A 115,343-nucleotide genomic window follows, 5' to 3' on the forward strand; every position below is an offset into this window, starting at 1 on the left:
CTTGAAAAAAAGTGAGCCGCCGTCAGGGCGGAACCCTAAGCCGCCGTTACCGAAGAAACGGATCTACACCCCACCCAGAGAGCACCACCAACAGGGTCAAGCGCCTAAACCCTGAACCGCCCCACCAACGTCTGCAAATGCACCCCCAACCGCGCCAGTTCAGCACTCGAAGCCGCAGTTTCTTCACTGGCCGCAGAAGTCTGCTCCGACACATCGCGCACATTCAGCACGCTGCGGTTGATTTCTTCGGCCGTGGCGCTCTGCTGTTCGGCGGCCGCGGCGATCTGTTGGTTCATCGACTGGATCGCCGAGACGGTACGAGTGATGTTTTCCAAGGAGCCGCCAGCACGGCGCGTCAGTTCGACGCTGCTGTCGGTCAGGCCACGGCTGTTGTCCATGATGGTCGCGACCTGTTCGGTGCCGGTTTGGAGGCCGACGATCAGTTCTTCGATCTCTTCGGTGGATTTCTGGGTACGTTGGGCCAGGCTGCGGACCTCGTCGGCCACCACCGCGAAACCCCGACCGGCCTCACCGGCGCGGGCGGCTTCGATGGCGGCATTGAGAGCCAGCAGGTTGGTCTGTTGGGCGACGGACTTGATCACATCCAGTACGCTGCCGATCTTGTCGCTTTCACGTTTCAGGTCGCCCATGGCCTGGGTCGAGTTACCGACTTCAAGGGCCAGACGCTCGATCTGCGCAATGGCCTCGCCCACGACCTTGTCACCTTCGCGAGCCTGTTGATCAGCCGCCGCTGCCGCCTCTGAGGCCTCTTCGGCATTGCGCGCCACTTCCTGCACCGTGGCGGTCATTTCGTGCATCGCGGTGGCGACCTGGTCGGTCTCCACCTTCTGGTTGTTGACCCCGGCGCTGGTCTGCTCGGTGACAGCGGAGAGTTGTTCGGCGGCGCTGGCAATCTGTGTGACGCCTTCGCCGATGCCGCCGATCAATTGCCGCAGGCCCACTGTCATGCTTTGCATGGCGCGCTGCAATTGGCCCAGTTCGTCGCGACGCTCGGAGGTAAGGTTGTGGGTCAGGTCTCCAGCGGCCACGCGTTCGGCAACCTCCAAGGTCTGGCCGAGCGGGCCCACGATCTGTCGAGTGATGAACAGGGCGGCGATCACGCCGAACAGCAACGCCAGAACGGCGGCTGCGATCAGGACGGTCTTGGCCTGGGCGGCGTTTTGGTCACGCACTGCCGTCTGGGACACGGTCAGTTTCTGGCTGGCGTCGATCAGCACCTGGCCTTGTTCGGTCATGCGCTGGAGCGCGGCTGCGTTGTCGATCTGAGAGTCACGGAACTGAGCGACGGCGCTACGATAGAGGTTGAACGAGTCGTTGGCCTGCTGCAGGTTGGCTCGATGCTCTTCTGGCAATTGCTCTGGCAGGCGTGCGAGCAGCTTCAGGACGTTATCGATAGCATCGAGGGCCGGTTGCTGGGCATCGCTCTTGCCACTGTAGGTGTAGCCGCGAACCTGATAGCGCGCCTGCTGAACGGCTTTGCTCAGTGTGACTACATTGTTGAAGGGAGTGACATCGCCGCCTTGCAGCAGTGCCTTTTCCACTTCGGCGACGCGGGCCACGGCATTGTCAGCGTTGGCGCCCAGCTTGCTACGGGCATCCTCGCGGTTTACGGTCGCGCGGGTCATTTGGGCAAAGGCGCTCTTGTATTCAGCAACAGCGGCCAGTTGGCTGTCGATCAGCGCTACATCGGCGGGTTGTTCGATCAATTGGCGAGCGGTGCCGAGCCCGGCTTCCAGCTTGCCAAGCAGATCGTTGACCGTTTGCGGACCTTTCTCACCCCGTGTGGTGTAGTAGTCGATGCTCGCCAGGTTCAAGTCCTTGCTCAAGTCGTTGAGACTGGCAATGAACCCCAGCTTATCGCCACGACTGATGACATTGCTCAGGCCGCTCCAGCCGGTAAAGGCAATCATCAAGGTGAGAAACAGTACCAGGCCGAAGCCGAAGCCAAGCTTGCGATTGACACTTACGTTACCCAGCCATCGGAACATACTGATACTCCCTTGCAGCGCTGTGCGTGGTTTTATGGGAGCTGTATCGGCCGTTTGGAGGGAATCTGTAGAAAATAGCCGGTTTGCGCGACGGGTAGCGGATCAGAACAACCGCGCCATCAGCGCCGTCACGGCAGTCTCGACCCGCAGGATGCGTTCACCCAGTTGCACCGGCTGCAAGCCGGCCTTGGCCAACAGTTCGATTTCGTAGGGGATCCAGCCACCCTCCGGGCCTATCGCCAGGGTCACCGGCTGCGTCACGGCGCGGGGGCAGGGCGGGTAGTTGCCGGGATGACCGACCAGGGCCAGGGTGTCGTCTGCGATAGCCGGTAGTCGGTCTTCGACGAAGGGCTTGAAGCGCTTTTCGATGATGATTTGCGGCAGCACGCTGTCCCTGGCCTGTTCCAGGCCCAGGATCAGCTGCTCGCGAATCGCCTCGGGCTCCAGGAATGGGGTCTGCCAGAAGCTCTTCTCCACTCGATAGCTGTTGACCAGGATCACCCGCGGCACGCCCATGGTGGCGACGGTCTGGAACACCCGCCGCAGCATCTTTGGGCGCGGCAGGGCCAGCACAAGGGTCAGCGGCAGCTTGGCCGGCGGCGGTTGGTCCAGGGTGACTTGCAATTCGGCCTCTCGGGCTTCCAGGCGCAACACCTGGGCGCTGCCCATCAAGCCGTCGACGCGCCCGACCCGCAGGCTGTCGCCGACAGCGCTGCGGTGGACTTCCTGCATGTGCGTCAACCGGCGGTCACGCAGGACCACCCGGTCAGGCGCGATGAAATCGGCCTCTTCAAGCAGCAGCAGGTTCACGCTTGTTTCGCTGGCGGCTGGTCGTCGTGGTCGACCGGCTCGTCTTCCGGATGCTCACTGCGCTTGCGCACCAGGCCGCCGAACAGCACGCCGATCTCGAACAGCAGCCACATCGGCACGGCTAGCAGCGTCTGGGAGAAGATGTCTGGCGGGGTCAGGATCATGCCGACCACAAAGCAACCGATGATCACATACGGGCGGATTTTCTTCAGGTAGGCCACGTCGACTACGCCGATCCAGACCAGCAGCACCACCGCCACCGGGATCTCGAACGCCACGCCGAAGGCGAAGAACAGCGTCATGACGAAATCCAGGTAGCTGGTGATGTCGGTCATCATTTCCACGCCTGCCGGGGTGGCGGCGGCAAAGAACTTGAAGATCAGCGGGAACACCAGGAAATAGGCGAAGGCCATGCCGGTGTAGAACAACAGGATGCTCGACACCAGCAGCGGCACGGCAATGCGTTTTTCGTGCTTGTACAGGCCGGGTGCGATGAAGCCCCAGATCTGATGCAGGATCACCGGGATCGCCAGGAACAGCGAGACCATCATCGTCAGTTTCAGCGGCGTCAGGAACGGCGACGACACGTCGGTGGCAATCATCGTCGCCCCGGCCGGCAGGTACTGGCGCAGCGGCGTGGAGACGAAGGTGTAGATCTGCTGGGTGAAGGCAAATAGCCCGGCGAAGATGATGAACACTGCCGCGACGCAACGCAGCAGGCGGGTGCGCAACTCGGTGAGGTGCGATACCAGCGGCATGGGCTGGTCGTTTTCCGGTATATCGCTCATGGGGCTCGCGGCGGCAAAGTAGGGTCGTGGGGAACGGCAGGCGTCGCCGCCGGGGCCGGTTCCGGCGCATTGGCAGGCGTCGCCGCCAATGGCACCGTGTCAGCCACCGGCGCGTGAGGAGCAATCACCGGCTCGACCACAGGCTCGACCGGTGTCGGCTCCTGTTGGGTCGGTGCGAGGATTTTCCGTGCTTCCTGCTCCAGGGACAGAATGTGTTCGTTGTGAAGTTGCCGGCGGATATCGTCGGCACCGATTTCACGTTCAACTTCCTGTTTGATCGCGTTGAAGCTGCGCTTCAGGCGTCCGATCCACAGACCGGCCGTGCGCGCAGCACCCGGCAGGCGCTCGGGGCCCAGGACCAGCAGGGCGACGAGGCCGACGAGCAGCAGTTCAGTGAAGCTGATCCCAAACATTAGTCAGTGCTCACGAGTCTTTGCGGGCAGGCTCTTCGACTTTCTGTGCCTGCACATCGATGGTGTGCGGTGCGCTCACCGGCTGGGCCGCCTGAGGGTGTACCGGTTGAGCCGGCTGCACCGGTTGCGTCGGGGCCGCTGTCGGCTCGGCCGGTTTCTCGTCGTCGTTCATGGCCTTGCGAAAACCTTTGATCGACTCGCCGACATCGGTGCCAAGGTTTTTCAGTTTCTTGGTGCCAAACACCAGCACCACGACAACCAGAATGACGACCCAGTGTTTCCAGTCAAAGATACCCATGTGGCTATTCCTCTCAAGAGTTGATCAGGCGGACGGGCGCGAGGCTTTCTCGACATGCCCGGACAGACCGAAGCGCCGGTCCAGTTCATCCAGTACGGCCTGCGGATGCTGCCCCAGTTGGGCCAGCATGACCAGGCTGTGGAACCACAGGTCGGCGGTCTCGTAGATCACGTCGCTGCAATCGCCGCTGATGGCGGCGTCCTTGGCGGCGATGATGGTCTCCACGGACTCTTCGCCGACTTTTTCCAGAATCTTGTTCAAGCCCTTGTGGTACAGGCTGGCGACATAGGAACTGTCGGCCGCGGCGCCTTTGCGCTCTTCCAGCACCTGGGCCAGGCGGGTCAGGGTGTCACTCATGGGTATGTCCTGAATAGATGGCATGCGGGTCCTTGAGCACCGGATCGACGGTTTTCCAGTCGCCGTTCTCGAAGACGCGATAGAAGCAGCTTTGACGGCCGGTGTGGCAGGCAATCTCACCGACCTGCTCGACCATCAGGATGATGACGTCGCCGTCGCAGTCCAGGCGCATCTCATGCAGATGCTGCACATGCCCGGACTCTTCACCTTTGCGCCACAGCTTGTCACGGGAACGTGACCAATAGATGGCGCGGTTCTCGGCGGCGGTCAGGGCCAGCGCCTCGCGGTTCATCCAGGCCATCATCAATACGCGCCCGGTCTTGTGATCCTGAGCAATGGCCGGCACCAGGCCGTCAGCGTCCCATTTGATCTCGTCCTGCCAGTTTTTCATCTTGAGTCCTGACGGCAGCGGCAAGCGTTGAGCTTCAAGCTGCAAGTAAAAAGCGGATTCGTGTACCTATGAAACTTATGGCTTGCAGCTTAAAGCTTGCAACTGATTCCTGCTATCGACGAACGACCAGATACAAACCGACGGCCACCATGATAATCGCCGGCCAGTGCCCCAGTTCGTTCAATGGCCCGCCTGCCGCCACTGCCGCGCCGCCCCCCAGGTGGGCGGCACCCAGCAGGCGCAGGAACCAGTCGTCCTTGCGCCGCTTCCACGGTGGATCCGGGTCCTGGGCATGCGGTTGGGACATGCGTTCGAGCAGGTCGCGGGTCATGTTGGCCAGGTGCGGGATCTGCTCGAACTGGCTCTGCACGTTGCCGAGCAAGGTGCGTGGGCTGACGCGCTCGCGCATCCAGCGTTCGAGGAAAGGTTGGGCGGTGTTCCACAGGTCCAGGTCCGGGTACAGTTGGCGACCGAGTCCTTCGATGTTCAGCAGGGTTTTCTGCAACAGTACCAGTTGCGGCTGGACCTCCATGTTGAAGCGGCGCGCGGTCTGGAACAGGCGCATCAGCACCTGGCCGAAGGAAATATCCTTTAACGGTTTTTCGAAGATCGGCTCGCACACGGTGCGGATGGCCGCCTCGAATTCGTTGAGCTTGGTCTCGGCCGGCACCCAGCCGGAGTCGATGTGCAGTTGCGCGACCCGCCGGTAGTCGCGCTTGAAAAACGCGAACAGGTTGCGCGCCAGGTAGTCCTGGTCTTCGGGGGTGAGGCTGCCGACGATGCCGCAGTCGATCGCGATGTATTTCGGACTCCACGGCTCCACGGTGCTGACAAAGATGTTGCCCGGGTGCATGTCCGCGTGGAAGAAGCTGTCGCGGAACACCTGGGTGAAGAAGATTTCCACCCCGCGCTCGGCGAGCATCTTCATGTCGGTGCGCTGGTCGGCCAGGGTCGCCAGGTCGGTGACCTGGATACCGTAGATGCGCTCCATCACCAGCACTTTCGGCCGGCACCAGTCCCAGTAGACCTGCGGGACGTAGAGCAGCGGCGAGCCTTCGAAGTTGCGGCGCAGCTGACTGGCGTTGGCGGCTTCGCGCAAAAGGTCGAGTTCGTCGTAGATGGTTTTCTCGTAATCCAGGACCACGTCCACCGGATGCAGCAGGCGCGCATCGGCCGACAGCCGCTCGGCGGCGCGGGCGAGGATGAACAGCCACGCCAGGTCCTGGGCAATGACCGGCTTGAGACCGGGGCGGATGACCTTGACCACCACCTCTTCACCGCTCTTGAGCTGTGCGGCGTGGACCTGGGCCACGGAAGCCGAGGCCAGGGGCTCGACATCGAAACGGCGGAAGACTTCGCCGATGGTCTTGCCCAGTTGCTCCTCGATCAGTGCCACCGACAACTTGGAGTCGAACGGGGGCACGCGGTCCTGCAGCAGCATCAGTTCATCAGCGATGTCTTCGGGCAGCAGGTCGCGGCGGGTGGACAGGATCTGCCCGAACTTGATGAAGATCGGCCCCAGGTCTTGCAAGGCCAGGCGCAGGCGGGCGCCGCGGCTCAGGTCCAGTGCGCGCCGGGGAAACCAGCGCCACGGCAACACGAAGCGCAGTGCCAGCAGGAACCACGGCAACGGCAAGGCGAACAGCAGGTCATCGAGGCGGTAACGGATCACGACGCGCTGGATGCGCAACAGACGGCGGACGGCAAGCAGCTTCATGCGTTATCGCTTGGGTTCAAGGGATCGGGAAAGGCGCTCGAAACGCGCCTCGAGACGTTCCAGGTCGAGTTTGATCTGGTCCAGTTCATCGAAACGGGCCTGCGCCTCGCGTTGGCCTACCAGAGTACGCGATTCTTCGGCCAGGTATTCACTCAGATTCTGTCCCAGGCTGGCGAAGCCCTGGCGGTACCAGCGGCTGCGACTGCGCAGATGGCCGCTGAGCAATTGGGTCGCCACCGGGCCGATCCAGCGGGACACTTCATATTCCCAGTCCAGTTCCAGGTCCTGGAGGATCCCCGCCAGCTCCAACAGCACGCCGCTGTCACCCTCGAGCTCGACTTCGGGACTGTGCAGCACCGCCGTCTTGTCCTTGCTCAGGGCCAGGCTCAGCAGGCTCGAAGCTGGGGCGCGCAACGTGCAATCGGCTTCAGCCTCCCAATGCGCGGCAAGCATAAGGCCTTCGTCGCTGGGCAGGATAAACAGCTGCAACACCGGACTGCGACAGTCGACGGCAATCACCTTGCCGCTCAAGTGCGCCAGGCGCGCGAGCGCCGTGCTGTCCAGGCGCAGCACCCGGTTGATGCCGAGTTCGACGCTGGCGAGCAGTCCGGTCAGCAGCATCAGGGCTTGATACCGCGATGCAGGGCGACGATGCCCGAGGTCATGTTGTGATAGGTCACGCGGTCGAAACCGGCCTCGACCATCATCGACTTCAGGGTTTCCTGGTCCGGGTGCATGCGGATCGATTCGGCCAGGTAGCGATAGCTCTCGGCGTCGTTGGTGATCAGCTTGCCCATCAGTGGCATGAAGGCAAATGAATAGGCATCGTAGGCCTTGGACATCAGCGCGTTGGTCGGCTTGGAGAACTCCAACACCAGCAACCGGCCACCAGGCTTGAGCACCCGCAGCATCGAGCGCAGGGCGTCTTCCTTGTGGGTGACGTTGCGCAGGCCGAAGGCGATGGTCACGCAATCGAAATGGTTGTCGGGGAACGGCAGCTTCTCGGCGTCGGCCTGGACGAACTCGACGTTGCCGGCCACGCCCAGGTCCAGCAGGCGATCGCGGCCGACCTTGAGCATTGATTCGTTGATGTCGGCGAGCACCACCTGGCCGGTCGGGCCGACGATGTGGGAAAACTTTTTGGTCAGGTCTCCGGTGCCACCGGCGATGTCCAGCACGCGGTTACCGCTGCGCACGCCCGACAGTTCGATCGCGAAACGTTTCCACAGGCGATGCATGCCGCCGGAGAGCAGGTCGTTCATCAAGTCATACTTGGCGGCCACCGAGTGGAAAACCTCAGCGACTTTTTCCGCCTTCTGGCTTTCCGGCACGTTTTTGAAACCGAAGTGGGTGGTGGGTTCGGCATCGCTGCCTTTGCGCTGATCGGTCATATCGCTGTCACCAAAAAAGAATGCGGGACATTCTAATCCCGGTGGAGGGCTTTGTCTTGGCAAGGCTGAAGGTAAGATGAGCCACCGCCAGGACGTTTTGACGCAGCCAGCGTCCGAAACGTTCAGGCAAGTCCCGATAGAACAGGAGTCATCAAATGGCCCGTATTACCGTTGAACGTGCCCATGACCTGGGCAAGGAAGCAGCCCACGCCAAGGCCGACAAGTTGGCGCAGAAGTTGGCCGACAGCTACGGCCTGGAGCCGCAGTGGTCCGGCGACACCCTGAAACTCAAGCGGTCCGGGGTCAAGGGCGAAGTGCATGTGGGCGATGACTCGATCCGCGTTGATGTAGAACTGGGGATGTTGATGTCGGCCATGAGCGGCACGATCAAGGCGGAAATCGAAAAGGCGCTGGATAAGGCGTTGGCTTGATTTTGTAAGTATGTGGTGATGGATACCCAACTTGGGTTCATCACTAATCCCCTGTGGGAGCGAGCCTGCTCGCGATAGCGCCGAGTCATCCAATATCAATATTGCTGACCCACCGCGATCGCGAGCAGGCTCGCTCCCACAGGATGTCATTGCACTCGAAATCTGTGTCAGTTGTTAGGGTGCCCTTTCTAAATATTCTCACTACTTTGTGCCTGAGCCCGTCCGTGTGCGGGCAGTTCCTCCCACCCGTTTGAAGTGAGGTGCACCATGGCCAAAGTTATTTTGAAGAAAAAAACCGACGTTGAATCTTCCACGCTCAGCGACGTGAAAACGTACGCGCGCAAGATCTGGCTGGCGGGCCTGGGCGCCTACACCAAGGTCGGTCAGGAGGGCAGCGAGTACTTCCAGGAATTGATTAAGGCCGGCGAAGTAATTGAATCCAAAGGTAAAAAGAACGTTGCCGGAAAACTTGAAGCGGCCAATAGTGAGTTGATTGAAGCCAAGGCCGATGTCGCCACTTTCAAGGCTCGGGTTGAACTGCAACTCGATAAAGTCGAGAAGGTATTCGATGCGCGTGTTGCAAGTGCCTTGAATCGTATCGGCATTCCGTCTAAACATGACGTTGAGGCACTCTCGGCTAAGCTCGATGAGCTGACCGCATTGCTCGAACGTGTCGCGCGTAAACATTAAGGAGAACGGGATGGCTGGCAAAAAGATCACTGAAAAAGAAGGCAGCTCGTGGGCCGGGAAAATTGAAAAGTACTCCCGCAAAATCTGGCTGGCTGGTTTAGGCGTGTACTCGAAGATCGATACTGACGGCAGCAAACTCTTCGAGTCACTGGTCAAGGACGGCGAGAAGGCCGAAAAACTCACCAAGACAGCGGTCGGCAAGCAAGTCGATGCCGCCAAGGACTCTGCCGGGTCCGCCAAGTCGCGAATCGGTGGCGTGAAGGATCGGGCACTCGGTAAGTGGGATGAACTGGAAGGGGCTTTCGACAAGCGCCTGAACAGCGCGATCTCCCGCCTGGGCGTACCGAGCCGCAATGAAGTGAAGGCGCTGCATACCAAGGTCGATACCCTGACCAAGCAGATCGAGAAACTCACCGGGGCCAAGGTTACACCGGTGGCGACCAAGACCGCGGCGGCCAAACCGGCGACGAAGGCTGCGGCCAAGCCATTGGTCAAGGCAGCGGCGAAAGCGGTCGCCAAGCCTGCGGCAAAAGCAGCGGCCAAGCCTGCGGCTAAAACCGCTGCGGCCAAGCCTGCCGTGAAGGCAGCGGCCAAGCCGGTCGCGGCCAAGGCGGCAGCGAAGCCTGCGGCAAAACCTGCGACCAAGGTTGCGGCAGCCAAACCTGCTGCGGGCAAACCGGCAGCCAAGCCTGCGGCAAAAGCGGCAGCCAAACCCGCTACAGCGAAAAAGCCAGCCGTGAAAAAACCGGCCGCGCCGAAAACCGCTGCGCCCAAGGCACCGACGGCGGCCGCCAAGCCGGCAGCCACCACGAGCACGGCGAACTCCGCCTCGGCTCCGACCCCGGTTGCCAGCCCGACTCCAGCGCCGGCTCCATCGACGCCTACCAGTCAATCCTGAGTCCAGGACATGCAAAAACGCCCGGCCTGAGGAGGTCGGGCGTTTTTGTTTGCGTCGCGGATCCAGAACATGGGGGGGCCCTGTGGGAGCGAGCCCTGCTCGCGATAGCGGTGGGTCAGCTTGCATCGATGTCGGATGTGCCGCCGCCATCGCGAGCAGGGCTCGCTCCCACGGTGGGGTTTACTCGTGCTCTTGGAGGTACCGCAACGCCAGTTGCTCGGTCGCACCTTTGGCAGCAGCCGGCAGATGCGGCGCCACCAACATCATGATCTGGTAGACCACCAGCCGAACCTCGCCTTCGCGATCCAGGATCCGCTGGTAATCGAGCGAGAACAACAGGGTCATGGTGATCTGCTCCACCAGTTGCCCCAGGGCCTGGGTGTCGCTGACCAACAGTTCCCGAGCCTTGAGCTGCGCGAGCAATGAAGCCAGGGTACGTTTCAAGCCATTGAGCAATTGGCGGATGCCCTTGGCCAGCTTCGGCAGGCGTCCGGCCAGGTTCGACAGGTCCTGGAACAGAAACCGGTACTGGGCCAGGCGTTCGACGATCAGGTGCAGGAACAGCCAATAATCTTCCGGTGCCAGTTGCGCATCTGCGGGCGGGTCCAGCAGCGGGGCCAGTTCGGCCTGGAATCGCTCGAACAGCCCGAGGACCAGCGGCTCCTTACCGTGGAAGTGGTAATAGAGGTTGCCGGGGCTGATCCCCATTTCGTTGGCGATTTCCAGGGTGGAGACGTTCGGCTCGCCCTTTTCATTGAACAATTGCAGGGCACATTCGAGGATGCGATCGCGGGTTTTCATCCGGCCTTCTTCGTGATCAAGTCGCGCCACGGCCAACCGGCGGGGCGTGGCGTGAGGTCTTCAGCGTACGCGAACATAGTTGCCGGGGGCCGCTTCCATGGGGGGGTAATTGGCGTTGCCCAAGGTCATCCGGGTCTCGCGTTGGGCTCCGGAGCGCGCCTGCACCCAGTCCAGCCATTGCGTCCACCAGCTGCCCTCGACGTGCTTGGCGTCGTAGTACCAGGCTCGTGGATCGCTGCTCAGTTTCTGGCTTTCAAGGTAATTGGCCTTGGGGTTGCCCGGTGGGTTGAGGATGCTTTGCACATGGCCGCTGTTGGACAGTACGAAGCGTTTTTCACCACCCAGCAGCAGTGTCGAGCGATAGACCGCGTCCCACGGGGTGATGTGGTCGTTGATGCCCCCCACACTGAAACTGTCCACCGTGACTTTCTGCAGGTCGATGGGCGTGCCGCACACCTCCAGGCCGCCGGAATGCGTCAATGGGTTGTGCTTGAAGAAATCCAGCAGGTCGCCATGAAAGGCCGCCGGCAGGCGGGTGGTGTCGTTATTCCAGTACAGGATATCGAACGGCGGTGGTTCCTTGCCCAGCAGGTAGTTGTTGATGAAGTACGTCCAGACCAGGTCGTTGGGTCGCATCCAGGCGAACACCCTGGCCATGTCGCGGCCATCGAGGATGCCTTTCTGGTAAGAGCGGCGCTTGGCGGCTTCGAGGGTCTGTTCGTCGATGAACAGCGTCGCGGGACTTTCGATCTGGCTGTCCAGCAGGCTCACCAGGTAGGTGGCGCTGGCGACCCGGCGCTGCTGGCGCTTGGCTTGCAGATGCCCTTGCAGCGCGGCGATAGTCATGCCGCCGGCGCACGCGCCCACCAGGTTGACCTCGCGGGCACCGGTGATTGCCCGGCAGACGTTCATGGCTTCCTCCGCTGCTTCGACGTAGCTGGACAGGCCCCACTCGCGATGGCGCACGTCGGGATTGCGCCAGCTGATGATGAACACCTGCAAGCCGTTTTTCAGGGCGTACTGGACGAAGCTGTTGGAAGGGCTCAGGTCGAAGATATAGAACTTGTTGATTTGCGGCGGCACGATCAGCAATGGCCTGGCGTATTGTTTTTCGCTCATGGGCCGGTACTGGATCAGCTCCAGCATTTCGTTGCGAAACACCACGGCACCGGGCGTGGTGGCCAGTGTCTTGCCGACTTCGAAGGCGTCGGGAGTGGTTTGTCGCGGCAGTCCGTCATTGTGCAGCAGGTCATCCACCAGGTGGCTGATGCCCCGTACCAGGCTGGAGCCGCCGGAGTTGAACAGCTCCTTGATTGCCAGCGGGTTGAGCAGGGTGTTGGAAGGCGCCACCGCGTCGTTGAGCAGGGCGAAGGCGAAGTGGGCGCGGGCCTGGTCGTCGGGACTCATGCCGCAATCATCGATCCAGCTGCTGACCTGTTTCTGCCAGCTCAGGTACGCCTGCAAGCTGCGGCGGTAGAACGGGTTGAGCTCCCAGGTAGGATCGGCGAAGCGCTTGTCGTTGGGGTGCGTGGGGTGCAGGGTTTCCCCCAGCAGCACGCGACCCAACTGGCCGCCGAGCCGCAACGCATGCCGGGCACTGTGCACCGGGTTGCGCAAGCCGTGCAACGCGACACTGCGCAAGGTGGACAGCAGGTCCCTGCCGCGCAGGCCGGTGACCGCACTCTGTGCGTTGATGAAGCTGGCAGGGGCGGGCATGGAGCCCTTCGCCGGTTTGTCGCGCATGAGTCAACTCCTTTCATCAAGCTAAAAACCAACACACCGAGCCAGACAACATAGTCGCTGTTTCGGGTAGCTGCGCGATCCCGGCGTCCTGCCAGGCGCTAATGGGCGGTTTCAGCCGCCACTCAACGGCGAAGGATGCGGATGCATCACGGCGCGCTGACGTTCTTCCTCGAGAAATTTCATGATGATCGGCGCGACGGCTTCGGCCCGGGTGATCAGGAACAGGTGGCCGTCGTCGATGATGTGCAACTGGGCATTGGGGATGCGCCAGGCCAGCAGGCGCATGTTGACCAGCGGAATCAACGGGTCGTCGTCACCGGCCAGCACCAGGGTCGGCTGGTGGATCTTGTGCAGCCAGTGGATGCTGGTCCAGCCCAGGCCGGCGAACAACTGCCAGTAATAACCGAGCTTGCCCGCCGAACGCACCCTGGCCGCGTGACTGGCCGCAAGGCCCGGGTCGCGACGGAACGAGCCGCCGTAGATCAGCGGTGCGATGCGCAGCACGTGGGACGGCTGAACGTAGCGCCGGGGGCTGGCCATCATCCACAGCACTTTCGGTTTGCCCGGCACCATCACCGCTCCGGCAGCGGTGGCGGCCAGCACTAGTTTCTTGCAGCGCTCGGGGTAGTCATGGGCGAATTGCTGGGCCAGGGCTCCGCCCCAGGACACGCCAATCACGTTGACCTGTCCGTAGTCGAGGTAATCGAGCATCCGTGCAGCCAGTTTTGCCAGGCCCGGAAAGCGATACGGACGGCTGGGCGTCGATGAGCCGCCGACGCCGGGCACATCGAAGGCGATGACTTCCAGGTCTGGATCCAGCGCCTGGATAAACGGAAACACCAGCTCGAGGTTGGCGCCGATACCGTTGAAAATCAGCAGGGGCGTCAAGTGAGGCTTGCCGGGGCGTACCGCGGTGCGCAAGGTCTGGCCATCCAGATCGACGGTACGGAAGATGTACGGTTGCGGCATGCTTCAAGCCCTGTGGTTTTGATCGCTGTCTTTCATTTTCCCCAATCCCTTGTGGGAGCGAGCCTGCTCGCGATGAGGGCGCCACATTCAACATCAGCGCTGGCTGACACGCCGCCATCGCGAGCAGGCTCGCTCCCACAGGGGTTAACAGCGTGTCGGCTGCCTGAGTGCATTCGTGAGCAAGCCCACAGCCCGGCAGACGAGCTGTACTGCCTAGCGCTCATGCACATAAGTCCCCGGCGCCGCCTCGCCCGCCACATAGGTCTTGTTGCCCAGCACGGCCGGGGCTTTTTTCAGCTTGCCCGAGCGTTCGGCGAGCCAGGCCTGCCAGTGCAGCCACCAGGAGTCGGTGTGCTTGGTGGAGTTTTCCTGCCAGTCCTCGGGCTTGGCCGGCATGTCTTCGCCAGTCATGTAGCGTGACTTGGGGTTGCCCGGCGGGTTGAGGATGCTCTGGATATGCCCGCTGCTCGACAGCACGAAATCGACCTTGCCGCCGAACAATTGCGCCGACTTGTAGCAGGACTTCCACGGCGTGATGTGATCGTTGGTGCCGGCCAGGGCAAAGATGTCGGCGGTGACCTGCTTAAGGTCGATCGGCGTGCCGCACACTTCCAGGGCATTGGGCCGGGTCAACGGGTTGGTCTTGAACATTTCGATGAGATCGCCATGGAACGCCGCCGGCAGCCGGGTTGTATCGTTGTTCCAGAAAAGGATGTCGAACACCGGCGGTTCGTTGCCCAGCAGGTAATTGTTGACCCAATAATTCCAGATCAGGTCGTTGGGGCGCATCCAGGCGAAGACCTTGGCCATGTCGCGACCTTCGAGCACGCCGGCCTGGTAGGAATGGCGCTTGGCCGTTTCCAGGGTCTGCTCGTCGACGAACAAGGCAACGTCGGTGTCCAGGGTGGTGTCGAGCACGCTCACCAGCAGGGTCAGGGCGTTGACCTTTTTCTCGCCGAGGGCGGCGTAATGGCCGAGCAGCGCCGTGCAGGTAATGCCGCCGGAGCAGGCGCCCAGCATGTTCACATCTTTGCTGCCGGTAATGGCCGTGACCACGTCCACCGCTTCCTTGAGCGCCTCGATGTAGGTCGACAGTCCCCACTCGCGCTGTTCCTTGGTGGGGTTGCGCCAGGAGATGATGAAAGTCTGCACGTTGCTGCGCAGGCAGAAGCGCGCCAGGCTCTTGTCGGGGCTGAGGTCGAAAACATAGAACTTGTTGATCTGCGGCGGCACCACCAGCAATGGCCGCTCATGCACCTGCTCGGTGATCGGGCGGTACTGGATCAGCTCCAGCACGTCATTGCGGAACACCACCGCGCCTTCGGTCACGCCCAGGCTCTTGCCGACTTCGAATGCACCCATGTTCACCTGGCTCGGCATCCCGCCGTTGTGCACCAGGTCCTTGGCCAGGTGCGACAGGCCATCGAGCAGGCTCTTGCCACCGGTTTCGAAGAAACGCTTGACCGCCGCCGGGTTGGCCGCCGAGTTCGTCGGAGCCATGGCTTCGGTCATCAGGTTGATCACGAAATGCCCGCGGCTGATGTCCTGGGGCGACAGGCTGCTGTCATCGATCCAGTCGTGCAGCTCCTTGCGCCACGCCAGGTAGGTTTGCAGGTACCGTTTGTAGAGTGGGTTCTGGCTCCACGCCGGGTCGGTGAAGCGCCGATCATCGCTGGCAGGTTGCAGCTCGGATTTGCCGAACAGGACTTTCCTCAGCTCGGCGCCGAAATGGGTCACGTGCTTGACGCTGTGCAGCGGTTGCCTGATGGTCTGGGCCAGCACCATTCGGGCCGAGGCCAGCAGGTCTTTCCTGCGCAGGCCCACCACGGGATTGAGCCCCAGGGTATTTTCCGAGGCCTGGTACTTCAGGTCATCGTTGTTCTTGTTGCTCATCTACGACGCTCCATTGTCAGACGAGTACACGGACCATGCCGTCAAGCCACACAGCCGATACCGGGTACGCTGCTCGGGTGACCATTCATTCCGCATCGTGATCAATGAGGAAACCTTTGCAAGGAACTCCCCAATTCCTGTGCAGGGAACTTGCCAGCTCCATTGGTTACCCGAGTTTAATTTTTTTCGCAAGCAGGCCAGTCATTGACGCTGTCGCGCAGGCATTCAAGCAGATGAGTCTAGAAAATTCGCCCTAAAGCGCCAGCCCTTGGGCTAGAGCATCAGCTTGACCACGGACTGATCCGGGTCGCGGGTTTTACCGGCGGTCTTGAGCTCGCCAAGATAATCGTTCCACAGGTCTTGCTGACGCACCGCCAGCTGATAGAGATAGTCCCAGGTGAACAGTCCGCTGTCATGGCCGTCGTCGAAGGTCAGTTTCAGTGCGTACTGGCCGGCCGGTTCGATTTTCGTCAGGCCGACATTCAGCTTGCCGTATTGCAGGATGGGCTTGCCGTGCCCCTGGACCTCGGCGGAAGGCGAATGCACCCGCAGGAATTCGGCGCTCAGGTGGTACTCCTCATCCGGCGCGTATTTGAGCGTCAGGGTCTTGGAGGCTTTGTGCAGGTTGATGGCGGTGGGGAGTTTGGTCATGGCAGAGTGTCCGTCTCGTGGAACCTGATATTTGCCCACAATACCCTGTGGCGAGGGAGCTTGCTCCCGCTGGGTGGCGCAGCCACCCCAATAAGACTTGAGACTTGCGCGGTCCCGTCATTTTCTGGGGCCGCTTCGCGCCCCAGCGGGAGCAAGCTCCCTCGCCACAGGAGCTCGCTCACACAGCGTGCGGGTCAGAGGATATACCGCGACAGATCTTCGTTCTGCGCCAATTCACCCAAGTGACTGTTGACGTACTCGGCATCGATGAGGATTGGCGCTTCGTCGTGCTTGCTCGCCAGGTCGCCGGCGCTGAACGAGACTTCCTCCAGCAGGCGTTCGAGCAGTGTGTGCAGGCGCCGGGCACCGATGTTTTCGGTCTTTTCGTTGACCTGCCAGGCGATCTGCGCCAAGCGCTGGATGCCTTCTGGCGTGAACTCGATGTTCAGGCCTTCGGTCTTGAGCAGTGCGCAATACTGTTCGGTCAGGGACGCATGGGGCTCGCTGAGGATGCGTTCGAAGTCTTCCGGCGACAGCGCCTTGAGTTCGACACGGATCGGCAGGCGGCCTTGCAGCTCTGGCACCAGGTCGCTCGGCTTGCTCAGGTGGAACGCGCCGGACGCGATGAACAGGATGTGGTCGGTCTTGACCATGCCCAGCTTGGTGTTGACCGTGCAACCTTCGATCAACGGCAACAGGTCGCGTTGCACGCCTTCGCGGGACACATCGGCGCCGCCGACGTTGCCGCGCTTGGCAACCTTGTCGATTTCGTCAATGAACACGATGCCGTGCTGCTCGACCGCTTCGAGGGCCTTGGCCTTCAGTTCTTCCTCGTTGACCAGGCGACTGGCTTCTTCATCGCGCACCAGTTTCAGCGCTTCCTTGACCTTGAGCTTGCGGCTTTTCTTCTTGCCCTTGCCCATGTTGGCGAACAGGTTCTGCAACTGGTTGGTCATCTCTTCCATGCCCGGCGGCGCGGAAATGTCGACACCGGCCATCTCGGCCACTTCGATCTCGATTTCCTTGTCGTCCAGCTGGCCTTCACGCAGGCGCTTGCGGAACAGCTGACGGGTATTGGAATCCTGGGTTGCGGCGGAGTCAGCGTTGAAGCCCATGCGCGCCGGTGGCAGCAAGGCATCGAGGATGCGCTCTTCGGCGGCGTCTTCGGCGCGATGGCGGACCTTGGTGATCTCCTGCTCGCGCAACAGCTTGATGGCGGCATCGGCCAGGTCACGGATGATCGACTCGACGTCGCGGCCGACATAGCCGACTTCGGTGAACTTGGTGGCTTCGACCTTGATGAACGGTGCATTGGCGAGCTTGGCCAGGCGCCGGGCAATTTCGGTTTTACCGACACCGGTCGGGCCGATCATCAGGATGTTCTTGGGGGTCACTTCGACGCGCAGCTCTTCAGGCAGCTGCATCCGACGCCAGCGGTTACGCAGGGCGATGGCGACGGCGCGCTTGGCATCGTCCTGGCCGATGATATGGCGATTGAGTTCGTGGACGATTTCGCGGGGAGTCATGGACATAATAATTGGCGGTCCTCAAGCAGCGATGAGCCGTGGCGCTGAGCCTGGGCTTATTGCGCGAGGTCCTGCTCCTCAATGGTCTGGGTGTGGTTGGTGAAGACGCAGATGTCGCCGGCAATGCCCAGGGCAGTCTCGACAATCTCCCGGGCCGACAGGTCAGTCTTTTTCAGCAGGGCGCTGGCCGCAGCCTGGGCGTAGGCACCGCCGGAACCCATGGCGATCAGGCCGTCCTCGGGTTCGACCACGTCACCGTTGCCGGTGATGATCAGCGACGCATCCTTGTTAGCGACCGCGAGCATGGCTTCGAGGCGGCTCAGGGAGCGGTCGGTGCGCCATTCCTTGGCCAGTTCCACGGCGGCACGGATCAGGTGGCCCTGGTGCTTTTCAAGCTGGCCTTCGAAACGTTCGAACAGGGTGAAGGCATCGGCGGTGGCCCCGGCGAAGCCGGCGATGACCTGGCCGTGATAGAGGCGGCGGACTTTCTTCGCGTTGCCTTTCATCACGGTGTTGCCCAGTGAAACCTGGCCGTCGCCGCCCATGACGACTTTGCCATGACGGCGGACTGAAACGATGGTGGTCAAGGGGAGAGTCTCCACGCAGCGGGGCGAAAATGCCCGGATGGAACTCATATGGGGGTGACGTGGTTTTTTTCAACTGCGGGGTGGAGGAGGGGACGGGCGGTGTATGTGGCTGTTCCGCGAACCTGTGGCGAGGGAGCTTGCTCCCGCTGGGCTGCGAAGCAGCCCCAAAGCTTGGGAGTGCTGCGCACTCCAGCGGGAGCAAGCTCCCTCGCCACAAAAGCGTCCGCCACGAAACCGGGTGAGTATCAGCGGCTCTGGCGTTGTTGTAACAACAGGTTGCTGAACCCGCTGCCAGCCAGTTGTTTCTGGGCCTTGGTCAGTTCTTCGCGATTGCTGAACGGGCCGACCAGCACGCGGTACCAGGTTTCGTCTTTCACGGTCCCGGACTCCACCGACACCGACTGGCCCAGCAGGATGATCTGCGCCCGGACCTTGTCCGCGTCGGCTTCCTTGCGGAACGAGCCGGCTTGCAGGAAGAACTTGGTCACCGGCGCGGCCTTTTGCACGGGCGGGGCCGGCGGTGGCGTGATGCCGGCCAGCGCCGCCTGGGCGCGGGCAGTGTCGATCTTCGCGGCTTCGGCCGGGGTCACCGGGGTGGTTGGCACCTGTGGTGTCGGCAGGGTTTTCTCCGGCACGGCGTCAGGTGGCACGATGACCTCCGACTCCGGCAGCAAGGTGTAGAAGTCATACTTCGGCTTCACCGGTTGCGTCGGGCTCGGCGGGGTTTTGTTGGCCTCGGCGATGCGCGTCGCTTTCTGCTGCTCTTGCTTGACGCGCTTGACGTCATCGCCCTGGCCCGGCTCCAGCTTCATCAGGAACACAATGAACGCGCCGACGCTCAGGCCGATGGCCATCCACAACCAACCCGGGATCGGCTTCTTGGCTGGAGGCTGGTAACGACTGGCGCCGCGTTTGGGTGCAGGTTTTTTCTTGGCGGCCAACTTACATGCGCTCCAGGGTTTCCAGGCCCAGCAATTCCAGGCCTTGCTTGAGCGTACGCCCGGTCAGCGCGGCGAGGCGCAGGCGGCTCTGCATTTGCTCGGGGGTATCGGCGTTGAGGATCGGGCAGTTCTCGTAGAAGCTGGAGAACAGGCCGGCCACATCGTACAGGTAGGCGCACAGGGTGTGCGGCGTGCCCTTGTCGGCCACGTTGTTCAGCACCTCGCCGAACTGCGCCAGTCTGGCCGCCAGTTCCTGCTCATGGGCGGCTTCAAGCACGATCCGGCCGTCCACTTCGCTGAAGCTTTTGCCCAGCTTGCGGAACACTCCCGCGACACGGGTGTAGGCGTACAACAGGTACGGCGCGGTATTGCCTTCGAAATTGAGCATCAGGTCGAAGTTGAAGCTGTAGTCGCTGGTGCGGTGCTTGGACAGGTCGGCGTATTTCACCGCGTCGATCCCCACCACCTTGGCGATCTGGCGCAGTTCGTCTTCGGCCAGGTCCGGGTTCTTGCCCTTGACCAGGGTGTAGGCGCGGTCCTGGGCTTCGGTCAGCAGGTCGATCAGCTTCACCGTGCCGCCATCGCGGGTCTTGAAGGGCCGACCGTCGGCGCCGTTCATGGTGCCGAAGCCCATGTGTTCCATCTCCATCGGATGGGTAACGAAACCGGCCTGACGCGCCACTTCGAATACCTGCTGGAAGTGCAGGGCCTGGCGCTGGTCGACGAAATACAGCACGCGATCGGCCTTGAGCACGCCATTGCGGTAGCGCACGGCTGCCAGGTCGGTGGTGGCATACAGGTAGCCGCCGTCGGCCTTGACGATGATCACCGGCAGCGGCTCGCCTTCGGCGGTCTTGAACTGCTCAAGGAACACGCATTGGGCGCCGTTGCTCTCCACCAGCATGCCCTTGGCCTTGAGGTCGTTGACCACGTTGATCAGATCGTCGTTATAGGCGCTTTCGCCCATCACGTCGGCCATGGTCAGCTTGACGTTCAGCAACTCGTAGATTTTCTGACAATGGGACAGCGAGATGTCCTTGAACTTGGTCCACAGCGCCAGGCAATCGGCATCACCGGCCTGGAGCTTGACCACCAGGCCACGGGCGCGGTCGGCGAACTCGGGGGACTCGTCGAAGCGTTGCTTGGCGGCGCGGTAGAAGTTCTCCAGGTCCGATAGCTCGTCGCTGGTGATCGGGTTTTCCTGCAAGTACGCCATCAGCATGCCGAACTGGGTGCCCCAGTCACCGACGTGGTTCTGGCGGATAACCGTGTCGCCGAGGAACTCCAGGACCCGCGCCACGCCGTCGCCGATGATGGTCGAACGCAAGTGGCCGACGTGCATTTCCTTGGCGAGGTTGGGTGCCGAGAGGTCGACCACGGTGCGTTGCAGCGGGCCGGCCTTGCGCACGCCAAGGCGCGCGTCGGCCAGGGCCGCGTCCAGGCGCGAGGCCAGGGCCTGGGTGTTCTGGAAAAAATTGATGAAGCCGGGGCCGGCAATATCAGCCTTGCTGACGTTCTCATCGGCCGGCAATGCGGCAATGATTTTCTCGGCCAAGTCGCGCGGTTTCATGCCGGCCGGCTTGGCCAGCATCATGGCGATGTTGCTGGCGAAATCGCCGTGGGTCTTGTCGCGGGTGTTTTCGACCTGAATCGCCGGCGACAGGCCTTCTGGCAACACACCTTCAGCGACGAGTTGGGTGATGGCTTGCTGGATGAGCTGGCGAATGGTGTCTTTCATGGTCTTCTCGTTCAACCGCAGGCGCGGCGGCGCTTCGAGGCGCTGGTGGAAAAACTGGGCATTATCCGTGGCGAAGGCGGGCTTGCCAACTGTAGCGGGTCGGTTGGAACTGTGTGGTGACTATTCGAGCCCTATCGCGAGCAGGCTCGCTCCCACATGGGAACGCGATCCCCTGTGGGAGCGAGCCTGCTCGCGAAGCAATCTTGCGATCAATACAAATCCACTGGATCCACATCCAGCGACCAGCGCACCGCCCGCCCGCTGGGCATTTGCTCCAGCACCAGCAGCCAGGCACTCAACAGTCTATGCAAGGGCGCCCGGGCATTGGCCTGTAATAACAGCTGTGCCCGATAGCGCCCCGCCCTCCGTTCCATCGGAGCCGGCACCGGGCCCAAGAGTTCGATCCCGCTCAGGTTCTGCTCTGCCAGCAGGCGCTCGGCCTCACTGCAGGCCTCATCGAGGAACCCTTCGGCCTGTCCTGGCTTGTGGGCTTCGGCTCGTAGCAGCGCCAGGTGGGCAAAGGGCGGCAGCCCGGCGCTGCGCCGTTCGCTCAAGGCCTGTTCGGCGAAGGCGAAGTAGCCTTGTTCGGTCAGTTGGACCAGCAACGGATGGTCCGCCAGGTGGGTCTGGATAATCACTTTGCCCGGCTCTTCGGCGCGTCCGGCCCGACCGGCCACCTGGACGATCAACTGCGCCATGCGCTCGCTGGCGCGGAAGTCGCCGGAGAACAGCCCTCCGTCGGCGTCGAGGATCGCCACCAGCGTCACACGCGGGAAATGGTGCCCCTTGGCGAGCATCTGCGTGCCCACCAGGATGCACGGCTGGCCTTTCTGGATCGTCGCAAACAGTTGACTCATCGCGTCCTTGCGCGAAGTGCTGTCGCGATCCACCCGCAGCACCGGGTAATCAGGAAACAGAATGCCCAGCCGTTCTTCGGCGCGCTCGGTGCCGGCTCCGACCGGGCGCAGGTCGACTCTGCCGCACTGCGGACAGTGCCTCGGCACCCGCTCGCAGTGTCCGCAATGGTGGCAGCGCAGTTCGCCATGGCGCTGGTGTACGGTCATTCGTGCATCGCAGCGCTCGCAGCCGGACATCCAGCCGCAGTCATGACACAGCAGTGTCGGCGCGAAGCCCCGGCGATTGAGAAACACCAATACCTGTTGCCCGGCGGCAAGGGTCTGGCCGATGGCTTGCTGCATGGGCCCGGAAATGCCGCTGTCCAGCGGACGACTTTTTACATCCAGGCGCAGGAAGCGCGGTTGCTGGGCGCCACCGGCCCGCTCGTTCAGGCGCAGCAACCCGTAGCGCCCGGTGTAGGCGTTGTGCAGGCTTTCCAGGGACGGGGTCGCCGAGCCGAGCACGATGGGAATGTTTTCCTGACGGGCGCGGACCAGGGCCAGGTCGCGGGCGTGGTAGCGCAGGCCCTCCTGCTGTTTATAGGAGCCGTCATGTTCCTCATCGATGATGATCAGGCCTGGATGCTTCATCGGTGTGAACAGGGCTGAACGGGTGCCGATGATGATGTCGGCCTCACCGTCCCGGGCCGCGAGCCAGGCTTCCAGGCGTTCGCGGTCGTTGACCGCCGAGTGGATAAGGGCGATCCGCGCATTGAAGCGCTGTTCGAAACGCGCCAGGGTCTGTGGCCCGAGGTTGATTTCCGGAATCAGCACCAGCGCCTGTTTGCCGGCTTCCAGGGTCTGGCGGATCAGTTGCAGATAGACTTCGGTCTTGCCACTGCCGGTGACGCCGGCCAGCAGGAACGCATGGTAGCTGTCGAAGCCGGCGCGAATCGCTTCGCAGGCCGCTCGCTGTTCGGCATTGAGCGGCAGTTCCGGTTGGGCCAGCCAATGTTCATGGCGGGCATCGGGGGCATGCCGGCGAACCTCCACCTGGACCAGGTCCTTGGCCAACAGCAGGTCGAGGCTGTCTTTGCTGAGCATCAGTTTGCTCAGCAGTTGATGCGCCACGCCGTGGGGATGCTGCGCCAGGGTCGCCAGGGCCTCGCGCTGGCGGGGCGCGCGGGCGATGCGCGGGTCGTCCAGCGAAGCGCCCGGTGCCACGGACCAGAAGCGCTCCTGTCGTGCTTCGGCCGGTTCGCCCTGGCGCAACAGCACCGGCAATGCCCAGCTCAGGGTGTCACCGAGGCTGTGCTGGTAGTACTGGGCGGTCCACAGGCACAGCTTGAACAGCGAGGCAGGCAACGGCGGCGCGTCGTCGAGCAGGGCCAGGGCCGGTTTGAGTTTGTCGGCCGGCACTTCGCTGTGGTCGGTGACTTCCACCAGGATCCCGATCATCTCCCGCCGGCCGAACGGCACCCGCAGGCGCATGCCCGGCTGTAATCGCGCACGCGGGATCCCGGCCGGGGCGCGGTAGTCGAACAGACGGCGCAGGGGCGAAGGCAAGGCGAGGCGCAGGATGGCGTCGGGCACGCGGGGGGATCTCGATACGTCAACAGTTAGAGGGTCGTGCACATGTGGGAGCGAGCTTGCTCGCGATGGCAGCGTGTCAGTCAACATTCATGCTGCTGATCCACCGCGATCGCGAGCAAGCTCGCTCCCACAGGGATGTGTGTTCGCCGGGGAGCCTAGCAGACGGTTGGTACAAGGCATAGCTTGCGTGATCGGCGATGTCTGGTAGAATCCGCGGCCTAATTACGTGCGGTATTCAACAATCGTGTTGGGTGGCGGCACGCTAGCCTGAGGAAACACCATGAAAACCGATATCCATCCGGAATACCCAGTAGTTGCCGTAACCTGCAGCTGCGGCAACAAGTTCGAAACCCGTTCGACCTACGGCAAGGCCCTGGCGATCGACGTTTGCAACGAATGCCACCCGTTCTACACCGGTAAGCAAAAGACTCTGGATACCGGCGGTCGCGTTCAGAAGTTCGCCGATCGTTTCGGTGCTTTCGGCGCTGCCAAGAAAGCCTGAGGCTGATCATTTTGGATGCTGCTTTGCACGGCTCCAGACTGATGAAAAAGGCGTCCCTTGCGGGCGCCTTTTTTGTGTCCGCGATTTGGCTGTCTCAGGTCCAGGCGCAGGCCTTTTGCCCGGCGCCCGCTGGCCTGACCCCGGTCGCCGTGCAGCGGGTGGTCGATGGCGATACCCTGCGCCTGGCTGATGGGCGCAACGTGCGTCTTATTGGCTTGAACACGCCCGAACTGGGCAAGCGGGGACGTTCCGACGAGCCGTTCGCCGTGGCTGCGCGCGAGCGTCTGCAGGCGCTGGTGGACGCCAGCAACGGGCGCGTGACGCTGTTGCCGGGCAAGGAAAGCAAGGACCGCTACGGTCGCATCCTGGCCCACGTCTACGGCGCCGACGGCGCTAATCTCGAAGCGCAGATGCTTGCCGATGGGCTGGGTTTCCTGGTGGCGGTCGCGCCGAATGTCGACCTGGTGGATTGCCAGCGCGCCGCCGAGCGTACTGCTCGTCAGGCCGGTCTGGGGCTGTGGCGACGTTCCCCGGTGCTGAAGGCGGAGCAGATCGGTGCTTCCGGGTTCGCCGTGCTTACCGGTCGGGTGAGCAAGGTCCAGCGCAATCGGGGTGGCGTTTGGATCGAGCTGCAGGGCTCGGTTGTATTGCGCGTTGCACCCAATCTGCTGGAGCGCTTCGACGCGCGTGCGCTTGAGGCACTCGAAGGCCGGCAAGTCGAGGCTCGCGGCTGGGTGCAGGATCGTTCCCGACGAGGCGGGCTGGAATCCGGGCAGGCCCGCTGGTTGCTGCCGCTGACCGATCCGGCCATGTTGAACATGGCATCAGCTGAAAAATTGTAGACATTTTTTTATTCGATTGTATGCATCAAGCCCTTATATTCCGTGGCTCTTGGCCCAAAGTCGTAGGGCAGGGCGCTTGACAGGGGTGACTGGTCAGTCTTGTAGGGACTTTACGAGGCGCGTATCCTCGGCGGTCCGTCTGTCCAACACAGTAAAAAGCGGAATGCCCACATGTCTGATCTGAAAACTGCCGCTCTCGAATATCACGCTAATCCTCGTCCAGGAAAGCTGAGTGTCGAGCTCACCAAGGCCACCGCTACTGCCCGCGACCTGTCGCTGGCCTACAGCCCCGGCGTAGCCGAACCAGTACGCGAAATCGCTCGCGACCCTGAATTGGCTTACAAATACACCGGCAAGGGCAACCTGGTTGCAGTCATTTCCGATGGCACCGCGATTCTCGGCCTGGGTGATCTCGGCCCACTGGCGTCCAAGCCGGTCATGGAAGGCAAGGGCGTGCTGTTCAAGCGCTTCGCCGGTATCGACGTGTTCGACATCGAGGTCGACTCCGAAAGCCCGCAAGCCTTCATCGACACCGTCAAGCGCATCTCCATCACCTTCGGCGGCATCAACCTGGAAGACATCAAGGCGCCCGAGTGCTTCGAGATCGAGCGCGCACTGATCGAGCAGTGCGACATTCCAGTGTTCCACGATGACCAGCACGGCACCGCGATCGTCACCGCGGCCGGCATGATCAACGCCCTGGAAATCGCTGGCAAAACCCTGCCGGAGGCCAAGATCGTCTGCCTGGGCGCCGGCGCTGCGGCCATCTCCTGCATGAAGTTGCTGGTGAGCATGGGCGCCAAGATCGAAAACATCTTCATGATCGACCGTACCGGCGTGATCCACTCCGGCCGTAGCGACCTGAACCAGTACAAGGCGGTCTTCGCCCACGCGACTGAAAAGCGCACCCTGGCCGACGCACTGGACGGTGCCGACGTATTCGTCGGCCTGTCGGGCCCGAACCTGCTGAGCCCGGAAAACCTGCTGCGCATGGCGCCGAACCCGATCGTGTTCGCCTGCTCGAACCCGGATCCGGAAATTTCCCCGGAACTGGCTCACGCCACCCGCAGCGACGTGATCATGGCCACCGGCCGTTCGGACTACCCGAACCAGGTCAACAACGTACTGGGCTTCCCGTTCATCTTCCGCGGTGCCCTGGACGTTCGCGCCAAGCGCATCAACGAAGAAATGAAAGTCGCGGCCGCCAATGCCCTGCGCGAACTGGCCAAGCTGCCGGTGCCTCAGGAAGTTTGCGATGCCTACGGCGGCATCAAGCTGGAATTCGGTCGTGAGTACATCATTCCGAAGCCAATGGACGCCCGCCTGATCACCCTGATCTCCGACGCCGTGGCCAAGGCTGCGATCGAGACCGGCGTGGCGACCCTGCCCTATCCGAAGAACTACCCGCTCAAGAGCGTGGATGACGTGTTCAACGGTTAACAGCAGTCGCCCATAAAAAAACCTGGCCGAGGCCAGGTTTTTTTTTGGGCTTCGAGCGGCAAGCTTCAAGCTGCAAGTTAGAAGCGGTGCGTACTGCTCTGGCTCTTCACTTGAAGCTTGTCGCTTGAAGCTCGTCGCTGCTCCCCTAGAACAAATCAATCGGCGCCGCTTCATCCGCCGGCAGCGGGCTGCCTGGGGCGACGCCGTTACCCAGTTCGTTGACCGACGGTGGTGTGTCTTCGCTCTTGAACAGTTCGAAGTACGCGCCAGGGGTACCTGGGGCGGCGGCGCGGCCGCTGACCGGGTCGACACGCAGGCTGAGGATGCCTTCCGGCTCCGGCTGGGTGTGCGGCGGCTTGTCCTTGAGGGCGGCGCCCATGTAGCTCATCCAGATCGGCAGCGCGACGGTGCCGCCGAACTCACGACGACCCAGGCTCTCGGGCTGGTCGAAGCCGGTCCAGACGGTGGTCACGTAGTCGGCATTGTAGCCGGAGAACCAGGCGTCCTTGGATTCGTTGGTGGTGCCTGTCTTGCCCGCCAGGTCGGTACGGCCCAGGGCCAGGGCGCGGCGACCGGTGCCGAGCTTGATCACGTCCTGCAACATGCTGTTGAGAATGTAGGTGGTGCGACCGTCGACGATACGCTCGGCAATTGCCGGTGCTTGCGGCACTGCCGGCGCCGTCGTGGCTTCGCCTGGCGTGGCATTGACCGTGAACGTCTCGGTGGCCGGTGCAGCGACGCCGTCGCTGGCCTGCTCGCCGGTCGGTACTCGCGGTGGGTTGGCGACGAACAGAGTGTCGCCGTTGCGGCTTTCGATCTTGTCGATGATGTATGGGGTGATCTTGTACCCACCGTTGGCGAAGGTGCTCCAGCCCGTGGCGATTTCCATCGGGGTCAGGGTCGCGGTGCCCAGGGCCAGGGACAGGTTGCGCGGCAGGTCCTGCTTGTTGAAGCCGAACTTGCTGATGTAATCGATGGTGCGGTCCACGCCCAGCGCTTGCAGCAGACGGATCGATACCAGGTTGCGCGACTTGTACAGCGCTTCGCGCAGGCGGATCGGGCCGAGGAATGTGTTGGTGTCGTTCTTCGGCCGCCAGACCTTGTCCAGGTATTCATCGACAAACACGATCGGCGCATCGTTCACCAGGCTGGCAGCGGTATAGCCGTTATCCAGGGCCGCGCTGTAGACGAACGGCTTGAAGCTCGAACCCGGCTGGCGCTTGGCCTGCAGCGCTCGGTTGTAGTTGCTCTGCTCGAAGGCGAAACCGCCCACCAGCGAGCGGATCGCACCGTCCTGCGGATCGAGGGACACCAGCGCACCCTGGGCGGCCGGGATCTGGCTGAATTTGAGAGTGTTATCGGTCTGGCGTTGGATACGGACCAGATCGCCGACCTGGGCGACATCCGATGGCTGCCGGGGAACGGCGCCCATGCTGTTGGTATTGAGGAACGGACGGGCCCACTTCATGGTTTCCCAACCCACATGCTCTTCCTGTTCGCCATTGCGGGTCAGCACCTTGATGCCGTCCTTGTCCACCGACGTGACGATCGCCGGCTCCAGGCCGCTGATAGCGCGTTGTTTGGTCAGCTCCAGGGCCCAGGCTTCTTTGGTCTTGCCTGGCAAGCGTGATTCAGGTCCGCGGTAGCCGTGGCGCTGGTCGTAGGTCATCAAGCCCTCATGCAGGGCGGTGTTGGCCATTTCCTGCAGGTTGCTCGGTACCGTGGTGGTCACGCGGAAACCTTCGGTGTAGGCGTCGCTGCCGTAGCGGCCGACCATCTCGGCGCGGGCCATCTCGGCGATGTACGGCGCGTTCACTTCCGGGGTCGGCACGTGATAGCTGGCGTTCAACGGCTCATTGATCGCGGCGGTGTAGTCGGCCTCGCTGATTTTGCCGAGCTTGTACATGCGCCCCAGGATCCAGTCGCGACGCTCCTTGCTGCGGGCCGGGTTGGCCAGCGGGTTGAAACGCGACGGTGCCTTGGGCAGGCCGGCGATCATCGCCATCTGGGCCAGGCTCACCTCGCGGATCGACTTACCGTAATACACCTGCGCCGCCGCCTCGATGCCATAGGCGCGGTTGCCCAGATAAATCTTGTTCACGTACAGCTCGAGGATTTCATCCTTGGTCAGCTGCCGTTCGATTTGCAGGGCCAGCAGGATCTCGGTGGTCTTGCGCGAGAAGCTGCGCTCACTGGTCAGGAAGAAGTTCTTGGCGACCTGCATGGTAATGGTGCTGCCGCCGGACTGGATGTGCCCGCTCTTGACCAATTGACTGGCGGCGCGCATCAGGCTGCCGGGGTCGACGCCATAGTGGTTGGCGAAGTTGTCGTCTTCAGCACTTAGTAACGCATTGATGAAATTGGGTGGAATGTCGGCGAAACGGATCGGCGTGCGGCGCATTTCGCCAAATTCGGCGATCAATTTGTCATCGCTGCTGTAGACCCGCAGAGGAATCTGCAACTGAATACTTCTCAGCGCCTCCACGGATGGCAATCCCGGACTAAGGTAAAGGAACGCACCGCTCAGACCCAGGAGCAGTCCGCAGAAAACGGCGATGATGGACCATCCGAAAAATTTCAGCAGACGAATCAAGGCTTTTGGATATCCAGGCAAGAATGAAAAAGGCGCCAGGTGCAGGGAAGGACCCGAGCTTGCAACAAAGCGAAAAAAAACGCTGGGCATTATAAGCATTTTTTTTCGATGCAAACGCCACCCGGACGTCCGTCGGGCCGGCGTGATTGAACGCAACGCATATTAGAGAGTCCGTAACTCACGGATAGTCATAGGGAATTGGTAGTGCTACGACTCTTCAATAAAAAGACACATGCGCTTCTGGGGATCGACATCAGTTCAACCTCGGTGAAGCTGCTCGAGTTGAGCCGCCAGGGTGACCGCTATCGTGTCGAGTCCTACGCGGTGGAGCCGTTGCCGGCCAATGCCGTGGTCGAGAAGAACATCGCCGAGCTCGAAGGCGTGGGCCAGGCCCTGTCGCGCGTGCTGGTCAAGGCCCGGACGCCCGTACGCAGTGTGGCGGTGGCCGTGGCAGGCTCGGCGGTGATCACCAAGACCATCGAGATGGATGCCGGGCTGTCCGATGATGAAATGGAAAACCAGCTCAAGATCGAGGCGGACCAATACATTCCCTATCCGCTGGATGAAGTGGCCATAGATTTCGAAGTGCAGGGTGTTTCGCCACGCAGCGCCGAGCGGGTCGAAGTGCTGCTGGCCGCCTGCCGCAAGGAAAACGTCGAGGTTCGCGAGGCTGCCCTTGCCCTGGCGGGGCTGACGGCCCGGGTGGTCGATGTGGAGGCCTATGCGCTGGAGCGTGCCTTCGGCCTGCTCGCCACGCAGTTGGCGGCGTCCCAGGAGCGGCTGACCGTTGCGGTCGTCGACGTGGGAGCCACCATGACGACCCTCAGTGTCCTGCACAACGGGCGCATCATCTACACCCGCGAGCAGTTGTTCGGCGGTCGCCAGCTTACCGAGGAAATCCAGCGCCGTTATGGCCTGACGCCCGAGCAGGCCGGGCTGGCAAAGAAACAGGGCGGCTTGCCGGACGATTACCTCGCCGAGGTCCTGCAACCGTTTCGCGAGGCGCTGGTACAGCAGGTCTCGCGATCCCTGCAATTTTTCTTCGCCTCGGGCCAGTACAGTTCGGTCGATCACATTCTGTTGGCCGGCGGCACGGCCTCGGTGGCCGGCCTGGACCGGTTGATCGAGCAGCGCCTGGGCACGCCGACCCAGGTCGCCAATCCGTTTACCAACATGGCCCTGAGCAGCAAGGTCAACGCCGGTGCCCTGGCCAGTGACGCGCCGGCGCTGATGATTGCCTGTGGTCTGGCCCTCAGGAGTTTCGACTGATGGCACGGATCAACCTGCTTCCATGGCGCGAGGAGCTGCGTGAAGAGCGTCGTAAACGTTTCCTGCTGGCGTTGGCGGGGGCGCTGGTCGGCGCGGTGGGCGTGACGCTGATTGCGCTCCAGTACATCAACAGCGCGATCGACCATCAACTGGCGCGCAACGGCCACATATCAGAACAGATCGCGGTGCTGGATGAGCGCATCAAGCAGATCAGCGAGTTGAAAGCCCGCCGTCAGCAACTGCTGGAACGCATGCGCATCATCCAGGACCTGCAAGGCAACCGGCCGGTCAGCGGGCGTATTTTCGACCAGTTGGTAAGGACCCTGCCGGACGGGGTGTATTTCACCGAAGTGAAAATGGAAGACCACACGCTCTCTATCAAGGGCGTCGCAGAGTCGAACAATCGGGTTTCGGACCTGATGCGCAACCTCGATGCCTCGGACCTGTTCGACGCCCCCAGCCTGACGGAGGTCAAGGCCACCACCGCTGGCCAGCTGGACCAGGCCAACGTTTTCCAGTTGACGGTCCGCCAGACCCGTCCGGCCGAAATGGAGGACGAGCAATGAAGCCTGGGGAGTGGCTGGACGCGCTGCGCAAGGTCGATTTCAGTGACCTGGACACCAATAACATTGGCTCATGGCCCGCACCGGTCAAGTGGCTGGCCGGACTGCTGCTGGTGATCCTGGTATTGGGGCTGGGCTACAACTTTGCCTTGAGTGAGCGAGAAGATCATTTGCAGCAGGTGCGTGAGGAAGAAAACACCCTCAAGGCACAGTTTGCGGGCAAGGCCCATATGGCGGCCAACCTGGAGCGCTACACCGAGCAGATGAAACAGATGGAAGCCTCTTTCGGCGTGTTGCTGCGGCAGTTGCCCAGCGATACCGAAGTGCCAGGCCTGCTGGAGGACATCACCCGCACCGGCCTGGGCAGTGGCCTGGAGTTCGAGGAGATCAAACTGCTGCCGGAGGAGACCCAGCCGTTCTACATCGAATTGCCGATCCAGATCACCGTGACCGGCGACTATCACGACCTGGCGACCTTTGTCAGCGGGGTGGCCGGGTTGCCCCGGATCGTCACCCTGCACGATTTCGAGATCGCGCCCATGGAGCCCGAGGCCGGCACCAAGCTACGCATGAGCATCCAGGCCAAGACCTATCGGTACAACGAGCAGGAGGCGCAGCCATGAAGCCGGTGTGCCGCAGCTGCCTGCTGGTGGGCCTGCTCGCGTTGGCGGGTTGCAACAACGATAACGGCTTCAGCGACCTCGACGCCTACATGAACGAAATGCGCCTGCGCCCGCCGGGCAAGATCGAGCCGACGCCGACCTTCAAGCCTGCCGAAACCTTTACCTACAGCGCCGCCAACCTGCGCAGCCCGTTTTCCCGGCAGGTCCGGGTGGACCTGGCCGGCCGGCAGAAGGGCTCGCACAACGTCCGGCCCGATCCCAATCGGATCAAGCAGTATCTGGAAGGCTTCAACATCGAGCAGTTTGAAATGGTCGGTACGCTCTCCAACGCCAGCGGTTCCTTCGCGCTGCTGCGCGGAGCGGGCGGGGTGCATCGACTCAAGGTCGGTGACTATCTGGGGCGTAACGACGGGCGGATCGTCTCGATCAGCGCGACCCAGGTCGATGTGGTGGAGATCGTTCCCGATGGCGATGGTGCCTGGCTCGAGCGACCACGGACCATACCTTTGAAAGAGCACTCAATAGTGGAACCCCAACAATGAACAGGATTTTCTCTGCCTTCGGTATTTCGCTATGGATAGCGCTGTTATCGCCGATGGCTGATGCTGCCAGCCTGAAAACGCTGGATGTCGCGGCGCTTCCGGGGGACCGTGTCGAGCTGAAGCTGGCTTTCGACGGGCCGCCCCCGACACCCCGGGGCTACACCACCGAGCAACCGGCGCGAATTGCCTTGGATCTGCCGGGAGTGACCAATCAGCTGGCCAGCAGGAGCCATGACCTGGGCGGTGGCAATGCCCGTAGCGCTACCGTGGTCGAGGCGGGGGATCGCACCCGGCTGATCATCGGCCTGACCCAGCTGGCGCCGTACAACACGCGGGTCGAAGGCAACAACCTGTTCGTCGTGGTCGGCAAGGGTGCCGCACCCAAGGCCGCCGCCCAGGCGCCACGCCCTGCGGTAGCCAGCGCTGCGCCGGCAAGGGCCGGCGCGCCGGTGGGCAAAGCGATCCGGGGCGTGGATTTCCAGCGTGGGACCCAGGGTGAAGGCAACGTGGTGATCGATCTGTCGGATCCATCCATTGCCCCGGATATCCAGGAGCATGATGGCAAGATCATTCTCACCTTCGCCCGGACTCAACTGCCCGAACCGTTGCGGGTGCGCCTGGACGTCAAGGACTTCGCCACACCGGTGCAGTTCGTCAATGCCAGCGCCGGCACTGATCGGGCGACCATCAGCATCGAACCCAGTGGCACCTTCGATTACTCGACCTACCAGACCGACAACAAGCTTACGGTCAGCGTGCGGCCCATGAGTGTCGAAGACCTGCAGAAGCGCAATTCCGACCGTGCGGCCTATAGTGGCGAGAAACTCTCCCTCAATTTCCAGGACATCGAGGTGCGTTCGGTCCTGCAGCTGATTGCCGACTTCACCAATCTCAACCTGGTGGCCAGCGACACGGTGCAGGGCGGCATCACCCTGCGCTTGCAGAACGTGCCCTGGGACCAGGCGCTGGACCTGGTGCTCAAGACCAAGGGGCTGGACAAGCGCAAGGTCGGCAACGTTCTGCTGGTGGCGCCGGCCGACGAAATCGCTGCGCGTGAGCGCCAGGAGCTGGAATCGCAGAAGCAGATCGCCGACCTGGCGCCGCTGCGCCGTGAGCTGTTGCAGGTCAACTACGCGAAGGCAGCGGACATCGCAAAACTGTTCCAGTCGGTGACCAGTGCCGAGGCGAAAGCCGACGAGCGTGGCACGATCACGGTGGACGAAAGAACCAACAACATCATTGCCTACCAGACCCAGGACCGGCTCGATGAGTTGCGCCGGATCGTGGCCCAGTTGGATATCCCGGTGCGCCAGGTCATGATCGAAGCACGGATCGTCGAGGCCAACGTCGATTACGACAAGAGCCTGGGGGTCCGCTGGGGTGGCTCGATACAGAACCAGGGCAACTGGAATTCTTCCGGGGTCACCAACGGCAGTTCCACCACCATCGGCACGCCGGGTAGCACCAGCACCAACCAGCCGTTCGTCGATATGGGCGCGTCGGGCAATACCTCAGGGATCGGTATCGCGTTCATTACCGACAATGTGTTGCTGGACCTGGAGCTGACGGCCATGGAAAAAACCGGCAACGGTGAAATTGTCTCCCAGCCCAAGGTAGTGACCTCCGACAAGGAGACTGCAAAAATCCTCAAGGGCACGGAGATTCCCTACCAGGAAGCCAGTTCCAGCGGCGCGACATCCGTGTCATTCAAGGAGGCCTCGCTGTCGCTGGAGGTCACCCCGCAGATCACCCCGGACAATCGCATCATCATGGAAGTCAAGGTCACCAAGGACGAGCCGGACTACCTGAACAAAGTGCAGGATGTACCGCCGATCAAGAAAAACGAGGTCAACGCCAAGGTACTGGTCAATGATGGCGAAACCATTGTGATTGGCGGGGTTTTCTCCAATACTCAGAGCAAGGTTGTAGATAAGGTGCCATTTCTTGGCGATGTGCCGTATCTTGGCCGCCTTTTCCGGCGTGATGTGGTTTCGGAGAAAAAATCCGAGCTGCTCGTGTTTCTCACTCCGCGTATCATGAATAACCAGGCGATTGCTGTGAGTCGTTGATTCTGTGCGAAATTTGATTCTTGTAGGGCCGATGGGCGCTGGAAAAAGCACCATCGGCCGTTTGCTGGCCAAAGAGCTGCGCCTGCCATTCAAAGATTCCGACAAGGAAATTGAGTTGCGCACGGGCGCCAACATCCCATGGATCTTCGATAAAGAAGGCGAGCCCGGCTTTCGCGACCGCGAGCAGGCGATGATCGCCGAGCTGTGTGCGTTCGAAGGCGTGGTGCTGGCCACCGGTGGCGGCGCGGTGATGCGCGAAGCCAATCGTCAGGCGCTGCACGCCGGCGGGCGAGTGGTTTATCTGCACGCCTCTGTCGAGCAGCAGGTGGGGCGCACCGCCCGGGATCGCAACCGGCCGCTGTTGCGTACGGCCGACCCGGCCAAGACCTTGCGGGACCTGCTGGAGCTGCGTGATCCGCTGTACCGGGAAATCGCCGACCTGGTGGTCGAAACCGATGAGCGGCCGCCGCGCATGGTGGTCCTGGATATCCTCGAGCGCCTGCAACAATTGCCTCCCCGTTAATGCGCCTGGCGAAATGCGCTATCCTCGACGTCCCGCTGCGGCCCCGTTGGGGCGTGGCGGATTGCCATTGGATGGCGTCAAAGCAGGCACCGTGGATTTTCGTTAATTGCAGGCAGGACGCCTGATTCCATCTTCACTGTGGGGACACATGCAGACACTTAAGGTCGACCTGGGCGAGCGCAGCTACCCGATTCACATTGGCGAAGGCTTGCTGGACCAGCCCGAGCTGCTGGTGCCGCACATCGCCGGACGGCAAGTGGCGATCATCTCCAACGAAACCGTTGCCCCGCTGTATCTGGAGCGCCTGACGCGCAGCCTGTCGGGCTTTTCGGTCATTTCGGTGGTGCTCCCCGACGGTGAAGCGTTCAAGAACTGGGAAACCCTGCAACTGATTTTCGACGGCCTGCTGACTGCCCGGCATGACCGCCGCACTACGGTAGTCGCCCTGGGCGGTGGGGTGATCGGCGACATGGCCGGTTTTGCTGCCGCCTGCTACCAGCGTGGCGTCGATTTCATCCAGATCCCGACCACATTACTGTCCCAGGTCGACTCGTCGGTGGGCGGCAAGACCGGCATCAACCATCCGCTGGGCAAGAACATGGTTGGCGCTTTCTACCAGCCCAACGTTGTGCTGATCGATACCGCGACTCTCAATACCCTACCGGCCCGCGAGCTGTCCGCAGGACTGGCGGAAGTCATCAAGTACGGGCTGATCTGTGACGAGCCGTTCCTCGGTTGGCTGGAAGACAATGTCGACCGCCTGCGTGCGTTGGACCAGGAGGCGCTGACCTATGCCATCGAGCGCTCCTGTGCCGCCAAGGCTGCCGTGGTCGGTGCCGATGAACGCGAATCAGGGGTGCGCGCCACGCTCAACCTGGGTCATACCTTCGGCCATGCCATCGAAACCCATATGGGCTATGGTGTCTGGCTGCACGGCGAAGCGGTTGCCGCCGGCACGGTCATGGCGCTGGACATGTCGGCACGCCTTGGCTGGATCAGCGAACAGGAGCGCGATCGTGGTATCCGCCTGTTCCAGCGCGCCGGGCTGCCGGTGGTTCCGCCCGAGGAAATGAGCGCGGCGGATTTCCTCGAGCACATGGCAATCGACAAAAAAGTGATCGACGGTCGTCTGCGTCTGGTGCTGCTGCGCCGCATGGGCGAAGCGGTGGTGACCGACGATTATCCGAAAGAGGTTCTACAGGCCACGCTGGGAGCGGACTACCGCGCCCTGGCTCAGCTTAAAGGTTAAGAAGATTTCGATGACTAGTTTGCATGCCGACGAGGCTTTCCTCGGCCATTTCCAGTTGAGCCATGACCCTTTCGCGCCACGGGTCCCGGGCTTCAAATTCTTCCCCGCCCAGCGCAAGCCGGTGCTGGGGCAGTTGCATCACCTGGCGCGCTACAGCCAGTTGCTGTTGGTGGTCACCGGTCCCCAGGGCAGCGGCAAGACCTTGCTGCGCCAGGCGCTGGTGGCCAGCACCAACAAACAATCGGTGCAGAGCGTGGTGGTATCGGCCCGCGGTGCCGGCGATGCGGCCGGTGTGTTGCGTCAAGTGGCCCAGGCGCTGAATGTCGCCCAGGCCGAAGTCGGTGCAATTCTCGATCAGATCGTTCAACTGGCCTTGACCGGGCAGGAGGTCTATCTGCTGGTGGATGACGCCGAGCAACTTGACGAGTCGGCCCTCGAAGCCTTGCTGGGGCTGGCGGCCGGTGCGCCGGAAGGTCGTCCCCACGTATTCCTGTTCGGCGAGTCCTCGCTGATCGCCGGGCTGGAGCAGTTGAATCTTGAGGAAGAGCGGTTCCACGTCATCGAGTTGGCGCCCTACACCGAAGAAGAAACCCGTGAGTATCTGGCCCAGCGTCTTGAAGGCGCTGGCCGGGGTATCGAACTTTTTACCGCCGATCAGATCTCTGAGATTCACGAAAGCGCCGAAGGCTGGCCTGGCAATATCAACCAGGTCGCCCGCGATGCTCTGATCGAAGTCATGATTGCCAGCCGCTCAGCGGTGAAGCGTCCAAGTATGGGGTTCAACATGCCGAAGAAACACGTATTGGCGATTTCCGCGGTGGTTGTGGTTGCGGTCGCCGCCGCCTGGCTGATGCCGGGTCGCAACAAGGCACCCACCACGGGCGCCCCCGCCAACGAACAGGCGCAACTGCCTCTTGGCCAGGACGCACCAAAGCCTGGCGGCGCGCCGGCGGTTGAGTTTGCCGGTAACACCCAGCCGATGCCGCTGCCATTGGTCGGCCAATCGCAGCCGGTCATGCGTGGTCCCCTGGCCGAAGCGGCCGGCGGCATTACCGAAGGCGACGATGGCGCTGCGCCGCCGATCGACGACAGCAGCGATACTCCGCCGACCGTGACCACCACGGCGCCGCCTGTGGGTGTGCCGGCGGGTCCGGCTCCGACGCCTACGCCAGCTCCTGCACCGGCAGCCAAGCCGACCCCTGCGCCTACCCAGGTAGCGACCGCCAAGCCAGCCCCGGCACCCGCCGCCAAGCCCGCGCCGACACCTGCTCCGACAACGGCGGCCAAGCCTGCCGCCCCAGCCAAGGCAGCGGGTGGCAACTGGTACGCCGGCCAGGCCCCGGGCAACTACGTGGTGCAGATTCTCGGCACGAGCTCTGAAGCCACGGCCCAGAACTTCGTCAAGGAGCAGGGCGGCGAGTACCGTTATTTCAAGAAAGTCCTTAACGGCAAGCCGCTGTACGTCATCACTTACGGCAGCTTTGCCAACCGTGATGCAGCTGTTTCCGCCATCAAGGCCTTGCCAGCGAAGGTCCAGGCTGGTAAACCTTGGCCTCGCACTGTTGCCAGTGTCCAACAGGAACTGGCTGCAACTCGCTGAAGATTCGGCGGCCTTACCCAGGCCGCCTCTCCCGGCACCTCAACATTTCCACAAGGGCGAGCGACCTTTCGGGCCGCGCGCCTTGTGGTGTCTGCGTCACAGTAGCGTTTGAGTCGTAGCGGTCGAACCCAAAAAAGTTTTGACTAGCACAGCATATAGCTTTAAACCTTTCACAAATGCGACATGAATTTGCGACAGTTCGTCGTCAAATTTGTGGGGCTCTGTGTCGGTGTGTACAATGACCTCCCTTTTGCCCCCGCAAAGCTGGCGTACGTTCGGCGCGGAATGCAACTGGTTGAATTGAAAAGAAATTTGCCTCGAAAGAGGCAGCCTGGTGAGAAAGTGTCTATGAAAGCAGGTCTGTACCAACCAGATGAATTCAAGGATAACTGCGGTTTCGGCCTGATAGCCCACATGCAGGGCGAGCCCAGCCATACCCTTTTGCAAACGGCCATTGAGGCCCTGACCTGCATGACCCACCGCGGTGGGATCAACGCCGACGGCAAGACCGGTGACGGTTGTGGCTTGCTGATTCAAAAGCCAGACGAGTTCCTGCGAGCCATTGCCCAGGAAACGTTCGGCGTGACCCTGCCCAAGCAATACGCCGTGGGCATGGTGTTCTTCAACCAGGATCCGGTGAAGGCCCAAGCGGCTCGCGAGAACATGAACCGCGAGATCCTGGCCGCCGGCCTGCAACTGGTGGGTTGGCGTAAAGTGCCGATCGACACCAGCGTCCTCGGCCGCCTGGCCCTTGAGCGCCTGCCGCAGATCGAACAGGTGTTCATCGCCGGCGAAGGCCTGAGCGACCAGGAAATGTCGATCAAGCTGTTCAGCTCCCGTCGTCGCTCGTCCGTGGCCAACGCCGCCGACACCGATCACTACATCTGCAGCTTTTCCCACAAGACCATCATCTATAAAGGCCTGATGATGCCGGCGGACCTTACCGCCTTTTATCCGGACCTGAGCGACGAGCGCCTGAAAACCGCGATCTGCGTGTTCCACCAGCGCTTCTCCACCAACACCCTGCCGAAATGGCCGCTGGCCCAGCCATTCCGCTTCCTCGCCCACAACGGCGAGATCAACACCATTACCGGCAACCGTAACTGGGCGCTGGCCCGTCGTACCAAGTTCGCCAACGACCTGATGCCGGACCTTGAAGAGCTCGGTCCGCTGGTCAACCGCGTGGGTTCGGACTCCTCGAGCATGGACAACATGCTCGAATTGATGGTGACCGGCGGTATCGACCTGTTCCGCGGCGTGCGCATGCTGGTGCCGCCGGCATGGCAGAACGTCGAGACCATGGACCCGGACCTGCGGGCGTTCTACGAATACAACTCCATGCACATGGAGCCGTGGGACGGCCCGGCCGGTATCGTGATGACCGACGGTCGCTATGCCGTTTGCCTGCTCGACCGCAACGGCCTGCGCCCGGCGCGCTGGGTCACCACCACCAACGGTTTCATCACCCTGGCGTCGGAAATCGGCGTCTGGAACTACCAGCCCGAAGACGTCATTGCCAAGGGCCGCGTAGGCCCTGGCCAGATCTTCGCCGTGGACACCGAAACCGGCCAGATCCTCGACACCGATGCCATCGACAACCGACTCAAGTCCCGTCATCCGTACAAGCAATGGTTGCGCAAGAACGCCCTGCGCATCCAGGCGACCATGGAAGACAACGACCACGGCTCGGCTTTCTACGACGTCGACCAGCTCAAGCAGTACATGAAGATGTACCAGGTGACGTTCGAAGAGCGTGACCAGGTGCTGCGTCCGCTGGGTGAGCAAGGCTATGAAGCCGTCGGTTCCATGGGCGACGACACGCCAATGGCCGTGCTGTCGCAGCGTGTACGCACGCCATACGACTATTTCCGCCAGCAGTTCGCCCAGGTGACCAACCCACCGATCGACCCGCTGCGCGAAGCCATCGTGATGTCCCTGGAAATCTGCCTGGGCGCCGAGCGCAACATCTTCCAGGAATCGCCGGAGCACGCCTCGCGGGTGATCCTCAGCTCGCCGGTGATCTCCCCGGCCAAGTGGCGTTCGCTGACCAACCTCGACCGTCCGGGCTTCGCGCGCCAGGTCATCGACCTGAACTACGACGAAAGCGTCGGCCTGGAAGCGGCCATCCGCAACGTCGCCGATCAGGCTGAAGAAGCGGCGCGTGCAGGTCGCACCCAGATCGTGCTGACCGACCGCCATATCGCCCCGGGCAAGCTGCCGATCCACGCGTCCCTGGCCACCGGCGCGGTGCACCATCGCCTGACCGAAAAAGGCCTGCGCTGCGATTCCAACATCCTGGTGGAAACCGCCACCGCCCGCGACCCGCATCACTTTGCGGTGCTGATCGGTTTCGGTGCCTCGGCGGTCTATCCGTTCCTGGCCTACGAAGTGCTGGGCGACCTGATCCGTACCGGTGAAGTGCTGGGCGACCTCTATGAGGTGTTCAAGAACTACCGCAAGGGCATCACCAAGGGCCTGCTCAAGATCCTGTCGAAGATGGGTATCTCGACCATCGCCTCGTATCGCGGTGCGCAACTGTTCGAGGCCATCGGTCTGTCCGAAGAAGTCTGCGAGCTGAGTTTCCGTGGCGTGCCGAGCCGCATCAAGGGGGCGCGTTTCGTTGACATCGAAGCCGAACAGAAAGCCCTGGCGGCCGAAGCCTGGAGCCCGCGCAAGCCGATCCAGCAGGGCGGCCTGCTGAAGTTCGTCCACGGTGGCGAGTACCATGCCTACAACCCCGACGTGGTCAACACCCTGCAGGCCGCCGTGCAGCAGGGCGACTACGCCAAGTTCAAGGAATACACCGCGCTGGTGGACAACCGTCCGGTGTCGATGATTCGCGACCTGCTCAAGGTCAAGACCTTGGATACGCCGCTGGCTATCAGCGAAGTGGAACCGCTGGAATCGGTGCTCAAGCGTTTCGACTCGGCCGGTATTTCCCTGGGCGCTCTGTCTCCGGAAGCCCACGAAGCCCTGGCCGAAGCCATGAACCGCCTCGGTGCGCGTTCCAACTCTGGCGAAGGTGGTGAGGATCCGGCGCGCTACGGCACCCTCAAGAGCTCGAAAATCAAGCAGGTCGCGACCGGCCGTTTCGGTGTGACGCCGGAGTATCTGGTCAACGCTGAAGTGCTGCAGATCAAGGTGGCACAGGGTGCCAAGCCCGGCGAGGGTGGCCAGTTGCCGGGTGGCAAGGTCAACGGCCTGATCGCCAAGCTGCGTTATGCGGTGCCTGGTGTGACGCTGATCTCGCCGCCGCCGCACCATGACATCTATTCGATCGAAGACTTGTCGCAACTGATATTCGACCTCAAGCAGGTTAACCCCAAGGCGCTGGTCTCGGTGAAACTGGTCGCGGAAGCCGGTGTGGGCACCATCGCCGCTGGCGTGGCGAAGGCTTATGCCGACCTGATCACCATCTCCGGCTACGACGGCGGCACCGGCGCATCGCCGCTGACGTCCATCAAGTACGCCGGTGCACCGTGGGAACTGGGCCTGGCGGAAACCCACCAGACCCTGCGCGGCAACGACCTGCGTGGCAAGGTCCGGGTGCAGACCGACGGCGGCCTGAAAACCGGCCTTGACGTGATCAAGGCCGCGATCCTTGGCGCCGAGAGCTTCGGCTTCGGCACCGCGCCGATGATCGCGCTGGGCTGCAAATACCTGCGCATCTGTCACCTGAACAACTGCGCCACCGGCGTGGCGACCCAGAACGACAAGCTGCGCAAGGACCACTACATCGGTACCGTGGACATGGTGGTGAATTTCTTCACCTACGTGGCCGAGGAAACCCGTGAGTGGCTGGCGAAGCTGGGCGTGCGCTCGCTCGAAGAGCTGATCGGCCGTACCGATCTTCTGGAAGTGATCGAAGGCCAGACCGCCAAGCAACATCACCTGGACCTGACCCCATTGCTGGGCAGTGACCTGATCCCGGCGGACAAGCCGCAATTCTGTGAGGTTGATCGCAACCCGCCCTTCGACAAGGGTGAGCTGGCCGAGAAAATGGTCGACATGGCCGCTGCGGCGATCAACGATCTCAGCGGTGCCGAGTTCGAGCTGGATATCTGCAACTGCGACCGCTCCATCGGCGCACGGATCTCCGGTGAAATCGCGCGTAAGCATGGCAACCAGGGCATGGCCAAGGCGCCGATCACGTTCCGCTTCAAGGGCACCGCAGGCCAGAGTTTCGGCGTGTGGAACGCCGGCGGCCTGAACCTGTACCTGGAAGGCGATGCCAACGACTACGTGGGCAAAGGCATGACCTGCGGCAAGCTGGTCATCGTTCCGCCCAAGGGCAGCGTCTACAAGACCCAGGACAGTGCCATCATCGGCAACACCTGCCTGTACGGCGCGACTGGCGGCAAACTGTTTGCCGCCGGCACCGCGGGCGAGCGTTTCGCCGTGCGCAACTCCGGCGCCCACACCGTGGTGGAAGGCACCGGTGATCACTGCTGCGAGTACATGACCGGTGGCTTCGTCTGCGTGTTGGGCAAGACCGGTTACAACTTCGGCTCAGGCATGACCGGTGGTTTCGCCTATGTGCTCGACCAGGACAACACCTTCGTTGACCGGGTCAACCACGAACTGGTGGAAATCCAGCGGATCAGCGGCGAGGCGATGGAAGCCTATCGCAGCCACCTGCAAAACGTGCTGAACGAGTACGTCACCGAAACCGACAGCGAGTGGGGTCGTGAACTCGCCGAAAACCTCGATGACTACTTGCGCCGTTTCTGGCTGGTCAAGCCTAAGGCGGCGAGCTTGAAAACTTTGCTCTCCTCTACTCGTGCGAGTCCGCAATAAACCACGCAGCTGCAAGCGGCAAGCTACAAGCCGCAAGCTAACAGCAGTGCGCGGTGTGCCTGCACAGTGATTTTCTTGCAGCTTGAAGCTCGTAGCTTGAAGCTGCTGTTATGAGGTTTTGAAGATGGCTGAACGTCTAAGCAACGACTTCCAATTCATCGATGTCGGGCGCAAGGATCCGAAGAAGAAACTGTTGCGTCAACGCAAGAAAGAATTCGTGGAGATCTACGAGCCTTTCAAACCCCAGCAGTCGGCCGACCAGGCCCACCGCTGCCTGGGTTGTGGCAACCCGTATTGCGAATGGAAGTGCCCGGTGCACAACTTCATTCCCAACTGGCTGAAGCTGGTGGCCGAGGGCAACATTCTCCAGGCCGCCGAATTGTCGCACCAGACCAACACCTTGCCGGAAGTCTGCGGCCGGGTTTGCCCGCAGGACCGCCTGTGCGAAGGTGCCTGCACTTTGAACGACGGTTTTGGCGCGGTGACCATCGGTTCGGTGGAGAAGTACATCACCGATACCGCGTTCGCCATGGGCTGGCGCCCCGACATGTCCAAGGTCAAGCCGACTGGCAAGCGCGTGGCGATCATCGGTGCCGGCCCGGCGGGCCTGGGGTGTGCCGACGTACTGGTGCGCGGTGGCGTGACGCCGGTGGTGTTCGACAAGAACCCGGAAATCGGTGGCCTGCTGACCTTTGGCATCCCGGAGTTCAAGCTGGAAAAGACTGTGCTGAGCAATCGTCGCGAAGTCTTCACCGGCATGGGCATCGAGTTCCGTCTGAACACCGAAGTGGGCAAGGACGTGACCATGGAGCAACTGCTCGAAGAATACGATGCAGTGTTCATGGGCATGGGCACCTACACCTACATGAAGGGCGGTTTTGCCGGCGAGGACCTGCCGGGCGTGTATGACGCACTCGACTTCCTGATCGCCAACGTCAACCGCAACCTGGGCTTTGAAAAGTCGCCGGAAGATTTCGTCGACATGAAGGGCAAGAAGGTCGTGGTCCTGGGCGGCGGCGACACGGCGATGGACTGCAACCGCACCTCGATTCGCCAGGGCGCCAAGTCGGTGACCTGCGCCTACCGTCGTGACGAGGCCAACATGCCCGGCTCGCGCAAAGAGGTGAAGAACGCCAAGGAAGAGGGCGTGAAATTCCTCTACAACCGCCAGCCGATCGCCATCGTCGGTGAAGACAAGGTCGAAGGCGTGAAGGTGGTCGAGACCCGTCTCGGCGAACCGGACGCCCGTGGCCGTCGCAGTCCCGAGCCGATCCCGGGCTCCGAAGAAATCATCCCGGCCGACGCCGTGGTGATCGCCTTCGGTTTCCGCCCGAGCCCGGCGCCCTGGTTCGAACAGTTCAGCATCCAGACCGACAGCCAGGGTCGCGTCGTGGCCCCGGAACAGGGCCAGTACAAGCATCAGACCAGCAACCCGAAGATCTTCGCCGGCGGCGACATGGTCCGCGGTTCCGACCTGGTGGTGACAGCGATCTTCGAAGGCCGCAATGCGGCTGAGGGGATTCTGGATTACCTGGGGGTCTAAAGACCCCAGCTGCAAGCTTCAAGCTACAAGCTTCAAGTTGAAGCAGGCGCACTTGTGGCTTGCCGCTCATAGCTTGCAACTGCTTTTATGCGACAAATTGCCCCGATAGATAAAAGGCACGGCTCTCGCCGTGCCTTTTGCGTCGCGCTCTGAGAAAATGCCCGCACTTTTTTTCCGGATGCCGACATGACTGCCCTGAAGAACGACCGTTTCCTTCGCGCCCTGCTCAAGCAACCCGTAGACGTCACCCCGGTGTGGATGATGCGCCAGGCGGGTCGCTACCTGCCGGAATACCGCGCCAGTCGCGCCAAGGCCGGCGACTTCATGAGCCTGTGCATGAACCCGCAGTTCGCCTGTGAGGTCACGTTGCAGCCGCTGGACCGTTACCCGCAGCTGGATGCGGCGATTCTGTTCTCCGACATCCTCACCATTCCCGATGCCATGGGCCAGGGCCTGTACTTCGAGACAGGCGAAGGTCCGCGCTTCAAGAAGGTCGTCAGCACCCTGGCCGATATCGAAGCGCTGCCGATTCCCGATCCACAGAAGGACCTGGGCTACGTCATGGACGCGGTCAGCACCATCCGCCGTGAACTCAACGGCCGTGTGCCGCTGATCGGTTTCTCCGGCAGCCCCTGGACCCTCGCCACCTACATGGTCGAGGGCGGTTCATCCAAGGACTTCCGCAAGACCAAGGCCATGCTCTACGACAACCCGCAAGCCATGCATCTGCTGCTGGACAAGCTGGCGCAGTCGGTCACGTCCTACCTCAATGGCCAGATCCGGGCCGGTGCACAAGCGGTGCAGATCTTCGATACCTGGGGCGGTAACCTGTCGGCAGCGGCGTACCAGGAGTTCTCCCTGGCCTACATGCGCAAGATCGTCAGCGGCCTGATCCGCGAGCACGAAGGCCGTAAGGTGCCGGTGATCCTGTTCACCAAGAACGGCGGCCTATGGCTGGAAAGCATCGCTGATGCCGGCGCCGACGCCCTGGGCCTGGACTGGACCTGCGACATCGGCAACGCTCGCCAACGTGTCGGCCATCGAGTCGCCTTGCAAGGCAACATGGACCCGACCGTGCTCTACGCCAAGCCTGAAGCGATCCGCGCTGAGGTCGGGCGCATCCTCGCCAGCTACGGCAGTGGCAGCGGCCATGTGTTCAACCTGGGCCATGGCATCACTCCGGAAGTCGATCCGGAACATGCCGGTGCGTTCCTGCGTGCGGTGCACGAGTTGTCGGCGCAATACCACGCCTGAATCGCAGCCCGAATCACCGAGCCTGTCCGAACTCGTGTCGGACAGGCTTTTTAATGTCTTGTTGTTTTATCTATTCAATTTTCACTCAGGCAGAGGTTTTGTCTGACGTATCTGTTTGGTTTTTGTTTGATAGTTATTTACCGCCCGTAAGAAGTTTCTCTAGTTATGTAAGGGAAATGGAATCAGAGATCATTCCTTCTGTTTTGAGAGAATTTTCCTACATAGGGAACGTGCGAGTTTCTATAAGGTTCGGCGCTTGTAAGGTCTGGCGCTGACGATCCGGCGCGCCTTGCAAGGGGCGGTAATACATCTTTTTAAAACTCGATGGATAGTCTGGAACTTATATGAAAAACAATTTCAACAAGCGCAATCTATTAATGGGGTGCACGTCCTCCTTAGTTCTGTTGTCGTCTCTGGCCGTGTCCCAGGGTGCGCTGGCCCACGGTTATCTCGAAGTGCCACCGTCGCGCGCATTGTTGTGCCGACAAGGTGAAAACAAAAACTGCGGTGGCGCCCAATACGAACCTCATAGTACCGGCGAGACATTCAAGGGCTTCCCGAACGGAGCAGGCGGCGCCCCGCTGCAAGGCCCGTTCGACGGCAAAATCGCCAGCGGTGGCAACTCGCTGTTTTCCGCCCTGGATGCGCAGTCCTCCACTCGCTGGCAGCTGACCGAAATCCGTGATCGCAACATCGCCTTTCAATGGCGATATATCGCCCCGCATCCGGCGACCAAGCACGAATATTTCATTACCCGTGACGGTTGGAACCCGAACAAGCCACTCAAGCGTGCATCATTCGACAGCGCACCGTTCTGTACGATCGATGGCGGTAATCAGATTCCGGTAAGCGGGACCGAGCACAATTGTGTGATTCCCGACAGCAAGTCGGGCCATCACGTCATCCTGGCGGTCTGGACGGTCGGCGATACCGATAACGCATTCTACAACCCGACGGATGTGAACATTCTCGCCGAAGCCGCATTGCCGGGCGGCTGGTCCCCGGTGGGCAGCATTGCGCCGTCGGCGCCACTGCTGGCCGGAGACAAGGTCAAGGCCCGGGCATTCTCCGCAACCGGTGAAAATGCCGAGTACAGCATCGAGATCAGCATCGACAACGCCGAGGAAGGCCGGCCTGAGAACTGGTCGTTCAAACTGGCCGACGCCCTCAACAAGGCCTATCCCCTGATTCGTGCCGGTATCCGCGATGACGAGGGCAATATCACGCCGATCAAGGGCACCAACAAGCTGTACGCCCAGAAAGAAAGCGGCGTGACCCGCTATGAAGTGCAGTTGGACATGAAGGAAGACCCTGGCGCCAGCATGGAGGTCGCTTCCCTGCAGCCGGAATATGTACTGGATAAAGGCCGGGTCAGCATGGCATTCGCAGCGCAGACCAATCGCAGGATGGACCTGCAGGCCACGCTGTTCGATGAAAACAACAAGCAGGTGGGTGCGGTGAGCCAGACCGTGGCTGAAGGCAACACCGGGCTGAGCATTGATGTACGCAGTGCGCCGGGCGCCCACACGCTGACGCTGGTGGGGACCACCGAAGACGGACGCAGCACTCGCCAGGATACCCAGAGCGTCACCCTGATCGGTGAAGGCGCGGGCATCGAGTACGACTTCGTATTCCCTGAAGGGCTCAGCGACTACACCGCCGGTACCAAAGTGCTGCAACCCAAGACCGACGAAGTCTTCGAATGCAAGCCATTCCCTGCGTCCGGCTACTGCAAGCAATACACCCCGAACGCCAACGGCTTCGAGCCGGGCGTCGGTGCCTCCTGGCAGAGCGCCTGGGACAAGCTGTAAGTCCTGACAGGCACGGCTCCAGGCGACCCGCGTGGTTGCCTGGAGCCTTAAAGGAGGACGCAGACATGCATTCCAATTATTCCGGGCGACGGGTGCTGCTGCACTGGCTGTCGGCGGTGATTATCTTATGGGCGCTGGTGTCCGGTTTTTATGTGGCATACATGCCCGTTTCAGCTTCGGTGGAACATTGGGTCGGGTCGCTCAATGTGTCGCTGACCACGTTGCTCATTCCGCTGTTCGCGTGGCGAGCCTGGCTGTTCGTTCGCGAGCTTGAGCCTCATGGGCAGGTGCTTTCGCTGAACAAGCGATTGGCATTGGCGGTTCACACGCTGATCTACCTGACCGTCGGTGTGGTGCTGGTGACGGGCGTGCTGATGATGAAAAGCGCCATCAGCGTCTTCGGACTCGTGCGCATTCCCCATCCACTGGACGACCCGGCGCTGATCGAGCTGGCCAACGTAATCCATACCGGATCTTGCATGGTGCTTTCCGGGCTCGTCGCCCTGCATTTGTGTGCGGTGCTCTGGCATGAGTGTTCCGGGCGTCGGGTCGTGCGGCGGATGTCATTCGCCAAGGCACCGGGCGCGGTGATCGAGCGAGGGCAGCGATGAGTCTTCTGCGCGGGGGCGGTAGCTGGTTGCCGACGATTCTGCTGGCGCTCGTTCCGCTGCTGTACGGGGTATTCCTGGCGGTGCAGGAGTGGCGATATCGCCAGGCGTTGCACCGTGATGTGCCAGTACCGGTCGTTGCGCCAGCCGTCCCGGTCCCCGAGCGACCCAATGTACAAGCCGTGGCAAGCGTGCTCGGTCTGATGCCTGAAGGAGCCCAAGCGCAGAGCGCCGAGCCGATCACCTTGCAGGCCATCTTTGTCGCGGACCAGGGTTTGTCGAAGGCATTGCTGGCGGACGCCGCCGGCGCGCGCATGTACCAGGTGGGTGAACGCCTGCCGGGCGGCAGCGTACTGCGCCGGGTCGAGGCCGGCCACGTGGCCTTGTGGCGCAACGGTCGGGAGGAGCGGGTCGTCCTGCAACAGACCGCTCAGCCGCTGTTGCGCCGGTTGGGACCCGACGACAGGCCCCCTGCGACGCTTATTTCCTCGCAATACCTACGCCCGGTGGTCGGGCAATCAGAGTGATCGAATCATGAACAGCTTTATCCGGGGTCGTGTTTCGCGCGTCCTGTTCTGTCTTGTCGTGTGCTGTCCTTTGGCGTTTGCCGGTTCGCTACGAGCCGAAGAGGGCCGTTGGCAACTGGCGATGAACAATGCGGAACTGCGCGATGTGGTCGATGAGATTTCCGGGATCCTCGGCAAGACCGTAGTGCTCGACCCCCGCGTGTCGGGACGGATCAGCGTCACGTCTCGTCAGGCGCTGGATCGTGAAGGCGTGCGTCGGCTGTTTTACTCGGTGCTCGATGCACACAATTTCACGGTGATCGACGAAGGCGAGCGGATCCTGATCACTCCGGTCAGCGATGCCAAGACGCGCGCCGGTACCAGCGATACCGAAAGCGCCACGCCGTCGCAATTCGTCACCCGGGTCGTCGAGCTGCAATCGAGCATCGCCGCCGATATCGCCGGACTGGTCCGGCCGCTCGTGTCGGGTAACGGTTATGTGGGGCCTTCGGTGTCGTCCAATGCATTGGTGGTCACTGACACGGTCGCCAATGTCCAGCGCATCACCACGGTGGTGCAACAGCTGGATTCAGGGCGCAATCGCAATCATGTGGTACTGCCGTTGCGGCATGCCCAGGCCGCGGACATCGCGCCACTGGTGGAAGCTTCTGCCGGCAAGCGCGAGGGGGACATGGCTGGCCTGGTGATCGGCGACCCGCGCAGCAATCGCCTGGTGATCGTCGGCGCGCCGGCGGTACGCCAGCGCCTGGTCGATCTGGCCCGCACTCTGGATGTGCCGCCAGCCGCCTCCCAAGGCAATGCACGGGTGATCCGCCTGCGCCACAGCGATGCCAGGCAGTTGGCCGAAGTGCTGGAAGGCGTCGGTCAGGAGAAGAAAACCACGTCGACGCTGGCTGGCCAGCGGGAGACCGGCGCTGCCAGCCCGTTCGTGATCAAAGCCGACGAGAGCCAGAATGCCTTGGTGCTGATCGCCGAACCGGCCCAGGTGCGCACCATCGAAAACATCGTCCGCGAGTTGGACCAGCCTCGGGCTCAGGTGCTTATCCACGCAGCCATCGTCGAGATCACCGGGGACATCTCTGAAGCCCTTGGCGTGCAGTGGAGCCTCAACAGTGGCAGCGCCAACGGCTTCGTCAATTTCCCGGGAACCAATATCCCGATCCTGGGTGGCCTGAATTTCGATGACCTTGAAAAAGCCCCGGAAGGCGCGGTCCTGCGCCTGGGCGGGGATCGTTTCAGCGCGCTGGTCTCGGCGCTGGCGGGTAACAGCCACAGCAATCTGCTTTCCACGCCCAGCCTGCTGACCCTGGACAACCAGGAAGCGGAGATCATCGTCGGCCAGAACGTCCCATTCAAGACCGGCTCCTACGCCACCAACAGCAGCGGGGCGGACAATCCGTTCACAACCGTGGAGCGCAAGGACGTCGGCATCAGCCTCAAGGTCAAGCCCTATATCAATGAAGGTTCGACCTTGCGCCTGGAGGTCCAGCAGGAAGTCTCGGACATCGCGCCGGCGGTCTCCGGTGTGGACTCATCGGACCTGATCACCAACAAGCGCGCCCTGAAGAGCACGATCCTGGCAGACGATGGGCAGATCATCGTGATCGGCGGGCTGATCCGCGACAGTGTCCGGACCCAGGAAAGCGGCGTGCCTTTGCTGCGCAGTATTCCCTACCTGGGCGCGCTGTTTCGCTGGAACCGCGACACCCAGACCAAGAGCAACCTGATGGTGTTCCTGCGGCCCACCATCGTGCGCAGCAGCGAAGACCTGGCCGATGTGAGTCGCCAGCGCTACGACGCGTTGCGGGAATTGAGCAAACCGGGTTCGCGCAAGAACAACTCGCTGCTGTTGCCTCGGGACGCCCGCCAGTTGTTCGAGCCATCCAGCGAGGCGCCGGTGAGCGACCTGCGTCAACCGCGCTCGGAGGAACCGTGAGCGAGCAGCTGCCCTTTGGTTTCGCCCGGCGTTTCGGCGTGCTGCTGCAAGGCGAGGGGCCGGACCTGAGCCTGGTCCTGCGCCGGGATGCGCCGTTGAGCGCCGTGGCGGAAGTGCGGCGCCTGTGCGGTCGGGATCTGCCTGTCGAGCTCCTGGACCCCGCGCCGTTCGCGATGCGCCTGGCCAGTGTCTATCGCCAGGGCCAGAGCGCGGCCGAGCAGGTTGCCCAAGGCCTGGACGAGGAATTGGACCTGCTCAGCCTGGCCGATCAGGTGCCGCAGACCACCGACCTGTTGGAGGAGCAGGGCGATGCGCCGATCATCCGGCTGATCAACGCCTTGCTCAGCGAAGCGGTGCGGGAACACGCCTCCGACGTGCACCTGGAAACCTTCGAGCAGTACCTCTCGGTGCGCATGCGCATCGACGGACAGTTGCAGGAAATGCTCCGTCCGCGCCGGGAGCTGGCGAGTCTGCTGGTGTCGCGGATCAAGGTCATGGCGCGCCTGGACATTGCCGAGAAACGCGTGCCCCAGGACGGGCGCATGGCCTTGCGCCTGGCCGGGCATGAAGTCGACGTGCGGGTCTCGACCCTGCCGTCGGCCCATGGCGAGCGGGTGGTGTTGCGCCTGCTCGACAAGCAGGCCGGGCGCCTGGAGCTGGAGCGCCTGGGGCTGCCCGACGATACCCTGGCGGGCCTGCGCCAACTGCTGGGCAAACCCCACGGCATCGTGCTGGTCACCGGCCCCACGGGTTCGGGCAAGACCACCAGCCTGTATGCGGCGCTGAGCAGCATCAACGACCAGAGCCGCAATATCCTCACCGTCGAAGACCCGATCGAATACCACCTGCCGGGCATCGGCCAGATGCCGGTCAACCCGAAAGTCGACATGACCTTCGCCCGTGGCTTGCGGGCCATCCTGCGCCAGGACCCGGACGTGGTGATGGTCGGTGAGATACGTGACCGCGAGACCGCCGAGATTGCGGTCCAGGCCTCCCTGACCGGACACCTGGTGCTGTCGACCCTGCACACCAATACCGCCGTCGGCGCGGTCACGCGGCTGGTGGACATGGGCGTGGATGCGTATCTGCTGGCTTCGTCCCTGGCGGGCATCGTCGCCCAGCGTTTGTTACGCGCGTTGTGCCCGGCCTGCAAGACGCCCTATGTGGCCGACGCCGCGACCTGCCGCCGCCTCGGTCTGGAAGCCGACCGCGCCCCACGGCTGTTCCGCGCCCAGGGCTGCGATCTGTGCCAGAAGGGCTATCGCGGGCGCTTCGGCATTTATGAACTGGTGGCTGTCAGCCCCGCCTTCTCGCAACTGATTCACCAGGGTGCCAGCGAGCAGGCGCTGGCCTGCGAGGCGCGCAAGAATTCTCGCAGCCTGTTCCAGGACGGACGTCAGCGGGTGTTGGAAGGCCTGACCAGTGTCGATGAGCTGCTGCGCATCACCCAGGAGGAGTAGCGCCATGCCGACCTTCGACTATCGCGCCGAGAACACCCGAGGCCGTCGCTGCAAGGGCCGCATCGAGGCCGACAGCCCGCGTCATGCCCGCCAGTTATTGCGCGAGCGTGGCCTGCTGCCCAGCGCGGTGCACGATGCCGGCGAGCCACGAGCGATTGGCCCTCGACAGACCGGGAGGCGCTTGAGCGCGGCAGACCTGGCGTTGCTGACCTTGCAGCTTTCCACCTTGGTCCAGGCCGGCCTGCCCCTTGAGGAATCCCTGGGCGCCGTGGCGCAGCAGAGTCAGAAGCGCCGCGTCAGCCATCTGTTGTCGGCGGTACGCAGTCGCGTCATGGAGGGCCATTCGCTGGCGACTGCTTTGCGGGCATTCCCCCAGGCATTTCCCGAACTGTTCTGCGCCACGGTGGCGGCGGGCGAGCAATCCGGTCACCTGGGCCAGGTGCTGGAACAACTGGCGAGCTACACCCAGGCGCGCCAGGCATCGCGCCAGCGCATCCAGCTGGCGTTGGTCTATCCGTTGATCCTGATGCTGGCCTGCGTGGCGATTGTTGCGTTCCTGTTGGGCTACGTGGTGCCGGATGTGGTGAAGATTTTCGTCGACAGCGGCCAGCCGTTGCCTTGGCTGACCCGAGCCATGATCGTCGTCAGTGATGGGTTACGCGCCTACGGCCTGCTGTTGCTCGGCGCACTGGCCGGGCTGCTCGGGTTGTGGCGCTGGAGCCTGCGCCAGGCGACGTGGCGTCTGCGCTGGCATCGTCTGGTGCTCCGGCTGCCGGTGCTGGGCGAAGTGCTGCGGGCGATGGAAGCGGCCCGGTTCGCCAGCACCCTGGCCATCCTCAGTAAAAGCGCGGTGCCGCTGGTGGAGGCGCTGCACATCGCCGCCCAAGTGATCGGCAACCTGACGATTCGCGGGCGCATGGCCGATGTCGCCCGTTCGGTCCGCGAGGGCGGGACCCTGACCCGTGGGTTGGAGCTCGGCGGGGACATTCCGCCGCTGATGCTGCACATGATCGCCAGCGGCGAGCGGGTCGGCGAACTCGACAGCATGCTAGCCCGGGCCGCCGAACAACAGGAGGCCAGCCTCGCGGCGCGCATCGCCCTGGTGGTGAGCCTTTTCGAACCGGCCATGTTGGTGCTGATGGGCGGCGTCGTGCTGCTGATCGTCCTGGCCATTCTCCTTCCTATCCTGAGCCTCAACCAATTGGTGAACTGACCCATGAAACCTGTAAACAACCCAGCGGCCCGCCATCAGCGCGGCTTTACCCTGATCGAAATCATGGTGGTGGTGGTCATCATCGGTGTGCTCGGCGCCATTGTCGTGCCGCAGTTCATGAGCCGGCCCGACCAGGCCAAGATCACGGCCGCCCGCACCGATATCCAGGCGATCTCCACAGCGCTGGAAATGTACCGTCTCGATAACTTCCACTACCCCTCGACCCAGCAAGGCCTGGAGGCGCTGAACAAACGCCCGTCCGGCACGCCCGCGCCCAGGAACTGGAACCCCCAGGGTTATCTGAAAAGCCTGCCGATCGATCCCTGGGGCACGCCCTACCAATATCTGAACCCGGGCTACAAATCCGCCGATGGCAGCTACGACCTGTTCTCGCTGGGCGCCGATGGCGTGCCGGGGGGCGATGGGGTTGCCGCCGACATCGGCAACTGGGTCCAATGAACATGGGCAGGTGTTGCCGGGGTTTCACGTTGCTGGAGCTGATGGTTGTCATTGTCCTGATGGGTGTATTGGCGGGCATGGTCAGCCTCGCCATGGGTCCGAGTCCGGGACGTGAGGCCCGGCAGCAGGCCCGGGACTTTATCCAGGTGGTGCAAGCGCTGCGCGAACGGGCGGTGCTCGATGCCCAGGAATACGGTGTGCGCTTGCAGCCTCGCGGCTATCAGGCGTTGCGCTTCGAGGCCGAGGGCTGGACAGCGGTGGCGAACCTGCAGCGCCTGCCCGGTGACCTGACGCTGGGGCTGGAACTGGACGGCCATGGGGTGGCCCTTGATGACGGGCAAGGCGCACCGCAATTGCTGATGCTCAGCAGTGACGAGATCAGCCCGTTCCGGTTGTCGATCAAGGTCGCTGGCCAGGCGTTCGTCCGGGTGTCGAGTGATGGTCTGGCGGAGCCGTCGATCGATGAATGACGCACGCAGGCTGGCCGCAGGTAGCCGAGGCTTCACCCTGCTGGAGGTCATGATTGCCCTGGCGATTTTCGCCACGCTGGCGGCGGCGGTGCTCTCGGCTGGCCAATTCGTGCTCAAGCAAAGCGTGAGCCTCGAGGATCGCCTGTTCGGTGCCTGGCTGGCCGATAACCAATTGAGCGAACTGCGCCTGCAAGCTGCGACGCCTCCAGGGCAACAGCAACTGACCCGGCGCCTGGATCGCCGGGACTGGACCGTGCAACAGCGTATCGCCCCGTCCCGCGACCCGCACCTGCTCCAGGTCGAGATCCGGGTCAGCCGTGCCGGCAGCCCGACAGTCGTACACCGCACCACAGGATGGATCGGTCATCGACATGAATAGACAATCGGGTTTCACCTTGTTGGAGCTGGTCATCGCGATCAGCATTTTTGCCCTGCTTGGCCTGGCCAGTTGGCGCCTGTTCGATGGCGTCGTGCGGACCCAGCAGGGCAGTGCTCAGCACGAACGGGACATCCGAGCCTTGCAGCGTGCCGTCGGGGTGATCGAGCGGGATGCGTGGCAGGCGGTTGCCGGCTCCATCAAATTGGCGTCCGGCCACCTGCAATTGCAGCGTAGCCACTGGCGCAACCCGCTGGACCAGCCGCGCAGCGAGCGGCAGACGGTCAGCTATCGGCTCGAAGGCGGCGCGTTGTGGCGTGACAGTCAGGGGGAAGGCAGCGTCGTCGTGCAGCAGCAGAAGTTGCTCGACGAGGTGCGTGATCTGAGCTGGCGCTTGTACGATTCGCAACGCGGCTGGCAGAGCGTGAACGCCCGGGATACTTCGCCGCTGGCGCTGGAGTTGACCGTGTCGGCGGGGCGCTTCGAACAGGTCCGCCGGGTGCTGCTGTTGCCAGGGGCGTCGCCATGAATCGGCAACGCGGCGTGGCGCTGATCAGCGTGCTGCTGGTGCTGAGCCTGGCGTTACTGCTGGTGGGCGGCATGTTGCGCAGTCATCGGTTGTTGCTGCACAGCAGCGCCCGGCAGTTGCAACAGATCGAGTCGCGGCAATTGGGGCTGGCCGGCGAGGCCTGGGCGCTGGCGGTGTTGCAAGGCAGTGCGCTGACCCCGACCGGTCCGGTTGACCTGAGCCAGGACTGGGCACTCCTCAAGCCCGCACTCGACCTGGCAGACGCTGAGCTGCATATCGACATCGAGGATCTGTCGGGACGCCTGAACCTCAACGCGTTGCTGACCCAAGGACAAATCGACCGAGTCACGCTGGGTCGCTGGGCACGGTTGCTGGAGCTGCTGGAACTGCCCGCGTTGTCCTTGCCCCAAGTCGGGGTGGTGCATGAGTTGAGTCAACTGCGCCTGTTGCCGGGTGTCGATGCGCAGGCGTTGCGCCGCCTGGAGCCATGGGTGGCGCTGCTGCCCAAAGATGCACGGCTGAATATCAACACCGCACCGCAGCTGATGCTGATGACCCTGGAGGGCATGGAGGCCGAGCAGGCCCAGGCGCTGGTCAGGCAGCGTCGCCACAGCCCGTACGCCAGCGTGCAGGCGTTCACCAACGACCCGTTGCTGTCTGGCCTGGGGCTGGCGAGCCATGGCCTTGGCGTGAGCAGCCGGTGGTTTCGCATCACGGTGAGTGTGACCCACGCCGACAGCCGCGTGCACCTGGCCTCCGACATCGAGCGCGACTCCGTCAGCGGACGCTGGACCGTTCGCCAGCGGCGTTTTCTACCTTCCCGTTCCAGTGAGCTTCCCTGATGAAAACCTGGCTTTACCTCACAGCCGAAGGCCTGGCTGCGCCCTCTGCCAACTGGCTCTGCTGTGTCTGGTCGCCCACCGGCGAACGCCGCTGCCTGCCCCTGCACGAAGCGGCGCACGAATTGAGCGGGCGGGCCGTCGATGTGCTGTTGCCGATGGAAATGTGCAGCGGCCTGCGCAGCGATCCCTGGCCTTCGCGGCGCAAGCCTCGGGCCCAGGCGCTGGCATTCGCTATCGAAGAGCAACTGAGTGAAAACCTGGAGGCTCTGCACATCAGTGTCGGCCCCCGGGACCGTCAGCAATGCTATCCGGTGCGGGTGATTCAGCGAGCCCGGTTCCAGGCGCTGCTGACACTGCTCGCCGAGCAGGGCATCGATGTGCGGGCGGTGCATGTCGATGCCGACCTGCTGCCCGAGGACAAGGCGTTCGGTGTGCGCTGGTTCGGCCGTTGGCTGTTGGGGGGCGCGTTGCCGGCCCCGGTGGCGCTGTCGGTCCGGACCCTGGCCGCGCTCAAATCCGGCCTGCCAGAGGATATTCACTGGCTGGACGAGGAGCGGGATCGCCAGGGTATCGATGAGTGGTTATTGAGCGCGCGCGGGCACCCCATCGACCTGTTGCAGGGGGAATTTCAGCGTCGGCGCCGACGCCTGCCGTGGCGGACCATGGCAGGCGTGGCACTGGGACTGGTGTTGCTGACCTGGGTGGCTGGCGAGGTCCGGGTACGGTTCATGGAAGGCGAAACCCGGCGCCTGTACGCGCAAAGCGAACAGCGATTCCGGACGCTGTATCCCGCACAGGAACGCATCGTCGACCTGGCAGCGCAGTTCCAGGCCTTGCAGAACCCGCGACGGCCACGCCAGCAAACCCAGGTCGCACGGTTGGTCCGATTGACGGAGCAAGTGATTGGCGCCAGCGATGTCGAGGTGCAGCGTATTGATTTTCGCGAAGGTGAGGGCTGGAAAATCCAGCTGACCGCCAGCAGCTTCATCGAGCTCGAACAGCTACGTGAGCGCGGGCTGCAACACGGTTTGCCCGTGACGTTAGGCAGCGCCAGCAAACAGGACAACCGGGTGCAGGCGACCCTGACGCTGGAGAACAGTTGATGGATTTCAAACAGTGGAAACAGGCCTGGGAGAAGGTTTCACCCCGTGAGCAACGACTGTTGCTGGGCCTTGCTGTGTCGTTGTTGATCATGGTGGGTTACACCTCGATCTGGCAGCCGATTCGACAGCGGCTGGAGGTTGCCGAGCGACATTATCGTCAACAGGCTGAACTGAGCGCCAGGATCCAGCGCGCCGAACCGGCCCGGGACACCCGTGTTGTCGCACGCTCGTTGTCGGTACGGGTCAACGACAGTGCGGCAGCGGCGGGGTTGGAAATAGCCGAGATGGAGCGTGACGGCGATTCGTTGCGACTGGCGGTGAGTGGTGATGCCGCCAGGTTGCTCGACTGGTTGGATCAGCATGAGCGGGAAGGGGCGGTATTGCAGTCCCTGACCTTGCAGGCGCGAGAGGGCGTGCTGGATGCGCGGGTGGAGTGGCGACAGGTCAATTGACGCCTTTCCATCTGCGCGTGCTAAACGGACAACCCGTGGCGAGGGAGCTTGCTCCCGCTGGGACGCGAAGCGGCCCTCGTTGAAGGGGCTACTGCGTAGCCCAGCGGGAGCAAGCTCCCTCGCCACGGGATCGCATGTTGACTCCGGATGGAGGTGCTTGTCGCGGCGCCTCTGTGATTCAAACCGGAGCATTACCTGGCAACAACGGCAACTTCGCCAGTTTCACCGCCACCCACAACGCCACCACCAGCAAACCACCGATGAACAGTCCGACGCCGTTCCAGCCTCCCAGGTGCCAGGCCACGCCGCCTGCCGTACCGGCGATGCTCGATCCGGCGTAGTAGCTGAACAGATAAAGCGATGAAGCCTGGCCCTTGGCCTTGAGGGCGCGACGGCCGATCCAGCTACTGGCGACCGAGTGGGCGCCGAAGAAGCCGAAGGTGAAGACCAGCATGCCGAGGATCACCATCACCAGCGGCGTGGCCATGGTCAACGCGAGGCCGGCCAGCATCAACGCGATGGTTGCCCAGAGCATTTTGCGCCGGCCCAGTTTGTCCGCCAGGGCGCCGACTTTCGCTGAGCTGTAGATGCCCGACAGGTACACCACCGAGAGCAATCCGACGTAGGCCTGATCCAAGTGATAAGGCTCGGCCAGCAACCGGTAGCCGATGTAGTTGAACAGCGTCACGAACGCGCCCATCAACACGAACGCCTCGAGAAACAGCAGCGGCAGCCCGGCGTCGCGAAAGTGCATGATGAAACCGTCAAGCAAGTTGCGCGGGTGCAGCGAGCGAGGCCGGAAGTTGCGCGACTCCGGCAGAACTCTCCAGAACACCGCCGCCGCGATCAGCGCGAGGCCGCCAATGACCAGCATCGCCGTGTGCCAGCTGACGAAATCGATCAAGACCCCTGCAATCAAGCGCCCACACATGCCGCCGATGGCGTTCCCGGCGATATACAGCCCCATCGCCAGGCCAATGTGCCGCGGGTGGATCTCTTCGCTCAGGTAGGTCATCGCCACCGCTGCCAGCCCGCTCAATGACAACCCCACCAGCGCCCGTAGCAGCAGTACCCCGTGCCAGGTCGGCATCATCGCACTGGCCAGTGTGCACAGCGCGGCGGCGAACAGCGCCGCGACCATTACCGGCTTGCGACCGATGCGGTCGGAAACCGGCCCGGTGACCAGCAGGCCGACCGCAAGCAGGCCGGTTGCCACCGACAGGATCAGGCTGCTCTGCGCGGCGTTGATCGAGAACTCCCGGGATAGCAATGGCATCATCGGCTGTACGCAATAGAGCAGGGCGAAGGTCGCGAAGCCACCGCAGAACAGCGCCAGCACCGTGCGCATGAACATCGGCGTACCTTTCTCGATGTAGATATCCTGCAGTTCGGCGCCAACTTCATCCTGCACTCGAGACGGGATTTCATGAGCCAGTGGAGCGACAGCAGTTTTCACGGTGGACCTCGCAAGAGCACGATCAGCAGGCAGTGAAAAAAGCATATAGCCGGCTAATATTTCTATCCAATATATTGTTCGACCTATTTAAGACGTTAGACGACCTATTGGATTGCCTCATGGAATTGCGTCACCTGCGTTACTTCATTGCCGTCGCCGAGGAACTGCACTTCGGCCGCGCCGCCTTGGCGCTGGGCATCTCTCAGCCGCCTTTGAGCCAGCAGATCCAGGCGCTGGAGCAGGAAATCGGCGCGCGGTTATTCGAGCGCACCAATCGTCGGGTCGAACTGAGCGAGGCTGGACGACTGTTCCTGGACGAGGCGCGACGGGTCCTGGCCCAGGTCGACAAGGCCGCCGATGTGGCCCGGCGTGCCCAACTGGGTGAACTGGGTGAGCTGAAAATCGGCTTCACCTCTTCGGCGCCTTTCAACTCCACCATCCCCCAGGCGATCTTTGCCTTTCGCCAGCGCTTCCCGGCGGTGCACTTGAACTTGCGGGAGATGAGCAGCACTCAAGTGGCCGACGCGTTGATGGACGACACGATCGAGGTGGGCATCATGCGCCCGTTGCCACTGCCCGACTCGTTGCAGGAAATCGAACTGAGCCGCGAACCCCTGGTGGCCGTGCTCAGCGCCAAACATCCCCTGGCCCAGGGCAACGACGCGGGCCTGTTCCTCTCGGCCCTGGCCGAAGAACCGTTCGTATTTTTCCCCCGCAGCTACGGCAGCGGCCTCTACGCCCAACTCTTGAGCCTGGCCCGCGACGCCGGCTTCAGCCCGCACTTCGCCCAAGAGGCCGGCGAGGCGATGACCATCATCGGCCTGGTCGCGGCAGGGTTGGGCGTCTCGGTGCTGCCGGCGTCCTACCAGCGCATGCGCATCGACGGCGTGGTCTACCGCCCCCTGCTCGACCCGGCGGCGGTGTCGGCGGTGTGGCTGGTGTTGCGCAAGGACCAGCGTTCGCCGATGGCGAAGGCGTTTGTGGAATTGCTGACCACAAACCCCTGAATGCTAGGACATCGTGTCGGATGAATGCGCAGGGCGCCAGAAGGCGCCCTTCGTAGTTTTCGTGTGTCTAACCCTCCCAGACAGTCGCCGATCGGTTGACGTGGTAATCATAGAACCCCTGCAGTATCCAGGTATCACCCTTGCGTTCGAACGCGGCGCGCCATGCGCTTCGGCCACTGCCAGCGGCCAGTTGGGCCATGTCGTACCAGTAATAGCGATTGATTCGTTTGGTGGTGGCCCTGCCGGCGCGGATGTCTTCCATGATTTCCCGTACTTTCGTTTTGGCTGCCTCAGGGAAGTTTGCATAGGACATCTGCGCTTCAGCCAGTGGGCTGGTGTCGACGGTGAACTTGTCCGGTGTCGCTACGGCGGGCGGTAGAACCGGCAAGGCGGTCTGTGGCTGGGCCCCTGTTACTTTATGGGTTTGGGCCTGCGTAACGATGTCGATATCGAACGGTTCGTAATTGGCAAGGGTGCTGCTGAACCGAGTAATCTCTTCTCCGGTCAGCAACATCACGTTGCGCTGTCTGATCCCTCTATTGGCAATGATATAAGGCACTCGATTATTCCTGATCTCCGTCAGTAATCCGGGTTTGTGCCTGCGCTGTTTCTCCTGCCTGAGCTCGGCAATCAGCTCATTGTAGTAGCCCTCCGAGTCGATGTATTTCTGTCGAGCGGCCAGGTCGTCCGGCCCGTCTCCGGGATAAAGCTCCTGGGCTCTGGCGGTCATTCTGGCTTCTACGACGTCCAGCATTGACCGGGTGTCATTGGCAATCTTGTCGATGGCGGCCTTTTTTCGGCTGCCTTTCGAAGTGAACGCCATGAATACCGCGCCGGTAATGTTATCGGTGATGACCGTAGTGTTTACCTTGATCCTGTCTTCGGTGAAGAACATGTTCTGATGGGAGAGTATCGTGTCGTATATCTTTATTTTCTGAGTGTCGCTCAGGGCTATGTTGGCTACGTTTGCTTCGATGTCTTTACTGCTGATCACGACAATGCTCCAGGTATTCATCTTGTCCAGCAGTTTTACGTGGAAGACTTTATGCCCGGACAGATTGCCTTGCCCCTGATTCAGGGCCCTTATCTTGGCGCGATAGGCATTGATGTCGACTGCACCGATATCGCTCATGCTTTCGCGAAGTATGCGTTCGGCAAGCGCTTCAGGCATGGAGTAAAAAATGTCCCTGGCGGTGTTCAACGCTTCGGGAGATGGGCTGCGATTCAGGACCAGCACCCCTTCCAGCAAGGCATTGCAGGTTTGTTGTCGTGGGGTTTCTGGAGCCCCACCGAGCAGGCTCTGGAACGCGCCGCCCCCGCGCAGCCGATGGCGCTCTTCGACTCGCCAGCCATCATTTTCCCAGACGACCGTTCGCTGGTTCGAGCGATTATCCGGTGCATAAATGATTTGTTCACCGGCCTGGACAGCCGTCTTGTAGTAGTCCTTGCCCAGGGTCAGATAGCCCTGGCCACTTGCGTCCCTGTACCGATGGCGGCCCTCGGGTATCAAGCCATGACCATCGAACCCCCGGAGCACGAAGGGCGCCAGATCCGGGTCCGGGATGCGCGGCAATGACGAAAGTGCCGGGCGAGCCTGGTTTCGGCGGCGTCCGGCGCGAGCCATGATCAAGTCCTGCCCGGCCTCGGCGATGACCTCTGCCAACCCGCCGATAAAGTCAGCAGCCCACTGGCGCAAGTTGCCGCCCTCATCCTCTATCGCCGAGACTGCCGCACCGCCCGCCATGGTGGGCAGGATCGCACGTCCCAATATGCCGCCCAGCCGGCCTGCCGGGAACATCGACATGGCCCCGGTCAACAGCATGACACCGTTGCGACGCCCTTCCCGGGCGGTTGCGCTGTCGCGCTCGGCATTGCTCACCGTCAACATTTGCGCTGTCTTGACCGCGTGGGAAACCTGGGTTTCATACAGCGCGTTGAACAGGTTCGTTTCCACGATGGGCGAAGCGATGTTCCTGGCGAAATCCTCCTGCGCCCGGTCTTTTGTCCAGGTGAAGACCGACTGCGTGACTTGCTTGAGTTTCTGCTCCAGCGTCAGGTTTTGTGCACCCGGCACCAGGCTGGCAAGCTGCCTCGCCTGCTCGAGCAGCGGTAGCTGCGAAATCAGCCATCGAGTCATTGGCGTCGTCGCAGTCAACGCTTGTGCCAGGGTGTTTTCCAACGTTCGAGCACTGCTCGCGTCGACATCCCGGAATACCTTGCCGTCCGGCGCCCCAGGCGTGTATAGCGTCAGCGAGGGACGGCTCGCCACCGACCTGACCCCGAACGCCAGTATTTCTTTCAACACGCTATCGCCCCAGCGCAACTGGCGGACCACCACCTCGTGGCCGCCAACCTTGGCGCGACCTGCCGCCGCAGGGCTGTCCAGCGCCGCCAGCACCAATTTCAACCCGGTGTTATCGCGGTCGTGCCGCAAGTCGCCGCCGATGTGAGCCGCCCACACCTGGGCTTGCATCTGCCGGGCTTTCACGGCCATCCATTGCGCCTGTGCCGGCCGGGTGGCCTCTTGCAGCTCGGTCGGCAGCCGGGTGCCGATATCAGCTCTTTCGATGACCTCGATAATCTGCGCAAAGCTCAGCGGTCCTTCGACGATGGGCTGTTCGACATTGCGCTCTTGCTGCGTGAGGTTGGACATCGCCCAGTCTGTCAGGGAGCGACGATCGTCGGTGATGCCTATGACGCTGCCTTGGGAAATGCCCGAGCCAAACGGCGAGCCACCGGTAGGCGAGTGCGGATCAATCAACTGTCTCCTGATATTCAGGGACACGTCTTCGGGGTCGACTGGCGCATAGCGCTCACGGATGAACCCGGCCAACAGCGTACGGGTCCGGGCCCGGAGGGCATCGGGGGTCGCCAGCTCCACCGGGTCGGGTATCGGAGGCGTATCGATGGCGATTTGCTGGAATGCCTGGGTCGCCCGCCACCACGCCACGCGGTCGGGTCCAACCACGTCCGGGTTTTGATGCAGCCAGGTGTCGAGCTGTTTCAGGTTCAGTCGCAACTCGCGTTCATCCATGACGCCCGCCAGGTCCAGTTGATCTCTCAGGTTCGCCGCCGCATCCAGCCGGCTCAACCAGGCGGTGATGTCCTCCGTTTCCGCTGGTCCGTCGAGCAAGACTCGGCTCACGGCGTTTTTCTGAAGGGTCCGTAAGTCCGTGACCAGACGGATGAGGAAACTTTCGGTGATCGGTGCGGCTTCGACTTCATCCTCGGGACTGGCGTCGCCTTTCAGGCTGGCCTTGAGTTCGCTGAGGCTTTCATACACCTGCAACGGCTCGCCCGGTCGGTACAACAGTGCGCCGCCCGGATCGGCGGCATTGTCATGCTGGGTCAGCGCCACGACGCCCGGTAACGGCACCTCGAAAGCCCATCGTTGCGGGGCCAGGCTCAGGCCGTAGACCCCCGGTCGCCGGTGCTCTTCCAGCCGAGCGCGAGCGTTCGCGTCCGGCGCCCGTAGCAGGCCCTCCGTCAGCGCCTTGTACATCGTCTGGGTCAGCCTGCCGTCGAGCCTGTGGAGGTCCGCCTGGGCCTTGAGTTGCGAGCCGAATTCCTCGGCCAGCCAATGGCTGATGCTGCTGCCCTGACGGGCTTCGATCGGTTCGTCCCAGAAGGTGTCCAGCGCCTGCGCCAGCCACTGGTCGACCTCTGTCGGTGTGATGCTGACCAGCCGTTCGATGGCTTCCTTCACCTTGCGCTGGTTCAGGATCGGAGACGTCGACGCGGCATTGCTCTGGTCGAGGACGACGTCGATGTTGTCCAGCTCGCTGAAGTACTCCCGGGCTTTCAACCTGCCGGCGATGACCTGCCAGAACAGGCTGTCGAGCGACAGGGTTTGCATCGCGGCGTGCTCGGGTGCGTCCTCGTCGGTTGATTGCAACCTGCACACCCATACTTGCCGGGCGGTGACGCTGGCGGGCAGGCTGGGGAATGCTTTGCCGAGTTCATCACGCAGGTGTTGCGCCACCACGTCCGAGAAGCCTGGCGTGGCCTCGGTCAGGCGAATCATCTGGTGCTGTGAAGTCTTCAACTGGTCGATCAGCGAGGCGCTTGGGTCGGTAGTGCTATCGGCTGGCTGTGAGTGGGGTGCTGACATGGGCTCTTCCTGAGAAATCCTTGGGAAGAGACAAGTTATGGAAACGGGTCGGCGGCAGGGCGGTACATAGATACCGCATGTAGCGGTGGGAGGGTGATCGGGGAGGACTTGCTTGCTGTGGTGCCGCTATCGTCGGATCGCCGCCCGGAGCAGGCTCGCTCCCACAGGGGAGGTGGTGTATGTGGATCCTGAGGACACCTCGAAACCAATGTGGGAGCGGGCTTGCTCGCGAATGGGGCGGGTCAGCTTGAATCATTGTCGGGTGTGGCGGCCCTTTCGCGAGCAAGCCCGCTCCCACATTTGGATCTTCAGCAGACAGGAAAGGGTTTTACTGCACCTTCGCCAGATCCCCTTTCAACGCAACCCCGGCCATGATCGCCCCGGCGTGGCATTCGTAGGTGGTGGGGTCCTTGCGCTCATTGCTCTTGTAGAAGCTGACGATGTTGGTGACGGCATTGGCGCCGGCATTCTTGGCGGCCTGGTGCAGGCTGATCAGGGCCGATTGCAGGACCCATTCACAGGCCACTTCGTCTGACTTGTTGAAGGCGTTGGTCTTCTTGTTGGTCACCGCGCCGGAGCTGATCACGGTGACGTTGCCGGCCGGTTTGTTGCCGGCCAGGTAGAACTTCACGCTGCCGTCGATCTTGCCGGTGCGGATGGCTTCGGCGACCACTTTGTCGAAAGGCAGGAACAGCGCGGTATCACGGGCCTGGCTGAGGCTCGGCAGGGCGCCGAGCAACAGGGCGGCGGTCACGGCGATTTTCTTTAACGACATTTGGGTCTCCTTGACGGGGTAGCGGGGTTGGATTGGCTTCAGCGCCAGCGACGGAAGATCAACGAAGTGTTGACCCCACCGAAGGCGAAGTTGTTGTTCATCACGTATTCGTTACTCATCGAGCGGAACTCGTGGCGCAGGTAGTCGAGCTTGCCGCACTCGGGATCGACTTCATCGAGATTGAAAGTGTGCACGTAGCGGTCACGGTTCATCATTTCGATGCTGAACCAGGATTCCAGCGCCCCGCAAGCCCCCAGGGTGTGACCGAGGAAGCTCTTCTGCGAACTGATGGGCATGTGCTCGCCAAACAGGCTGCTGGTGGCGAGGGTTTCGGCAATGTCGCCCTGTTCGGTGGCGGTGCCGTGGCCGTTGACGTAGCCGATGGCGGAAGGCGCCAGGCCCGCGTCTTCCAGGGCCAGTTCCATGGCCCGGCGCATGGTGGTCAGCTCCGGACGGGTGGCGTGCTGGCCGTCGGCGTTGCTGCCGAAGCCGACGATCTCGGCATGAATCCGTGCGCCGCGGGCCAGGGCGTGCTCCAGCTCTTCAAGGACCAGCATGCCGGCGCCTTCGCCGATCACCAGGCCATCGCGGTTTTTGTCATAGGGACGCGGACTGGTTTGCGGCGCATCGTTTTTCAGGCTGGTGGCGTAGAGCGCGTCGAAGACCATCGCTTCGGTCGGGCACAGTTCCTCCGCGCCACCGGCGAGCATCAGTGGCAGGCGGCCAAACTTGATCGCCTCGTAGGCATAGCCGATGCCGTGGCTGCCGCTGGTGCAGGCGCTGGACGTAGGAATCATCCGCCCGGTGAGGCCGAAGAAAATACTGATATTGGCCGCCGTGGTGTGAGGCATCATCCGCACGTAGGAGTTGGCGTTGAGCCCCTCGGCCACGCTGTTGAGCAGCATGTTGCCAAAGGCCTTGATCTCGTCGGTGCTGCCGGTGGATGAGCCGCAGGACACACCCATGCGCCCGTCCTTGATCGACTCGTCGCCCAGCAGGCCGGCATCGGCCAGGGCCTGTTCCGCCGCGGCCACCGCCATCCGCGAAACCCGGCCCATGCTGCGCAGTTGCTTGCGTGTCCAGTGGGCCGGGACCTGGAAATCATCCACAGGCCCGGCCAGGCGGGTGTTCAGCTCAGAGAAGCGATCCCACTCATCCATGCGCCGGATACCGCTGCAGTTGGCGGCGAAGTTGCCAGCGATGGTGTCCCACTCGCTGCCGATGGAAGTGATGCCGGCCATGCCGGTGACGACGACGCGCTTCATCAGCACAGGCCTCCGTTGACGGCCAGTACCTGCCGGGTGATGTAGCCGGCTTCGGCGGACATCAGGAAGTTCACCGCGCCGGCCACTTCTTCCGGGGTGCCCATGCGCTGGGCGGGGATCATCTTCATCAGTTCTTCCACAGGTACATTTTCATCGAGCATGGCGGTGTCGATCAGCCCTGGCGCGACGCAGTTGACGGTGATCTTGCGCTTGCCCAGCTCGATTGCCAACGCCTTGGCCGCGCCGATCAGGCCGGCCTTCGAAGCACTGTAGTTGACCTGGCCGCGATTGCCGATCAGCCCCGAGACCGAGGTGATGCAGACGATCCGTCCGGCGGCGCGGCGACGGATCATCGGCATCATCACCGGGTGCAGCACGTTGTAGAAACCGTCGAGGTTGGTGCGCATCACCGTGTCCCAGTCATCTTCGCTCAAGGCAGGGAAGGCGCCGTCGCGGGTCAGGCCGGCGTTGAGCACGACGCCGTAATAGGCGCCGTAGGTCTCGACATCCGCCTCAAGGATCGCCTTGCAGGCCGCGCGGTCGGAAACGTCGAATTGCAGCACCCGTGCATTGCGCCCCAGGGCCTGGATCTCGGCCTGGACGGTTTCGGCCTCGGCACGGCCACTGCGACAGTGCAGCACGATGTCATGCCCGGCCTGGGCCAGTCGCAGGGCGATGGCGCGGCCGATGCCACGGCTGGAGCCGGTGACCAGGATGGATTCAGTCATGGCGTGTTTCCTGTTGCGGACGGTTCAGAAAGATAATGGGCGGCCTGGGGCGGACGGAACACGTTCAGCCGCGCCGTGGCGTGGATGCCGGGGGCCTGGATATGGCATTCGAACACACCCATGCCGTTGTCGTCTTCCAGTGAGCGCACGCCGTGGATGGTCAGCTCGGTGCCGACTGGAAAACATTCGACATTGCATTCGAACTTACGGGTGCCGAGCAGGAAGCCCAGCTCCACGGCGTCGCCGCGCCGGCGTGCATGGCAACCGGCGAATGCCGCGACACTCTGGGCCATCAGCTCGATGCCGACCCAGGCCGGCAGGGCGCCGTCGTCGCGGTTGAACAGGCCACCGGGCCGGACGGTGGCGTGGGTATGGATCTGTTCGTCATCGAACGACAGGATCCGGTCGATCAGGATCATGTCGCCTGCGTGGGGCAGCAACTCGGCGAGCGGCCAGTCAATCATGGGGCGTCTCCGATAATCAGGCTGACGTTATTGCCGCCGAAGGCGAAGGAGTTGCTCATCAGGCGACGTGGCAGGGTCGGTTTCAGGCGGGTCGCGGCGCTGGTCCAATCCAACGCTGGCAGCGTTGGATCGGCCTGGCCGTCCCAGATGTGCGGCGGCAACGCCTGGGCGGCGTTCTCGGTGCTCAGGGCCAGCCAGCAGAACGCCGCTTCCAGCGCTCCGGCGGCGCCGAGGGTGTGGCCGGTCAAGGGTTTGGTCGAGGAGCAGGGCACGCCGGCCGGGAATAACTCGGCCACCGCCAGGCTTTCCATGGCGTCGTTGTGTTGCGTGGCGGTGCCGTGCAGGTTCAGGTAGTCGATCTGGCCCGGCTCGAGGCCGGCGCAACGCAAGGCCTTTTCCATCGCCTGGCGGGCGCCGCGTCCAGTGGGCTCGGGGGCGGAAATATGATGCGCATCGGAGCTGGCGCCGTCCCCCAGCAAGGCAATCGGGGCGCCAGCGCCGGGGGTCTTGCTCATCAGGAACAGCACCGCTGCCTCGCCGATGTTGATGCCGCTGCGGTTCACCGAAAACGGGTTGCACCGTTCATTCGACACCGCTTCCAGTGCGCAGAAGCCGTTGAGGGTCAGTTTGCACAGGCTGTCCACTCCACCGCACAGCACGGCATCGCACAGGCCCAGGTCCAGCAGGCGGCGGGCGCTCATCAGGGCGCGGGCGCTGGAGGTGCAGGCGGTCGAGATCACATAGGACGGCCCGCTCAAGCCGAGCCAGTCGGACAGAAAATTGGCCGGCGCGCTGAGCTCCTGTTGCTGGTAGTCGTAGCCCTCGGGAAAGTGCTGTTCACGCAGGTAATGGGCGATGCCATGGCTGGCTTCGTCGATACCCGACGTGCTGGTGCCCAGCACGATGCCGATGCGGGTGCGACCGTAGGCCTGGATGGCCTGGTCGATTTCGGCGCGGATTTGCAAGCCGGCTTCCAGCAGCAGCTGGTTATTGCGGCTGCGCTGCATCGCCAGGGCCTGGGGGATGGGCGCCAGTTCACCGCTCACCGAGGCCACCGGCAAGGCCCGGTCGGCCACCCAACCTTCTTCGAGGCGCAGGCCCGAGCCATCGCCGGCAAACAGGTTGCGCGCCACGCTGCGTTTGTCGCGGCCCAGGGCGCAGATCAATCCAAGGGCGTTCAGGTAGGCGGTCATGGGGCGCTCTCGGTCAACGGCGTGATGCGGTAGTGCGGGCCTTGGGGCAGGCTCAGTTGGAAGACCAGCGGTCGCTGGTAGGTCACCTGCCAACGGGCATCGAGGCTCCGTTGCGACGCCCGCTGGCGCGCGGTGGGGTAGTTGCCCGCCAGTTCGGCTTCGGGCGTGAGGGCGAACAACAGCGCGGCGAACAACTCCCGCGCCTCGGCATTCGGCGGCAGCAACCCGTCGGCCTGCCATTGGCCCTCGACCAGGCGCTGGCGGGCCACGGGAATGCCCAGCGGGTCCATCATCGACCAGCGGATCCCGGCGTCTTCGCATTGGATTACCAGTAACCAGTCCTGACGCTGGCCGGCCAACTGCCGTTCGATGTGCAGTTGCAGGGGCAAGGCAAGCGTTGGCGTGCGCTCAGGCAACGGTGCGTGGCTGGCGCAGGCGCTGAGCAGCAACAGGCCGACAATAAGCAGGGCGCGCATCATCCGGCGGCCCCTTCCATGGGTTTGCGGGCCACCACGTTGACCAGGGTTTCCTCGCGCTCGCCGAACGGCTTGGGCCGACGCAGGCCAAAACGCTCCAACAGACCGAAATCCCTGGCACGGCTCCACCACAGGTATGGGTAGGACACGTTGCCGGCCTCGAACTGGAAGCCTTGTTCGCGAATCATCGCCAGGTACTGCGCGGCGCTTTTCTGCACGTGCATCGGGTGGCGGAACAACCAGCGGATCACCCAGGTATCGATGTAGGCCTCGGTGGATTCGGCGAACATCAGGTAGCCGCCGGGCTTGAGCACGCGATAGAACTCGGCGAGGGCCTTTTCCTGCTCCACCAGGTGATGGAACGTCTGGTGGCAGAACACCAGGTCGACGCTGGCATCGGGCACCGGCAATTGCGCGCAGTCGCTGCCGATCAGTTCCACGGCCATGCCCTGGCGCGCCGCTTCCTCGGCGCTCAAGTCCAGGCTATGGGGATCGGCATCGACGCCAATCAAATGCTGTGGTGCGAACACCTGGCGCAGGTACTGGAACGATTTGCCCTGGCCGCAACCGGCATCCAGCAACACTGGATTGGCCGGCAGCGGTTGGCTGAACAACCCGCGCAGGTCGTTGATCGCGACCCGCAACACATGATGCTGCCAGGTGTGGCTACGCAGGAACCAGAAGCCGAAGCGCGTCTCTTCGACGTAGTTGTCGCTCAGATAGCTCATGAAGCGTCACTCGCGCAGATTTCCGAAAGCATGCGCAGGCGGCGCTTGGGTTCGCTGACGAACGGATTGCGCTCATCCCAGGCATAGCCGGCCAGGATCGAGCTGATCATGCGGCGGATGTCGGCGGAGCCTTCGGTGTAGAAAATTACGTCCTGGAAGGTGCCGGCGTACCAGCCTTCGACGTAGCAGCGGAAGGTATCGACGCCGCGCTTGAGTGGCTCGGCGAATTCGCTCTGCCAATCCACGGCTTCACCTTGCAACTGACGATGCAGCACACCGGCGGCCATGCTCGCCGAGCGCATGGCGATGGTCACGCCGGACGAGAACACCGGGTCGAGAAATTCCGCGGCGTTGCCCAGCAGGGCGAAGCCCGGGCCGTGCAGGGTTTTGACATTGGCCGAGTAACCGCCGATGGTCCGCGCCGGGGTGTCCCACACGGCGTTCTGCAACACGCCGGCCAGGCTCGGGGTCTCGTCGATGAAGCCGCGCAGGCAGGCATCGAGGTCGTCGGTGCGACCGGCGAAATGTTCCGCTGCCGCGACCACGCCCACCGAGCAGCGCCCGCCGCTGAACGGGATGGTCCAGAACCAGACGTCGCGCTTGCTCGGATGGGTGGTGATGAGGATTTTTTCGCGATCGAAGGTCGGGGCGTCGATGCGATCTTCAATATGGGTGAACACCGCCTGGCGCACCGGGAAGTTCGACGGCGCCTCCAGGTCCAGCAGGCGCGGCAGGACCCGGCCATAGCCGCTCGCGTCGAGCACGAAGTCGGCTTCGACCCGGTACTGGCTGCCGTCTTCACGTTGCACGCCCAGTTGCGGCCGGGCGAGGCTGAAGTCGGCGCTGGCAATGGCCTGGCCGTAACGGATTTCCACGCCTTGCAGCGCCGCCTGGTCGGCCAGCAGCTTGTCGAAATCGGCGCGTTGCACCTGGAAGGTGGTCGGTTTGCCATGGCTGAAAGTGTCGCCGAAATTGAAGGCGCTATAGCGCTCGCCCCAGGCGAAGGCCGCGCCGTTCTTGCGCTGGAACCCGGCGGCATTCACCGCGTCGAGCATCCCGGCTTCTTCGACGAAATCCAGGCAATGGGACAGCAGGCTCTCGCCGATGGAGAACCGTGGGAAATGCTGGCGCTCGATGACCAGCACATCGTGGCCCTTGCGCTTGAGCAGCGCGGCTGCGATGGCGCCGGAAGGGCCCGCGCCGATCACGACGACCTGGCGACTTTCCATTTCAACTTCTGGCATTGGAGCTCCTGGCCGGGACGGCAATCGAGGTCATACGGTGAAAACCGGCCAGGGCCGGCAGCAATGTAGCGATCAGCCCCATCAGCATCAGCGTGAAGTACAGCGCCGGGCTGATGAGCTGTTGTTGCAAGAGCAAATTGAGGAACACGATTTCACTCAAGCCACGGATGTTCAGCAAGACACTTTCACGCCAGCGGCTGGCACCGGCGAACGACGCCCCGGCCCAACCCAGCCCCAGCCAGTTGCCCAGCAGTTTGCTGGCAATCGGCAAGCCCAGCAACGCCAGCCATTGCACCCAGCCGAGGCTGCTCATGGCGCAGTGGACGTTGATCTGGACGATGCCGAACGTGAGGATCAGCGGGATCGCCAGGTACGTCTGTAGCCCCTGCATCCAGGCCGTGTTGACGGGCAAGACCAGCGGCACCTTGAGCGCGGCCATGCACAGCAGGTAGCCGATGCCGACGATCAGTGCATTGAGCCGGTAGTGTTCGGCCACCACCAGCAAGGCAAAGAAGATCCCGCTGTGCAACAACGGCTGACGCAGGCCGAGCAACCGCAACAGCAGCGGCACGCAGGCGCCGGCCAACGGCAGCAACAGGCTGCTCAGGTGCAGGCTGCCCTGGGCCAGGCCGAACAGGCTCCAGCAGGCCAGGTCGATCAGGATCGCCGTCTGCACCAGGCGCCGGGTGGCGGCGGGCGGGTAGTCGATATGGCGCAGATACAGGTACAGCACCGGGATCGCGGTGATTGCGAACAGCAGGCCCACCGCCAGGGAGCTGATCCACGGTTGCGGCGGCAACAGCCAGAAGGCTGTTCCCAAGCCGCAGGCGAACGGAACGACGAAGCTGGGCAGCGCGATCTTTACGCTCTGGCGGTCCAGGCGCAGGTCGATCACGTCGCTGAGGATGTGCCCCAGCAACAACGCGAACGCCAGGCTGTAGAGGTTCTTCAGCCATACCGGCGATACCAGCTGCGCGCCGCTGAGCTGCCAGCCCGGCTCGATCCAGAAATACATTAGCAGCGGCAGGCCGAAGGTCGCCAGCAGCAACTGGCTGACAATCGGGATCAGTCCGAAGCGTCGGCCCACTAACGTCGCGACAGCGAACAAGACCAGGGCCATCAGCCAGAAAACCGGGATCAGCATGGCCTGGGCTCCGGCGCGGTGGCCTCGTGGGCGTGACGCCCGGCCCACGGCGCCAGCATGAAGCTGAAGGCCAGTCCCAGGCTCACCGACAGGCCGAAGTTACTCACCGCCGGCGTGCTGGAAAGGGCCAGTAGACCGAACGACAGCCAGGTGGTGACCGCCGCCAGGAAGGTCCCCAGCAAGCTCACCGCGGCGCCGCCGATCTGTTCGCGCATGAGGATCGCATAGTCGACGCCGATGGCGGTCACCAGCAGCAGGCCGAACAGGCTGAACAGGGTCAGCGGCTGCCCCAGCCAGCCGAGGCTCGCCAGGCTGCACAGCGCCGCGAGCAGCGGTAGGGCGACGATGCGCAAGGCTGCGCCGACCCCGAATGGCCAGATCAGCACCAGTACGATCAGCACGCAAGAGGCCAGTTTCAGCTCGGCGGCGCTGACCTGCGTGGCGGCGAACACCTGGTTCAGGTCTCCCAGGCGATCCACCAGTTGCACGCCTGGCAGATCCACCGCCTGCACCCGCAGCAGCGCCGCGTCATTCAGGCCTTGCAGACTGACGGTGGCGGCCACGCCTTGTCCGGTCGGGCCGAGCCAGAGCGTGCGATACGGTTCGGCCAGGGGGCCGCTCAGTGCCGCGTCGATGTCTTCGATCGGCAGGGCTTGCAGTTGCGCCAACTCCGCTTGCAGCGCGGCGACCGGCACGCCCAGGTCCAGCAGCGGTTGCCAGAACGCCGGCAACCGGGCCAGGGCTTCCCGGACTTTCTGCTGCTCGGCCGGCGGGCTGACCAGTTGGTTCAGCGACAGGTAACCCTGGAGTTTGTCCAGGCCGACTAACTGATCCAGGCGCTCGTTGAGCGCGGTCTGGCGCTCCAGCAGTTGGGCCTGGTCGTCGGCGCGGATCAGGAAGAACTGACTGGTGGGCTGGAAACCGGTGATGCGCGCAATGTCGCGGGCTTCGTCGGTCAGGTGTTGGGGCGTACCGATCCACTGGCGGATGTCGTTCTTGGTGGTCAGATGCCACAGACCGCCCGCGCAGAAGGCTAGCAACAGCCCCAGCAGGACGGGCGTGCGCACCCGCGCCAACAAGGTTTCGCGCAGCTTGAGCAGGCCCTCGCACAAGCGCAGCGGCCATTGGGCCGGGCGCAGGTCCGCGCCCTTGAGCAGCGCCGGCAGCAGGCAGACAGCCGTCAGATAGGCGCCGATGAGTCCGGCGGCGGAAAATATCGCGATCTGGGTCAGCGCCGGGAAGGGCGTCCAGGCCAGGGCGAGGTAGCCGATGCAGGTGGTCACCAGGCTCAGGCTCAGGCCCGGCAGGGTCAGGCGCAGGGCCGGCCAGCTGCGCCAGGGCTTCAGGCTCCAGCTCTTGGACAGATAGTGGAGCGGGTAATCCACCGCCACGCCGATCAGGCTGGAACCCAGCACCAGGGTCATGACGTGCATGCGACCGAACAGCGCCACGCACGCCACCGCACCGAACAGCATGCCCACCAGCACCGGGACGAAGGCCAGCCACACCCGCAGGCGCCGGAACGCCAGGAGCAACAGCAGCAGGATGCCGACCGTCGCGCCGCCGCCGACCCAGGTGATTTCCCGCGAGGCCTGTTGTTGGCCGCTGGCGGCGTACAGCAGGCCGCTGGCGGCCAGCAGTTGCCCTTGGGCCTGGCTAGCCTGCTCGCGACTGCGCTGCAGCAACGCGGCCACTTGCAGCGGCAGATTCATGTCAAACGCGTTGCCCTGGGTGCGGGCCCGCAGCATCACCCAATGCTTGCCGTCGGCCTCGGCGACCAGCGCCCCGCTGCCCACGTCGAGCTGTATCGCGCCGCGTTGTGGCTGGCTGTTCTGGATGCGTCCGGTCAGGCCCAGCCAATCGTCCTGGCTGGGCACCAGGCTGAAGCCGCTGAACGGATCGAACAGCGCCTGGACCCGTTGCTGGATGAACGCCTGGGGTTGTTCGATCAGCTGTTGACGGTCCGCCGCCGAGAGCATCGCCAGCCGTCCGTTGAGCAGTTGCGTGCGCAGCGCCGGCAAATCGGCCTGCAAGGTCCACTGGACCTTGTCGAACAGTCCGCTGGCCTGCCATTGCCCGGCGAGGTTTTGCGCCAGGGCGAGGGCCTGTTGTCGGTCGACGTGCCCGACCAGCACAAGTACCTCGCGATTGAGCGGTTCTTGCATGCGTTGTTCGGCGACGAGCTCCAAGGCGTCCGGGGAGGTGCCCGGCACCAGTTCCATGAGATTGGCCGACAGCGGCGCGCCCTGACGCCATTGCCAGCCGGCGAGCGCCAGTACTGCCAGCAGCAGGATCAGGAACAGCCGTGGCAAGCTGCGTTCACTCGGTAAAGTCATGTTGCTCCGCTTCACTCAAGGGCTGCGCGCTGGTGGCGTCCTGCATGCGCAGCACGGTGCTGTCGCCCTGGGTTTCCAGCAGCTCGATGCGTTGCACCAGTTCGCCGCCGTCGATGTTGATCTGGTTGAAGACCTGCTTGAGCAGCACCGACCGCGGAGTCAGGGTGAGTTTCCATTGCTGTGGCTCGCCTGAAAGGCTCAGCTCGAAATCCCGTTGCAGGCCGCTGCTGTCGCCCTGCAATACCGCCAGGAACAGACGGTTCTGTTCGGCGCCGGCGCTTTTGTTCGGCAGCATCTGCCAGGTGTCGCCGTCCCGCCGGGCAATGCCCTGGGCGCTGATGCGGTAATCCTGTTGCAACGGGGTTTGCAGCAGCCAGAGCAGGCCGTGTTGCTTGGCCAGCACGAAGCGACCCTTGCTGATCAGCGGCTGGGGCAGGGCGCGCAAGTGTTTCTCCTGGATGAACTGGCCGTGGATCACCTCCGGACGCGCCAGTTGATCGCTCAACTGCTGCAAATCGAAGGCCTGGGCCAAGGGCGCCAGGCAGCACAGCAAGAGCCAGACCGACAAGCGCTTCATGGCAGTTTCCTTTCAACGGCTTCGACAAAGACCCGAGGCGAGGCCAGCAGCATTTCGCGGCTGGCGATGTCCACCGCCACCTGCACCGAACTGGCGCGGGTCAGGCGTTCGCCGGTGGCTGCATCGCTGATCAGGTAATTGATCTTCAATCGGTTTTCCCACTCCACCAGGCTGGCGCGCACGGTCAGCGTCTGGCCGAACACCGCGCTGCGTACGTAGCGCAATTGCAGGTCGATCACCGGCCACGCATGGCCGGATTCGAGCATGTCGTTGTAGTTGTGGCCGATCAGGTCGAGCAGCGCGCAGCGGGCCACTTCCAGGTATTTGACGTAGTGGCCGTGCCAGACCACGTTCATCGAATCCACATCGAAGAATGGCACCACCACCTGCGTGTCGACGTGCAGCACGCCCTGGCTACGCATGCAGCCTCCAGTGTTGCTCGGCGATGCGTTGCAGGCACAGGCGCAATTCGCCTTCCAGGGCGCGGTCCTCGATGACCGGGGCGAAATCCTCGGCCAGTTGCGTGTGCATGACAGCCAGGGCCGGTGGCAGCGCTCGTGCATCTTCGGCGCGGCTGCGCAGCCACACGCCCTGGTTGGCCGCCAGCAGCGTCGCGGCGGCGACCTGTTCGGTCAATTCCAATACGCGAATCGCATCCCGGGCGGCGATGGTGCCCATGCTCACCTTGTCTTGGTTGTGGCACTCGGTGGAGCGCGAGAACACGCTGGCCGGCATCGTGTTTTTCAAGGCTTCGGCGGTCCAGGCGCTGGCGCCGATCTGCACGGCCTTGAAGCCATGGTTGAGCATCGCCCGCTCGGCGCTGGCGCCGGACAGGTTGCTCGGCAGGCCGTGGTTGTAGCGTTCGTCCACCAGCAGCGCGAGTTGTCGGTCCAGCAGGTCGGCGACGTTAGCCACCAGGTTTTTCAGGCTGTCCATGGCGAAGGCGATGTGCCCGCCGTAGAAGTGCCCGCCATGCAGGACCCGCTCGGCCTCGGCGTCGATGATCGGGTTGTCGTTGGCGCTGTTGAGTTCGGTTTCGATGAACGAACGCAGCCAGGCCAGGCTGTCCGCCAGCACGCCGAGCACATGGGGAGCGCAGCGCAAGGAATAGCGGTCTTGCAGGCGATGCAGCGGCGCGGTCGGTGCATCGATCGCCAGGTCCTCGCGCAGCCACGCGGCGACTTGCATCTGCCCCGGGTGTGGCTTGGCGGCGAACAGGCGTTCGTCGAAATGCTCCGGGTTGCCTTGCAGGGCGACCACGTTCAGCGCAGTGATGCGGGTCGCCAGGTGCAGCAGGTAATCGGCCCGGGCGTAGGCCAGGCAGGCCAGGCCGGTCATCACCGCGGTGCCGTTCATCAGCGCCAGGGCTTCCTTGGGCCGTAGCACCAAGGGCGTCCAGCCCAGTTCGCGGTGCACGTCGGCGGCTGCGCGGCGTTCGCCACGGAACATGACTTCACGCTCGCCGGACAAGGTCGCGGCAACGTAGGACAGCGGCGTCAGGTCACCGCTGGCGCCCACCGAGCCTTCTTCGGGAATCAGCGGCAGGATGTCGTGTTCGAGGAAGGCTTGCAGGCGTTCCAGCAGTTCCACGCGCACCCCTGAAACGCCGTGACACAGCGACTGCAAGCGCGCCGCCAGCACCGCACGGGTGGCCTGGGCGTCCAGCAGCTTGCCCAGGCCGCAGCCGTGGAAGGTGTACAGGTGACGCGGCAAGGCCTCGACGTGGTGCAGCGGCACCGCCACCACGCAGGAGTCACCGTAGCCGGTGGTCACGCCGTAGATCACGCCTTCCTTGTCCAGCAAAGAATCGAGGAACTGCGCGCCCTTGGCGATGCGCTGGCGGAACGCCGGGTCATCCTGCAAGCGGGTCGGCGCCTGGCGGTTCGCCAGGGCCAGCACATCTTCGATGCGCAGAGGGCATTCGCCGAAGGTTACCGGCTCAAGAGTGGGCATCGTCATCGGTCTTCCAGAAAGGGTAAAAGTTGAACCACTGTTGCGGGCCCTGGAGGCAGAACTGCGCCAGGCGTTCGGCGTAGCGGCCGGCCCAGTGGGCGATGGTTTGCTCGCGGTCGTTGCGCTTCCACACCACGGCCTCGGCGAAGGGTTCGAGGGTGACGCGATAGCGCCCCTCATGCTTGAGACACATCAACAGGTTGACCGGGCATTTCAGCAGGCCGGCCAGCAGCCAGGGGCCTTGGGGGAACGCGGCCGGATGGCCCAAGAAGTCTACGGTCACGCTGCGCCCCCCATGCAGCGGCACGCGGTCGCCGGCAATCGCCAGCCACTCGCCGCGCTCCAGGCGCTCGCTCAGTTGCAGCATGACCGCCGGGTCCAGTTCGCTGACCTGTATCAGCCGCAAGTGCGTGGCTCCGGCTTCGCCCAACAGGCGATTGAACTGCTCGGCGTGCTTGGTATGCACCAGCACGTTCATGGTGACTTTTTCACCCAGCTCGGCCAAGGCCCGGCACATCTCCAGGTTACCCAGGTGGGCGCCCACCAGCATCTGCCCGCGGGCGTCACGCAAGTGATTGCGCAGCAAGGCAGTGTCGACGATTTCGATCTGCTCGATGCTCAGCTTGCCGTTCCACACGTCGAGCTTGTCGAGCAGCGAATCGGCAAAGGCCATGAACTGCCCGAACACCCGCCAGCGGGTCGGGCGCAGCTCGGGACGGGCGCTCCAGTCGGCCAGGCGCTGCTGGTATTGCCAGGCGGCCTGGCGTGCGCTGCGCCCGAAAATGAAAAAGTACAGGACGATGCCGTACAGCACCGGTGTCAGCAGGCGACGGCCCAGCACCCTGGCGGCGAACGCGGTGAGTTTCATCAGCCAGAAGCTGCCGCGCTCCTGGCGGTCGGCCCAGTGTTGCTTGTCGACGTTCATGTTCGCCACCGTCGCCAGAGAATCAGCGGCAAGCGCACCAGCATGCCGAAGAACAGCCGGGTGTGCATGCTGGAAATCAGCACATTGTCGTGGAACAGCCGGAAGTGCGAGACCCCGTCGGCAGGGTAGTGAACCTGGGTGTGCAGCCAGCGCATCGGCTGGTTGCGCCAGGCCAGGCGCACCAAGATGTCGGAGTCAAAATCCATGCGCTTGCCGATATTGGCCGAGTCGATCAGCGCCAGGGTCGGTGGCAGCGGGTAGACCCGGAAGCCGCACATGGAGTCGCGGATTTGCAGGGACAGGCTGTTGATCCAGACCATGACGTGGGTCAGGTAGCGTGCGTACAGACGGCCTTTCGGCACGCTGGCGTCGTACCGTGGATAGCCGCAGATCAGCGCGTCGGGATGGGCACGGGACTGCTCAATGAACGTGCTCACGTCACCCAGGTCGTGCTGGCCGTCGGCATCCACCTGCAAGGCGTGGCTGAAACCCAGGCGCGCCGCTTCGCGCAGACCGGTCATCACTGCACCGCCCTTGCCTTGGTTGACCGCCAGCCGGACCAGATGCACCCGCTCGCCTTCGGCCAGTCGCTCCAGCACTGCTGCGCAGGCCGGGCTGCTGGCATCGTCCACCAGCACACAAGGCAGGTCGCGGGCGAGCAATGCCTGGACCACCGCCGAGATGGCGGTTTCGTGGTTGTAGACCGGGATCACGGCGCAGGGGTTATGCATGCTGTTTGCCTTGCGCCGATCCATTGTGGCGAGGGAGCTTGCTGTGGCGAGGGAGCTTGCTCCCGCTGGGCTGCGAAGCAGCCCCCCGCTTTCCAAGGGCGAGCGCTGCGCACTCGAGCGGGAGCAAGCTCCCTCGCCACAGGGAGGCTGGGTGAACCTTTGGATTACTCATCACCCACCCCCAACACAATCCGCCCGCTGGAACAGGCCGCCGTGTCGTTGCGGTAGGCGAAGTACAACTTGCCGCGTTCGCGGTCGAAACGCAGGCTCAGCTGGATTTCATCGCCGGGGCGTACCAGTTGCTGGAATTTCAGCACCTCCATGCCGATGAACCGGGGCGGCACGTCCAGCAATTGTCGGCCCAGGCTCATAGCCCAATCGACCTGGACCACCCCAGGCAGTACCGGCGCGGTGGGAAAATGGCCGCTGAAGTACGCAAGATCCGGTGGCACGACCAGTTGCAGGTTCCATTCACCGGCGGTTTCGACTTGTTCCAGGATTTCGGGCGCCTTGGGACGCGACGCCATCAGCAGCGCTTCGACTTCGGCCTGGGGCAACTTACCCTGGGCATTGAGCGGCAGCTGCCGCAACCAACGCCAGCGTCGTGGCAGGGCCAGGGTTTCGCAGTGCCCGCTCAGGTGGCGGCGCAGACCCTCGGTCACGGCGCGTCGGCCCTGGTTGCGCAGGGTTCGCAGGCCGGCTTCGCTGAGTACCAGCAGTGCGCCGAGGGAGGCGCGATTCTCCTGCACGACCCCGAGCCGCGCTTCACTGACCCATTCGTGGGCGGTCAGCGCCTGTTCGAGCATCGGCAGGGAAATACGTTTTTCTTCGAGCTTGACGATACGGTCCAGCCGCCCGAGCAGTTCGAAGCGCCCGTCTTTGGCGATCCGCGCTGCGTCGGCCGTGTGTTCCACATGTCCGGCCGGCAGATAGGGCGAGGCGATCAGCAGGGCGCCGTCGCTGTCCTGGCTCAGCTCGACATCGGCAAACGGTTGCCACAAGCCGCCGCCCTGGCGCCAGGCGATGCCGCCGGTTTCCGAGCTACCGAAGATTTCCGTCGGCCACTGCCCGAGGCGCTGCTGCAGGCTCTCGGCGGCCTCGGTCGGCAAGGCGCCGCCGGAGGAGAACACCCGGCGCACTCGGCTCAAGGCCGGCCAGTCGAGGTTGTCGCCCATGCGCTTGAGCAGCGCCGGGCTGGCGACCCAGGCAAACGCCGGGTGTTCGCGGCTGGCGCGTTGCAGATCTTCCGGGAATGCCAGTTGCCGACGCACGAACGGCCGCCCGGCGCACAGCGGCCACAGCACCCGGAACAGCAAGCCATAGATGTGCTGGGCAGCGACGCTGCCGATCATGCAGGCCGGACCCAGCTCGGCGCCCCACAATTGCTCCAGAGCCTGGACTTCGTTGCTCAACTGTCGCAGGTTTTTTTCGATGCGCTTGGGTTCGCCACTGGAGCCGGAGGTGCACAGGTTCAGCCAGCAGTCATCGACGTCCAGTTCAGCGGGGGGCAGCGGGGCTTCTTGCAATTGGCCGGGATGAGTGTCGCCGGGCTGATCGGTCAGCCACAGGTCCACCTCGGCGGTCCAGCGTTGGCGGGTCTGGGCTTGCAGGTCGGCCGGCAGCAGGACTCGCACCCCGGCACGCCAGGCACCGAGCAGGGCTACCGCCAAGTCGGCGGCATCTTCCAGATGCACGGCCACATACCGCACGCCCCGGGTTTGCAGGCCGGCGGCCAGGCGCAACGCCGCGTCCCGCAACTGCGCGTGATTGAGCGCCGGATCGGCAGTGACAGCACGTTCCGGCAAAGCCTCGAGCAACATCTGCTCAAGTGTTATCCAATTCATGGACGGCCTCTTACCCGTTGTCGTATGAGCCATTCAATGGCAAACAGCAGCCCCATCAATCCGTAGGAAATCAGGCCGGTGTACAACATCCACCAGCTCAGCGGCGCCCATAGGGTCAGGGCGGCCGCGAGCAAACCGTTACACAGGAAAAACACACTCCAGGCCACTGTGACCTGACGCGTATAGACCACCGCCTTCTGCGGCAGCTGCGGTTCGCGCAGGCGAGCCAGGCGCTCGATCATGGGCGGCCCGTATCTCAGGCTCAGCACGAACAGCCCGAGCATGAAGGCGCTGATCAGCACCGGGTACCAGCGCAGCAGGAGCGGGCTGTCGAACAGCGCGAGCAACGCACAGAACACGATCGCCGATGTTGCCATCCAGCGACTGCCGGGACCGCCATTGCCCAGCAAGGCCCGGGCCAGCCACAGGCTGCCCAGCAGCAGCCCGAACTGCCACGGAGCGAAGTGCTCCATGCCGAAATACACCGCAAAGGGGTACAACAGGCCCGCCAGCAGCAGGCCAAGGCCAATCAGCCGGGTCATGCGGCCGGTTGGACCAGTCGATAAACCGCCTCGACCACGTCATTGACGGTGCGCACGGACTTGAACTCTTCGGCGGCAATTTTCTTGCCGGTCTGGCGCTTGATGTGGTCGATCAGGTCGACTGCGTCGATGCTGTCGATCTCCAGATCCTGGTACAGGTTCGATTCCAGCGTCACGCGTTCGGGGTCCAGCTCGAAGAGCTCGACCAGAGCATCGCGCAGGGTGTTGAAAATGTCGTCACGAGTTTGCATGGTCCGGTCTCAGGGGCGTTTTGCAGTGACGAAGGCCGCAAGGCTTGCCACATTGCTGAAATGGTTACGGGTGTCCTTTGCGTCGGCGTCGATCTTGATGCCGTACTGTTTCTGGATCGCCAGGCCAAGCTCCAGGGCATCGACCGAGTCCAGGCCCAGGCCTTCGCCGAACAGGGTCTGGTGGTCGCCGATGTCGTCGATGCCGATGTCTTCCAGACCGAGGGCGTCGATGATCAGCTGTTTGATGTCACGGTGCAGATCGCTCATCTTCGGCGAGCTCCTTGATGAAATGGTGATGCAGAAAATCGTTGAGCCTGCGCGAAGCCTGGGGCGGCGGGCCGAGCGCGGCGAACGCCTGCGGGTCTATATCGGCCCCGACGCGAAAACTGAAGTGCACGCGGCGTGCTGGGATGCGGTACCAGGGCTCGGCCTTGGTCAGGGTGGTCGGGCAGACCTCGATGGTGACCGGCGTGAGGATCTTCGCACCGCGCAGGGCAATGGCCGCGGCGCCCCGATGAAAGGCCGGCGCCTGGCCCGGCTGGGTGCGGGTGCCTTCGGGAAAGACGATCAGGGTCTGGCCGTCCTGCAGGGCATCGCTGGCGGCGTCGAGCATGTCCATGCTGCCGTCATTGCTGATGTATTGCGTTGCGCGCAACGGGCCGCGGGTGAACGGGTTGTCCCACAGGCTCTGCTTGACCACGCAATTGGCGTTGGGCACCAGGCCGATCAGGAACACCACGTCTATCAGTGACGGGTGATTGGCGATGATCATCTGTCCAGGGCGACCGAGCCGTTCGGCGCCGTCGATCTGATAGGTGAGCACTCCGGTCCGGGCCATGAAACGGATAAAGCACCAGAACAACCGGCCGACCGTGCGCCGGGCTCGTTGCCGGTGGGCCTGGGCATCACCGGGCAGCCAGGCCAGGACCGGAAACACCAGCAGGCGCAGGCACAGCCCACCCAGCCCGAACAGGGCGAAGCTGGCGGCGGTCGCGAGCAGGCGCCAGTAGAAGGCGTCGCGATGTTTACCGATTACCGGTTGCGTTGCCAGGTCCATACGCGATTCTTCCAGGCATGTTGGCAAGTGGTTTGATGGGTCAGCAGGGTACGCAACAGATTCAGGGCATGGGGCCAGTCGCTACCGGGTAATTGACCGGCGGACAGGTCCAGTTGCCAGTCGTCGCCCGGGGTCAGCAGTAGGGCCATGGCATAGGGAAATGGCACATCATTGACCCATGGCGCGTACACCTGCGGCGGTTGTTCTTCGGTCATCACCAGCAGTACGGCGGGCGAACCTTCGTTGAGCAGTGCCGCGGCCTCCAGTACGCCGTGTTCCAGACCGTCACCGGTGGCGGCCAGGGCCGTCATTTCGCTGGTTTCGCCGCGCATGATCGACCACAGGCCGATTACGGCGTTGTGCACCGACAGGCTGAACTGGGTTGGTGAAAGGGGCTGGTCAGCGGCCAGGTCTTTGAGAATCTCGAATGTGCGTGGGGTTTCGCCGTGGCGGGAAATAAAGACCAACGGCAGCTCCGGCCGGCCCTCGGCCAACGGCCAGCCCACGCTGAAAGCCATCCGTGCGAGACGGCTGAGGCGGCGGCGTTGCATGGCCGGCAGGAACGAGACGTCAGGGGCGGCATCGCTGGCGGGCAATACGACCGGTTGTCGGCTCCATGCCTGCCAATCGGCCACGCTTTCGAGCCCAGGGGCCCATGCGCGCCATTGGGCGATGTTGAAATTGATCACAAATTAATCCCACCCCTGCGGGCTTTTATTGTCACGGTCAGTGGTTTGACCCGCGTCCAACCCTGCATGGTCTTGCGACCCAAGTGGCGCGCATTATCCCGGTGCGGTTGGCTTGTAGCAAATACTGGTTACATTTTGCACAGCAAAAATGTACGAATCAGTGCACTGAGTCTCAGGCTGGAACCATTATCGCGATTGTGACGCGCCTGTCTGTTGGTTGCTTGCGGCCTATGCAGCAGCCATTGACGCCTCAGTCGTGGAAAAAGCCACCGATGCTGTAGTCCGTCTACGCAGAAGGTAGCTAAGCGGTGTCGCGGCCTACTACACTCGGGAATCTTTGAGACACGGAGGCTTTGCCATGCGGCGTGTGGTGTTCAATCAGAAAGGTGGCGTGGGCAAATCCAGCATTGCCTGCAACCTGGCAGCAGTCAGCGCCAGCGAAGGGTATCGCACACTGTTGGTGGACCTGGACGCTCAAGCCAACTCCACTCAATACCTGACCGGCCTGACCGGGGACGAGATTCCCATGGGAATCGCCGACTTCTTCAAGCAGACCCTGTCGTCCGGGCCCTTCTCGAAGAAGAGCAAGGTGGATATCTACGAGACACCGTTCGACAACCTGCATGTCATCACTGCCACGGCGGAACTGACGGACCTGCAGCCCAAGCTCGAGGCGAAACACAAGATCAACAAGCTGCGCAAACTGCTGGAAGAGTTGGACGAGGACTACGACCGGATCTATCTGGACACCCCGCCGGCCCTGAACTTCTATGCGGTTTCAGCGCTGATCGCCGCTGATCGCGTGCTGATTCCCTTCGACTGTGACAGCTTCTCCCGCCAGGCGCTCTACGGGCTGATGGCGGAAATCGACGAGCTCAAGGACGACCATAACGACGGTCTGGAAGTCGAAGGCATCGTCGTCAACCAATTCCAGGCCCGCGCCAGCCTGCCCCAACAGATGCTGGACGAGCTGATCGCAGAAGGCCTGCCGGTATTGCCGGTATACCTGAGCAGCTCGGTGCGCATGCGCGAATCCCACCAGGCCAGCCTACCGCTGATTCACCTGGACCCACGGCACAAGCTGACCCAGCAGTTCGTCGAGCTGCATGGATTGCTGGAAGGCGCTTGATCCTGTGGGAGCGATCTTGCTCGCGATGACGAGGACACATGCAACAGGGCGTTGTCTGTCAGTGCGCTATCGCGAGCAAGCTCGCTCCCACAGGGGCAGCAGTGATCCACAGTGGTCTGTGTGATCTCAAACCCCCTGGCTACGCAACCACCCCATCAGCTGCGGCAAAGGCATTGCCCCGCTCTGGCGCGCCACTTCCCGGCCTTCCTTGAACAGGATCAGACTGGGAATCGAGCGGATCCCCAGTTGCGCCGATAGTTGCTGGTTGGCCTCGCTGTCGAGCTTGGCCAGCCGGCATTTGCCCAGCAGTTGCGTGGCGGCCTGTTCGAACACCGGCGCGAAGGACTTGCAGGGCCCGCACCAATCGGCCCAGACATCTACCAATAGCGGCAGGTCGCCCTTGATCTGGCTGGCATAGTCACCTTGCTTGAGTTCGAACGGTTTGCTCGACAGCACTTGCGCCTTGCAGCGCCCGCACTTGGGCTGGTCGCCGAGGCGTTCGGTGGGTATGCGGTTGAGCCCATTGCAGTGGGGGCAGGGGATCAGCATTGGCGTGGCTCCAGAAAAACATCGATGCAACGATTTGAACACGGCCCGACAGCCACCACAAAAAACCTTGTGGGAGCGAGCTTGCTCGCGATGGCGGCAGCACAGTCAATGATGTGTTGACTGGCTTACCACCATCGCGAGCAAGCTCGCTCCCACAGAGGTGATGTGATGCGGGTTATTTACCGTTGGTCAGGGTGTTGTAGCTGGTCATCAGGTTGCGGTAGTCCGGGATGTGGTTGGAGAACAGGGTCGCCAGGCCTTCCACGTCGTTGCGCCAGTCGCGGTGCAGCTCACAGGCCAGGCCGAACCAGGTCATCAGTTGGGCGCCGGCGGTGGACATGCGGTCCCAGGCCGAGTCACGGGTCAGCTCGTTGAACGTACCGGAGGCATCGGTGACCACGAACACCTCGAAACCTTCGGCCAGGGCCGACAGTGCCGGGAAGGCCACGCAGACTTCAGTCACAACGCCGGCGATGATCAGTTGCTTCTTGCCGGTGGCCTTGATGGCCTTGACGAAATCCTCGTTGTCCCAGGCGTTGATCTGGCCAGGGCGAGCGATGTATGGCGCGTCCGGGAACAGGGTCTTGAGCTCGGGCATCAGCGGGCCGTTGGGGCCGGTTTCGAAGCTGGTGGTGAGGATGGTCGGCAGTTGGAAGTATTTTGCCAGGTCAGCCAGGGCCAGAACGTTGTTCTTGAAACGGTCCGGATCGATGTCGCGTACCAGCGACAGCAGGCCGGCCTGGTGGTCTACCAGCAGAACGGCGGCGTTGTCTTTGTCCAGGCGGTTGTAGGAAGTGGTCATGGCGTAATCCTCATAAAGTTTGGGTGCCGAACGATTCGGCGGGGTTAAGGTTTTGAACTCGGTACAGCGTTAAATCGGGTGTCGATCCGACTGAAGCTTTTGGCTTCGGCCTGTGTTCCTAAGCGATGGACATAGATTAAAAGTGATACCTTTGATGCGCTAGACTGCAAAAATCCGCCTTTGCGTTCTATTTGGAGAACGATCATCGAAGACCTCAATACGCTTTACTACTTCACCCAAGTGGTGGAACACGGCGGCTTCGCTGCTGCCGGTCGTGCGCTGGACATGCCCAAGTCCAAGCTCAGTCGGCGTATCGCCCAGTTGGAGGAGCGGCTCGGGGTGCGCTTGATCCATCGCACCAGCCGCCTTTGCACGCTCACGGAGATCGGCCAGGCTTATTACCAGCGCTGCCTGGCGATGCGGGTCGAGGCCGAGAGCGCGGCCGAAGTGATCGAGCGCAACCGTTCCGAACCCCAGGGGCTGGTGCGCATCAGTTGCCCGACGGCATTGCTCAATAGCTGGGTCGGGCCGATGCTGACCCGCTACATGATCAAATACCCGCGGGTGGAGCTGTTCATCGAGAGCACCAACCGCCGGGTCGACCTGATTCATGAAGGGTTCGATATCGCCTTGCGGGTGCGCTTTCCGCCGCTGGAAAACACCGACATGGTCATGAAAGTGCTGAGCAACAGCACCCAATGCCTGGTAGGCAGCCCGGCTTATCTGGAGCGTCTGTCGTCTCCCGCTTCCCCGGCGGACCTCAACGGCCTGCCCAGCGTGCATTGGGGCTCGGCGCAACGCGAATACCAGTGGGAACTGTTCGGCCCGGATGGCAGCCGTGCGCTGATCCGCCATGAACCGCGCATGGTCACCGACGACCTGCTGGCCCTGCGGCATGCGGTACTGGCGGGTATCGGCGTCGCCCACCTGCCCACCGTGGTGGTACGCGAAGACATAGCGGCGGGCCGCCTGGTGGAACTAGTGCCGGGCTGGACGCCCAAGTGCGGGATCGTCCACGCGATCTTTGCCTCACGGCGCGGGTTGCTGCCGTCGGTGCGCACGTTGATCGACTTCCTGGCAGAGGAATTCAGCCATAGCGATATGGCTTAGCGTGAATCAGCAAGCCCGCTCCCACGGGATTTGCGCCGGGCATGAAAGTAGGGGCCACCGCAGGCCCCAATGTGGGAGCGAGCCTGCTCGCGATTGCGGCGGCACATTCAACATCGATGCAAGCTGATCCACCGCCATCGCGAGCAGGCTCGCTCCCACAGAGATTTTCTCCAGGTCTTCTCACGGTGCCATTCATCAGGTCCGCCGCACGCAAGGCGCGCCAGGCCCTCAAAAATAAAACGCACCTGTTCATATCCGGAGGCCCCATGAGCAATCCTCAAGACCCAACCCTTTCCACCACGCTGAACAGCCCCAACGACGACGGCTTCGTACTCGGCACCGCCGGCCGCGACGAAGACCCGAACGCCGCCCCGTCATACGCCACTGATGAGCGCCATGACCGGGATGAGCTGACCCCGGAAGACACCCGCGGTTTACCCGGCTATCCGAAGGAAACACCACCGGCAAAACCGGCGGATGAGCAAGCGGATGCCGAAACAGAGTCAGGAATCGAAACGCCTGAGCAGGGGAACGATAAGGTGGGATGAGTGGCATTTTTTATAAAGCCAGTCAGCTAAAGATCATCCGGGGCGAAGCAAAGCCTGTGGCGAGGGAATTCATCCCTGTAGGCTGCGCAGCAGCCGTTAATCGGCGCTGATTCATCTGGATCACGCCGACCTGCTTTTTGTGGCGAGGGAGCTTGCTCCCGCTGGGCTGCGCAGCAGCCCCTGGCCTTTCAAGTCCCAAGGCGAGCGCTACGCACTCGAGCGGGAGCAAGCTCCATCGCCACGAGCGCCTCAGCATTATGAGGAGCAACTGATCTCCAGATGCTTGCCCCACTCTGGTGGACGTTGCGCATAGGCATCCATTCCCGGTTGTTCCTCGAACGGCTTGCTCAGCACGCTGTGCAAGCGGCGGACTTCTTCATAGTCGCCGGACTCGGCGGCGTCGATGGCTTTCTGGGCCAGGTAGTTGCGCAGCACATACAGCGGATTGACTGCGTGCATGCGGGTTCGGCGCTGGTCTTGGTCGACGGTGCCTTCGCGGTTGACGCGGGCTATGTAGAGTTCGCCCCAGGCATCGAAGCCCTTTAGGTCGACGAAATCATCGCGCAGGGTCGCGATGGCCTGTCCGGGCGCCTGGTCGCCCAGGCGGCGGAAGAACAGGCTGTAGTCGACGCCGCTGTTCTGCATCAGTTGCAACAGGCGTTCCACCAGTTTCTGATCGTCCTCTTCAGCGCGGGTCAGGCCGAGGCGGCGGCGCATGAGGTCCAGGTAGTGAGCCTGATACAGCGGCAGGTACAAGCCGAGGGTTTCACGCAGGGCCTCGACGCTGATGAAGGGCGTCAGGGCCTGGGCCAGGGCGCTGAGGTTCCACTGCCCGATGGGCACCTGATTGCTGAATGAGTAGCGGCCCTGGTCATCTGAGTGATTGCAGATGAAGTTGGCGTCGAAGTCGTCGAGGAAGGCGAATGGCCCGAAGTCGAAGGTGATGCCCAGGATCGACATGTTGTCGGTGTTCATCACGCCATGGCAGAAGCCATAGGCCTGCCATTTCGCAATCAACTCGGCATTGCGCTCGACGATTTCCCGGAACATCGCCAGGTACGGCTCCGGCTGCTCGCGGCATTCGGCGAAGTGCAGGTTCAGCACATGCTCCGCGATGGCCGCATGCAGCTCGGGTTTCTTGGTGTAGTAGAAGTATTCGAAGTGGCCGAAGCGCACATGGCTGGGCGAAAGGCGCAGGACCATGGCCGCGCGCTCCTGCTTTTCCCGCCACACCGGGGTGTCCGAGCCGATCACGCACAGCGCGCGGGTGGTAGCAATGCCCAAGGCGTGCAGGGCTTCGGACGCCAGGAATTCGCGGATCGAGGAGCGCAGCACCGCCCGGCCGTCGCCCATCCGTGAGAATGGCGTCTGGCCGGCACCCTTGAGGTGCAGGTCCCAGTGTTCACCGGCCTCGTTGTACACCTCTGCCAGCAGCAGCCCGCGCCCATCACCCAGTTGCGGGTTGTAATGGCCGAACTGATGCCCGGAATAGACCATGGCCCGGGGTTCGGCCTCGGCCCACAGCTTATGACCGCCGAACAGCTCGGCGAACAGCGGCGACTCGGCTTCGGCCGGGTCCAGGTCCAGCAAGTCCATGGCGGCGGGGCTGACAACGACCAGGCGAGGGTTGTCGATGGGCTCGGGCAGTACGTGGGCCGAGAAACCGTCGCCCAGGCGGGCGAAGCAGTTGTCGAAGGTCAATGTTTCCAGGGTTTTCATGGCCGTCTCCTGCGCGATGCCCAGGGGCACCCCGCGATCAGTCGAGATTCTGTTGCGGTGGCTCTGGTACCGGTTTGATATTGGCGACGGTCGACGGCGCTATGGTCTTGTGATCGGGCTCGGCGGGCACCAGCTTGTATTCCTGGCCGTGAAGGTTCTTCAGGTAGATTTCCATCTGCCGGAACGAAATATTGATGTGCTGCTTCTTGAATTCACGGTTGATGAAGCGGTTGATCTCGTCCAGCACCGGGTTACGGTCGCCCAGGTCTCGCACGTGCATGCGCAATTCGTGGTCGAGGGTGCTCTCCCCGAAGTTCAGGAAGTACACGATCGGTTCCGGCTCCTTGAGCACCCGTGGGTTTTCCCGTGCGGCCTTGAGCAGCAGTTCGCGCACCAGGTCCAGGTCCGAACCGTAGTCCACGCCCAGTTTCAGGGTTACCCGGGTCACGGTGTCGGTCAGCGACCAGTTGATCAATTGCCCGGTAATGAAGGTCTTGTTCGGGACGATGATGTCCTTGCGGTCGAAGTCGGTGATGGTGGTCGCACGGATGCGGATCTTGCTGACCGTGCCCGACAGGTTGCCGATGGTGATGGTGTCGCCGATGCGCACCGGGCGCTCGAACAGGATCATGATCCCGGAGATGAAGTTGGCGAAGATCTCCTGCATGCCGAAGCCCAGGCCCACCGACAGCGCAGCCACCAACCATTGCAGTTTGTCCCAGCTCACGCCGAGGGTGGACAGGGTGGTGACGAAGCCGACGCCGGCGATCACATAGGACAGCAGTGTGGTGGTGGCGTAGGCGCTGCCCTGGGCCAGGTTCAGCTTCGACAGCACGAACACTTCCAGCAGGCCCGGCAGGTTGCGCGCCAGGGCGAAGGTGATGCCGATGATGATCAGCGCGCCGAGCATGTCGCCGATGCTGATGGGCACCATGCTCATGTTGGCGCCGGTGCCGCTGGTGTATTCGTAGAGGGTGATGTTGTCCAGGTACGAGAACACGCTGATCAGGTCCGACCAGACCCAGTACAGCGCGGCGATGAATCCACCCAGCAGCGCCAGGCGGATCAGGCGCAGGGACTGTTCATTGACCTTCTCGATATCCAGGGTCGGCTCCTCGACCACCGCCTCGCCATCGCCGGCTTCCTTGGCGGCCTGGCGCTTGGCCAGGGCGCGCTGATAGGCCAGGCGCCGCGCCGCGACCGACAGGCCGCGCACGAACGTGGCTTCGATTACCAGCCAGAACATCAGCAGGTACAGGGTATTGATCAGCCGGTCGCTGAGCTTCAGCGCGGTGTAGTAGTAGCCGAAGCACACTGCCACGAACAACGCGATCGGCAGCGCGGTGAACAGCACCCCGACGGCCTTGCGAAACAGCGAGGTGTTCTGGTGGGTCGGGCTGCTCAGCAGCAGGCGGCTGAGCAACCACGCCATCAGGGCGTAGCAGGTCAGCACCACCGGCATGCCGAGCACATCGTCGGCCAGGGTCGAAGGCTGCAACTCGGCCACCGCGACCACCGCCACCAGCGCCAGCACCACCAGCCCGAGGCGGCGGATCCAGCCCTGGAGGAATTCGACCTGGGGTTTTTCCCAGCGGAAATGCAACTCGGCCACGCCTCCGGGCGCCAGCACGCGGTAAGCGGTGTAGAACACCAGCCAGGCCTGGCCGATCTGCAGCAGCGCCGCGCCGAGGTTGGCGTTCTGGCCGCGGGCGTCGATTTGCAGGGCATAGCCGCAGAGGGTCAGCGCCAGGGCCACCGGCATGGCCAGCAGGATGTTGATCAGAATCGCCTGCGGCGTGTGCCACTGGCTGTCACGCTTGAAGTGACCGACGTCCTGGTGAACCTTGTTCAAGCGGGCATAGAGATGCTTGCGTCGCCACAGCAACGCACCGATCAGCAGCGCCAGGGGCAGGAACAGCAGCGGGCGCTGGGTCAGGCCATCGGCCAATTCACTGAGGCTCGAGGCCCAGGGCAGCGAGTCCACCTGTTTTTCCAGGCGTGTCGGCACGGCCCGCAGCCATTCGAAATCCAGCGGCTTGTTGCTGGGAATCCAGAACATTTGTTCTTCGAGGGTGGCCCGCAGGTTCTGGGCGGTGCTGAGCAATTGCTTCTGGTTGAGCTGCAAGGTGATGGATTCGTTGAGTACCGCGCTCAATTCACGGTTCAGGCGTTCCAGCAGGTCGACGCGGGTCAGCGCCAGGTCCAGCAAGGTCTTGCGCAGTTGCGGTGTGACTTGCTCCGATGGCTGGGAGGCCAGCAGGTTTTCTACGTAGGCGCTGGGGTTGTTCAGCAACTCGCGCTGCTGGCTGACCTCGAACTGGTACAGGCGAATATCGGCGATCTGGTCCGCCAGGTTCTGGTCCAGCTTCAGGCGCGGCAGGGTCTGGCGCTGCTTGTAGAGAATCTTCGAGAGCAGCAGGCTGCCCTTGAGTACGCTGATCTGCTCGTCCAGGGCCGCGTCGGTCTGGGTGACGCTGTCCAGCAGTTGCTTGGTCTGCAAATTCTGCTGGGTGACTTCGTTGAGGCGGTCGGTGCTCTTGAGCAGGTAGTCGGAGAGCTTGAGGTTGGTCGCGCTTTCGGTCGCCAGCAGACTACTGCCGCCAGCCTTCTGGGCCTCGATGGATTGCTGGGTCACCGTTTCCTGGGACTGGGCCAGGCGTTTCTGGTTGATCAGGTTTTGCAGGTCCTGGATTTCCTGCTCCATGCGGGCGATTTTTTCCATCAGCAAGTCGTGCTGGCCGTTGCCCAGGTCCTGTAGCTGGCTGTTGCCGGCCAGTTCCTGGCGGCGCAACGGAATCAGCGCGTTGAGCGCCGCCAGCTCGGCATTGAGCTGGTCGCGCTGCTCGCCGGTGAGGGCTTTGCCGGCGTCCCGGCCGGCCTTGAGGATGGCGTTGATCTGCTGGATGCGGGTCTGGCTGCTGGAGATTTCCGCCTGGGCCCGCTCAGGGCGGGTCTGGGCGGTGATGATTAGGCTGTTGGCCTCGGCCAGGGCCTTTTGCAGGTCGCCCTGCTGGGTGGAACGTTCCGTCAGCATCTGCTCGAGCTGGGGAATCGGCAGGTTGGCGTAGCGTTGCGCCACCGGCACCACATTGGTGCCCTTGAGCCGGGTCAGTTCGCGTTGGTTCTCTATGTTCTGCTTCGGCGCGTTGGCCAACTGCTGCTTGAGAGCTGCCAGCTTCTGTTCGTAGTCCGCCTTGTTGTTGAGCTGAGTCAGGGTGTTCTGCAACACGGCCTGCAAGGCTTTTTCGTCGGCTTCCGGCAGCTTGCGGTCGCCGATCTTGTCCAGGCTGGCTTGCACCGAGGCGCTGGTGGGCAGTTCAGCGGCTTGCAGTGGGCAGACGGAGAGACTCAGGCCCAGCAGGGCGATGGCTAAAAAGGAGCGCAGGGTAGGCATAGAGACCGGTCGAGCAAATGAGAGTGGGAGCAGTTTAGAGGAACAAGCCGGGACCCGGGCGACTTCCTTCGGGGAATCTGACGCCCACTTTGCCGATCTTGTTCCCGTCCATGGCCGCGACGGTCCACAGGGTGTTGTTCCAGTCCACCTGGTCGCCGACTACTGGCGCACCGCCAACTTTCTGGGCGATGAAACGGCCCAGGGACATGTCCGGATCGATGCCCTCCAGTTTCAACCCGTACAGGGCGGCAACCGCGGCCAGCTGGGCGTCTCCTTCGAGTACGAAGTCGCCGAAGAAGCGTAGATCCAGGCCCCGTTGCGGCGCCTGGCTGAAGAGCTTTCCAAGGGCCGGCAAGTCGTGTTCATGCCCGATGACACACAGCAGATCATCGACTTCCAGCACGGTGCTACCCGACGGATGGAGCAGTTGCTGCCCACGGAACAGCGCCGCGATGCGCGTGCCATCAGGCATTTTCAAGTCCCGCAATGGCGAGCCGATGCACCATTTCTCCGCGCCCAGGCGGTAGATGAACAGCTCCCACTCGCTGGTGACGTGCACTTCCAGCGCGGCACGGGAGATCGGCAGCGGCTCGGGCGGTACGGTGACATGCAGCAATTTGGCGACCCATGGCAGGCTCGTGCCCTGCACCAGCAGCGACACCAGCACGATAAAGAACGCCAGGTTGAAATAGAGCTGGGCGTGGGGCAGGCCAGCCATCAGCGGGAACACCGCGAGGATGATCGGCACCGCGCCGCGCAGGCCGACCCAGGAAATGAAGGCTTTCTCGCGACCGTGGAACGCCTTGAACGGCAGCAAGCCCACCATGACCGACAGCGGGCGCGCAAAGAGGATCATCCACAACGCCAGGCCCAGGGCGGGGAGGGCGATCGGCAGCAGGTCATGAGGCGTGACCAGCAGTCCCAGCACCAGGAACATGCCGATCTGGGCCAGCCAGGCCATGCCATCGAGCATATGCAAAATGCCGTGGCGGCTGCGCACCGGACGGTTGCCCAACACCAGGCCGCACAGGTACACCGCCAGGAAGCCACTGCCGTGCAGGGCGTTGGTCAGGGCGAATACCGCCAGGCCACCGCTGATGACCAGGATCGGGTAGAGGCCGTTGGCCAGGTTGATCCGGTTGACCAGTTGCAACATCAGCCAGCCGCCGCCCAGGCCGAGCACCGAGCCGATACCGAACTCGCGCACCAGATGCCCGAGCAGGCTCCAATGCAGGCCGGTTTCGCCACTGGCGAGCATGCCGATCAGGGTAACGGTCAGGAACACGGCCATCGGGTCGTTACTGCCGGACTCAATCTCGAGGGTAGCGCTGACGCGCTCGTTCAGGCCTTTGCCGCCGAGCAGCGAAAACACCGCCGCGGCGTCGGTCGAGCCAACGATGGCGCCGATCAGCAGCCCCTGGATCAGGTTCAGGTTGAACAGCCACGCCGCCGCCAGGCCGGTCAGCCCGGTGGTGATCAACACCCCGACGGTGGCCAGCGACAGCGCCGGCCACAACGCCACCCGGAAACTGGAAACCCGGGTGCGCAAACCGCCGTCCAGCAGGATGACAGCCAGGGCGAGGTTGCCGACCAGGTAGGCGGTGGCGTAGTTATCGAAAAGGATACCGGCGCCGTCGACACCGGCCACCATGCCCACGGCCAGGATGATCACCAGGATCGGGATTCCCAGGCGGGACGAAAGAGAACTCACCAGGATGCTCGCACCTACCAGCAACGCGCCGATCAAGAACAGGCTGTTGATGGTGGTTGCAGTCAAAGGCAGTACTCCGAAAAAAATCAAGGGCGGGCACGGACTGACCATGCAGTCTGCGTGCCAGCGATTCTAACCTGTTGAAATGTGATGCTGTCAAAAAAGGTTGGAGATAGGGCTACAAGGGCGGCAGCAATACCGTGGCGAGGGAGCTTGCTCCCGCTCGGCTGCGAAGCAGTCGTCACTTTTAGGTCCTGGGGCCGCTTCGCCCGAGGCGTCGGATCGGTCCAGAGGGAGCAAGCTCCCTCGCCACGAAAGCTGGAGGGTTGATCGCTCACGGTCAGTGGGACGATCAACCGTTACGCAGATCAGAGGCTGAACCGCCCGACCATGCTGTTCAGATCCACCGCCAGGCGCGACAGTTCGGCACTGGCGGCGCTGGTCTGGTTGGCGCCGGTGGCCGATTGCACCGACAGGTCGCGGATGTTCACCAGGTTGCGGTCCACTTCGCGGGCCACCTGGGCCTGTTCTTCGGCGGCGCTGGCAATGACCAGGTTGCGCTCGTTGATCTCGACGATGGCGGTGTTGATCGTGTCCAGGGACATGCCGGCGCCGCGAGCGATGTTCAGGGTCGACTCGGCGCGCTCGGTGCTGTTGCGCATCGAATCCACGGCCTGTTCGGTGCCGCTCTGGATGCTGCCGATCATGCGCTCGATCTCGCTGGTCGACTGCTGGGTGCGATGCGCCAGGGCACGCACCTCGTCCGCCACCACGGCAAAGCCACGACCGGCTTCACCGGCACGGGCGGCTTCGATGGCTGCGTTCAGCGCCAACAGGTTGGTCTGGTCGGCCAGGCCACGAATCACGTCCAGCACCTTGCCGATGTCACGGGACTCATCGGCCAGGTTGCCGATCAAGGTCGCAGTGCCTTGCACGTCGGCGCTCATGCGTTCGATGGCGCTGACCGTCTCTTGCACCAGGTCCCGACCATCGCCGGCCGACGTCGTAGCGTGCTTCGAGGCTTCCGAGGTACTGACCGCGTTGCGCGCCACTTCTTCCACGGCACTGGTCATTTCGTTGACGGCGGTGGCGGCCTGTTCGATTTCGTTGTTCTGCTGGGTCAGGCCGCGGGCGCTTTCGTCGGTGACACTGTTGAGCTCCTCGGCGGCGGAGGCCAGTTGCGTGGCCGAGCCGGAGATGCGTTGCAGGGTGTCGCGCAGTTTTTCCTGCATGGTCGACATGGCCCGCAGCAGGCGTCCGGCTTCATCGCTGCCATCGACGATGATCGGCCGGGTCAGGTTGCCCTTGGCGATCTCTTCGGCGGCATCCAGGGCATTGGCAATCGGTCTGGTGATGCTGTTGGTCAATAGCCAGGCGAACAGCAGGGTCAGGCCGGTGGCGATGACCAGCAGCGTGACCACCCAGTTGAAGGCCGTGGAATATTGCTGCGTCGCGCCTTGGTTCAAGGTTTCGGCTTGCAGGTTGTTGATCTCCACCAGGCGGGCGATGGCCGCGTTGACGGCATCGGAATTACTCAGCAGTTCAGTGTTGAGCAGCACGCGCAGGTCATCGACCTGGTTGTTGCGCGACAGGGTTTTCATCCGATCTTCAAGCTGGCGATACTGGCCCAACAGCTGTACGAGTTGGTCATAGGCGGCCCGTTCATCCGCAGCGCTGATGAGATTTTCATAAGCGGTCTGGGCGGCGCGGATCTGCTGGCTGCGTTGTTCCAACAGATCGTAGGTCTTCTGCTGGATGTCCGGTTCCCGGTTGACCAGCAGCCGATAGGACAGCACGCGCAGGCGCAGGGTGATTTGAGTGAATTCGTCGAGGGCCTTGATGCTGGGCACACTGTTTTCGACGATGTTTTCGCCGGACGTGCGGATCTTGCTCATCTGGCTCAGGGCAAATACACCAAGGGCCAGCATCAGGGCGCCGATCAGGGCAAACCCCAGGAACGCCCGCGGCGCGATGTTCATATTACGTAAGGACATGGAAAGTACCGGAAAGGGGCGTCCGTGCGAGACTGTTACGGGTATGCCTGACTTATCGGTCATGTGACTGAAGTCTTGAGGAGCGTGCGGGGTTTTGTCGCGCCGTTACGACGAAGGGTAGGAACCAGATTCGTGAACCACAGTCTTTACAGCTCGCCAGCGAAGCACCGTCGCCTATGCCCCATAGCATCGCCGGTGACTTTTCTTTATCGTACGCGCCCCCTGAAAATCCCTGGAAATCAATATGTTGGAAGCATCCCTCAGCCAGCTGGAGCAACTGGTCAATGACCTGGTGCAACAGAACCGCCACCTCACCGGCCTGAATGAAACCCTGAGCGCAGAACTTGCCAGGGCCAAGGATGAAAACGAAAGCCTGCAACTGAGCCTGATGGAACAGGAAGAACTGCACGGCACCACAGCTGCGCGTATCCAGGCGCTGATCGAGCGTGCCAGTGCAGGCACTGTCAGCGCATGAAGCACGCCGCCGACGGGGTAACGGTCATCTCGATCCTGGGAGAGGACTATTCAATCAAGGCGCCGGCCGGCCAGGAACAGGCCTTGCTGGACGCCGCTTCGATGCTCAAGACGGCCCTGGCCGAGACCAAGCGTAAATATCCGACGCTGATCGGTGATCGGCTGTTGGTGCTGGCGGCCATGAACCTGTGCTCGCAGCAGATCGAGATGCAGAAAAACCATCAAGCGGAGCTCGAGCGTTATCAAGAGCAGGTCAGCGCTACGGTGGATGTCATTGCCAAGACGATTCAGCAGGCGTGAAGGTTTCGGCTCATAACGCCGTGTCGTCTGTGCTTATGTCATCGCGAGCAGGCTCGCTCCCACATTTGATCTGCTGTGAGCGCAGACTTGGCGTTCACTCGGAACCAGTGTGGGAGCGAGCCTGCTCGCGATAGCGATTTGAGCCGCGCTACAACACCCGGCTCAGAACCACTCGTCCCGCATCCCCAGGCACGTGTCGTCCCGCGCTTCGAGCAATGCCAGTTCATGGTGGCAGCCGGGAATTTCCCAGGTCAGGAAATACCGCGCCGCTTGCAGCTTGCCCTTGTAGAAGTCGCTGTCTGCGGCATCGCCCCTGGCCAGGCCTTCTTCGGCGCGAATCGCCTGTTCCAGCCAGCGCCAGCCGATCACCATGTGACCAAACACCTTCAGATACAGCGCGGAGTTGGCGAGGCTGCTATTGACCTTGCCCTGGGCCAGATCGGTCAGAAGGCCCAGGGTGACTGTCTGCAAGCTCGCCACCAGGGCTTCCAGCGGCTGGCGCAAGGGCGTCAGTGAATCGTGGGCCTGGGCGCGCTCGGTGGTGTCGGCCACCAGGCGAATCAATTGCTTGAGCCCGGCGCCGCCGTTCTGCGCCAGTTTACGGCCCAGCAGGTCCAGCGACTGGATGCCGTGGGTGCCTTCGTGGATCGGGTTCAGGCGGTTGTCGCGGTAGTACTGCTCCACCGGGTACTCGCGAGTGTAGCCGTGGCCGCCGAGAATCTGGATGGCCAGTTCGTTGGCCTTCAGGCAAAACTCCGACGGCCAGGATTTGACGATGGGCGTCAGCAGATCCAGCAGTTCATGGGCGCGCCGCCGTTCGGCTTCGTCTTCAAGTGTGGTGGTATCGTCGAACAACCGCGCCGCATACAGGCCCAGGTCAAACGAGCCTTCGACATAAGCTTTCTGGGTCAGCAGCATGCGCCGCACGTCGGCATGCTGGATGATCGCGACTGGTGCGGTAGTCGGGTCCTTACTGTCGGGCACCCGGCCTTGCGGACGTTCGCGAGCGTACTCAAGGGAATACAGGTACCCGGCGTAACCCAGCATCACCGCGCCCATGCCGACGCCGATCCGCGCCTCGTTCATCATCTGGAACATGTAGCTCAGGCCGTGGTGTGGCTTACCCACCAGATAGCCGACGCACTCGCCGTTGTCGCCAAAGTTCAGCGCCGTGGACGTGGTGCCGCGCCAGCCCATCTTATGAAACAACCCGGCCAGCAGCACGTCGTTGCGCGGGCCGAGGCTGCCGTCGTCGTTGACCAAGAACTTGGGCACGATTAACAGCGAAATACCCTTCACCCCCGCTGGTGCGTCCGGCAGTTTCGCCAGGACCATATGCACGATGTTTTCCGACAACGGGTGATCGCCGCCGGAAATGAAGATCTTGTTGCCTTTGAGGCGGTAGGTGCCGTCCGGCGCCGGCTCGGCGCGGGTGCGGATGTCCGACAGCGACGAGCCTGCGTGGGGTTCGGTCAGGGCCATGGTGCCGAAGAAGCGCCCGTCGATCATCGGTTGCAGGAAACGCCGTTTCTGTTCCTCGCTGCCGAAGCTCTCGATCAGGTTTGCCGCGCCCATGGTCAGGAACGGATAAGAGGTGGAGGCGGCGTTGGCCGACTGGAAGTGTGCGAAGCAGGCCTGGGACAGCAAGGTCGGCAGCTGCATGCCACCGGCGTCGAAACTGCGGGCGGCATTGAGAAAGCCTGCCTCCAGGAATGCGTCCACCGCTGGCTTCACCTCGGGAATCAGCACGGCCTGACCGTTTTCGTAACGGGGTTCGTTTTCGTCATTCTTGCGGTTATGCGGCGCGAAGTACTTCTCGGCAATGTTGCGGGCCGTTCCAAGGGCCGCGTCGAAGGTTTCGCGATTGTGCTCGGCAAACCGCTCACGCTGGGTCAGGCCCTCGGCATCAAGGACTTCATACAGCTCGAAAGCCAGATTGCGGGAACTGAGCAGCGTCTCGGACATGGCGGCCTACCTTGTTTGGGAATGGGCCGAGTCTAGGCTGGGTAATAGAGGCTGAACAGGAAGATTGATGGGGGTGATAAAGCGGCACAAGCTGCAAGCTGCAAGTAAGCGCGTAGCTTTTACTTGCAGCTTGCAGCTTGCAGCTTGCAGCTTGCAGCTTGCAGCTCAAAACTTGCCGCTGCTGTTAACCGATCGTCATCAGGCTGGCGTTACCGCCCGCCGCCGCAGTGTTGACGCTCAGCGCCCGCTCGATCACCAGGCGCTCCAGCGCAATACCGGTTTCGCCTTGTGACAAACCGTGGACCCCGACGATGGCGCCGGCACGCTTGGCCACTTGCTGGCAAACACTGCGCAATTGATCCGAATCACCGTGGTGCAGGACCGCGTCAAATACCACGTCATCCTTGGTCCAGTCGGAAACGCGCTGGATGCGTGCCTGAATGTCCTTCGGCAAGCGGGCGAACAAGGCCTTGCTCGTGTCGGTTTCCGGCCACACGGCCGAGCCGCCTACAGCCAGTACGGCCGCCAGTTGCGTCAGCAGGTCGCCTTCCACGTCGGCCAGGCACAACACGTGCTCGCGCGGCAGGATGGCGTAGCTGTTGCGCTCGCCCGTCGGGCCGGTCAGCTGGCGGGTGATACCGCTTTGCGACTGGGCCGCGAACTGCACGCACAAGGTGCTCAGCTCGGCGAGTTTCTGGCTGTCGGCCCAGGCTTGCAGGGCGGTCAACGGCTTGCTCATGGCTTCGCGCAGGCGCAGGTCTGGCGCGCTGACGGCATCGGCGCGCACGAAGGACTGTTGGATCGCATCGGTCGGACGAGTCGACAGCAGGCGGTACAGGTACAGCGGGCCACCGGCCTTGGGCCCGGTGCCCGACAGGCCTTCGCCACCGAACGGCTGCACGCCGACCACGGCGCCGACGATATTGCGGTTCACGTAGACGTTGCCGGCGTGGACATTGTCGACCACCTTGGCAATGGTTTCGTCGATGCGGGTGTGCACACCCAGGGTCAGGCCATAACCGGAGGCATTGATCTGATTGATCAACTGATCCAGTTCCTTGCGCTTGTAGCGCACCACGTGCAACACCGGGCCGAAGATCTCGCGCTGCAGCTCATCGAAGCTTTCCAGCTCGATCAGGGTCGGCATCACGAAGGTGCCGCGCTTGCACTCGTCACTGTCGGCAATTGCCATCTGGTACACGGTGCGACCTTTGTCGCGCATGGCCTGGATGTGTTTCTCGATGCCGGCCTTGGCTTCGGCGTCGATCACCGGGCCGATGTCGACCGACAGGCGCTCCGGGTTACCCAGGCGCGACTCGGCCATGGCGCCCTTGAGCATTTCGATCACGCGGTCGGCGGAATCTTCCTGCAAGCACAGGACCCTCAGGGCCGAGCAACGCTGGCCGGCGCTGTCGAAGGCCGACGACACCACGTCGATGACGACCTGTTCGGTCAGGGCCGAGGAATCGACGATCATCGCGTTCTGGCCGCCGGTCTCGGCGATCAACGGGATTGGGCGCCCCTGGTTGTCCAGGCGACCGGCGATGTTGCGTTGCAGCAGGCGCGCTACTTCGGTGGAACCGGTAAACATCACGCCTTTGACCCGCTCGTCACCCACCAGACGGGCGCCGACGGTTTCGCCACGGCCCGGCAGCAGTTGCAATACGCCTTCCGGAATGCCGGCTTCAAGCAGCAGGCGCACAGCCTGGGCGGCCACCAGTGGGGTCTGCTCGGCAGGCTTGGCCAGGACCGGGTTGCCGGCCGCCAGGGCTGCGGCGACCTGGCCGCTGAAGATCGCCAGTGGGAAGTTCCACGGGCTGATGCACACAACCGGGCCCAGTGGACGGTGGGCGTCGTTGGTGAAATCGTTGCGTGCCTGTACCGCGTAGTAACGCAGGAAATCCACCGCTTCGCGGACTTCAGCGATGGCGTTGGCGAAGGTCTTGCCTGCTTCACGAGCCAACAGGCCCATCAGCGGCTGGATCTCGCCTTCCATCAGGTCGGCGGCACGCTCCAGGATTGCGGCGCGCTCGGCCGGTGGCGTGGCCTGCCAGATCGGTGCGGCATTGAGGGCGCATTGGATAGCGTTGTCGACGTCGGCGACGGTGGCTTCCTGTACATGCCCGACCACGTCACGGTGATCGGACGGGTTCAAGACCGGTGCCGGGGTTTCCTCGCTGGCGGCGCAACCGAGCATCGGCGCGGCCTTCCAGTCGTTATGGGCCGTTGCCAACAGCGCGCAGGACAAAGAGGCCAGGCGATGTTCGTTGGCCATGTCGATGCCGCTGGAATTGGCGCGCTCGCTGCCGTACAGGTCGCGTGGCAATGGAATGCGCGGATGCGGCAGGCCGAAACCACCTTCCAGAGTCGCCATTTGCTCGATGCTCGCGACCGGGTCGGCCACCAGCTCCTGAATGGAAATGGACTGGTCGGCGATGCGGTTGACGAACGAGGTGTTGGCGCCGTTTTCCAACAGGCGACGCACCAGGTAGGCCAGCAGCGTCTCGTGGGTGCCGACTGGGGCGTACACGCGGCACGGACGGTTCAACTTGCCGTCGGAAACCTTGCCTACCACCTGCTCGTACAGCGGTTCGCCCATGCCATGCAGGCACTGGAATTCGTACTGGCCCGGGTAATAGTTCTGACCGGCGATGTGATAAATGGCCGACAACGTGTGGGCGTTGTGGGTGGCGAACTGCGGGTAGATGACTTCCGGCACCGACAGCAGCTTGCGGGCGCAAGCGATGTAGGACACGTCGGTGTACACCTTGCGGGTGTAGACCGGATAGCCTTCCAGGCCTTCGACCTGGGCGCGCTTGATCTCGCTGTCCCAGTAGGCGCCTTTTACCAGGCGGATCATCAGGCGGTGACGGCTGCGGCGAGCCAGGTCGATCACATAGTCGATCACATACGGGCAGCGCTTCTGGTACGCCTGGATCACGAAGCCGATGCCGTTCCAGCCGGTCAGTTGCGGCTCGAAGCACAGACGCTCCAGCAGGTCCAGGGACAGTTCGAGGCGGTCGGCTTCTTCGGCGTCGATGTTCAGGCCGATGTCGTATTGCTTGGCCAGCAGGGTCAGCGACAACAGGCGCGGGTACAGCTCGTCCATGACGCGCTCGTACTGGGCGCGGCTGTAACGTGGGTGCAAGGCCGAGAGTTTGATGGAAATGCCTGGGCCTTCATAAATCCCACGGCCGTGGGACGCTTTGCCGATCGAGTGGATGGCTTGTTCGTACGAGGCCAGGTACTTCTGGGCGTCATGTTCTGTGAGTGCGGCTTCACCCAGCATGTCGTAGGAATAGCGGAAGCCCTTGGATTCGAATTTGCTGGCGTTGGCCAAGGCTTCGGCGATGGTTTCGCCGGTGACGAACTGCTCGCCCATCAGGCGCATCGCCATGTCGACGCCCTTGCGGATCATCGGCTCGCCGCTCTTGCCGATGATGCGGCTCAGAGAGGAGGTCAGGCCCGCTTCATTATGGGTGGCGACCAGCTTGCCGGTCAGCAGCAGGCCCCAGGTCGCGGCGTTGACGAACAGCGACGGGCTGTTGCCCAAGTGCGGTTGCCAGTTGCCGGTGCTGATCTTGTCGCGGATCAGTGCGTCGCGGGTGCCTTTGTCCGGAATGCGCAGCAGCGCTTCGGCCAGGCACATCAGCGCCACGCCTTCCTGGGACGACAGGGAGAACTCCTGCAGCAGGCCCTGGACAATCCCGGCACGGCCGCCGGCACTCTTCTGGTTGCGCAGCTTCTCGGCAATCGAGGCGGCCAGCTTGTTGGTGGCCTCGGCCATTTGGGCCGGCAGGCGCGCCTGTTCGATCAGCATCGGAACCACTTCCGGCTCTGGGCGACGGTAGGCGGCCGTGATGGAAGCGCGCAGGACCGATTGCGGCAGGATGCTTTCGGCAAATTCCAGGAAACATTGGTGCGCGTGGTCGACCGGGACCTCGCCGGCGTCATCGCTGTCGGCGCGAAGAGCACCGTTGAGCTCGGTCAGGGTTGCACCACCCTCGAGTTTTTCCAGGTAATTGTAAATTGCCTGCTTGATCAGCCAGTGCGGCGTGCGATCAATCGAGGTTGCGGCCGCCTTGAGGCGTTCGCGGGTCGGGTCATCGAGTTTGACCCCGAGGGTGGTGGTAGCCATATTTTTATCCTCATGTTTACCACGTACGGCGTGGCATCAGCTGGCGGCAAGATTAGCTGCGCGCAGAATGAGGTGCAACCGGGTGCAACCCTTTTTTTATTGAAACAATGAGCAGCTCGTCAGGCGGCATGTACACACTTGTTTGTTGTGCACCGACCTGGTGCTTTAATTTCAGGTTGAGGGCCCATGAGTGCACCAAATAAGGGCGACAACCGGGAAGTCGACAATAAAACCGATCAGGTGCAACTGATTCGAGCGAAACAGGTTGCACCTCATTTCATTTGTTGAATAGCATTCGCGGCCAAGGTGCAACCGGTTCTTGCCGGGAACACCGGCTGATGGCTTTCCTGGGGAAACATCAGCATAAATTCGCGGGTCTGCAAATCGTCGCTACAACGTCCGTTGTCGGCGTTTCCAGCTGCCACCGCTACATAAAAACAAAGCCAGGGCGTAATTCAATGAGTGTTAGCAATCCCACGTTGATCACTTTCGTGATCTATATCGCAGCCATGGTCCTGATCGGCCTGATGGCTTACCGTTCCACCAATAACCTTTCCGATTACATCCTGGGCGGTCGCAGTCTGGGTAGCGTGGTCACGGCGCTGTCCGCCGGTGCCTCGGACATGAGCGGCTGGTTGTTGATGGGGCTGCCAGGTGCCATCTACATGTCCGGTCTGTCGGAAAGCTGGATCGCCATCGGCCTGATCGTCGGCGCGTACCTGAACTGGCTGTTCGTGGCCGGTCGCCTGCGGGTACAGACCGAGCACAACGGCGACGCGCTGACGCTGCCGGACTACTTCGCCAGCCGCTTCGAAGACAAGAGCGGCCTGCTGCGGATTATCTCCGCCGTGGTGATTCTGGTGTTCTTCACCATCTACTGCGCGTCCGGCATCGTGGCCGGTGCCCGTTTGTTCGAAAGCACGTTCGGCATGTCCTACGAGACTGCGCTGTGGGCCGGTGCTGCGGCGACCATTGCCTACACATTCGTCGGCGGTTTCCTGGCCGTGAGCTGGACCGATACCGTCCAGGCCACCTTGATGATCTTCGCCCTGATCCTGACACCGATCATCGTGCTGCTGGCCACCGGCGGCGTGGACACCACGTTCCTGGCCATCGAAGCGAAAGACCCCTCGGCCTTCGACATGCTCAAGAACACCACCTTCATCGGCATCATCTCGCTGATGGGCTGGGGCCTGGGCTACTTCGGCCAGCCGCACATCCTGGCGCGTTTCATGGCAGCCGATTCGGTCAAGTCCATCGCCAACGCCCGTCGCATCTCCATGACCTGGATGATCCTGTGCCTGGGCGGCACCGTTGCTGTCGGCTTCTTCGGTATCGCGTACTTCTCGGCGCACCCTGACGTAGCCGGTCCGGTCACCGAGAACCATGAGCGTGTGTTCATCGAGCTGGCGAAGCTGCTGTTCAACCCATGGATTGCCGGTGTATTGCTGTCGGCCATTCTCGCGGCGGTGATGAGCACCCTGAGCTGCCAGTTGCTGGTGTGCTCCAGCGCCCTGACCGAAGACTTTTACAAGACCTTCCTGCGCAAGAACGCTTCGCAGCTGGAACTGGTCTGGGTCGGCCGCGCCATGGTGCTGCTGGTGGCGCTGGTAGCCATCGCCCTGGCCGCCAATCCTGAAAACCGTGTCCTGGGCCTGGTGAGCTACGCCTGGGCCGGTTTCGGTGCCGCGTTCGGTCCTGTGGTGCTGATCTCGGTCATCTGGAAAGGCATGACCCGTAACGGCGCGCTGGCGGGCATCCTGGTGGGTGCGATCACCGTGATCGTCTGGAAGCATTTCGAGCTGCTGGGTCTGTACGAAATCATCCCGGGCTTTATTTTCGCCAGCCTGGCCATTTTCTTCGTCAGTAAGATGGGCTCGCCTACCGCAGGTATGGTGCAGCGCTTCGAAGCGGCCGAGAAAGATTTCCGCTTGAACCAGTAAGGCATTCGGCGAGGCCTGGACGGCCCGCTTGATGGATAAGCAACGGCCTGTCTCTCTTGGAGGCGGGCCGTTTTTTATTGGACGATGTCGGGGTAGGCGCTATTTGCAGCCGGCTGTCTATCGGAAAAGACGACACGCCTTGCGGCTTTTTTCTCTGCGGATCTAAGGCAACGTCTGTTTTTCTTGAGCGCCGACCCATTGTCCGTAGGGCTCATGCAGAATCGGTCGCCTTTATCCAGCAGAGGCACATCGGATGTACCCGCCTGCCATCCCATCGCGATTCGTCCTGACATTCGACAGCGGGCCTGATGAGTTCGAGGTGCTTGAGTTCAAGGGCAATGAAGCGATCAGCCAGCCGTATCGCTTTGACCTTGAGCTGGTCAGCGAGCGGTTCGACCTGGCCCTGGAAGAGCTTTTGCACCGCCAGGCCTACCTGGCGTTCGGAAGCCAGGGGCGGGGTGTGCACGGTCAGGTCTACAGCGTCGCCCAGGGTGATTGCGGCAAGCGTCTGGCTCATTACCGGATCAGTCTGGTGCCACGCCTGACGTACCTGCGGCATCGCATCAATCAGCGGATCTTCCAGCACCTGAGCGTGCCGTCAATTGTCACCCGGATCCTCAAGGAGCATGGCATCCAGGGCGACGCCTTCCGCTTCAGCCTCAGTGGGCAATACCCCGAACGCGAGTACTGCGTGCAATACGCCGAGAGCGATCTGGCGTTCATCGAGCGAATCTGTGCCGAGGTCGGCATTCACTACCACTTCAGGCACAGCCCCGAAGGACATCTGCTGGTGTTCGGCGACGACCAGACGGTCTTTACTCACCTGGCTGAACCGACGGTTTATCAGCCGGACAGCGGCTTGGCCGCCAGCGAGCCGACGATCAAGTCGCTGACGGTACGGCTCCAAACCCGGACCAGTGCCGTGACGCTGCGCGACTATGACTTTTCCAAACCCGGCCAGGCGCTGCAAACCCACCTCGACAATCAGCAGCGACCGGTACTGGAAGACTATCGCTATCCGGGGCAATTCTCCGATCATGAGCATGGCCGTCACCTGACTCGGCGCGCACTCGAACGCCATGTGGTCGATTATCGTCTGGCCGAAGGGCGCAGTGATCAACCGGCACTGGTCAGCGGGCATTTCATGCAGGTGCACGAGCATCCTCGAAAGCAATGCAATGATCTCTGGCTGCTTACCGAAGTTTCCCACCACGGTCGACAGCCCCAGGTTCTGGAGGAGGCGGCTGGCATCAGCCCGGATGAGTTGCAGGGCTACCGCAATACATTCCTGGCGACGCCGTGGGATGTTTTCTATCGTCCGCCCCTGCATCACCCGAAGCCGCAAGCCCGGGGTTATCAATCGGCGGTGGTCACCGGGCCTGTGGACAGCGAGATCCACTGCGATGCGTGGGGGCGGGTCAAGGTCCAGCTGATCTGGGACCGTGACGGCAAGCGTGACGAGCACGCCAGTTGCTGGTTGCGGGTGGCCTCCGGCTGGGCCCATGACCGCTACGGCGCGGTGATGATTCCCCGGGTGGGGATGGAAGTGCTGGTGGGATTCATCGACGGTGATGTGGACAAGCCCCTGGTGGTCGGCTGCCTGCCCAATGGTGCCAATCCGCCGCCCCTGGATCTGCCGGCGGACAAGACCCGCAGCATCTGGCGCAGCCAGAGCAGCCCCGGCGGTGGCGGTTATAACGAGTTACGCATCGAGGACCGCAAGGGCGCCGAAGAGATCTATGTGCGCGCCCAGCGAGACTGGACCCAACATGTGCTGCACGACCAGCGGGTGCAGGTCGATCATGAGCGCAGCATCGTCGTCGCCGGTACTGCGCGCCACGAGCTCAAGGCCGATGAACAGCGCATCACCCACGGCCGCCGACAGGCGGAGGTCAGGCAGGACGACCACTTGCTGGTCACCGGCGAGCGACACATTCGGGTGACCAGTCAGGCCCTCAACGCCAGCCAGCAGTTTCATGTCAGTGCCGGCCAGCAGATCGTGCTGGATGCGGGCGTCAGCGTGACGATCCAGGCGGGGGGCCATTGGATCAATATCGGCGCGGCGGGGATCTTCAGCAGTGTGCCGATCGAAGTCGGTGGCGCACCGATGCCAGCCAGGAGCGCGGCACCTGCCGTGTCGGACGTTGCGCGTAGTGCTGCGATCCTGGCCTCCCCGCTTTCCCTGGCGCAAATGCTGAGCCTGGGCGGTGCGGCTCCGTTCTGTGAAGAGTGCGAGCGTTGCAGGAGCGGTGTCTGCGCAACGCCGCCGCTTGCCCCCCAAGTGCTACCTGCCGGGACGAGAGTATGAAGGATCGCCAATCGCCCCGCGCCTGGCTTCAAGCGCGTCCCTTGCAGGCAGGCGAGCATCTGTATGCCGTCTTCAGCAACGCCAGCAGCGCCGGAGCACTGGATGCCTGGAGGCGCTCGATGACTTGTGCTCCCAGCCCGATATGGGCCGATACGCCTTACGCTGAATGGGAAGCGGTGATGCCCTACGTAGGCGCCGTCGCCGTAGACAGCGGGTTTCTCGATTGGATCGCTACGGGCGACTCACTCGACTGGGGATGGCTGGCGGTGTCGTCTGCCAGCCAGGACACCCTTGCCAGACATTTATGCGGGCTGACGCAGGTCCTGCTGCCGGGAGGTCGGTCGGTATTTTTCCGTTTCTGGGATGGCCGTTTCTTGCACCCAATCCTGCAATCACCGGAGGTCGAGGCCGGGCAGCTTTTGCCGGTCGTCAGGCGTTGCCTGATCAACGGTCAAGCGCTGGAAATCGTCGCAAATGCCCATAGCCCGGCGCAGGCCTATCCCTGGTGGAAAGTGCCTGGCGCAGTGCTCAAGTTGATGGCAGGGCATTCGACCGACTGCCTGCGGGACAATCTGCTCAAATGGTTGAGCGAGGAGCATCCGTATCTGTTCGAGCGGGTCGACGAACGCATCCTGCGGCGCAAGGTCGCGTATTTCCTCGAAACCTCAGGGGCCGGCGAAGCGCCGAGGGCGCCGTTGCTCGCTTTTCTGATGCAAGAGCTGGGTTGATTTATGCCCCGGTCCGCTCTTGTGGCGAGGGAGCTTGCTCCCGCTGGGTTGCGCAGCGACCCCATGATCATGCGAGCGCTTCGCACTCGAGCGCGAGCAAGTTCCCTCGCCACGGTCATTTCATCCTTCAAAAGTGCAGCCCTCAGCCTTGCCCACCGCCCGCCGGGCCGCGAGTCCCTGACGTGCGACGCGCTTCGCGGTAAACTCGTCGCCCTTCGCAGGAGCCGCCATGAACTATCGCCACGCCTTCCACGCCGGCAATCACGCCGATGTGTTCAAACACCTGACCTTGACCCGTCTCATTGCCCTGATGTCGCGCAAGGAACAGCCCTTCGCCTACCTCGATACCCACGCGGGTATCGGGCTGTACGACTTGCAGGGTGACCAGGCTAACCGTACCGGTGAATACCTGGAAGGTATCGCGCGGTTGTGGGGCGTTGACGACCTGCCGCCGCTGACCGGCGATTACATGAAGGTGCTGCGGGACATGAACCCGGACGGGCAGTTGCGCTATTACCCAGGCTCACCGGAACTGGCGCGACGCCTGACCCGCCCCCAGGACCGCGTGTTGCTCAACGAAAAACACCCGCAAGACGGCGTCCTGCTCAAGGACAACATGAAAGGCGACCGGCGTGTCGCCGTGCACCTGGGCGAAGGCTGGCACGTGCCCCGGGCACTGCTGCCGGTGGCGGAGAAGCGCGGCCTGATGCTGATCGATCCGCCCTTCGAGCAGCTTGACGAAATGCAACGCTGCGCCGCGTCCCTCAAGGACGCCATCGGTCGGATGCGCCAGACCGTGGCGGCGATTTGGTACCCGGTGAAGGACCAGCGGATGTTGCGCCGTTTTTACCAGGACCTGGCCGGTACCGGAGCACCGAAGCTGTTGCGGGTGGAGCTGCTGGTGCATCCACTCGCGACGCCCAACAGCCTGAACGGCTCCGGCCTAGCGATTGCCAATCCGCCGTGGGGGCTGGAGGAGGAGTTGCGGGAGCTGCTGCCGTGGCTGTCGAAGAAGCTCGGACAGACCCAGGGTGGGTGGCAAATGGATTGGTTGATTGCGGAAAGTTGATCAGTTGATGTGATGGCGCCTGAAGGGACGCCATCGCGAGCAGGCTCGCTCCCACAGGTTCGATGCCAGGCATTCATGCTGAGAACGCCCTGGATCCATTGTGGGAGCGAGCCTGCTCGCGAAGCTTTTAGAACCTGTAAATCAGATCGGGCAGGTCACGCCCGTACCGCCGATCCCGCAATACCCTTCAGGGTTTTTCGCCAGGTACTGCTGGTGATAGGCCTCGGCGAAGTAGAACGTCGGCGCTTCTTCGATTTCGGTGGTGATGGTGCCCTTGCCGGCCTTGGTCAGTTCCGCCTGGAAGATGTCCTTGCTGTGCTGGGCGGCCGCCAGTTGATCCGGGTTGGTGGCATAGATGACCGAGCGATATTGAGTGCCGATGTCGTTGCCCTGGCGCATCCCCTGGGTCGGGTTGTGCAATTCCCAGAACATCTTCAGCAGCGCTTCATAGCTGACTTTCGCAGGTTCGTAGACCACCAGCACCACTTCACTGTGGCCGGTCAGGCCCGAGCAGACCTCTTCATAGGTCGGGTTCGGTGTGAAGCCGCCGGCATAGCCCACGGCGGTACTGACCACGCCTTCACGCTGCCAGAACCTGCGCTCGGCGCCCCAGAAGCAGCCCAGGCCGAAAATCGCAAAATCCACGTCCATGGCGAACGGGCCCAGCAGCGGCGCGTCGAGGACGAAGTGCTTGTCCGGCACGGTCATTGGGGTTTCACGGCCAGGTAGAGCTTGTTCTTGAGTAGGGAGCACGTTTTTGTTCACCAGGATTTCCGAGCGCAAGACCATCATCAGTCCTCTTAGGGAGGCAGTTGCAAGTCGCAAGCTGCAAGCTACAAGTGGTGAGAGTGTGCCATCGTTTGCTTGAAGCTTGAAGCTTGAGCTATGCGAGCGGACCACGCGGATAACGCTTGAGCTTCTCGATCAGCTCTGCGCCAGGAATTGGCCGGTCGAACAGGTAGCCCTGGCCGACGTCACAGCGGTGGCGACGCAGGAAGGTCAACTGCTGGGCAGTCTCGATGCCTTCCGCTACCACCTTGAGTTTCAGGTTGTGAGCCATGGCGATCACCGCGGAGGTGATTTCCATGTCGTCCTGGTTGTCCGGGATTTCGTGGATGAAGCTGCGATCGATCTTGATGATGTCGATCGGGAATTTCTTCAAGTAGCTCAGGGACGAATAACCGGTGCCGAAGTCATCCATGGCCAGCGTCAGGCCCAGGCGCTTGAGCTGGTCGAGCTGCAAGTGGGTGTCTTCGGTGGCTTCCAGCAGCAGGCCTTCGGTCAGTTCCAGTTCCAGGAGCCAGGCCGGGAGCTGTTCTTCCTTGAGAATGCTGGCAATCGAGGCGACCAGGTCCGGGTCGGAAAACTGCTTGGGCGACAGGTTGATTGCCACTTGCAGGTTGCCCAGGCCGGCGGCAGTCAGTTGCTTGCTCATGCGGCAGGCCTGGCGGGCGATCCATTTGCCGATGGGGATGATAAGACCGGTTTCCTCGGCCACGCTGATGAACTGGTCCGGGCGGATCATGCCTTTTTCCGGATGATTCCAGCGCAGCAGCGCTTCCATCCCCAGCAGGCGACCGCTGCGCAGGCACAGCTTGGGCTGGTAGAACACGTCCAGTTCGTTCTGGGTCAGGGCTCGGCGCAGGTTGTTTTCCACGAATAGCTTGTAGCTGGCCTCGGCGTTCAGTGCTTCGGTGAACACCTGGACCTGATGCTTGCCGTTGGCCTTGGCCTTGTGCAGGGCGAGGCCGGCGTTGCGCATCAGGGTCTGTGGATCACGGCCATGCAGCGGTGCGCAAGCCAGGCCTACGGAGCCGGTCACGCTGATCAACTGGTTGTCGACGAACATCGGTTTGTCGAGGGTCATCAACAGCTGGCCGGCGATCTGCTGACCGGCTTCCAGGTCGGTGTCGTCCAGCAGTACGGCGAACTCGTTACTGGCGAAGCGCGCCAGGCTGCCGCTGGGGCTCAGGCTGTTGCGCAGGCGCCGGGCCAGGCTGATCAGCAATTTGTCGCCGGTCTGGTGGCCGAGGCTGTCGTTGATGCGCTTGAAGTTGTCGATGTCCACCAGCAGCAGGCTGATGGGCGAGTCGCTGTCGCGGGCGAAGCGCTCATCCAGGTTGCGAATGAACGCCGGGCGGTTGCCCAGGTTGGTCAGGTTGTCGGTGTAGGCCAGGCGCTCGATGCGCTGCTGGGCCAGCTTGGTCTGGGTGATGTCTTCGTAGATGCCGATGTAATGGGTCAGCTCACGGTTGTCGCCGTAGACCTTGGAAATCGACAACTGGCCCCAGTAGGGTTCCAGGTTCTTGCGCCGGCTCTTGAACTCACCCTGCCAGCTGTTGTTCTGGCCCAGCGCCGAGGGCGCGTCGAACAGCAGCTCGCTGAGGTTCTCCAGGGCCGGCAATTCAGACAGGCGCTGGCCGTGGACTTCCTCGGTGGTGTACTGGGTGATCGCGGTGAAGCTGGGATTGACGTATTCCACCACGCCGTCGCAGTTGACCAGCAGGAACGCGTTGGCGCTCTGTTCCACGGCGCGCTGGAACAGGTGCAGGGCGCTGGTGGCAGTCCGTCGGTTGTGGTTATTGATGACCTGGGCGAACTGGTCCGCCAGCTCACCGGCAAAAGCGATCTCATCCGACTGCCAGGCGCGGGTAGCGCCCACTTGTTCCAGGCACAGTACGCCCACCACTTGGCCATCGATGCGCACGCTGGCGTCGAGCATGGCATTGACGTCGCGGGCGCGCAGGCTTTCGGCCATTTCCCGGGTACGCGGATCGCGTATGGCGTTATGCGCATCAATGGCCCGACAGGTCTGCAACGCCTCCATGTAGTTGGGGAATTCGTTGGCGTCGATCGCCGCCGGCAGGAAGTATTCCTGGGTGGTGCGGTTGTAGGCCGAGATCGGCACCAACTTGCCGTCTTCCAGGTTCCAGATACTGGCGCAGTCGATCTGGTAGATATCGCAGGCGCTGCGGGTGATCAATTCGGCCGCTTCGAGCAGCGAGTTATTGGCGCTGTAGCGTTGGCGGGTAAGCAGCAGGATCAGATCCTGCTGGGCGCGCACCCGGTCCAGGTGCTGGAGCTGTTCCTGCTGGGCCCGCTGGTTCAGTTCCAGGGCAATCTGCAAGCGTGAGTTCTGGGTTTCCAGGTCCAGCGCCGGCATGGACGGCTCGCCTTGCAGCAAGCTGTCGACCACCAGCAGGTAGCCGCGCAGCAGATGACGATTGTGTTGCTTATAGGCTTCCCCGGTCTCCAGCACGTTCATCGGGCCTTGGGCGGTGTGGAGCATGTAGCGGATCTGGTAATGCGAGGCCTGGGCCAACTGTTGCTGGATCGCGTCGTGCAGTTGATATCGCGCCTCGGGCTCCATCAGGCTGGCGTAGGGCGAGCTGACCAGCGAACACAGGTCTACCGCCGGCAGTCCGAAGTATCGTTCGCAGTTGGGATCGAGGAACAACAGCGCCCAGCTTGCTTCATTCAGCCGTTCGAAACGCAGCATGCCGAGCCGCGAGGGCACCGGTAACTGCGTCACTACCTCGGCCGCCATTCGGCTGGCGGCATCGGGTTGGCTTTTCATGGGGAAACTCGCTTCGAAAATGCTGATCGCGCCGGGCTGACGCCCTCGTTATTACGGATTGCCGCAAGGTTGCATCATTGCGGCACTGGCTGACAAGAGAGATGAAGGCCAAGTGCTATAAACCTTTTATCGGCCGACGAAGGGATTTCTCCAGTCGCCGACCGATAAGAGGGTGTCGCAAAGGCTACCGCTGGTCAGCGAAGCCCGATTTCCACGGTCTGCAGCAGGCTGCCGTTACGGTCGTGAAAGCTCACTTGTACGTTCTGCGCCGTGACGTGCAAGCGGGCAAAGTTGTCTTGGCTGACCACATTGCTGGTCAGTTCATAGTGGTACTCGCCGCTGTCATTCCCGGCCAGGGGAGCGTCGAAAATAAAGTCCGATGCCTTGGCGAAAGGCAGCAGCCTGCTGTTACACAAAGGCGAGGAAACAATGGTGTTGACCTCGAACTCGGGATCCTGGCTATGGCGCAGGCGGCTGGTCATGGAGCCGTGTACATCGCCCGAGACGAAGATCACGTTCTTGATCCTCCCGTGGCGCAAGGTTTCCAGCAGGCGCATGCGTTGTTCCGCAAAGGCCTGCCAGGCGTCCCCGTCGTTACGTTTGCTGTCGGGATAGAACATGACGCTGGTCACGACGAACTTGACCCGTGCGCGGCTGTGGACGAGCCAGTGGAGCAGCGCCTGCTCCTGGGTTTCATCCAGGATGCGTCGGTTGTCTGGCGACAGGTTGCGTTGAGTGCGACTGTCGGTGACAAACCATTCAATATCGCCGTGGGCAAATGTATACCAATATCTGTTCAGTGCTTTATTAATAGTTCCGTCATGGCGAAGTTCATGAGCCGGGCCGTGGCTGGCTTGATAAAGTTCATATGCGCTCATCGCGTTGGCATAGAGAACGTCATCGTTGACCGTTCTGTTGGCCGGCCAGTTATCTTCGATCTCGTGGTCGTCGAGCATCATGTAAGTGGGTACGCCAGACATGAGTCGGGCGATATGGGGTTGAGAGAAAACAGTTCGGTATTTAAAGAGAATGCTCTTGTAGGTCCGATCCGGGGCGAGTTTATTCAAATCGTCGAGATACACTTGGTCGCCGGTCATCAATACCGCGCTGATCGGCGGGTCGGCCAGGGCTGCGATTCGGTTGATGCCGGCGAAGATGCGGTCACCGAGGCCCGGCAGCGATGGCACGCCGGCGGTGATTCGCAGGTACCGGCATGATCCTACGATATAAGCGCGAGGCGCGTGGTTCTCAGCGTCTTGCGTACGCAGGCAGTAAAGGGTCCGGGGCCATTGCAACGGCAGTTCCTGGATGGTGGCGACGGTGTGGGTCGGGCTCAGGGGGCTGAACCAGCCTGCCTGGTATTCATAATAGGTATTGGCTTGAAGGCCTTTGAGCACAATCACATCGGACATGTCGCGGTGTGGCTCCAATTGCACGAATTGTCCTTTCGACCAGTTCGTTTCTCCTTTGCGCCGATGGCGAATACCGGCGAATACCAACTTGTTATCGCGATCACCGCGCAGGAATATTCGAGCGTGGTCGGTAGTTGTGTGGCCAACAATAGGGCCGACGGTGGGTTTGAACATATTCGAGTCCATTCGAATTGCAGCATTAATAAAGTGTCGGCGAAACTGATCAGGAGTCTCGCGGGTTTGATGCTAAAGCGCGTGGCGTCATAAATATTGATAGGGGAGGGGGCGCAGGCTGTGGGTAATGGCTAACAGGGGGCGTAGTCTTTTATATGAAATGGCGTAGGAAAATCCTCGGCCTACGCCATTGCCTGCCGGTTAACGCTTTTCACCCACAGAGTCGCGCCGTTGATGCTTGAACTTCAGGCAAAAAAAGCCCCGCCAGACGGGCGGGGTTGAGGTACGAGCGTGGCGCTCGGAAAACAGCGGTGCGAAAGGCCCTTCCCCGGGGAAGGGCCTTTGGGCTTACAGCAGGATGGTACGGATGTCGCCCAACAGGTCGCTCAGGCGCTTGGTGAAGCGCGCAGCGGCGGCACCGTTGATCACACGGTGGTCGTAGGACAGCGACAACGGCAGCATCAACTTCGGCTGGAAGGCCTTACCGTCCCAGACTGGCTGGATAGTGGCCTTGGAAACGCCCAGGATCGCCACTTCCGGCGCGTTGACGATCGGCGTGAAGCCGGTGCCGCCAATGTGGCCGAGGCTGGAAATGGTGAAGCAGGCGCCTTGCATGTCGTCGGCGGTGAGCTTCTTGTTCCGGGCTTTTTCGGCCAGGGCAGCGGCTTCGCCGGCCAGTTGCAGCAGGCTCTTCTGGTCGACGTTGCGGATGACCGGTACCAGCAGGCCTTCCGGGGTGTCGACAGCGAAGCCGATGTGCACGTATTTCTTGCGGATCACAGCCTTGCCGCTTGGCGCCAGGGAGCTGTTGAAGTCCGGCAGTTCCTTGAGCAGGTGCGCGCAGGCCTTGAGCAGCAGTGGCAGCACGGTCAGCTTCACGCCGGCCTTTTCCGCCACGGCTTTCTGCGCCACGCGGAAAGCTTCCAGCTCGGTGATATCAGCCTGGTCGAACTGAGTCACGTGCGGGATGTTCAGCCAGCTGCGGTGCAGGCTCGACGCGCCGATCTGCATCAGGCGGGTCATGGCGACTTCTTCGGTTTCGCCGAAGCGGCTGAAGTCCACCGCCGGTATCGGCGGGATACCCGCGCCGCCGCTGGCGCCCTCGGCCGGTGCGTCCTTGGCCTTCTGCATCATGGCCTTGACGTAGGCCTGTACGTCTTCCTTCAGCACGCGACCGTGCGGGCCGCTTGGGCTGACAGCCGACAGCTCGACACCGAATTCACGGGCCAACTGGCGCACCGCAGGACCGGCGTGGACCTTGGCACCGTTGGGGGCAGGCGCGGCGACCGGTGCTGGCGCAGCCTCCGCTTTAGCGGCCGGTGCAGCAGCGGGGGCTGGAGCTGCTTCGGCCTTGGCGGGAGCCGGTGCAGCGGCTGGAGCTGGCGCGGCGGGTGCAGCAGCGCCGGCGACTTTCAGCTTGAGGATCAGGTCACCCGTGCCGACTTCGTCTTCCAGCTTGATCTCGACGCTTTCCACCACGCCGGCGGCCGGCGATGGGATTTCCATGCTGGCTTTGTCGGATTCCAGGGTGATCAGCGACTGGTCGGCTTCGACGGTGTCGCCGGCCTTGACCAGTACTTCGATGATCTTGGCCTTGCCCGACGAACCGATGTCCGGGACATGGATGTCCTGGACAGTGGCGGCGGCAGGCGCAGCGGCCGGTGCGGGAGCCGCCTCGGCAGCCGGTGCGGCAGCGGGCTTTTCAGCGGCCGCCGGGGCCGCGGCAGGTGCGGCTGCCTCAGGCGCCGCAGCGGCGCCCTCGACTTCCAGCTCCAGCAGCTCGTCGCCTTCTTTCAGGCGATCGCCCAGCTTAACTTTCAGGCTCTTGATGACACCGGCCTTCGGCGCTGGCACTTCCATGCTGGCCTTGTCCGATTCAAGCGTCAGGATGCTCTGGTCGGCTTCGATACGGTCGCCGACCTTCACAAACAGTTCAATTACTTCACCTTCACCGCTGCCGATGTCAGGTACGCGAATGAGTTCGCTCACGAAAATTCTCCTCAGCAGTCCAGTGGGTTGCGTTTTTCCGGATCGATGCCGAACTTGACGATGGCCTCGGCCACCACCTTGGGTTCGATATCGCCACGGTCAGCCAAGGCTTCCAGGGCTGCCAACACCACGAACTTACGGTCGACTT

Annotated in this window: 96 protein-coding genes and 1 pseudogene (1 of these 97 running past the window's edge); 40 read left to right on the forward strand and 57 right to left on the reverse strand. The window is 62.6% G+C overall.

Annotated elements, in window-relative coordinates; all coding sequences use genetic code 11:
• Positions 1-104 precede the first annotated feature (104 nt).
• The 10 genes and pseudogenes from ACLEJQ_RS17440 to ubiE form a co-directional block, all read right to left on the reverse strand.
• The gene (locus ACLEJQ_RS17440; RefSeq protein ID WP_440796850.1) at positions 105-2,009 is read right to left on the reverse strand and encodes a methyl-accepting chemotaxis protein; all 1,905 of its coding nucleotides are present in this window, start codon (positions 2,007-2,009) and stop codon (positions 105-107) included.
• A gap of 102 nt (positions 2,010-2,111) precedes the next feature.
• The gene (locus tag ACLEJQ_RS17445) at positions 2,112-2,819 is read right to left on the reverse strand and encodes a 16S rRNA (uracil(1498)-N(3))-methyltransferase (protein WP_440796852.1); all 708 of its coding nucleotides are present in this window, start codon (positions 2,817-2,819) and stop codon (positions 2,112-2,114) included.
• Entirely contained in the window at positions 2,816-3,607 is a 792-nt protein-coding gene (gene tatC, locus ACLEJQ_RS17450; RefSeq protein ID WP_440796853.1) for a twin-arginine translocase subunit TatC, read from the reverse strand. Before tatC ends, ACLEJQ_RS17445 begins: the two co-directional genes overlap by 4 nt.
• Complete coding sequence (gene tatB / locus ACLEJQ_RS17455; protein WP_440796855.1) at positions 3,604-4,020, reverse strand: Sec-independent protein translocase protein TatB; 417 nt, start codon at positions 4,018-4,020, stop codon at positions 3,604-3,606. Before tatB ends, tatC begins: the two co-directional genes overlap by 4 nt.
• A gap of 10 nt (positions 4,021-4,030) precedes the next feature.
• Positions 4,031-4,318, reverse strand: a complete 288-nt coding sequence (locus ACLEJQ_RS17460) for a twin-arginine translocase TatA/TatE family subunit (RefSeq protein WP_440796857.1) — start codon at positions 4,316-4,318, stop codon at positions 4,031-4,033.
• Between the two features lie 24 nt (positions 4,319-4,342).
• Positions 4,343-4,675 carry a phosphoribosyl-ATP diphosphatase gene (locus tag ACLEJQ_RS17465; protein WP_003186671.1) on the reverse strand — a complete coding sequence of 111 codons (333 nt, stop codon included), beginning with the start codon at positions 4,673-4,675 and terminating at the stop codon, positions 4,343-4,345.
• A complete protein-coding gene (gene hisI / locus ACLEJQ_RS17470) occupies positions 4,668-5,066 on the reverse strand; it encodes a phosphoribosyl-AMP cyclohydrolase (RefSeq protein WP_440796859.1) in 399 nt (132 codons plus the stop codon). The genes ACLEJQ_RS17465 and hisI overlap by 8 nt, the downstream gene beginning before the upstream one ends.
• A 112-nt stretch (positions 5,067-5,178) precedes the next feature.
• Positions 5,179-6,783, reverse strand: a complete 1,605-nt coding sequence (gene ubiB / locus ACLEJQ_RS17475; protein WP_440796861.1) for a ubiquinone biosynthesis regulatory protein kinase UbiB — start codon at positions 6,781-6,783, stop codon at positions 5,179-5,181.
• Positions 6,780-7,404, reverse strand: a pseudogene (locus ACLEJQ_RS17480) (ubiquinone biosynthesis accessory factor UbiJ). The gene ubiB and the pseudogene ACLEJQ_RS17480 overlap by 4 nt, the downstream one beginning before the upstream one ends.
• Positions 7,404-8,174 (reverse strand): bifunctional demethylmenaquinone methyltransferase/2-methoxy-6-polyprenyl-1,4-benzoquinol methylase UbiE, encoded by a 771-nt coding sequence (ubiE, locus tag ACLEJQ_RS17485; protein WP_072397963.1) that lies wholly within the window; start codon positions 8,172-8,174, stop codon positions 7,404-7,406. Before ubiE ends, ACLEJQ_RS17480 begins: the two are co-directional and overlap by 1 nt.
• A gap of 155 nt (positions 8,175-8,329) precedes the next feature.
• Here ubiE and ACLEJQ_RS17490 point away from each other — a divergent pair, with 155 nt between their 5' ends.
• The 3 genes from ACLEJQ_RS17490 to ACLEJQ_RS17500 all read left to right on the forward strand — a co-directional run bounded on the left by ACLEJQ_RS17490 (position 8,330) and on the right by ACLEJQ_RS17500 (position 10,193).
• The gene (locus tag ACLEJQ_RS17490; protein WP_440796863.1) at positions 8,330-8,605 is read left to right on the forward strand and encodes a polyhydroxyalkanoic acid system family protein; all 276 of its coding nucleotides are present in this window, start codon (positions 8,330-8,332) and stop codon (positions 8,603-8,605) included.
• A 267-nt stretch (positions 8,606-8,872) separates the two neighbouring features.
• Positions 8,873-9,295: a phasin family protein gene (locus ACLEJQ_RS17495; protein WP_440796866.1), complete on the forward strand. Its 423-nt coding sequence runs from the start codon at positions 8,873-8,875 to the stop codon at positions 9,293-9,295.
• A 10-nt stretch (positions 9,296-9,305) separates the two neighbouring features.
• Positions 9,306-10,193, forward strand: coding sequence for a phasin family protein (locus tag ACLEJQ_RS17500; protein WP_440796867.1), 888 nt, complete (start codon positions 9,306-9,308; stop codon positions 10,191-10,193).
• A gap of 180 nt (positions 10,194-10,373) precedes the next feature.
• Here the strand turns inward: ACLEJQ_RS17500 and ACLEJQ_RS17505 are convergent, their stop codons facing one another.
• The 10 genes from ACLEJQ_RS17505 to ACLEJQ_RS17550 form a co-directional block, all read right to left on the reverse strand.
• Positions 10,374-10,994 carry a TetR/AcrR family transcriptional regulator gene (locus ACLEJQ_RS17505; protein WP_440796869.1) on the reverse strand — a complete coding sequence of 207 codons (621 nt, stop codon included), beginning with the start codon at positions 10,992-10,994 and terminating at the stop codon, positions 10,374-10,376.
• Positions 10,995-11,054: 60 nt separating this feature from the next.
• Complete coding sequence (gene phaC, locus ACLEJQ_RS17510) at positions 11,055-12,737, reverse strand: class II poly(R)-hydroxyalkanoic acid synthase (RefSeq protein WP_440796871.1); 1,683 nt, start codon at positions 12,735-12,737, stop codon at positions 11,055-11,057.
• Between the two features lie 111 nt (positions 12,738-12,848).
• A complete protein-coding gene (phaZ, locus tag ACLEJQ_RS17515; RefSeq protein ID WP_440796873.1) occupies positions 12,849-13,706 on the reverse strand; it encodes a poly(3-hydroxyalkanoate) depolymerase in 858 nt (285 codons plus the stop codon).
• A gap of 213 nt (positions 13,707-13,919) precedes the next feature.
• Entirely contained in the window at positions 13,920-15,599 is a 1,680-nt protein-coding gene (gene phaC / locus ACLEJQ_RS17520; RefSeq protein ID WP_440796875.1) for a class II poly(R)-hydroxyalkanoic acid synthase, read from the reverse strand.
• Between the two features lie 273 nt (positions 15,600-15,872).
• A complete protein-coding gene (locus tag ACLEJQ_RS17525) occupies positions 15,873-16,250 on the reverse strand; it encodes a gamma-butyrobetaine hydroxylase-like domain-containing protein (RefSeq protein ID WP_440796877.1) in 378 nt (125 codons plus the stop codon).
• 194 nt (positions 16,251-16,444) lie between these two features.
• Positions 16,445-17,782 carry an ATP-dependent protease ATPase subunit HslU gene (hslU, locus tag ACLEJQ_RS17530; RefSeq protein ID WP_440796879.1) on the reverse strand — a complete coding sequence of 446 codons (1,338 nt, stop codon included), beginning with the start codon at positions 17,780-17,782 and terminating at the stop codon, positions 16,445-16,447.
• 50 nt (positions 17,783-17,832) lie between these two features.
• Positions 17,833-18,363, reverse strand: coding sequence for an ATP-dependent protease subunit HslV (hslV, locus tag ACLEJQ_RS17535; protein WP_440796881.1), 531 nt, complete (start codon positions 18,361-18,363; stop codon positions 17,833-17,835).
• Between the two features lie 245 nt (positions 18,364-18,608).
• On the reverse strand, positions 18,609-19,304 hold the full coding sequence (locus ACLEJQ_RS17540) for an SPOR domain-containing protein (protein WP_440796883.1): 696 nt from the start codon (positions 19,302-19,304) through the stop codon (positions 18,609-18,611).
• A 1-nt stretch (position 19,305) separates the two neighbouring features.
• On the reverse strand, positions 19,306-21,042 hold the full coding sequence (gene argS, locus ACLEJQ_RS17545; protein ID WP_440796885.1) for an arginine--tRNA ligase: 1,737 nt from the start codon (positions 21,040-21,042) through the stop codon (positions 19,306-19,308).
• A 209-nt stretch (positions 21,043-21,251) separates the two neighbouring features.
• Positions 21,252-23,471: a primosomal protein N' gene (locus tag ACLEJQ_RS17550; protein WP_440796887.1), complete on the reverse strand. Its 2,220-nt coding sequence runs from the start codon at positions 23,469-23,471 to the stop codon at positions 21,252-21,254.
• A 280-nt stretch (positions 23,472-23,751) separates the two neighbouring features.
• Here ACLEJQ_RS17550 and rpmE point away from each other — a divergent pair, with 280 nt between their 5' ends.
• The 3 genes from rpmE to ACLEJQ_RS17565 all read left to right on the forward strand — a co-directional run bounded on the left by rpmE (position 23,752) and on the right by ACLEJQ_RS17565 (position 26,255).
• Positions 23,752-23,973 carry a 50S ribosomal protein L31 gene (gene rpmE / locus ACLEJQ_RS17555; protein ID WP_440796889.1) on the forward strand — a complete coding sequence of 74 codons (222 nt, stop codon included), beginning with the start codon at positions 23,752-23,754 and terminating at the stop codon, positions 23,971-23,973.
• 41 nt (positions 23,974-24,014) lie between these two features.
• Complete coding sequence (locus tag ACLEJQ_RS17560) at positions 24,015-24,815, forward strand: thermonuclease family protein (RefSeq protein ID WP_440796891.1); 801 nt, start codon at positions 24,015-24,017, stop codon at positions 24,813-24,815.
• A 171-nt stretch (positions 24,816-24,986) separates the two neighbouring features.
• The gene (locus tag ACLEJQ_RS17565) at positions 24,987-26,255 is read left to right on the forward strand and encodes a malic enzyme-like NAD(P)-binding protein (protein ID WP_440796893.1); all 1,269 of its coding nucleotides are present in this window, start codon (positions 24,987-24,989) and stop codon (positions 26,253-26,255) included.
• Between the two features lie 145 nt (positions 26,256-26,400).
• On the opposite strand, the gene ACLEJQ_RS17570 is transcribed toward ACLEJQ_RS17565, so the two are convergent.
• On the reverse strand, positions 26,401-28,845 hold the full coding sequence (locus tag ACLEJQ_RS17570; RefSeq protein WP_440797074.1) for a penicillin-binding protein 1A: 2,445 nt from the start codon (positions 28,843-28,845) through the stop codon (positions 26,401-26,403).
• A gap of 207 nt (positions 28,846-29,052) precedes the next feature.
• On the opposite strand from ACLEJQ_RS17570, the gene ACLEJQ_RS17575 reads away from it, so the two are divergent.
• From ACLEJQ_RS17575 to gspM, 24 genes are all read left to right on the forward strand, one after another.
• Complete coding sequence (locus ACLEJQ_RS17575; RefSeq protein WP_440796895.1) at positions 29,053-30,117, forward strand: pilus assembly protein PilM; 1,065 nt, start codon at positions 29,053-29,055, stop codon at positions 30,115-30,117.
• Complete coding sequence (locus ACLEJQ_RS17580; protein WP_440796897.1) at positions 30,117-30,683, forward strand: PilN domain-containing protein; 567 nt, start codon at positions 30,117-30,119, stop codon at positions 30,681-30,683. Before ACLEJQ_RS17575 ends, ACLEJQ_RS17580 begins: the two co-directional genes overlap by 1 nt.
• Entirely contained in the window at positions 30,680-31,303 is a 624-nt protein-coding gene (pilO, locus tag ACLEJQ_RS17585; protein WP_440796899.1) for a type 4a pilus biogenesis protein PilO, read from the forward strand. Before ACLEJQ_RS17580 ends, pilO begins: the two co-directional genes overlap by 4 nt.
• Positions 31,300-31,845, forward strand: coding sequence for a pilus assembly protein PilP (locus ACLEJQ_RS17590; protein WP_440796901.1), 546 nt, complete (start codon positions 31,300-31,302; stop codon positions 31,843-31,845). Before pilO ends, ACLEJQ_RS17590 begins: the two co-directional genes overlap by 4 nt.
• Entirely contained in the window at positions 31,842-33,914 is a 2,073-nt protein-coding gene (pilQ, locus tag ACLEJQ_RS17595; RefSeq protein ID WP_440796903.1) for a type IV pilus secretin PilQ, read from the forward strand. The genes ACLEJQ_RS17590 and pilQ overlap by 4 nt, the downstream gene beginning before the upstream one ends.
• A gap of 4 nt (positions 33,915-33,918) precedes the next feature.
• Positions 33,919-34,437, forward strand: a complete 519-nt coding sequence (aroK, locus tag ACLEJQ_RS17600; protein WP_245143524.1) for a shikimate kinase AroK — start codon at positions 33,919-33,921, stop codon at positions 34,435-34,437.
• A 148-nt stretch (positions 34,438-34,585) separates the two neighbouring features.
• Complete coding sequence (aroB, locus tag ACLEJQ_RS17605) at positions 34,586-35,686, forward strand: 3-dehydroquinate synthase (protein ID WP_440796905.1); 1,101 nt, start codon at positions 34,586-34,588, stop codon at positions 35,684-35,686.
• A 10-nt stretch (positions 35,687-35,696) separates the two neighbouring features.
• Positions 35,697-37,286: an AAA family ATPase gene (locus tag ACLEJQ_RS17610; RefSeq protein WP_440796907.1), complete on the forward strand. Its 1,590-nt coding sequence runs from the start codon at positions 35,697-35,699 to the stop codon at positions 37,284-37,286.
• Positions 37,287-37,634: 348 nt separating this feature from the next.
• Positions 37,635-42,083 carry a glutamate synthase large subunit gene (gene gltB, locus ACLEJQ_RS17615; RefSeq protein ID WP_440796909.1) on the forward strand — a complete coding sequence of 1,483 codons (4,449 nt, stop codon included), beginning with the start codon at positions 37,635-37,637 and terminating at the stop codon, positions 42,081-42,083.
• 124 nt (positions 42,084-42,207) lie between these two features.
• Complete coding sequence (locus ACLEJQ_RS17620; RefSeq protein ID WP_047225960.1) at positions 42,208-43,626, forward strand: FAD-dependent oxidoreductase; 1,419 nt, start codon at positions 42,208-42,210, stop codon at positions 43,624-43,626.
• A gap of 186 nt (positions 43,627-43,812) precedes the next feature.
• Positions 43,813-44,880 carry a uroporphyrinogen decarboxylase gene (gene hemE, locus ACLEJQ_RS17625; protein WP_440796911.1) on the forward strand — a complete coding sequence of 356 codons (1,068 nt, stop codon included), beginning with the start codon at positions 43,813-43,815 and terminating at the stop codon, positions 44,878-44,880.
• Between the two features lie 344 nt (positions 44,881-45,224).
• Positions 45,225-46,691, forward strand: coding sequence for an N-acetylglucosamine-binding protein GbpA (gene gbpA / locus ACLEJQ_RS17630; protein WP_440796913.1), 1,467 nt, complete (start codon positions 45,225-45,227; stop codon positions 46,689-46,691).
• Positions 46,692-46,756: 65 nt separating this feature from the next.
• Positions 46,757-47,302: a cytochrome b gene (locus tag ACLEJQ_RS17635; RefSeq protein WP_440796915.1), complete on the forward strand. Its 546-nt coding sequence runs from the start codon at positions 46,757-46,759 to the stop codon at positions 47,300-47,302.
• Positions 47,299-47,826: a type II secretion system protein N gene (locus ACLEJQ_RS17640; protein ID WP_440796916.1), complete on the forward strand. Its 528-nt coding sequence runs from the start codon at positions 47,299-47,301 to the stop codon at positions 47,824-47,826. Before ACLEJQ_RS17635 ends, ACLEJQ_RS17640 begins: the two co-directional genes overlap by 4 nt.
• Positions 47,827-47,833: 7 nt before the next feature.
• Positions 47,834-49,762 (forward strand): type II secretion system secretin GspD, encoded by a 1,929-nt coding sequence (gene gspD, locus ACLEJQ_RS17645; protein ID WP_440796918.1) that lies wholly within the window; start codon positions 47,834-47,836, stop codon positions 49,760-49,762.
• On the forward strand, positions 49,759-51,222 hold the full coding sequence (gene gspE / locus ACLEJQ_RS17650; RefSeq protein ID WP_440796920.1) for a type II secretion system ATPase GspE: 1,464 nt from the start codon (positions 49,759-49,761) through the stop codon (positions 51,220-51,222). The genes gspD and gspE overlap by 4 nt, the downstream gene beginning before the upstream one ends.
• Positions 51,223-51,226: 4 nt before the next feature.
• Positions 51,227-52,435 carry a type II secretion system inner membrane protein GspF gene (gspF, locus tag ACLEJQ_RS17655; protein WP_440796922.1) on the forward strand — a complete coding sequence of 403 codons (1,209 nt, stop codon included), beginning with the start codon at positions 51,227-51,229 and terminating at the stop codon, positions 52,433-52,435.
• Between the two features lie 3 nt (positions 52,436-52,438).
• Entirely contained in the window at positions 52,439-52,894 is a 456-nt protein-coding gene (gene gspG / locus ACLEJQ_RS17660) for a type II secretion system major pseudopilin GspG (protein ID WP_440796924.1), read from the forward strand.
• Positions 52,895-52,896: 2 nt separating this feature from the next.
• Positions 52,897-53,364, forward strand: coding sequence for a type II secretion system minor pseudopilin GspH (gspH, locus tag ACLEJQ_RS17665; RefSeq protein WP_440797076.1), 468 nt, complete (start codon positions 52,897-52,899; stop codon positions 53,362-53,364).
• On the forward strand, positions 53,357-53,743 hold the full coding sequence (gene gspI / locus ACLEJQ_RS17670) for a type II secretion system minor pseudopilin GspI (protein ID WP_440796926.1): 387 nt from the start codon (positions 53,357-53,359) through the stop codon (positions 53,741-53,743). The genes gspH and gspI overlap by 8 nt, the downstream gene beginning before the upstream one ends.
• The gene (locus tag ACLEJQ_RS17675) at positions 53,736-54,269 is read left to right on the forward strand and encodes a type II secretion system protein GspJ (protein ID WP_440796928.1); all 534 of its coding nucleotides are present in this window, start codon (positions 53,736-53,738) and stop codon (positions 54,267-54,269) included. Before gspI ends, ACLEJQ_RS17675 begins: the two co-directional genes overlap by 8 nt.
• Positions 54,266-55,111: a type II secretion system protein GspK gene (locus ACLEJQ_RS17680; RefSeq protein ID WP_440796930.1), complete on the forward strand. Its 846-nt coding sequence runs from the start codon at positions 54,266-54,268 to the stop codon at positions 55,109-55,111. The genes ACLEJQ_RS17675 and ACLEJQ_RS17680 overlap by 4 nt, the downstream gene beginning before the upstream one ends.
• The gene (gspL, locus tag ACLEJQ_RS17685; protein ID WP_440796932.1) at positions 55,111-56,214 is read left to right on the forward strand and encodes a type II secretion system protein GspL; all 1,104 of its coding nucleotides are present in this window, start codon (positions 55,111-55,113) and stop codon (positions 56,212-56,214) included. Before ACLEJQ_RS17680 ends, gspL begins: the two co-directional genes overlap by 1 nt.
• Positions 56,214-56,666 (forward strand): type II secretion system protein GspM, encoded by a 453-nt coding sequence (gspM, locus tag ACLEJQ_RS17690; protein WP_440796934.1) that lies wholly within the window; start codon positions 56,214-56,216, stop codon positions 56,664-56,666. The genes gspL and gspM overlap by 1 nt, the downstream gene beginning before the upstream one ends.
• 178 nt (positions 56,667-56,844) lie before the next feature.
• On the opposite strand, the gene ACLEJQ_RS17695 is transcribed toward gspM, so the two are convergent.
• Positions 56,845-58,101, reverse strand: coding sequence for an MFS transporter (locus ACLEJQ_RS17695; RefSeq protein ID WP_440797078.1), 1,257 nt, complete (start codon positions 58,099-58,101; stop codon positions 56,845-56,847).
• A 140-nt stretch (positions 58,102-58,241) separates the two neighbouring features.
• Between ACLEJQ_RS17695 and ACLEJQ_RS17700 the strand changes: the two genes are divergently transcribed.
• Positions 58,242-59,129, forward strand: coding sequence for a LysR substrate-binding domain-containing protein (locus ACLEJQ_RS17700; protein ID WP_440796936.1), 888 nt, complete (start codon positions 58,242-58,244; stop codon positions 59,127-59,129).
• Positions 59,130-59,196: 67 nt separating this feature from the next.
• Here the strand turns inward: ACLEJQ_RS17700 and ACLEJQ_RS17705 are convergent, their stop codons facing one another.
• The 22 genes from ACLEJQ_RS17705 to ACLEJQ_RS17810 all read right to left on the reverse strand — a co-directional run bounded on the left by ACLEJQ_RS17705 (position 59,197) and on the right by ACLEJQ_RS17810 (position 82,162).
• Complete coding sequence (locus ACLEJQ_RS17705) at positions 59,197-63,240, reverse strand: dermonecrotic toxin domain-containing protein (RefSeq protein WP_440796938.1); 4,044 nt, start codon at positions 63,238-63,240, stop codon at positions 59,197-59,199.
• A 328-nt stretch (positions 63,241-63,568) separates the two neighbouring features.
• Positions 63,569-64,015, reverse strand: coding sequence for an excinuclease (locus tag ACLEJQ_RS17710; RefSeq protein WP_440796940.1), 447 nt, complete (start codon positions 64,013-64,015; stop codon positions 63,569-63,571).
• Between the two features lie 38 nt (positions 64,016-64,053).
• Positions 64,054-65,280 (reverse strand): beta-ketoacyl-ACP synthase, encoded by a 1,227-nt coding sequence (locus tag ACLEJQ_RS17715; RefSeq protein WP_440796942.1) that lies wholly within the window; start codon positions 65,278-65,280, stop codon positions 64,054-64,056.
• The gene (gene fabG, locus ACLEJQ_RS17720) at positions 65,280-66,008 is read right to left on the reverse strand and encodes a 3-oxoacyl-ACP reductase FabG (RefSeq protein ID WP_440796944.1); all 729 of its coding nucleotides are present in this window, start codon (positions 66,006-66,008) and stop codon (positions 65,280-65,282) included. The genes ACLEJQ_RS17715 and fabG overlap by 1 nt, the downstream gene beginning before the upstream one ends.
• Positions 66,005-66,472, reverse strand: a complete 468-nt coding sequence (locus tag ACLEJQ_RS17725; protein WP_440796946.1) for an ApeP family dehydratase — start codon at positions 66,470-66,472, stop codon at positions 66,005-66,007. Before ACLEJQ_RS17725 ends, fabG begins: the two co-directional genes overlap by 4 nt.
• Positions 66,469-67,665, reverse strand: coding sequence for a beta-ketoacyl-[acyl-carrier-protein] synthase family protein (locus ACLEJQ_RS17730; protein WP_440796948.1), 1,197 nt, complete (start codon positions 67,663-67,665; stop codon positions 66,469-66,471). The genes ACLEJQ_RS17725 and ACLEJQ_RS17730 overlap by 4 nt, the downstream gene beginning before the upstream one ends.
• Entirely contained in the window at positions 67,662-68,144 is a 483-nt protein-coding gene (locus ACLEJQ_RS17735) for a DUF3261 domain-containing protein (protein WP_440796950.1), read from the reverse strand. The genes ACLEJQ_RS17730 and ACLEJQ_RS17735 overlap by 4 nt, the downstream gene beginning before the upstream one ends.
• Positions 68,141-68,869, reverse strand: a complete 729-nt coding sequence (locus ACLEJQ_RS17740) for a class I SAM-dependent methyltransferase (RefSeq protein ID WP_440796952.1) — start codon at positions 68,867-68,869, stop codon at positions 68,141-68,143. The genes ACLEJQ_RS17735 and ACLEJQ_RS17740 overlap by 4 nt, the downstream gene beginning before the upstream one ends.
• The gene (locus ACLEJQ_RS17745) at positions 68,866-70,113 is read right to left on the reverse strand and encodes an NAD(P)/FAD-dependent oxidoreductase (RefSeq protein WP_440796954.1); all 1,248 of its coding nucleotides are present in this window, start codon (positions 70,111-70,113) and stop codon (positions 68,866-68,868) included. Before ACLEJQ_RS17745 ends, ACLEJQ_RS17740 begins: the two co-directional genes overlap by 4 nt.
• On the reverse strand, positions 70,100-71,257 hold the full coding sequence (locus tag ACLEJQ_RS17750) for a sodium:proton antiporter (RefSeq protein ID WP_440796956.1): 1,158 nt from the start codon (positions 71,255-71,257) through the stop codon (positions 70,100-70,102). Before ACLEJQ_RS17750 ends, ACLEJQ_RS17745 begins: the two co-directional genes overlap by 14 nt.
• Positions 71,251-73,593 carry an MMPL family transporter gene (locus tag ACLEJQ_RS17755; RefSeq protein WP_440796958.1) on the reverse strand — a complete coding sequence of 781 codons (2,343 nt, stop codon included), beginning with the start codon at positions 73,591-73,593 and terminating at the stop codon, positions 71,251-71,253. The genes ACLEJQ_RS17750 and ACLEJQ_RS17755 overlap by 7 nt, the downstream gene beginning before the upstream one ends.
• Positions 73,577-74,170, reverse strand: a complete 594-nt coding sequence (locus tag ACLEJQ_RS17760) for an outer membrane lipoprotein carrier protein LolA (protein WP_440796960.1) — start codon at positions 74,168-74,170, stop codon at positions 73,577-73,579. The genes ACLEJQ_RS17755 and ACLEJQ_RS17760 overlap by 17 nt, the downstream gene beginning before the upstream one ends.
• Complete coding sequence (locus ACLEJQ_RS17765) at positions 74,167-74,592, reverse strand: acyl-CoA thioesterase (RefSeq protein ID WP_440796962.1); 426 nt, start codon at positions 74,590-74,592, stop codon at positions 74,167-74,169. The genes ACLEJQ_RS17760 and ACLEJQ_RS17765 overlap by 4 nt, the downstream gene beginning before the upstream one ends.
• A complete protein-coding gene (locus ACLEJQ_RS17770; RefSeq protein ID WP_440796964.1) occupies positions 74,585-76,129 on the reverse strand; it encodes an HAL/PAL/TAL family ammonia-lyase in 1,545 nt (514 codons plus the stop codon). The genes ACLEJQ_RS17765 and ACLEJQ_RS17770 overlap by 8 nt, the downstream gene beginning before the upstream one ends.
• Positions 76,110-77,048, reverse strand: a complete 939-nt coding sequence (locus tag ACLEJQ_RS17775) for an LpxL/LpxP family acyltransferase (RefSeq protein ID WP_440796966.1) — start codon at positions 77,046-77,048, stop codon at positions 76,110-76,112. The genes ACLEJQ_RS17770 and ACLEJQ_RS17775 overlap by 20 nt, the downstream gene beginning before the upstream one ends.
• Complete coding sequence (locus tag ACLEJQ_RS17780; RefSeq protein ID WP_440796968.1) at positions 77,045-77,779, reverse strand: glycosyltransferase family 2 protein; 735 nt, start codon at positions 77,777-77,779, stop codon at positions 77,045-77,047. Before ACLEJQ_RS17780 ends, ACLEJQ_RS17775 begins: the two co-directional genes overlap by 4 nt.
• A 164-nt stretch (positions 77,780-77,943) precedes the next feature.
• Positions 77,944-79,623: an AMP-binding protein gene (locus ACLEJQ_RS17785; protein ID WP_440796970.1), complete on the reverse strand. Its 1,680-nt coding sequence runs from the start codon at positions 79,621-79,623 to the stop codon at positions 77,944-77,946.
• A complete protein-coding gene (locus ACLEJQ_RS17790) occupies positions 79,620-80,165 on the reverse strand; it encodes a hypothetical protein (RefSeq protein WP_440796972.1) in 546 nt (181 codons plus the stop codon). Before ACLEJQ_RS17790 ends, ACLEJQ_RS17785 begins: the two co-directional genes overlap by 4 nt.
• Positions 80,162-80,416 (reverse strand): acyl carrier protein, encoded by a 255-nt coding sequence (locus tag ACLEJQ_RS17795; protein WP_030140951.1) that lies wholly within the window; start codon positions 80,414-80,416, stop codon positions 80,162-80,164. Before ACLEJQ_RS17795 ends, ACLEJQ_RS17790 begins: the two co-directional genes overlap by 4 nt.
• Before the next feature lie 9 nt (positions 80,417-80,425).
• On the reverse strand, positions 80,426-80,683 hold the full coding sequence (locus tag ACLEJQ_RS17800) for a phosphopantetheine-binding protein (protein ID WP_042727925.1): 258 nt from the start codon (positions 80,681-80,683) through the stop codon (positions 80,426-80,428).
• Positions 80,664-81,473: a lysophospholipid acyltransferase family protein gene (locus ACLEJQ_RS17805; RefSeq protein WP_440796974.1), complete on the reverse strand. Its 810-nt coding sequence runs from the start codon at positions 81,471-81,473 to the stop codon at positions 80,664-80,666. Before ACLEJQ_RS17805 ends, ACLEJQ_RS17800 begins: the two co-directional genes overlap by 20 nt.
• Positions 81,449-82,162, reverse strand: a complete 714-nt coding sequence (locus ACLEJQ_RS17810; protein ID WP_440796976.1) for a beta-ketoacyl synthase chain length factor — start codon at positions 82,160-82,162, stop codon at positions 81,449-81,451. Before ACLEJQ_RS17810 ends, ACLEJQ_RS17805 begins: the two co-directional genes overlap by 25 nt.
• Before the next feature lie 358 nt (positions 82,163-82,520).
• Between ACLEJQ_RS17810 and ACLEJQ_RS17815 the strand changes: the two genes are divergently transcribed.
• The gene (locus ACLEJQ_RS17815) at positions 82,521-83,291 is read left to right on the forward strand and encodes a ParA family protein (protein WP_440796978.1); all 771 of its coding nucleotides are present in this window, start codon (positions 82,521-82,523) and stop codon (positions 83,289-83,291) included.
• A 126-nt stretch (positions 83,292-83,417) separates the two neighbouring features.
• On the opposite strand, the gene trxC is transcribed toward ACLEJQ_RS17815, so the two are convergent.
• Together trxC and ycaC are read right to left on the reverse strand one after the other, a co-directional pair.
• A complete protein-coding gene (gene trxC, locus ACLEJQ_RS17820; RefSeq protein WP_440796980.1) occupies positions 83,418-83,840 on the reverse strand; it encodes a thioredoxin TrxC in 423 nt (140 codons plus the stop codon).
• A gap of 175 nt (positions 83,841-84,015) precedes the next feature.
• Positions 84,016-84,642: an isochorismate family cysteine hydrolase YcaC gene (ycaC, locus tag ACLEJQ_RS17825; protein WP_440796982.1), complete on the reverse strand. Its 627-nt coding sequence runs from the start codon at positions 84,640-84,642 to the stop codon at positions 84,016-84,018.
• A 204-nt stretch (positions 84,643-84,846) separates the two neighbouring features.
• Here ycaC and ACLEJQ_RS17830 point away from each other — a divergent pair, with 204 nt between their 5' ends.
• On the forward strand, positions 84,847-85,752 hold the full coding sequence (locus tag ACLEJQ_RS17830; RefSeq protein ID WP_440797079.1) for a LysR family transcriptional regulator: 906 nt from the start codon (positions 84,847-84,849) through the stop codon (positions 85,750-85,752).
• A 266-nt stretch (positions 85,753-86,018) separates the two neighbouring features.
• Positions 86,019-86,300, forward strand: coding sequence for a hypothetical protein (locus tag ACLEJQ_RS17835; RefSeq protein ID WP_440796984.1), 282 nt, complete (start codon positions 86,019-86,021; stop codon positions 86,298-86,300).
• A gap of 255 nt (positions 86,301-86,555) precedes the next feature.
• On the opposite strand, the gene selO is transcribed toward ACLEJQ_RS17835, so the two are convergent.
• From selO to ACLEJQ_RS17855, 4 genes are all read right to left on the reverse strand, one after another.
• Positions 86,556-88,019: a protein adenylyltransferase SelO gene (selO, locus tag ACLEJQ_RS17840; protein WP_440796986.1), complete on the reverse strand. Its 1,464-nt coding sequence runs from the start codon at positions 88,017-88,019 to the stop codon at positions 86,556-86,558.
• Positions 88,020-88,056: 37 nt separating this feature from the next.
• Complete coding sequence (gene mscK / locus ACLEJQ_RS17845; protein WP_440796988.1) at positions 88,057-91,413, reverse strand: mechanosensitive channel MscK; 3,357 nt, start codon at positions 91,411-91,413, stop codon at positions 88,057-88,059.
• 34 nt (positions 91,414-91,447) lie between these two features.
• Positions 91,448-93,190: a potassium/proton antiporter gene (locus ACLEJQ_RS17850; protein WP_440796990.1), complete on the reverse strand. Its 1,743-nt coding sequence runs from the start codon at positions 93,188-93,190 to the stop codon at positions 91,448-91,450.
• A 302-nt stretch (positions 93,191-93,492) separates the two neighbouring features.
• Positions 93,493-95,118: a methyl-accepting chemotaxis protein gene (locus tag ACLEJQ_RS17855; RefSeq protein ID WP_440796992.1), complete on the reverse strand. Its 1,626-nt coding sequence runs from the start codon at positions 95,116-95,118 to the stop codon at positions 93,493-93,495.
• Between the two features lie 244 nt (positions 95,119-95,362).
• Here ACLEJQ_RS17855 and ACLEJQ_RS17860 point away from each other — a divergent pair, with 244 nt between their 5' ends.
• Positions 95,363-95,593, forward strand: a complete 231-nt coding sequence (locus ACLEJQ_RS17860) for a hypothetical protein (RefSeq protein WP_440796994.1) — start codon at positions 95,363-95,365, stop codon at positions 95,591-95,593.
• Positions 95,590-95,892 carry a cell division protein ZapA gene (locus ACLEJQ_RS17865; RefSeq protein ID WP_440796996.1) on the forward strand — a complete coding sequence of 101 codons (303 nt, stop codon included), beginning with the start codon at positions 95,590-95,592 and terminating at the stop codon, positions 95,890-95,892. The genes ACLEJQ_RS17860 and ACLEJQ_RS17865 overlap by 4 nt, the downstream gene beginning before the upstream one ends.
• 162 nt (positions 95,893-96,054) lie before the next feature.
• Here ACLEJQ_RS17865 and ACLEJQ_RS17870 read toward each other — a convergent pair whose 3' ends face one another.
• Both ACLEJQ_RS17870 and putA read right to left on the reverse strand, forming a co-directional pair.
• Positions 96,055-97,857 carry an acyl-CoA dehydrogenase gene (locus tag ACLEJQ_RS17870; protein ID WP_440796998.1) on the reverse strand — a complete coding sequence of 601 codons (1,803 nt, stop codon included), beginning with the start codon at positions 97,855-97,857 and terminating at the stop codon, positions 96,055-96,057.
• A 184-nt stretch (positions 97,858-98,041) separates the two neighbouring features.
• The gene (gene putA / locus ACLEJQ_RS17875; RefSeq protein ID WP_440797000.1) at positions 98,042-101,995 is read right to left on the reverse strand and encodes a trifunctional transcriptional regulator/proline dehydrogenase/L-glutamate gamma-semialdehyde dehydrogenase; all 3,954 of its coding nucleotides are present in this window, start codon (positions 101,993-101,995) and stop codon (positions 98,042-98,044) included.
• 458 nt (positions 101,996-102,453) lie between these two features.
• On the opposite strand from putA, the gene putP reads away from it, so the two are divergent.
• From putP to ACLEJQ_RS17895, 4 genes are all read left to right on the forward strand, one after another.
• Entirely contained in the window at positions 102,454-103,938 is a 1,485-nt protein-coding gene (gene putP / locus ACLEJQ_RS17880; protein WP_440797002.1) for a sodium/proline symporter PutP, read from the forward strand.
• A 253-nt stretch (positions 103,939-104,191) separates the two neighbouring features.
• Positions 104,192-106,246, forward strand: a complete 2,055-nt coding sequence (locus ACLEJQ_RS17885; protein WP_440797004.1) for a type VI secretion system Vgr family protein — start codon at positions 104,192-104,194, stop codon at positions 106,244-106,246.
• Entirely contained in the window at positions 106,243-106,974 is a 732-nt protein-coding gene (locus ACLEJQ_RS17890; RefSeq protein ID WP_440797006.1) for a DUF4123 domain-containing protein, read from the forward strand. Before ACLEJQ_RS17885 ends, ACLEJQ_RS17890 begins: the two co-directional genes overlap by 4 nt.
• A 229-nt stretch (positions 106,975-107,203) precedes the next feature.
• Positions 107,204-108,043 carry a 23S rRNA (adenine(2030)-N(6))-methyltransferase RlmJ gene (locus ACLEJQ_RS17895; protein WP_440797008.1) on the forward strand — a complete coding sequence of 280 codons (840 nt, stop codon included), beginning with the start codon at positions 107,204-107,206 and terminating at the stop codon, positions 108,041-108,043.
• 141 nt (positions 108,044-108,184) lie between these two features.
• On the opposite strand, the gene msrA is transcribed toward ACLEJQ_RS17895, so the two are convergent.
• The 5 genes from msrA to aceE form a co-directional block, all read right to left on the reverse strand.
• Positions 108,185-108,832: a peptide-methionine (S)-S-oxide reductase MsrA gene (gene msrA, locus ACLEJQ_RS17900; protein ID WP_440797081.1), complete on the reverse strand. Its 648-nt coding sequence runs from the start codon at positions 108,830-108,832 to the stop codon at positions 108,185-108,187.
• Between the two features lie 94 nt (positions 108,833-108,926).
• Entirely contained in the window at positions 108,927-111,620 is a 2,694-nt protein-coding gene (locus ACLEJQ_RS17905; protein WP_440797010.1) for a putative bifunctional diguanylate cyclase/phosphodiesterase, read from the reverse strand.
• 194 nt (positions 111,621-111,814) lie between these two features.
• On the reverse strand, positions 111,815-113,206 hold the full coding sequence (locus ACLEJQ_RS17910; protein WP_440797012.1) for an alkaline phosphatase D family protein: 1,392 nt from the start codon (positions 113,204-113,206) through the stop codon (positions 111,815-111,817).
• A gap of 348 nt (positions 113,207-113,554) precedes the next feature.
• The gene (gene aceF / locus ACLEJQ_RS17915; protein ID WP_440797014.1) at positions 113,555-115,195 is read right to left on the reverse strand and encodes a dihydrolipoyllysine-residue acetyltransferase; all 1,641 of its coding nucleotides are present in this window, start codon (positions 115,193-115,195) and stop codon (positions 113,555-113,557) included.
• Positions 115,196-115,206: 11 nt separating this feature from the next.
• A protein-coding gene (gene aceE, locus ACLEJQ_RS17920) for a pyruvate dehydrogenase (acetyl-transferring), homodimeric type (protein WP_440797015.1) crosses the window boundary here: on the reverse strand, positions 115,207-115,343 show its end. The gene runs 2,509 nt beyond the window's last position; 137 of the gene's 2,646 nt are visible here — the last part of the coding sequence; its start codon lies off the right edge, out of view — the gene reads right to left on this strand; the stop codon is at positions 115,207-115,209.

The sequence above is a fragment of the Pseudomonas sp. SMV71 genome (assembly GCF_052042015.1).
Taxonomy (GTDB): Bacteria; Pseudomonadota; Gammaproteobacteria; order Pseudomonadales; family Pseudomonadaceae; genus Aquipseudomonas.

Coding starts and splice junctions, on each gene's coding strand:
- ACLEJQ_RS17440 (WP_440796850.1), bottom strand. CDS start 2,009: ATGTTCCGATGGCTGGGTAACGTAAGTGTCAATCGCAAGCTTGGCTTC.
- tatC (WP_440796853.1), bottom strand. CDS start 3,607: ATGAGCGATATACCGGAAAACGACCAGCCCATGCCGCTGGTATCGCAC.
- tatB (WP_440796855.1), bottom strand. CDS start 4,020: ATGTTTGGGATCAGCTTCACTGAACTGCTGCTCGTCGGCCTCGTCGCC.
- ACLEJQ_RS17460 (WP_440796857.1), bottom strand. CDS start 4,318: ATGGGTATCTTTGACTGGAAACACTGGGTCGTCATTCTGGTTGTCGTG.
- ACLEJQ_RS17465 (WP_003186671.1), bottom strand. CDS start 4,675: ATGAGTGACACCCTGACCCGCCTGGCCCAGGTGCTGGAAGAGCGCAAA.
- hisI (WP_440796859.1), bottom strand. CDS start 5,066: ATGAAAAACTGGCAGGACGAGATCAAATGGGACGCTGACGGCCTGGTG.
- ubiB (WP_440796861.1), bottom strand. CDS start 6,783: ATGAAGCTGCTTGCCGTCCGCCGTCTGTTGCGCATCCAGCGCGTCGTG.
- ubiE (WP_072397963.1), bottom strand. CDS start 8,174: ATGACCGATCAGCGCAAAGGCAGCGATGCCGAACCCACCACCCACTTC.
- ACLEJQ_RS17490 (WP_440796863.1), top strand. CDS start 8,330: ATGGCCCGTATTACCGTTGAACGTGCCCATGACCTGGGCAAGGAAGCA.
- ACLEJQ_RS17495 (WP_440796866.1), top strand. CDS start 8,873: ATGGCCAAAGTTATTTTGAAGAAAAAAACCGACGTTGAATCTTCCACG.
- ACLEJQ_RS17500 (WP_440796867.1), top strand. CDS start 9,306: ATGGCTGGCAAAAAGATCACTGAAAAAGAAGGCAGCTCGTGGGCCGGG.
- ACLEJQ_RS17505 (WP_440796869.1), bottom strand. CDS start 10,994: ATGAAAACCCGCGATCGCATCCTCGAATGTGCCCTGCAATTGTTCAAT.
- phaC (WP_440796871.1), bottom strand. CDS start 12,737: ATGCGCGACAAACCGGCGAAGGGCTCCATGCCCGCCCCTGCCAGCTTC.
- phaZ (WP_440796873.1), bottom strand. CDS start 13,706: ATGCCGCAACCGTACATCTTCCGTACCGTCGATCTGGATGGCCAGACC.
- phaC (WP_440796875.1), bottom strand. CDS start 15,599: ATGAGCAACAAGAACAACGATGACCTGAAGTACCAGGCCTCGGAAAAT.
- ACLEJQ_RS17525 (WP_440796877.1), bottom strand. CDS start 16,250: ATGACCAAACTCCCCACCGCCATCAACCTGCACAAAGCCTCCAAGACC.
- hslU (WP_440796879.1), bottom strand. CDS start 17,782: ATGTCCATGACTCCCCGCGAAATCGTCCACGAACTCAATCGCCATATC.
- argS (WP_440796885.1), bottom strand. CDS start 21,042: ATGAAAGACACCATTCGCCAGCTCATCCAGCAAGCCATCACCCAACTC.
- rpmE (WP_440796889.1), top strand. CDS start 23,752: ATGAAAACCGATATCCATCCGGAATACCCAGTAGTTGCCGTAACCTGC.
- ACLEJQ_RS17560 (WP_440796891.1), top strand. CDS start 24,015: ATGAAAAAGGCGTCCCTTGCGGGCGCCTTTTTTGTGTCCGCGATTTGG.
- ACLEJQ_RS17565 (WP_440796893.1), top strand. CDS start 24,987: ATGTCTGATCTGAAAACTGCCGCTCTCGAATATCACGCTAATCCTCGT.
- ACLEJQ_RS17580 (WP_440796897.1), top strand. CDS start 30,117: ATGGCACGGATCAACCTGCTTCCATGGCGCGAGGAGCTGCGTGAAGAG.
- pilO (WP_440796899.1), top strand. CDS start 30,680: ATGAAGCCTGGGGAGTGGCTGGACGCGCTGCGCAAGGTCGATTTCAGT.
- ACLEJQ_RS17590 (WP_440796901.1), top strand. CDS start 31,300: ATGAAGCCGGTGTGCCGCAGCTGCCTGCTGGTGGGCCTGCTCGCGTTG.
- pilQ (WP_440796903.1), top strand. CDS start 31,842: ATGAACAGGATTTTCTCTGCCTTCGGTATTTCGCTATGGATAGCGCTG.
- aroB (WP_440796905.1), top strand. CDS start 34,586: ATGCAGACACTTAAGGTCGACCTGGGCGAGCGCAGCTACCCGATTCAC.
- ACLEJQ_RS17610 (WP_440796907.1), top strand. CDS start 35,697: ATGACTAGTTTGCATGCCGACGAGGCTTTCCTCGGCCATTTCCAGTTG.
- gltB (WP_440796909.1), top strand. CDS start 37,635: ATGAAAGCAGGTCTGTACCAACCAGATGAATTCAAGGATAACTGCGGT.
- ACLEJQ_RS17620 (WP_047225960.1), top strand. CDS start 42,208: ATGGCTGAACGTCTAAGCAACGACTTCCAATTCATCGATGTCGGGCGC.
- hemE (WP_440796911.1), top strand. CDS start 43,813: ATGACTGCCCTGAAGAACGACCGTTTCCTTCGCGCCCTGCTCAAGCAA.
- gbpA (WP_440796913.1), top strand. CDS start 45,225: ATGAAAAACAATTTCAACAAGCGCAATCTATTAATGGGGTGCACGTCC.
- ACLEJQ_RS17635 (WP_440796915.1), top strand. CDS start 46,757: ATGCATTCCAATTATTCCGGGCGACGGGTGCTGCTGCACTGGCTGTCG.
- ACLEJQ_RS17640 (WP_440796916.1), top strand. CDS start 47,299: ATGAGTCTTCTGCGCGGGGGCGGTAGCTGGTTGCCGACGATTCTGCTG.
- gspD (WP_440796918.1), top strand. CDS start 47,834: ATGAACAGCTTTATCCGGGGTCGTGTTTCGCGCGTCCTGTTCTGTCTT.
- gspF (WP_440796922.1), top strand. CDS start 51,227: ATGCCGACCTTCGACTATCGCGCCGAGAACACCCGAGGCCGTCGCTGC.
- gspG (WP_440796924.1), top strand. CDS start 52,439: ATGAAACCTGTAAACAACCCAGCGGCCCGCCATCAGCGCGGCTTTACC.
- gspH (WP_440797076.1), top strand. CDS start 52,897: ATGGGCAGGTGTTGCCGGGGTTTCACGTTGCTGGAGCTGATGGTTGTC.
- gspI (WP_440796926.1), top strand. CDS start 53,357: ATGAATGACGCACGCAGGCTGGCCGCAGGTAGCCGAGGCTTCACCCTG.
- ACLEJQ_RS17675 (WP_440796928.1), top strand. CDS start 53,736: ATGAATAGACAATCGGGTTTCACCTTGTTGGAGCTGGTCATCGCGATC.
- ACLEJQ_RS17680 (WP_440796930.1), top strand. CDS start 54,266: ATGAATCGGCAACGCGGCGTGGCGCTGATCAGCGTGCTGCTGGTGCTG.
- gspL (WP_440796932.1), top strand. CDS start 55,111: ATGAAAACCTGGCTTTACCTCACAGCCGAAGGCCTGGCTGCGCCCTCT.
- gspM (WP_440796934.1), top strand. CDS start 56,214: ATGGATTTCAAACAGTGGAAACAGGCCTGGGAGAAGGTTTCACCCCGT.
- ACLEJQ_RS17700 (WP_440796936.1), top strand. CDS start 58,242: ATGGAATTGCGTCACCTGCGTTACTTCATTGCCGTCGCCGAGGAACTG.
- ACLEJQ_RS17705 (WP_440796938.1), bottom strand. CDS start 63,240: ATGTCAGCACCCCACTCACAGCCAGCCGATAGCACTACCGACCCAAGC.
- ACLEJQ_RS17710 (WP_440796940.1), bottom strand. CDS start 64,015: ATGTCGTTAAAGAAAATCGCCGTGACCGCCGCCCTGTTGCTCGGCGCC.
- ACLEJQ_RS17715 (WP_440796942.1), bottom strand. CDS start 65,280: ATGAAGCGCGTCGTCGTCACCGGCATGGCCGGCATCACTTCCATCGGC.
- fabG (WP_440796944.1), bottom strand. CDS start 66,008: ATGACTGAATCCATCCTGGTCACCGGCTCCAGCCGTGGCATCGGCCGC.
- ACLEJQ_RS17725 (WP_440796946.1), bottom strand. CDS start 66,472: ATGATTGACTGGCCGCTCGCCGAGTTGCTGCCCCACGCAGGCGACATG.
- ACLEJQ_RS17730 (WP_440796948.1), bottom strand. CDS start 67,665: ATGACCGCCTACCTGAACGCCCTTGGATTGATCTGCGCCCTGGGCCGC.
- ACLEJQ_RS17735 (WP_440796950.1), bottom strand. CDS start 68,144: ATGATGCGCGCCCTGCTTATTGTCGGCCTGTTGCTGCTCAGCGCCTGC.
- ACLEJQ_RS17740 (WP_440796952.1), bottom strand. CDS start 68,869: ATGAGCTATCTGAGCGACAACTACGTCGAAGAGACGCGCTTCGGCTTC.
- ACLEJQ_RS17745 (WP_440796954.1), bottom strand. CDS start 70,113: ATGCCAGAAGTTGAAATGGAAAGTCGCCAGGTCGTCGTGATCGGCGCG.
- ACLEJQ_RS17750 (WP_440796956.1), bottom strand. CDS start 71,257: ATGCTGATCCCGGTTTTCTGGCTGATGGCCCTGGTCTTGTTCGCTGTC.
- ACLEJQ_RS17755 (WP_440796958.1), bottom strand. CDS start 73,593: ATGACTTTACCGAGTGAACGCAGCTTGCCACGGCTGTTCCTGATCCTG.
- ACLEJQ_RS17760 (WP_440796960.1), bottom strand. CDS start 74,170: ATGAAGCGCTTGTCGGTCTGGCTCTTGCTGTGCTGCCTGGCGCCCTTG.
- ACLEJQ_RS17765 (WP_440796962.1), bottom strand. CDS start 74,592: ATGCGTAGCCAGGGCGTGCTGCACGTCGACACGCAGGTGGTGGTGCCA.
- ACLEJQ_RS17770 (WP_440796964.1), bottom strand. CDS start 76,129: ATGACGATGCCCACTCTTGAGCCGGTAACCTTCGGCGAATGCCCTCTG.
- ACLEJQ_RS17775 (WP_440796966.1), bottom strand. CDS start 77,048: ATGAACGTCGACAAGCAACACTGGGCCGACCGCCAGGAGCGCGGCAGC.
- ACLEJQ_RS17780 (WP_440796968.1), bottom strand. CDS start 77,779: ATGCATAACCCCTGCGCCGTGATCCCGGTCTACAACCACGAAACCGCC.
- ACLEJQ_RS17785 (WP_440796970.1), bottom strand. CDS start 79,623: ATGAATTGGATAACACTTGAGCAGATGTTGCTCGAGGCTTTGCCGGAA.
- ACLEJQ_RS17790 (WP_440796972.1), bottom strand. CDS start 80,165: ATGACCCGGCTGATTGGCCTTGGCCTGCTGCTGGCGGGCCTGTTGTAC.
- ACLEJQ_RS17795 (WP_030140951.1), bottom strand. CDS start 80,416: ATGCAAACTCGTGACGACATTTTCAACACCCTGCGCGATGCTCTGGTC.
- ACLEJQ_RS17800 (WP_042727925.1), bottom strand. CDS start 80,683: ATGAGCGATCTGCACCGTGACATCAAACAGCTGATCATCGACGCCCTC.
- ACLEJQ_RS17805 (WP_440796974.1), bottom strand. CDS start 81,473: ATGGACCTGGCAACGCAACCGGTAATCGGTAAACATCGCGACGCCTTC.
- ACLEJQ_RS17815 (WP_440796978.1), top strand. CDS start 82,521: ATGCGGCGTGTGGTGTTCAATCAGAAAGGTGGCGTGGGCAAATCCAGC.
- trxC (WP_440796980.1), bottom strand. CDS start 83,840: ATGCTGATCCCCTGCCCCCACTGCAATGGGCTCAACCGCATACCCACC.
- ycaC (WP_440796982.1), bottom strand. CDS start 84,642: ATGACCACTTCCTACAACCGCCTGGACAAAGACAACGCCGCCGTTCTG.
- ACLEJQ_RS17835 (WP_440796984.1), top strand. CDS start 86,019: ATGAGCAATCCTCAAGACCCAACCCTTTCCACCACGCTGAACAGCCCC.
- selO (WP_440796986.1), bottom strand. CDS start 88,019: ATGAAAACCCTGGAAACATTGACCTTCGACAACTGCTTCGCCCGCCTG.
- mscK (WP_440796988.1), bottom strand. CDS start 91,413: ATGCCTACCCTGCGCTCCTTTTTAGCCATCGCCCTGCTGGGCCTGAGT.
- ACLEJQ_RS17855 (WP_440796992.1), bottom strand. CDS start 95,118: ATGTCCTTACGTAATATGAACATCGCGCCGCGGGCGTTCCTGGGGTTT.
- ACLEJQ_RS17860 (WP_440796994.1), top strand. CDS start 95,363: ATGTTGGAAGCATCCCTCAGCCAGCTGGAGCAACTGGTCAATGACCTG.
- ACLEJQ_RS17865 (WP_440796996.1), top strand. CDS start 95,590: ATGAAGCACGCCGCCGACGGGGTAACGGTCATCTCGATCCTGGGAGAG.
- ACLEJQ_RS17870 (WP_440796998.1), bottom strand. CDS start 97,857: ATGTCCGAGACGCTGCTCAGTTCCCGCAATCTGGCTTTCGAGCTGTAT.
- putA (WP_440797000.1), bottom strand. CDS start 101,995: ATGGCTACCACCACCCTCGGGGTCAAACTCGATGACCCGACCCGCGAA.
- putP (WP_440797002.1), top strand. CDS start 102,454: ATGAGTGTTAGCAATCCCACGTTGATCACTTTCGTGATCTATATCGCA.
- ACLEJQ_RS17885 (WP_440797004.1), top strand. CDS start 104,192: ATGTACCCGCCTGCCATCCCATCGCGATTCGTCCTGACATTCGACAGC.
- ACLEJQ_RS17890 (WP_440797006.1), top strand. CDS start 106,243: ATGAAGGATCGCCAATCGCCCCGCGCCTGGCTTCAAGCGCGTCCCTTG.
- ACLEJQ_RS17895 (WP_440797008.1), top strand. CDS start 107,204: ATGAACTATCGCCACGCCTTCCACGCCGGCAATCACGCCGATGTGTTC.
- msrA (WP_440797081.1), bottom strand. CDS start 108,832: ATGGTCTTGCGCTCGGAAATCCTGGTGAACAAAAACGTGCTCCCTACT.
- ACLEJQ_RS17905 (WP_440797010.1), bottom strand. CDS start 111,620: ATGAAAAGCCAACCCGATGCCGCCAGCCGAATGGCGGCCGAGGTAGTG.
- ACLEJQ_RS17910 (WP_440797012.1), bottom strand. CDS start 113,206: ATGTTCAAACCCACCGTCGGCCCTATTGTTGGCCACACAACTACCGAC.